Origin of the sequence: Vibrio fluminensis, from assembly GCF_015278125.1 — a bacterium.
Classification (GTDB): domain Bacteria; phylum Pseudomonadota; class Gammaproteobacteria; order Enterobacterales; family Vibrionaceae; genus Vibrio; species Vibrio fluminensis.
This window is the reverse complement of sequence record NZ_JADILO010000009.1, coordinates 115,343-200,271: the sequence shown is the minus strand read 5'-3', so window position 1 is coordinate 200,271 and position 84,929 is coordinate 115,343. Positions and strand designations below refer to the sequence as shown.

Annotated in this window: 91 protein-coding genes and 4 pseudogenes (1 of these 95 cut by a window edge); 24 read left to right on the top strand and 71 right to left on the bottom strand. The window is 42.8% G+C overall.

Annotated features, from left to right (window positions below; all coding sequences use genetic code 11):
* Window positions 1–507 precede the first annotated feature (507 nt).
* Window positions 508–906 carry an ASCH domain-containing protein gene (locus tag IRQ95_RS09130; RefSeq protein WP_194436652.1) on the bottom strand — a complete coding sequence of 133 codons (399 nt, stop codon included), beginning with the start codon at window positions 904–906 and terminating at the stop codon, window positions 508–510.
* A gap of 157 nt (window positions 907–1,063) precedes the next feature.
* Here IRQ95_RS09130 and IRQ95_RS09125 point away from each other — a divergent pair, with 157 nt between their 5' ends.
* Complete coding sequence (locus IRQ95_RS09125) at window positions 1,064–2,095, top strand: phage integrase (protein ID WP_194436651.1); 1,032 nt, start codon at window positions 1,064–1,066, stop codon at window positions 2,093–2,095.
* Window positions 2,096–2,253: 158 nt separating this feature from the next.
* Here IRQ95_RS09125 and IRQ95_RS09120 read toward each other — a convergent pair whose 3' ends face one another.
* From IRQ95_RS09120 to IRQ95_RS09100, 5 genes are all read right to left on the bottom strand, one after another.
* Window positions 2,254–3,297, bottom strand: coding sequence for a GMP reductase (locus IRQ95_RS09120; protein WP_194436650.1), 1,044 nt, complete (start codon window positions 3,295–3,297; stop codon window positions 2,254–2,256).
* 438 nt (window positions 3,298–3,735) lie between these two features.
* Complete coding sequence (locus tag IRQ95_RS09115) at window positions 3,736–5,214, bottom strand: NAD(P)H-hydrate dehydratase (protein WP_194436649.1); 1,479 nt, start codon at window positions 5,212–5,214, stop codon at window positions 3,736–3,738.
* Between the two features lie 87 nt (window positions 5,215–5,301).
* Window positions 5,302–5,739 (bottom strand): PAS domain-containing protein, encoded by a 438-nt coding sequence (locus IRQ95_RS09110; protein ID WP_194436648.1) that lies wholly within the window; start codon window positions 5,737–5,739, stop codon window positions 5,302–5,304.
* Window positions 5,739–6,749: a response regulator gene (locus IRQ95_RS09105; protein ID WP_194436647.1), complete on the bottom strand. Its 1,011-nt coding sequence runs from the start codon at window positions 6,747–6,749 to the stop codon at window positions 5,739–5,741. Before IRQ95_RS09105 ends, IRQ95_RS09110 begins: the two co-directional genes overlap by 1 nt.
* A 205-nt stretch (window positions 6,750–6,954) precedes the next feature.
* The gene (locus IRQ95_RS09100; RefSeq protein ID WP_194436646.1) at window positions 6,955–7,416 is read right to left on the bottom strand and encodes a TetR/AcrR family transcriptional regulator; all 462 of its coding nucleotides are present in this window, start codon (window positions 7,414–7,416) and stop codon (window positions 6,955–6,957) included.
* Between the two features lie 506 nt (window positions 7,417–7,922).
* Here IRQ95_RS09100 and IRQ95_RS09095 point away from each other — a divergent pair.
* Together IRQ95_RS09095 and IRQ95_RS09090 are read left to right on the top strand one after the other, a co-directional pair.
* Window positions 7,923–8,219 (top strand): YfcZ/YiiS family protein, encoded by a 297-nt coding sequence (locus IRQ95_RS09095; protein ID WP_194436645.1) that lies wholly within the window; start codon window positions 7,923–7,925, stop codon window positions 8,217–8,219.
* 102 nt (window positions 8,220–8,321) lie between these two features.
* Complete coding sequence (locus IRQ95_RS09090; protein ID WP_194436644.1) at window positions 8,322–8,918, top strand: hypothetical protein; 597 nt, start codon at window positions 8,322–8,324, stop codon at window positions 8,916–8,918.
* Window positions 8,919–9,005: 87 nt separating this feature from the next.
* On the opposite strand, the gene IRQ95_RS09085 is transcribed toward IRQ95_RS09090, so the two are convergent.
* Window positions 9,006–10,103 (bottom strand): 1-acyl-sn-glycerol-3-phosphate acyltransferase, encoded by a 1,098-nt coding sequence (locus IRQ95_RS09085; protein WP_194436643.1) that lies wholly within the window; start codon window positions 10,101–10,103, stop codon window positions 9,006–9,008.
* Between the two features lie 189 nt (window positions 10,104–10,292).
* Here IRQ95_RS09085 and IRQ95_RS09080 point away from each other — a divergent pair, with 189 nt between their 5' ends.
* The 4 genes from IRQ95_RS09080 (at window position 10,293) to IRQ95_RS09065 (ending at window position 13,279) form a co-directional block, all read left to right on the top strand.
* Entirely contained in the window at window positions 10,293–10,907 is a 615-nt protein-coding gene (locus tag IRQ95_RS09080; protein WP_194436642.1) for an AraC family transcriptional regulator, read from the top strand.
* Window positions 10,908–11,112: 205 nt separating this feature from the next.
* Window positions 11,113–11,760: a DsbA family oxidoreductase gene (locus IRQ95_RS09075; RefSeq protein WP_194436641.1), complete on the top strand. Its 648-nt coding sequence runs from the start codon at window positions 11,113–11,115 to the stop codon at window positions 11,758–11,760.
* A 95-nt stretch (window positions 11,761–11,855) separates the two neighbouring features.
* Window positions 11,856–12,773 carry a M14 family metallopeptidase gene (locus IRQ95_RS09070; protein ID WP_194436640.1) on the top strand — a complete coding sequence of 306 codons (918 nt, stop codon included), beginning with the start codon at window positions 11,856–11,858 and terminating at the stop codon, window positions 12,771–12,773.
* 290 nt (window positions 12,774–13,063) lie between these two features.
* On the top strand, window positions 13,064–13,279 hold the full coding sequence (locus IRQ95_RS09065; RefSeq protein WP_194436639.1) for a hypothetical protein: 216 nt from the start codon (window positions 13,064–13,066) through the stop codon (window positions 13,277–13,279).
* Between the two features lie 59 nt (window positions 13,280–13,338).
* On the opposite strand, the gene IRQ95_RS09060 is transcribed toward IRQ95_RS09065, so the two are convergent.
* The 8 genes from IRQ95_RS09060 to IRQ95_RS09025 form a co-directional block, all read right to left on the bottom strand.
* Window positions 13,339–13,857: a sigma-70 family RNA polymerase sigma factor gene (locus IRQ95_RS09060; RefSeq protein ID WP_194436658.1), complete on the bottom strand. Its 519-nt coding sequence runs from the start codon at window positions 13,855–13,857 to the stop codon at window positions 13,339–13,341.
* 68 nt (window positions 13,858–13,925) lie between these two features.
* A complete protein-coding gene (locus IRQ95_RS09055) occupies window positions 13,926–14,174 on the bottom strand; it encodes a thioredoxin family protein (RefSeq protein ID WP_194436638.1) in 249 nt (82 codons plus the stop codon).
* Window positions 14,175–14,202: 28 nt separating this feature from the next.
* Window positions 14,203–15,192, bottom strand: coding sequence for a permease (locus IRQ95_RS09050; RefSeq protein ID WP_194436637.1), 990 nt, complete (start codon window positions 15,190–15,192; stop codon window positions 14,203–14,205).
* A 109-nt stretch (window positions 15,193–15,301) separates the two neighbouring features.
* On the bottom strand, window positions 15,302–16,168 hold the full coding sequence (locus tag IRQ95_RS09045; protein WP_194436636.1) for a hypothetical protein: 867 nt from the start codon (window positions 16,166–16,168) through the stop codon (window positions 15,302–15,304).
* A 56-nt stretch (window positions 16,169–16,224) separates the two neighbouring features.
* The gene (locus IRQ95_RS09040) at window positions 16,225–16,872 is read right to left on the bottom strand and encodes a GntR family transcriptional regulator (protein WP_194436635.1); all 648 of its coding nucleotides are present in this window, start codon (window positions 16,870–16,872) and stop codon (window positions 16,225–16,227) included.
* Window positions 16,873–17,039: 167 nt separating this feature from the next.
* Window positions 17,040–18,347, bottom strand: a complete 1,308-nt coding sequence (locus IRQ95_RS09035) for a TRAP transporter large permease (RefSeq protein ID WP_194436634.1) — start codon at window positions 18,345–18,347, stop codon at window positions 17,040–17,042.
* A 1-nt stretch (window position 18,348) separates the two neighbouring features.
* Window positions 18,349–18,882: a TRAP transporter small permease gene (locus IRQ95_RS09030; protein ID WP_194436633.1), complete on the bottom strand. Its 534-nt coding sequence runs from the start codon at window positions 18,880–18,882 to the stop codon at window positions 18,349–18,351.
* 53 nt (window positions 18,883–18,935) lie between these two features.
* On the bottom strand, window positions 18,936–19,910 hold the full coding sequence (locus IRQ95_RS09025; RefSeq protein WP_194436632.1) for a TRAP transporter substrate-binding protein: 975 nt from the start codon (window positions 19,908–19,910) through the stop codon (window positions 18,936–18,938).
* 211 nt (window positions 19,911–20,121) lie between these two features.
* Here IRQ95_RS09025 and IRQ95_RS09020 point away from each other — a divergent pair, with 211 nt between their 5' ends.
* The 4 genes from IRQ95_RS09020 (at window position 20,122) to IRQ95_RS09005 (ending at window position 23,405) form a co-directional block, all read left to right on the top strand.
* On the top strand, window positions 20,122–21,081 hold the full coding sequence (locus IRQ95_RS09020; RefSeq protein WP_194436631.1) for a C-terminal binding protein: 960 nt from the start codon (window positions 20,122–20,124) through the stop codon (window positions 21,079–21,081).
* A gap of 39 nt (window positions 21,082–21,120) precedes the next feature.
* Window positions 21,121–21,777 (top strand): RraA family protein, encoded by a 657-nt coding sequence (locus IRQ95_RS09015; RefSeq protein WP_194436630.1) that lies wholly within the window; start codon window positions 21,121–21,123, stop codon window positions 21,775–21,777.
* 72 nt (window positions 21,778–21,849) lie between these two features.
* A complete protein-coding gene (locus IRQ95_RS09010; protein WP_194436629.1) occupies window positions 21,850–22,782 on the top strand; it encodes a sugar kinase in 933 nt (310 codons plus the stop codon).
* Complete coding sequence (locus IRQ95_RS09005) at window positions 22,779–23,405, top strand: bifunctional 4-hydroxy-2-oxoglutarate aldolase/2-dehydro-3-deoxy-phosphogluconate aldolase (protein ID WP_194436628.1); 627 nt, start codon at window positions 22,779–22,781, stop codon at window positions 23,403–23,405. Before IRQ95_RS09010 ends, IRQ95_RS09005 begins: the two co-directional genes overlap by 4 nt.
* 140 nt (window positions 23,406–23,545) lie before the next feature.
* Here IRQ95_RS09005 and IRQ95_RS09000 read toward each other — a convergent pair whose 3' ends face one another.
* The 5 genes from IRQ95_RS09000 to IRQ95_RS08980 all read right to left on the bottom strand — a co-directional run bounded on the left by IRQ95_RS09000 (window position 23,546) and on the right by IRQ95_RS08980 (window position 26,371).
* On the bottom strand, window positions 23,546–23,749 hold the full coding sequence (locus tag IRQ95_RS09000; protein WP_194436627.1) for a hypothetical protein: 204 nt from the start codon (window positions 23,747–23,749) through the stop codon (window positions 23,546–23,548).
* Window positions 23,750–23,767: 18 nt separating this feature from the next.
* Window positions 23,768–23,911: a hypothetical protein gene (locus IRQ95_RS08995; protein WP_194436626.1), complete on the bottom strand. Its 144-nt coding sequence runs from the start codon at window positions 23,909–23,911 to the stop codon at window positions 23,768–23,770.
* Between the two features lie 346 nt (window positions 23,912–24,257).
* Entirely contained in the window at window positions 24,258–24,467 is a 210-nt protein-coding gene (gene cspE, locus IRQ95_RS08990) for a transcription antiterminator/RNA stability regulator CspE (protein WP_194436625.1), read from the bottom strand.
* 409 nt (window positions 24,468–24,876) lie between these two features.
* Window positions 24,877–25,206, bottom strand: a complete 330-nt coding sequence (locus tag IRQ95_RS08985; RefSeq protein WP_194436624.1) for a YnfA family protein — start codon at window positions 25,204–25,206, stop codon at window positions 24,877–24,879.
* 172 nt (window positions 25,207–25,378) lie between these two features.
* Window positions 25,379–26,371, bottom strand: a complete 993-nt coding sequence (locus IRQ95_RS08980) for a GlxA family transcriptional regulator (RefSeq protein WP_228481349.1) — start codon at window positions 26,369–26,371, stop codon at window positions 25,379–25,381.
* A 104-nt stretch (window positions 26,372–26,475) separates the two neighbouring features.
* On the opposite strand from IRQ95_RS08980, the gene IRQ95_RS08975 reads away from it, so the two are divergent.
* Window positions 26,476–27,093, top strand: coding sequence for a LysE family translocator (locus tag IRQ95_RS08975; protein ID WP_194436623.1), 618 nt, complete (start codon window positions 26,476–26,478; stop codon window positions 27,091–27,093).
* A 90-nt stretch (window positions 27,094–27,183) separates the two neighbouring features.
* Here IRQ95_RS08975 and IRQ95_RS08970 read toward each other — a convergent pair whose 3' ends face one another.
* From IRQ95_RS08970 to IRQ95_RS08940, 7 genes are all read right to left on the bottom strand, one after another.
* Window positions 27,184–28,404: a nickel/cobalt transporter gene (locus IRQ95_RS08970; RefSeq protein WP_194436622.1), complete on the bottom strand. Its 1,221-nt coding sequence runs from the start codon at window positions 28,402–28,404 to the stop codon at window positions 27,184–27,186.
* Between the two features lie 56 nt (window positions 28,405–28,460).
* Window positions 28,461–29,096 (bottom strand): DUF1007 family protein, encoded by a 636-nt coding sequence (locus IRQ95_RS08965; RefSeq protein WP_228481348.1) that lies wholly within the window; start codon window positions 29,094–29,096, stop codon window positions 28,461–28,463.
* Between the two features lie 181 nt (window positions 29,097–29,277).
* Entirely contained in the window at window positions 29,278–30,300 is a 1,023-nt protein-coding gene (locus tag IRQ95_RS08960; protein WP_194436621.1) for a CobW family GTP-binding protein, read from the bottom strand.
* Between the two features lie 71 nt (window positions 30,301–30,371).
* Window positions 30,372–30,824: a Fur family transcriptional regulator gene (locus tag IRQ95_RS08955; RefSeq protein ID WP_194436620.1), complete on the bottom strand. Its 453-nt coding sequence runs from the start codon at window positions 30,822–30,824 to the stop codon at window positions 30,372–30,374.
* A 5-nt stretch (window positions 30,825–30,829) separates the two neighbouring features.
* A complete protein-coding gene (locus tag IRQ95_RS08950) occupies window positions 30,830–31,468 on the bottom strand; it encodes a DUF1826 domain-containing protein (RefSeq protein ID WP_194436619.1) in 639 nt (212 codons plus the stop codon).
* Between the two features lie 79 nt (window positions 31,469–31,547).
* Complete coding sequence (locus IRQ95_RS08945) at window positions 31,548–32,369, bottom strand: metal ABC transporter permease (protein ID WP_194436618.1); 822 nt, start codon at window positions 32,367–32,369, stop codon at window positions 31,548–31,550.
* On the bottom strand, window positions 32,359–33,090 hold the full coding sequence (locus tag IRQ95_RS08940) for an ATP-binding cassette domain-containing protein (RefSeq protein WP_194436617.1): 732 nt from the start codon (window positions 33,088–33,090) through the stop codon (window positions 32,359–32,361). The genes IRQ95_RS08945 and IRQ95_RS08940 overlap by 11 nt, the downstream gene beginning before the upstream one ends.
* Window positions 33,091–33,242: 152 nt before the next feature.
* Between IRQ95_RS08940 and IRQ95_RS08935 the strand changes: the two genes are divergently transcribed.
* On the top strand, window positions 33,243–34,304 hold the full coding sequence (locus IRQ95_RS08935) for a zinc ABC transporter substrate-binding protein (RefSeq protein ID WP_194436616.1): 1,062 nt from the start codon (window positions 33,243–33,245) through the stop codon (window positions 34,302–34,304).
* A gap of 91 nt (window positions 34,305–34,395) precedes the next feature.
* On the opposite strand, the gene IRQ95_RS08930 is transcribed toward IRQ95_RS08935, so the two are convergent.
* The 3 genes from IRQ95_RS08930 to IRQ95_RS08920 form a co-directional block, all read right to left on the bottom strand.
* Complete coding sequence (locus IRQ95_RS08930; protein ID WP_194436615.1) at window positions 34,396–36,099, bottom strand: protein adenylyltransferase SelO; 1,704 nt, start codon at window positions 36,097–36,099, stop codon at window positions 34,396–34,398.
* Between the two features lie 81 nt (window positions 36,100–36,180).
* A complete protein-coding gene (locus tag IRQ95_RS08925; protein ID WP_194436614.1) occupies window positions 36,181–36,582 on the bottom strand; it encodes an ACT domain-containing protein in 402 nt (133 codons plus the stop codon).
* A 345-nt stretch (window positions 36,583–36,927) separates the two neighbouring features.
* Entirely contained in the window at window positions 36,928–37,545 is a 618-nt protein-coding gene (locus tag IRQ95_RS08920; RefSeq protein WP_194436613.1) for a hypothetical protein, read from the bottom strand.
* A gap of 186 nt (window positions 37,546–37,731) precedes the next feature.
* On the opposite strand from IRQ95_RS08920, the gene IRQ95_RS08915 reads away from it, so the two are divergent.
* Together IRQ95_RS08915 and IRQ95_RS08910 are read left to right on the top strand one after the other, a co-directional pair.
* A complete protein-coding gene (locus IRQ95_RS08915; protein WP_194436612.1) occupies window positions 37,732–38,274 on the top strand; it encodes a TetR/AcrR family transcriptional regulator in 543 nt (180 codons plus the stop codon).
* Between the two features lie 59 nt (window positions 38,275–38,333).
* A complete protein-coding gene (locus IRQ95_RS08910; protein WP_348541593.1) occupies window positions 38,334–38,798 on the top strand; it encodes an NUDIX hydrolase in 465 nt (154 codons plus the stop codon).
* On the opposite strand, the gene IRQ95_RS08905 is transcribed toward IRQ95_RS08910, so the two are convergent.
* Both IRQ95_RS08905 and IRQ95_RS08900 read right to left on the bottom strand, forming a co-directional pair.
* Window positions 38,795–39,013 (bottom strand): DUF7661 family protein, encoded by a 219-nt coding sequence (locus tag IRQ95_RS08905; RefSeq protein ID WP_194436610.1) that lies wholly within the window; start codon window positions 39,011–39,013, stop codon window positions 38,795–38,797. The two genes, IRQ95_RS08910 and IRQ95_RS08905, sit on opposite strands and share 4 nt — an antisense overlap.
* Before the next feature lie 17 nt (window positions 39,014–39,030).
* On the bottom strand, window positions 39,031–39,822 hold the full coding sequence (locus IRQ95_RS08900; RefSeq protein WP_194436609.1) for an AraC family transcriptional regulator: 792 nt from the start codon (window positions 39,820–39,822) through the stop codon (window positions 39,031–39,033).
* A gap of 99 nt (window positions 39,823–39,921) precedes the next feature.
* On the opposite strand from IRQ95_RS08900, the gene IRQ95_RS08895 reads away from it, so the two are divergent.
* Window positions 39,922–40,833: a DMT family transporter gene (locus IRQ95_RS08895; RefSeq protein WP_194436608.1), complete on the top strand. Its 912-nt coding sequence runs from the start codon at window positions 39,922–39,924 to the stop codon at window positions 40,831–40,833.
* A gap of 168 nt (window positions 40,834–41,001) precedes the next feature.
* On the opposite strand, the pseudogene IRQ95_RS08890 reads toward IRQ95_RS08895, so the two are convergent.
* The 11 genes and pseudogenes from IRQ95_RS08890 to IRQ95_RS08840 all read right to left on the bottom strand — a co-directional run bounded on the left by IRQ95_RS08890 (window position 41,002) and on the right by IRQ95_RS08840 (window position 54,073).
* A pseudogene (locus IRQ95_RS08890) lies at window positions 41,002–41,488 on the bottom strand (DUF2867 domain-containing protein).
* A gap of 20 nt (window positions 41,489–41,508) precedes the next feature.
* On the bottom strand, window positions 41,509–43,146 hold the full coding sequence (locus IRQ95_RS08885; protein WP_228481347.1) for a toxin-antitoxin system YwqK family antitoxin: 1,638 nt from the start codon (window positions 43,144–43,146) through the stop codon (window positions 41,509–41,511).
* A 116-nt stretch (window positions 43,147–43,262) separates the two neighbouring features.
* The gene (locus tag IRQ95_RS08880; protein WP_194436606.1) at window positions 43,263–45,023 is read right to left on the bottom strand and encodes a toxin-antitoxin system YwqK family antitoxin; all 1,761 of its coding nucleotides are present in this window, start codon (window positions 45,021–45,023) and stop codon (window positions 43,263–43,265) included.
* 6 nt (window positions 45,024–45,029) lie between these two features.
* Complete coding sequence (locus IRQ95_RS08875; RefSeq protein WP_194436605.1) at window positions 45,030–47,291, bottom strand: hypothetical protein; 2,262 nt, start codon at window positions 47,289–47,291, stop codon at window positions 45,030–45,032.
* A 609-nt stretch (window positions 47,292–47,900) separates the two neighbouring features.
* Window positions 47,901–48,851 (bottom strand): nucleoside hydrolase, encoded by a 951-nt coding sequence (locus IRQ95_RS08870; protein WP_194436604.1) that lies wholly within the window; start codon window positions 48,849–48,851, stop codon window positions 47,901–47,903.
* A 4-nt stretch (window positions 48,852–48,855) separates the two neighbouring features.
* Window positions 48,856–49,656 carry an energy-coupling factor ABC transporter ATP-binding protein gene (locus tag IRQ95_RS08865; protein WP_194436603.1) on the bottom strand — a complete coding sequence of 267 codons (801 nt, stop codon included), beginning with the start codon at window positions 49,654–49,656 and terminating at the stop codon, window positions 48,856–48,858.
* Entirely contained in the window at window positions 49,640–50,500 is an 861-nt protein-coding gene (locus tag IRQ95_RS08860) for an energy-coupling factor ABC transporter ATP-binding protein (protein WP_194436602.1), read from the bottom strand. Before IRQ95_RS08860 ends, IRQ95_RS08865 begins: the two co-directional genes overlap by 17 nt.
* 1 nt (window position 50,501) lies before the next feature.
* Window positions 50,502–51,299, bottom strand: coding sequence for an energy-coupling factor transporter transmembrane component T family protein (locus tag IRQ95_RS08855; protein ID WP_194436601.1), 798 nt, complete (start codon window positions 51,297–51,299; stop codon window positions 50,502–50,504).
* A gap of 14 nt (window positions 51,300–51,313) precedes the next feature.
* Entirely contained in the window at window positions 51,314–51,904 is a 591-nt protein-coding gene (locus IRQ95_RS08850; protein ID WP_194436600.1) for an ECF transporter S component, read from the bottom strand.
* Between the two features lie 19 nt (window positions 51,905–51,923).
* A complete protein-coding gene (gene rbsK / locus IRQ95_RS08845; RefSeq protein ID WP_194436599.1) occupies window positions 51,924–52,883 on the bottom strand; it encodes a ribokinase in 960 nt (319 codons plus the stop codon).
* Between the two features lie 44 nt (window positions 52,884–52,927).
* The gene (locus IRQ95_RS08840) at window positions 52,928–54,073 is read right to left on the bottom strand and encodes a PfkB family carbohydrate kinase (RefSeq protein ID WP_194436598.1); all 1,146 of its coding nucleotides are present in this window, start codon (window positions 54,071–54,073) and stop codon (window positions 52,928–52,930) included.
* A gap of 830 nt (window positions 54,074–54,903) precedes the next feature.
* Between IRQ95_RS08840 and IRQ95_RS08835 the strand changes: the two genes are divergently transcribed.
* A complete protein-coding gene (locus IRQ95_RS08835) occupies window positions 54,904–56,331 on the top strand; it encodes an APC family permease (protein ID WP_194436597.1) in 1,428 nt (475 codons plus the stop codon).
* 198 nt (window positions 56,332–56,529) lie between these two features.
* Here IRQ95_RS08835 and IRQ95_RS08830 read toward each other — a convergent pair whose 3' ends face one another.
* Together IRQ95_RS08830 and IRQ95_RS22210 are read right to left on the bottom strand one after the other, a co-directional pair.
* Complete coding sequence (locus tag IRQ95_RS08830; RefSeq protein ID WP_194436596.1) at window positions 56,530–56,802, bottom strand: hypothetical protein; 273 nt, start codon at window positions 56,800–56,802, stop codon at window positions 56,530–56,532.
* A 157-nt stretch (window positions 56,803–56,959) separates the two neighbouring features.
* Window positions 56,960–57,250: pseudogene (locus tag IRQ95_RS22210) on the bottom strand (nuclear transport factor 2 family protein); the annotation flags it as partial.
* A 4-nt stretch (window positions 57,251–57,254) separates the two neighbouring features.
* Between IRQ95_RS22210 and IRQ95_RS22205 the strand changes: the two are divergent.
* Window positions 57,255–57,373 (top strand): annotated as a pseudogene (locus IRQ95_RS22205) (IS110 family transposase); the annotation flags it as partial.
* 179 nt (window positions 57,374–57,552) lie between these two features.
* Here the strand turns inward: IRQ95_RS22205 and IRQ95_RS08825 are convergent.
* Together IRQ95_RS08825 and IRQ95_RS08820 are read right to left on the bottom strand one after the other, a co-directional pair.
* Entirely contained in the window at window positions 57,553–57,810 is a 258-nt protein-coding gene (locus tag IRQ95_RS08825) for a hypothetical protein (RefSeq protein ID WP_194436595.1), read from the bottom strand.
* A gap of 139 nt (window positions 57,811–57,949) precedes the next feature.
* On the bottom strand, window positions 57,950–58,312 hold the full coding sequence (locus tag IRQ95_RS08820) for a VOC family protein (RefSeq protein WP_194436594.1): 363 nt from the start codon (window positions 58,310–58,312) through the stop codon (window positions 57,950–57,952).
* Between the two features lie 106 nt (window positions 58,313–58,418).
* On the opposite strand from IRQ95_RS08820, the pseudogene IRQ95_RS08815 reads away from it, so the two are divergent.
* Window positions 58,419–58,749 (top strand): annotated as a pseudogene (locus tag IRQ95_RS08815) (IS110 family transposase); the annotation flags it as partial.
* 305 nt (window positions 58,750–59,054) lie between these two features.
* Here the strand turns inward: IRQ95_RS08815 and IRQ95_RS08810 are convergent.
* Complete coding sequence (locus IRQ95_RS08810) at window positions 59,055–59,603, bottom strand: hypothetical protein (protein WP_194436593.1); 549 nt, start codon at window positions 59,601–59,603, stop codon at window positions 59,055–59,057.
* A 109-nt stretch (window positions 59,604–59,712) separates the two neighbouring features.
* Here IRQ95_RS08810 and IRQ95_RS08805 point away from each other — a divergent pair, with 109 nt between their 5' ends.
* Window positions 59,713–60,741, top strand: coding sequence for an IS110 family RNA-guided transposase (locus IRQ95_RS08805; RefSeq protein ID WP_194436592.1), 1,029 nt, complete (start codon window positions 59,713–59,715; stop codon window positions 60,739–60,741).
* A 353-nt stretch (window positions 60,742–61,094) separates the two neighbouring features.
* Here the strand turns inward: IRQ95_RS08805 and IRQ95_RS08800 are convergent, their stop codons facing one another.
* The 4 genes from IRQ95_RS08800 to IRQ95_RS08785 all read right to left on the bottom strand — a co-directional run bounded on the left by IRQ95_RS08800 (window position 61,095) and on the right by IRQ95_RS08785 (window position 63,077).
* The gene (locus IRQ95_RS08800) at window positions 61,095–62,075 is read right to left on the bottom strand and encodes an ImmA/IrrE family metallo-endopeptidase (RefSeq protein ID WP_194436591.1); all 981 of its coding nucleotides are present in this window, start codon (window positions 62,073–62,075) and stop codon (window positions 61,095–61,097) included.
* A complete protein-coding gene (locus IRQ95_RS08795; RefSeq protein ID WP_194436590.1) occupies window positions 62,072–62,401 on the bottom strand; it encodes a hypothetical protein in 330 nt (109 codons plus the stop codon). Before IRQ95_RS08795 ends, IRQ95_RS08800 begins: the two co-directional genes overlap by 4 nt.
* Window positions 62,394–62,627, bottom strand: coding sequence for a colicin E3/pyocin S6 family cytotoxin (locus tag IRQ95_RS08790; protein ID WP_194436589.1), 234 nt, complete (start codon window positions 62,625–62,627; stop codon window positions 62,394–62,396). The genes IRQ95_RS08795 and IRQ95_RS08790 overlap by 8 nt, the downstream gene beginning before the upstream one ends.
* Window positions 62,628–62,897: 270 nt before the next feature.
* On the bottom strand, window positions 62,898–63,077 hold the full coding sequence (locus IRQ95_RS08785) for a hypothetical protein (protein ID WP_194436588.1): 180 nt from the start codon (window positions 63,075–63,077) through the stop codon (window positions 62,898–62,900).
* A 270-nt stretch (window positions 63,078–63,347) separates the two neighbouring features.
* On the opposite strand from IRQ95_RS08785, the gene IRQ95_RS08780 reads away from it, so the two are divergent.
* Entirely contained in the window at window positions 63,348–64,625 is a 1,278-nt protein-coding gene (locus IRQ95_RS08780; protein ID WP_228481346.1) for a tyrosine-type recombinase/integrase, read from the top strand.
* 195 nt (window positions 64,626–64,820) lie between these two features.
* On the opposite strand, the gene tdh is transcribed toward IRQ95_RS08780, so the two are convergent.
* Together tdh and IRQ95_RS08770 are read right to left on the bottom strand one after the other, a co-directional pair.
* Window positions 64,821–65,852, bottom strand: coding sequence for an L-threonine 3-dehydrogenase (gene tdh, locus IRQ95_RS08775; protein ID WP_075652747.1), 1,032 nt, complete (start codon window positions 65,850–65,852; stop codon window positions 64,821–64,823).
* 158 nt (window positions 65,853–66,010) lie between these two features.
* On the bottom strand, window positions 66,011–67,207 hold the full coding sequence (locus IRQ95_RS08770) for a glycine C-acetyltransferase (protein ID WP_194436587.1): 1,197 nt from the start codon (window positions 67,205–67,207) through the stop codon (window positions 66,011–66,013).
* 420 nt (window positions 67,208–67,627) lie between these two features.
* Between IRQ95_RS08770 and IRQ95_RS08765 the strand changes: the two genes are divergently transcribed.
* Complete coding sequence (locus tag IRQ95_RS08765) at window positions 67,628–68,551, top strand: LysR family transcriptional regulator (protein ID WP_194436586.1); 924 nt, start codon at window positions 67,628–67,630, stop codon at window positions 68,549–68,551.
* A gap of 3 nt (window positions 68,552–68,554) precedes the next feature.
* Here IRQ95_RS08765 and IRQ95_RS08760 read toward each other — a convergent pair whose 3' ends face one another.
* The 9 genes from IRQ95_RS08760 to cbiB form a co-directional block, all read right to left on the bottom strand.
* On the bottom strand, window positions 68,555–69,403 hold the full coding sequence (locus IRQ95_RS08760; RefSeq protein WP_194436585.1) for a DMT family transporter: 849 nt from the start codon (window positions 69,401–69,403) through the stop codon (window positions 68,555–68,557).
* 87 nt (window positions 69,404–69,490) lie between these two features.
* Entirely contained in the window at window positions 69,491–70,282 is a 792-nt protein-coding gene (locus tag IRQ95_RS08755; protein ID WP_194436584.1) for a PhzF family phenazine biosynthesis protein, read from the bottom strand.
* Window positions 70,283–70,353: 71 nt separating this feature from the next.
* Window positions 70,354–71,046, bottom strand: coding sequence for an aspartate/glutamate racemase family protein (locus IRQ95_RS08750; protein ID WP_194436583.1), 693 nt, complete (start codon window positions 71,044–71,046; stop codon window positions 70,354–70,356).
* A gap of 2 nt (window positions 71,047–71,048) precedes the next feature.
* A complete protein-coding gene (locus IRQ95_RS08745) occupies window positions 71,049–71,807 on the bottom strand; it encodes a carbon-nitrogen hydrolase family protein (RefSeq protein ID WP_194436582.1) in 759 nt (252 codons plus the stop codon).
* Window positions 71,808–71,826: 19 nt separating this feature from the next.
* Window positions 71,827–72,576 (bottom strand): metallophosphoesterase family protein, encoded by a 750-nt coding sequence (locus IRQ95_RS08740; protein WP_194436581.1) that lies wholly within the window; start codon window positions 72,574–72,576, stop codon window positions 71,827–71,829.
* A 79-nt stretch (window positions 72,577–72,655) separates the two neighbouring features.
* Window positions 72,656–73,030 (bottom strand): hypothetical protein, encoded by a 375-nt coding sequence (locus tag IRQ95_RS08735; protein WP_228481345.1) that lies wholly within the window; start codon window positions 73,028–73,030, stop codon window positions 72,656–72,658.
* A gap of 89 nt (window positions 73,031–73,119) precedes the next feature.
* The gene (locus IRQ95_RS08730; RefSeq protein ID WP_194436580.1) at window positions 73,120–73,692 is read right to left on the bottom strand and encodes a histidine phosphatase family protein; all 573 of its coding nucleotides are present in this window, start codon (window positions 73,690–73,692) and stop codon (window positions 73,120–73,122) included.
* Window positions 73,693–73,695: 3 nt separating this feature from the next.
* Window positions 73,696–74,754 (bottom strand): threonine-phosphate decarboxylase, encoded by a 1,059-nt coding sequence (locus tag IRQ95_RS08725; RefSeq protein ID WP_194436579.1) that lies wholly within the window; start codon window positions 74,752–74,754, stop codon window positions 73,696–73,698.
* Between the two features lies 1 nt (window position 74,755).
* Window positions 74,756–75,697: an adenosylcobinamide-phosphate synthase CbiB gene (gene cbiB / locus IRQ95_RS08720; RefSeq protein WP_194436578.1), complete on the bottom strand. Its 942-nt coding sequence runs from the start codon at window positions 75,695–75,697 to the stop codon at window positions 74,756–74,758.
* 277 nt (window positions 75,698–75,974) lie between these two features.
* Here cbiB and IRQ95_RS08715 point away from each other — a divergent pair, with 277 nt between their 5' ends.
* Together IRQ95_RS08715 and IRQ95_RS08710 are read left to right on the top strand one after the other, a co-directional pair.
* Window positions 75,975–76,454, top strand: a complete 480-nt coding sequence (locus tag IRQ95_RS08715) for a putative pterin-binding protein (RefSeq protein ID WP_194436577.1) — start codon at window positions 75,975–75,977, stop codon at window positions 76,452–76,454.
* Complete coding sequence (locus IRQ95_RS08710; RefSeq protein ID WP_194436576.1) at window positions 76,441–77,550, top strand: GGDEF domain-containing protein; 1,110 nt, start codon at window positions 76,441–76,443, stop codon at window positions 77,548–77,550. Before IRQ95_RS08715 ends, IRQ95_RS08710 begins: the two co-directional genes overlap by 14 nt.
* Window positions 77,551–77,576: 26 nt before the next feature.
* Here the strand turns inward: IRQ95_RS08710 and IRQ95_RS22390 are convergent, their stop codons facing one another.
* The 8 genes in view from IRQ95_RS22390 to IRQ95_RS08670 are tightly spaced (at most 55 nt apart) and all read right to left on the bottom strand, a layout consistent with a single transcriptional unit that may run on beyond the window.
* On the bottom strand, window positions 77,577–78,779 hold the full coding sequence (locus IRQ95_RS22390; RefSeq protein WP_194436575.1) for an O-antigen ligase family protein: 1,203 nt from the start codon (window positions 78,777–78,779) through the stop codon (window positions 77,577–77,579).
* A gap of 55 nt (window positions 78,780–78,834) precedes the next feature.
* Window positions 78,835–79,533, bottom strand: a complete 699-nt coding sequence (locus IRQ95_RS08700; RefSeq protein WP_194436574.1) for a heparin lyase I family protein — start codon at window positions 79,531–79,533, stop codon at window positions 78,835–78,837.
* Window positions 79,526–80,263: a WecB/TagA/CpsF family glycosyltransferase gene (locus IRQ95_RS08695; RefSeq protein ID WP_194436573.1), complete on the bottom strand. Its 738-nt coding sequence runs from the start codon at window positions 80,261–80,263 to the stop codon at window positions 79,526–79,528. Before IRQ95_RS08695 ends, IRQ95_RS08700 begins: the two co-directional genes overlap by 8 nt.
* Window position 80,264: 1 nt before the next feature.
* A complete protein-coding gene (locus IRQ95_RS08690) occupies window positions 80,265–81,371 on the bottom strand; it encodes a glycosyltransferase (RefSeq protein ID WP_194436572.1) in 1,107 nt (368 codons plus the stop codon).
* Window positions 81,368–82,264 carry a glycosyltransferase family 2 protein gene (locus IRQ95_RS08685; protein WP_194436571.1) on the bottom strand — a complete coding sequence of 299 codons (897 nt, stop codon included), beginning with the start codon at window positions 82,262–82,264 and terminating at the stop codon, window positions 81,368–81,370. The genes IRQ95_RS08690 and IRQ95_RS08685 overlap by 4 nt, the downstream gene beginning before the upstream one ends.
* Window positions 82,261–83,412: a glycosyltransferase gene (locus IRQ95_RS08680; protein WP_194436570.1), complete on the bottom strand. Its 1,152-nt coding sequence runs from the start codon at window positions 83,410–83,412 to the stop codon at window positions 82,261–82,263. The genes IRQ95_RS08685 and IRQ95_RS08680 overlap by 4 nt, the downstream gene beginning before the upstream one ends.
* Complete coding sequence (locus IRQ95_RS08675; protein ID WP_194436569.1) at window positions 83,399–84,307, bottom strand: glycosyltransferase family 2 protein; 909 nt, start codon at window positions 84,305–84,307, stop codon at window positions 83,399–83,401. The genes IRQ95_RS08680 and IRQ95_RS08675 overlap by 14 nt, the downstream gene beginning before the upstream one ends.
* A 23-nt stretch (window positions 84,308–84,330) precedes the next feature.
* Window positions 84,331–84,929, bottom strand: the 3' portion of a protein-coding gene (locus IRQ95_RS08670) for an oligosaccharide flippase family protein (RefSeq protein ID WP_194436568.1). It continues 790 nt past the right edge of the window; only the last 599 of its 1,389 coding nucleotides appear in the window; its start codon lies off the right edge, out of view; it ends in the stop codon at window positions 84,331–84,333.

The window sequence follows — 84,929 nt, the reverse complement described above, 5'->3', positions numbered from 1 at the left end:
TCAGATTGCTTAATTAGCATTTGCCATTCTTGATTGGTGCGACGTTTTCTCATTTCAAATCTCCTCTTGGTTGGAGACCTGATCTTATTATTTGTGCTAGGCGATTAGAATGCGGGGTTTATGGTGCGCTTACGATGTAATAGTAATGTATCGTATGAAGGACCCAAGTGGTCCCGCCGAGTATACAGCCGTCGCCACTTCTCTATGTGTTGTTGAAGGTGTCCATACTATTGATCAATACAGAAACGAAGAAGAATTCGTGACAGAGTGCGCCAAATTTAGCGTTTTCAATGAAGTGGAACTACGAACGATATACAGAGAACGTAAATACACGTATATCGTTAACTTTACTTACAACGTAGCACTACCTAAACGACCTAATCGAAGAAAACTAGCTGATGAAGTTGGATTAGATAGACAGGAACGTTGGAGTTGCTTACCACTTTCTGATGAGCAATTCCAACGCATCTTAAATGTGTCCGAAGTTAATCAGAAATTCCTGAAGTTTTAAGCCAAACAAAGACTTGAGTTTAACTCTATATACTTAAATGACTGAGGGGCTTTAAAGCCTCTCTCTTTTTTGTATGGATCTATCGGATTATCATACTTTTTGAAATCTTTGATTTGAATAGCGTAAGCTACTTCTCTATTTGAAAAGTACTCGTCAAAGAATGATTTCTTAATACCAGAGGCAGATTTTGTTTCTTCCCATAACTCTTCAGGATGCTTAGCTAAGATATCCCCGATAGTGAACTCACCAACAATCTTACCTTCTGGCATAGTCGAATAAATAACTACCGATTTAACATCAGGTCTTTTAAAGATAGCTTTACGGTATTCGAACAATTTCTCTCCCGAGATTATCTTTTCAACGAACTCTGGTTTAATCGACAATAAGGCTTTCATAAATCAACTCTCAATTTTTCTAGGTGCGAATCTTAAACGCATATCGCTAAAATTTCATCAGAAAATCTGACAGTGTGCGACTTTAAGCTAATAAAACATTGTATAAATCAAAACTCTTGGCACTGTTTAAGCACACAGTATTCGAGTGCTTTTTTCTATGTCTATCCGAAACTTAAAAGACGGTTCTCCCAAGCCTTGGATTTGCGACTGCTACCCAAACGGACGTGGCGGTAAACGCATCCGCAAACGCTTTGCAACCAAAGGCGAAGCAATTGCGTTTGAAAAGTTCACCATGAAAGAGTTGGATCAAAAGCCATGGTTAGGAGCAAAAAGCGATTATCGACGCCTCTCTGATGTTATTGATATCTGGTATCGCCACTATGGGCGAACGCTCGTGAATGGCGATGTGATTTACCAGAAATTTACGTTGATGGTTGAAGCTATGAACAACCCTATTGCCTCTTTGTTTACTGCAAAAATGTATGGTGAGTTTCGCAGCTTACGCAAGGCTGGCCAGATCAACTTTGTTGATCACCGGTGGCAAAAAGGCGCTCCTAGCATATCCACCTTGAACTCTGAGTTAGCTCGATTTAGAGCCGTATTTAGCAAACTCAAAGAACTAGGTGAATGGGATTTACCCCACCCACTCGAAGAGTTAAAACCATTTCGAGAAACCGAGCGGGAAATGGCATTTATACCTAAAGAAAAGCTACCTCTACTCATTGAACTAGTTGCCCAACACAAGCGACAAGATATGCTCAAGATCGTTAAAATTTGCCTAGCTACTGGTGCTCGATGGAATGAAGCCGCTCAGCTGCGTGGTAGTCAACTAAGCAAATACAAGATCACGTATACCAATACGAAAACTAAGAAAAATCGCAGTGTGCCAATCTCTAGTGCGCTTTATGATGAAATCTACAAGCCAGGATCAGGTAAACTGTTTGAAGAGTGCTACACGCCGTTCTGCTACATTCTGAAGGAAAAGTTAGGTATCTATTTACCCAAAGGGCAAGCATCGCATGTACTTCGTCATACGTTCGCAAGTCACTTCATGATGAATGGTGGCAACATACTGGTACTAAGAGATGTTCTTGGTCATGCTGATATTTCCATGACTATGCGGTACGCGCATTTCGCCCCTGATCACCTCTCTGAAACGATAGAAAAGAATCCTCTCGCATTTCTTTAAATTTGCATAAATCAGAATAGAAATGCAATTAGCAGCTTTACTCAAAAATAAAAGTGTCTCAGGTGTAGACACTTTGTAGACATTTCCCAAATTTCAGGCAAAAAAAGAGCCGCTAATAGCGGCTCTCAATTATTCTTTTTTTACGAAAAGTGACCGAATCACTCTTTACCGTAAACGTTGTTCTCTTGCTCTTGTACGCGGATAAATGTTGTACGCTTCGTTAGCTCTTTAAGCTTTGCTGCACCTACATATGTACACGTTGAACGTACGCCGCCAAGGATGTCTGAGATGGTGTCGTGCACTGTGCCACGGAATGGCAATAGTACGGTTTTACCTTCAGCTGCGCGGTATTTTGCAACGCCACCAGAGTGCTTCGCCATCGCTGATTGTGAAGACATGCCGTAGAACTTCATGAACTTCTTACCATCTTGCTCAATCATTTCGCCGCCTGACTCTTCGTGACCAGCTAGCATACCGCCAAGCATTACGAAGTCAGCACCGCCACCGAACGCTTTTGAAACGTCACCCGCACATGAACAGCCACCGTCACCGATGATCATGCCGCCTAGGCCGTGCGCTGCGTCACCACACTCGATGATTGCAGAAAGCTGTGGGTAACCAACACCAGTTTTTACGCGTGTCGTACATACCGAACCAGGACCGATACCCACTTTAACAATATCTGCACCCGCAAGGATAAGCTCTTCACACATATCACCTGTTACTACGTTACCAGCAGAGATAACTTTGTCTGGGAAGGCAGCGCGTACTTTTTCTACGTACTCGACTAGGTGCTCTGAGTAACCATTTGCGATATCGATACAGATGAAGATTAGCTCATCAGAAAGCGCCATGATGTCTTTAGTCTTCTGGAAGTCTGCGTCAGATGTGCCAGTAGAAACCATCACATTGTTTAGCTCAGTAGTATTCGCACCTTTAACGAATTCAGCCCAGTCAGCCACAGTGTAGTGTTTGTGAACGGCTGTCATTACACCATGCTCAGCAAGGGCTTTAGCCATTGCGAAGCTACCCACTGAATCCATATTCGCAGCGATTACAGGTACACCAGACCATTGACGACCGCTGTGCTTGAATGTAAACTCGCGGGTTAAATTTACTTGAGAACGACTTTTTAGAGTTGAACGCTTAGGGCGAAACAGTACATCTTTGAAACCCAACTTAAGTTCTTGTTCGATACGCATTGTGTAATTCCTTGATTCATATAGCTATGTGTCACAGCAGAGTGCGTTAGTAACAACGTTGGCAGACGTTATTACTGTTTCTCGGACACAAAAAAACCGGAGCGTTGGCAGACGCTCCGGTTTTCAGCATTATAGGTTGCGATTTCTTTATCGCAAGACTGATATTTCAAATTTTTTTGTGATACAGTTGGGCGAAATTTGCATATCCAGCACACCCTCTCTATTCACTTCCATATACAAAAGCTTATCTTTCATTAAGTTAACTATGCTTCGCTATTTTTCCTTACGCAAAGGTTTGCGCAATTTTAATACAGCACTGTCTCTATAATTACAAATGCGTGATCAAAATCACCAAATAAGAGCCCTGTTCAAGCTCAAAATTCGAGTAAAAATTTCAGACTTTTTAGCGACTATTTAGGCAAAAATGCAAAAAAACACTCATTCCGACTGAAGGTGATTCACTACTACCCTTAATGCACCTATGACATCAGATGCGCTTAAACCAACGATGCCATTCTGTTTAGCATTTAAATCAGCAGCATAACTATGAATCATTACACCTATCCTTGCCGCTAGACTCACGCCAAAACCCTGCGCTAATAAAGAAACTAAAATGCCTGTCAACGCATCCCCCATGCCACCGGTGGCCATACCTGGATTGCCTGCACCACACACATAACTATGACTACCGTCATGAATAATTGTCCCGGCACCTTTAAGGACGACAACGCCACCATATCGCACTTGTAATTTTTGCGCTGCTTGATATCGGTTGCTCTCAACATCATTGACTGTACAACCTAGCAACAGCGCCGCCTCTCCCGGATGCGGAGTAATGATACGCTTGCTGTCACGGCTTGGATGCTGCGAAAGAAACCGCAATGCATCAGCGTCTAGCACCTTAGAGGTTGAAGATTGACGGACTTTTAAAAATAGCTGTTTAGCTCGCTCGCTATGTCCAAGGCCAGGTCCCAACGCTATGGCATCGCACCAGTCGAGTCGCTCACCGATATGAATCGATTCCCACGGAGCGAACATCACTTCTGGGCTGGCAACTAAACCTGCCATTACATTGCGTTCATCAGTCAAGCACGCCGTTAAACCAGCCCCAGTTTTTAGGCATGCCTTTGATGCAATGAGAATTGCGCCACCCATGCCGAAATCTCCTCCTATAAGCAGCGCTTTACCTAAAGTGCCTTTATGCGCGCAGAGATCTCGTGGTTTTAAAAGTGAAAGTAGTTGTGGAAGATCCCAATAGCCGACGGCGGAATTTTGCTGATTAAAATATCGCTCGATGCCAAGTCCAGCGCAAGATAAACTACCTACATAACGACGTGCTTGTCCGGTCACTAACCCTTGCTTGATGCCAATAAAAGTTACTGTGTGGGCAGCTTGAATACTCACGCCTAATGGCATGCCTGTATCGCTACACAAACCCGACGGAACATCGACTGCGATGACAGGAAGCCTAGCTTGGTTGACCTTGAGAATAACACCGGCGATAGCATCTCTAACTTGACCTTGTAAACCCGTTCCAAGTACAGCATCCACCGCAACATCATAACTGCCAAGTTCAGGTTCATTCGCAAGCAATCTCCCTCCGGCAGAAATAAAATCTTGATAGGCTTTTTGCGCATCACCCGTAAGTAGTTTGGGCGATTTCAAAGCAAACACATCGACCGTCATCTCTTGTTGCAGCGCAAGCTTAGCAACCACATAGCCATCGCCGCCATTATTCCCTCCCCCGCAAAGAACCAATACCTTTGCCTTTTGACTATATTGCGTGAGGAGCAGCTCAAATACACTCTCGCCAGCCGCCAGCATCAGCTGATACATTGAGACGCCCGCAGAATTTGCCGCAGCCACTTCACCTTGCTTAACTTGCTGGGCTAGAAACAACCTTCTCGGTTGATACATAAAAACTCCTCAAGCTTGATATTCAGCAGTAACGAATACTAAAAAGGCTAGCATAAGCTAGCCTCTGATTATGTGGTATAGACTCAATTAAGCTTGTTTCGAAGCCAATGCCTCTGCAGTCGCATCTTGAACTGATAAAAACAGCGAGCGTATTTCACCGGTAGGAGTGCGCATCGGATTAAGCGTGATGTTTTGATACATATAGTCTGCTTGCTGTGTCACAGGGCGAACGTTACGACACTTGAACAAAAATGGTCTCTGCTGCCAAGTAATGAAGCTTCGGCAGCCAAGATCGTAAACAGGCTTAGTTTTGAGCTTAAACCACTCCGCAGGGATCTCTGGAAAAAGCTCGAATATCGATTTACCTATCGCATCATGGGCTTGGATACCGCTATGGTGTGTCATAAACCCATTCCAAACTTGTACATTATGGTCACGGTCGAGTACCACTAGGCCTAAATCAACATTCTGTACCATGTCGACCATCCAATGGAACTGTTCAAATTCTGCGGGTAGATGCAACATTACAGTTCCTCCATTAGATAAGAGAGCTTGTTGTCGAGCAAAGGTAACGATTCGTCTACAAACATAAATAGCAAATCACAACGAATTGACGTGCCATCGATCTTATAGCTCACTTCAAATGTCATTGTGCGTTTAAAACTCCCTGCAGTTGAGCTAATCACTGACTCAATCGGAATATGTTGCCCAAGCAGCACGGGCGAACTTTGGAAAAAGCGCACTTCTGCCTGTTGGCCAAGCCCGTTAAGGAATGAACCCACTAAAATGTTCGAGACATCCATTAACAGCTCAAGCTCTTCCAGCTCTTCACTGTCTGCAGGAACTTTCATCAGTTTTTTAAGATCAGCAACACTGGAGTCACTGAGCAACACCAATGCTTCGCCAGCTATCCCCTCACCACTAAAGCCTTGGCAAACACCTGATACTTGATCATTACTCGCCAAGTCTCGCAGTGCCATATGTAACTCACTCACCTCAAAGATATTCACGTTAGGTAGTGGCAAATGAACAAACACATCAAAGTGGCGCGCAAGCGCATCAGCTGCACGGCCTATCGCAACGTTCGCCACTTCCATATAAATATCACGGCGACGCAACGCTGGCGCCATAACCGGTTGAACAGGAACATAAGCCGCCGTGACTTTATCTTCTGGCGCAACTAAGTCAGCAAGAACTTGCTTTAATACCTGTTGATCAATTGGCTTTTGGATAAATGCTTTTGCACCCAAGGCCAACACACGCTCTTTCGCTTTGGGTTGTATATCACCCGAAACAACAACGACATTAATATTAATGCCACGTTTGTTAATCTCTTCTAACGTGCCAAAACCATCCAATTCAGGCATGGTAAGGTCAAGAAACATAATCTTAAACGTTTGTTGCTCTAGCTTTTCTAAGGCATCTTTGCCATGAACGGCAAATACTATCTCTGCGTTGAGCGATGCAGGTAATGAACGCGCCATTTGCTTACGAGCAAGAGCGGAATCATCACAGATCAATATCGGGAAAGACATCGTTATACTCACTGCTTAATTGGCTACTTTTCGACAAATTGTAACAGATCGAGCGCAGAGCAGGTATGATTTAGTTGCATAAACTCAGTACGCTTTTTACAAACAAATCACTCTCTTGCACTCTTTATCTAACTACCTAATATTTAATGATAATACAAAAAAACCAGCATATGATATGCTGGTTTTTGAAATTATTCATTCGGTACTATTTGGCCATCGAGATTAAAGATTTACCGATTAACCACTCCAACTCTTTCGCACTTGCAGGACCAAACTTAACTTCAACTGCTTTATACAAGCGTTCAATACCATGAGCTGCAAATTCATGAGCATTCTCAGCAGTCACGATATGATGGAATAACAGACGCAAAATAGCCACAAACTCTTCGCTATCCAACGCTTTAACCCAACTGTTCGAAAAATCACTTAAACTATCGTCAAAGTTCAAATGCTCTACAAACATTTTAAAAATACGACCATCGAGTGCCGCTGTAAAATCGGTTTTCTTTGGAAAATGATGGCTAATCCCTGTTCGAGATACACCCGTTTGTTGACTTAATGTGGTGTACGACATTTTGTCATAACCAAGACGCAGAAGTTGATCAACTACGGCATCCATGATCTTCTGTATCGTGATTTCAGTATCTTCTTTACTACGCTTCGGCATGTTAAGGCTCTTCTTACTTGTCTTTGCAATCCATTTGACTCAATACAAGTCATAAACATAGGACTGATAAAATTGACTTTCTCTTAGTCACTCAATTTGCGTGACCATAATTATTGTTAAAGCACAAATACTACCATGGCGCTTCTAGTTACTTTCAAGCTAAATAGATGAAATAACGATACATTCTCATTAATGACTCAGAAGAACCAGAACACTAAACTGTATCGTTTCCACTTCCAACAGTATTATTTGCGGCTGGATATTGGTACAAATCTAGACGACTTACAAGTAATCGTACAACGTTCTGACATGTTTATAACATTCATTCTTCCAGCTATATGAACAAAATCACACCATTTTACAATACAAATGAAACATTTATGCAATAAGTTTTATACACGAGTACTTTGATTCTGCTTTTCACATCAATTAGTCATTGCTAATTCTGTAGCTAATCCTCAAATAAATCGATAAAATGACCATAATTTTTTTAAGAGGATACAGATATGACTATCGAACAAGAACCTCAAGTATGTGAAGCATGCGGCTGCGCTGGCGAAATGGGCTTCATTATCAAAGAAGGCGATGATGTTGCTGAAGTAACGATTTTTGCTCAGGATAAAGCCCTACTAGAATCTGAACTTGCAAAATACGTTGAGCTTGCACAACAAGTTTCTAAAGAAGTTCAGTACGAAATGACTGAACTGACTGACGAAACAACAGAGCTTACTGCTCGCTTTAAGTTTGAAGTTAGTGCTGAAAAGCTAATCTTTGAACTTAAATCTCGCTCTCTACAGCGATAATTATCTAAAGCGGGCTCTCAGCCCGCTTTTCTTTTACGTATAAGTTGACCAATCACAGTGGCTTGGGAATACTGACCCTATCTCAATCATCGATAAGTCACCATGCTGCGAACCTCTATTGCCTTTCTGCTACTGCTCTCTGCGACAGCGTCTAGCCAAGTACTCGACACATACCGTACGCTAAATCATCTCGATAACTATGGTAATCTCGATCTCCGAGACAAACCCTATACAGAGTTGCCTGCAGGTATCGTGATCAACGGCAATCTCAATATGGCAAATACGCAGATTCAACGCCTACCGAAAGGCACGACGATAGAAGGCAGCCTCAACGCGTCAAACAGTGCATTGGTCACACTTGGCAAAGGCACCACGATTCGTGGCTATGCCAACTTACTCGGCAGCAAAATAAAGCGTTGGCCAAATGGCATTAAAGTAGGAGGCTACTTGAATCTCACAGACACGCCACTGCAACACCTACCTCCACGCATGCGCGTCAATGGTGACCTTAGTGTAATACGCACTCCTTTAGAAGCGCTTCCCGAGGGGATTGTCATCAAAGGCGATCTTTACCTTGGCGGTTCAAAAATCACGCAGTTTCCCAACAAAATGACCGTCGAGGGGAATATCTTCTTGGGTGGCAATCGAATTACAAAGTGGCCCGAAAATTTGACTTTAGGTGGCGCAGTCGCGCCTTAATTATCAATATTTCAGATACATTTAAGGGCAGTATTCACTGCCCTTAATTATTAGTCTCGACCCGAAGTTGCGGGAATCATTATTTGATTATCGATTATTTACCGGATTGGCATAACTATCGATAAGGAACTGGTGGGCACCTTCTGGTAACTGAGCCAGTTTTTCTTTCAACACCGCTTCTACTTGCTCACCAACACTCTTATCGCCTGCTGCCAGTTGGTTAATTGGGAACAGCTTATAGTTAGCGTGAATTTGGCGGTCAATCTCAGCCGCGAGTGCATCAGGCGTTTCAAACGGCGGATCAATCACCTCACCAAAGGCAACATGGACACGGCCTTTATCGCCAACAATGCCTTGGATGATGCTTTCAATATCTTCAAACTCGCCTTTCTCATACTTGCCGTTCACCGCTTTCTCATACAATTCGCGCGCCTTGGCAATATCACAAGGGTCGTTCTCATAAGAAATTGATACCGGAACAATCTTTAATGATTGAATGTAAGTAGGAAAATCAATCTTCTGACGACGACCTTCAACATGGAACATTTTCAAAATGGCTGGATCGGTAAAGTCATTGCCATCTTTAGCTCGACCTTCTTTTTGCGCAATCCAAATTGAATTTCCCGTCTCCAGAGAATATTTGATGTAAGAAGACAGCGTACCTAGAGCTTTCATCATTTCGCGTGGCCCTTTCGCCGAGCGCTTTACAATGAAACTCTTATTTAAACGCATCAACTCCGTTGCACAAGGCTTCTTGAGTAGATTATCACCAATCGCAATACGTACGGTTTTATGACCATTCTGGTGTAGGCCATAATTGACCAACGCTGGGTCCATGGCGATGTCACGGTGATTCGAAACAAACAAATAAGCGGTTTGCTTATCAAGGTTATCTAGCCCACTGTACGTCACACCTCGGGTTGTACTTGCCAATGTTTGTTGCAGGTACTTCTTCACTTCCACCTGAATCGCTTCAGTAGTGTTGAGTTTCGACCACTTATACTTTAAGTAGACTTTGACTAACGGTGTCATCAACGCCTTAAACCAAGGCGCGTGATTAGAAAATCGATGCTGTAAAATAGCGGCGATAAATTCTTCATCTTGGATCAAACGGTCAATAGCCGCTGGAATTTCTTCATCGTTGTATGGACGAATATCAATATATGGGTCTGTACTTATGGTCATTGTATTTTATATCAGAGACTAATCGCGGCTCATTCTACGCATAGATTGGATGATTGACAGCTAAGATACGCACATAATCAGTAAGGTCAGACCAGAATACTGTCTGGATTAACCAACGTTGTGATGCCAATATGGCTTTTTCAGCGAAGACACGCTACTCTTACCGCCCCAAAAATACCGAGTTTTTCCATGCACTATTCTATTTCTCTTCAGACTACAGAATTTGACTTTTTATCCATCACTCCACGTAAAAAACTGCTTAAACATAGCCTTTTGCGTATTGAAGATGGTCTAGCGCTGGTTCGACTGGGAAAAAATGAGTTTGTCGTTGAACCGGGAAAAGTGCTGTGGCTTCCTTTTGATTGCTTAACTTCAATCACCTATCTACCTCAAACCAAGGCGTCGATTGTCGAAGTATCAAGCCGCGTAGCAGAGCCAATGCCAAGACAAGCGGGCTTCGTTAAACTCAACGAATTAGCAAGTGCACTACTGAACCGCCTAATAGCAATCAATGCACCGCACGAAGCTAAGCTCGATCTCTATCGCGTTCTACTGGCAGAGCTAACTACTCTGCAACCATCGTTAAAGCATTCTGGACTAGACAGCGCTATCGCAGAGTGGAAACCAAATCACAGCAGCGAATTGCCAAAAGAACTGCAAGTCGCTCTGACAGTAAGAGAAGCGCGTCGCCGTTTACTGTCTGGCGGTAAAGAGCAAACCGTCGTTGATGAACTGTTTGCCGGAGATCAGGCAAGCTTTACCTTGATGCTTGAAAGCATCTGTGGTCAATCAAACTTCAAATAACCACTTTGACCGAGACCATTTGTAACCAGCGCAATTGGTCTCAATTCTCAATTCTCAATTCTCAATTCTCAATTCTCAATTCTCAATTCTCAATTCTCAATTCTCTAGAGCCTGATTGGCAGCTTGCCGATTATCTGACGATACTTAGACACTGATCGAAACCTATCGACTAAGAAGAGTCGCGTCCAATAGATGGGGAGAGAAGATGAAAGCGGTACAAATTGATATAGTCTCAGATGTTGTGTGCCCATGGTGCGTGATTGGCTTTGGCCGCTTAAGCCAAGCATTAAACATCGTACGGAAAGAGATTCACGCAGATATACATTGGCACCCTTTTGAACTCAATCCCATGATGCCTTTAGACGGTCAAAACCTTCGTCACCACCTCGCAGAAAAATATGGCACTAGCCCACAAGCCAGTGAATCCGCTCGTACCACGTTAACTCAGCTTGGACACGAAATCGGCTTTACTTTCCACTTTAACGACGATATGCGTATCTACAATACCAGAAAGGCGCATCAGCTATTAATGTGGTCACAGACAGAAAGCAAGCAGCAAGCCCTGCAAACAGCACTATTTGAAGCTTACTTTACCGATAATCAAGATATATCCGCACAAACAGTCTTAGCCGATCTAGCTGATTCCGTCGGATTAGAGCGACAAACTGCTATCAAAGTGATCAACGACGAGACTTGGGCATACACCGTATCTAAAACCGAACAGCAATGGTTGGAAGCCGGAATCAATGCCGTTCCTGCTCTGGTGTTTAACCGCAAACACTTAGTCTCGGGCGCACAAACAGTCGAAGTTTTAGTCGAAGTGATACGTGACATCGCGATGGACGTAGACTAAATCACCACCTATCCATTCTACCAACAAAATGCTTTTGCATAGCGGAGACTCTGTCGCTATGCTGCTGAGACAACAAACGAATCTAAATAGTCACCATGAATACACAAGAAACTTACCCAATTGGCACTCCTGGTCAAAAATGGACTGAGCAAGATCGCCTAGCATGGCGCGCAAGCACACAAGTTAAACGTCTCTACAGTGAAGAAGTACTGCCAAGAATCGAAGCATTGAAAGCTCGCTTCAATGTTGAGCAATACGGTGCACTCTCTTACGATAGCGAGCGTTTCCCACTGTTTTCAATCAAAAGTAATGATTGGAATAACGGTAAGCCTACAGTACTCATTTCAGGTGGTGTTCACGGTTACGAAACCAGTGGCGTGCAAGGCGCATTGCTATTTGCAGACCAACACTTAGAAGCTTACAGTAAACACTTCAACATTGTGATAGCGCCATGCGTAAGTCCTTGGGGTTACGAAACGATTAACCGTTGGAACCCTCTCGCGATTGACCCAAACCGCTCATTCTATGCGGATAGCCCAGCGGAGGAGTCTGCCGCGCTACAATCACTCGTTGCGAGCATTGGTGATGTGCTGGTGCACTTTGACTTACATGAGACCACAGATACAGATGAAACCGAATTTCGCCCAGCTCTAGCTGCGCGTGATGGTATTGAATACGAAGAAGACATCATCCCTGATGGTTTCTACACTGTCGGCGATAGTGAGAACCCTCAAGCTGACTTCCAAGCTGCTGTGATTGCATCAGTTGCGAAAGTGACCCACATTGCGCCAGCAGATAACAAAGGCCAGATCATTGGCTCAGATGTGGTTCAACAAGGCGTGATCCTTTACCCAATGATCAAGCTTGGCCTTTGCGGTGGTGTAAGCAACTGCCAATACCACACAACGACTGAAGTCTACCCAGACAGCCCGAAAGTGACTGATGAAGAGTGTAACCAAGCGCAAGTTGCCGCAATCATCGGTGGTCTGGATTACGTACTGAGCAAAATCTAACTCAGTCGACACATTATTAAGAGCATGCATTGTCATGCTCTTTTTTATTATTACTCAACAAGTTACCATCGAGATCTTATCAAACTGCGTAGTAAGTCACACTCCAACCCCATGAAAATGCTATACTTATAGTTAAGTAACCTTGAGGTGTTAGGTTATGTTGGAGCCTGTAACTCACTCCATCCCTTCGTAAACTTCCATAAACTAAACGAGTTACACGCTCTCAATCCGGCATCTTAAAGTCACTTGGTATTCGCTGTTAATTGGCATTGTGAACCACGAGGTGATTTATGCTGAAAGACCGACTTGAGAAGCTAAATGCTCTTAGAAAACAGGCGATGAAGTCTGATAAATTCCTCCGCTCTGCGAAAGAACACGCACAAGCGATTCAAGAAAGCACACCACAACCCAAACCGGTGAAACGGCGCAAACGCAAAAAAGCCAAAACCAAACTCGCAGAACGCTATCAAGGCGTTGATTTTTCTACTCAACCTTATGCGACATAGTCATGTTTCTCACTCAACCGAAGCCGTCGAAGTAAACGACACTCTCTTCGACGGCAAACCTAATTCGAACTTACCTCTACAGTTTTAAAACAACACACGCCACTTTGATCTTGGCTAACCTTACACTCTCGGACTAATTGCTGCTTAAGCACCATTCTGGCTCTACGTAAGCGCGACTTTACTGCCGGTAAACTAAGCTGATTTTTCTGCGCATACTCACTTTGCAACATCCCGTTCAAATCACAACTCTCGATAATGTCGCGATCATGATGATCCAGCTTAACTAGAACCTTAGGCAGACATTTTTGTAATTGCACAACTGGGGAAGGTAGTTGCTGGTTTGATGTTAATTCATCAAGCTCTGCCCGCTCAATACGGCGTCGCACCGTATCAATAAAATGATTCTTCGCTACCTTAAACAACCAAGATTTACCATCATTTAGAGTACAAAATCGTTCACTATGACTCATTGCCTTTAGAAACACTTCTTGCACGATGTCTTCTAGCTCATGCTGATTGTGTGTTTGTTTTAATAACCAATGATAAAGGCTCGATTCCGTACGATTCCACGCTTCCATCAGACACTTCATTTATCTTACCTTGACAATGCGTCCCCTAGGCTACGCCAGAGTGCTCAATGTTTACTTCAGACTACTGCATTTTCGCTTAGTAGCTGATGAACAAGATCAAGCGATGGCACTGACCCGCTATGTATCACCGTCCCTTCGATCGCGACGCCGGGAGTACTCATGATCCCTGCCTGCATGATCGACTCCAAACTGGTGACTTTCTCAATCGTAATAGCCAAACCTAGCTCTTGTGCTACTTGAGTCAATCTCTCCGCTGTTACTTGGCAGTTTTTACAACCTGAACCATATACTTGCACTGTTTTCATATAAACTCCTTTGAACATATACGTGTTACTAAAAATGGAAGTAATTGAATAGCCACCCCGTAATGGAGATAGCAATAAATAAGTACCCAGCAATCACTGCCAAGAATCGATATTGCATTACCTGCTTGAGCATCATGAATTCAGGTAGGCTAACCGCCACAGCCCCCATACAAAATGCGATCGTCGTTCCCAGCGGCATACCCTTGTCGAGTAGAGACGCCATTATTGGCACAATGCCGGATGCATTGGTATATATAGGAATGGCAGTTAAAGTCGCCAAAGGTACTGACCACCATTGGCCATGAGCCAAGTTTTGCTCAAACCAATCAGCTGGCACATAGCCATGAATAAAGGCTCCGATACCGACACCAATCAATACCCACAACCAAATCCGTTTGAATATGGTCGCCGTTTCATTGCGTGCAAACTCGTGACGCTGCTTACAACTCAGTTTTGAAGAATCAGAGGTCGAAGCACTGTTTAGTTTGGCGCTATCAGCCTGTAGGTAAGCTTTGGCAAGAAAGGGCTGTAACCAACGGTGCGCTTGGAGAGCATCCACTACCACACCAGCAATGATGCCAAGCAACATACCAATAGCAACATACACAACTGTAAATTTAAGACCCAGTACACTACCGAGCATAATAACCACCACTTCATTAATCAGTGGTGAGGTTATAAGAAAAGAAATGGTGACCCCAATAGGTACACGAGCAGAAACAAATCCCATAAATAATGGTATAGAACTGCATGAGCAAAACGGTGTGACTGCACCAAACATTGCTCCTGCGATATAACCTATACCGCGATGCCTGCCTTGAAGGTAATCGCGAACTCTATCCACGCTTAAGCTTGCCCTAAGCGCAGAGATAACGTAAATCAAAACCACCAGCAAAACCAATATCTTACTAGTATCTTCAATAAAAAAGTGCACACCTTGAGCGAATGGCGTTCCAGCCTGCAAGGCCAATGCAGAGTAAGTCAGCCAATTGGCTAATAGGGTAAAAACTTCCAACATCAGGACATCCTCAATACGATTTATCTCTATCACGGATGACGTCGTAAAAGGATGCAGAAATTTTAGAAATTATACGTTGAGGTAGAAAAACGGAGAAGCCAAATTCTCGTTATAGGTAGTAAATTGTAACGGCGAAGACCATTAAAAAAGCAATAGCAAGCTTCTTTAACCAAAGTTTCATTGGCTGGTCAACTACCTTTCTAAAAAGAAAGAACGCAATGACTACCCCAATCACGCCACGCAAAGTTTGTACAATATTACCAGAAACAACCCCTGACAGATTGAATCCTAGTATTAGGAACATAACCGCAACAAACCATGTCAATGCGACCCATTTGGAACACCAAACATCACTCAAACTTACATCAAATGGTCGAATAAAAAGGAGAGCTAACAGACCACAAAAAGAATAATTTAAACAAATCGTTGCAAAAGCTTGATAGATAGGAAGGTCAAATGGTAGCTGATGTGAAAACTCGGTGATGGCAACATCCGAGAAGCTATACCCTATACTGGCGAAAAAGATATAGCACAGAGGCTTCAAGAGTAATCTACCAGACAACGCCGAAAAGCAGAAAGCCAACATTACAATCAAAACTATCGACAATATTTGATTCGCAGAAAAATTATATTGGCCACCAGCTAATGCAAGTAATGCGAGAACCGGTACCTTTAAAGCAAGCAAGGGGGAAACGATTGATGCATCACTCTGTTTTATTGCACTCAGTAAAAAATATTGTGCCGTCAAGTAAGGTATATTTACTTTCAAAAACAGCCAAATACTATCGGCAGGAAGGAATTTAAACAACTCGAAAGCAATAGACATCGAAAGAGCAACAATACCCATAAAGATATGAATTGCTACAAGCAATTTAACACCATCAATTAGATATTTTTTTTGACATCTCTGAGTAACAACATAATTTATCGCTTGTAAAAATGCGCCAAAGAAACTGGCAACTACACCTAAAATCATAATATCAGAAAATTCTAAGTTGAGTGATAAGTGAAAATTACCAGTATTTCTCTCATTTAGCTTGTGAAATTACTGGCCTTCCAATATGCACCATGTTGAGGCAAAATATGCTCTGCCAATAATTTCCTTGAACTATCAATATCACCAGAGGTCAAGCTATTTACAATTTCCTTATGCTGCATTAAAGAGCGTTCCATATGCTCTTCATTGCTACCTAAATAATTTCTAGTCGTAGCCATGCGTGCACAAATCATGTCGTAAGATTCTTTAAAATAGCGATTCATGCAGAAAGAAATAATAACCTGGTGAAATTCATTATCCAATTGAAGATATTCGAGCTTACTATTATTCGTAATAGCCCACTCCATTTTATCAATGATAAAGCTAAGCTCTTGTACAAGATGCTTTAAGTTTTTCTCAAATGCGAGACTTAATGCTTCTGATTCAACCACATAACGAAACTCTAAAAGCTCATTGAATTCATCAGGTGTGACATGAAATACAAATGTACCACTTTTAGGAATGATATTTACTAGCCCTTCGCTTTGTAGCTTTTTTAACGCGGCTCTGATCGGAGCTTTGGTAGCACTTAACTTGGTCGCCAGCACCGACTCAGAAATTTTACTCCCCATTGGAAGAGTACCTACTATTATCATTTCTCTTATGCGGCGATACACCACATCCGTCAGTAAATCTTGTTTCATATCAATATCTTATTTCTATCCACATCGTTATCATACACAATTATCTCTCTCTTTAGCAATGGAGTCTAGATAGATTATCTGATCACACATATCATTTTAGAAGTCTGCTATATCAGCCGAATATAAGAAACTGACCACCTGCTTTCTTATATTCAGCCAAATATAAATCACATAAATATTGATGGTAAAAACATAGATAATGACGGTATATAGGTCACCATCATCAGCATAACCACCATGGCGATCAAAAATGGAATAATCGACTTCACTAGTTCTTCTAGAGTAACGTCGGCTATGCCTGTTGCCACGAATAAGTTGGCACCTAATGGTGGCGTACAGAATCCAATCGCTAAGTTAACTGTCATAATTACACCAAAGTGAACAGGATCGATTCCCATTGTCTGAACAATCGGTAATAGTATCGGTGTCAAAATAATGATCGATGCGATCGTCTCCATGAACATACCAACAATCAATAGCATGATGTTGATTAGCAATAGTACGATTAACGGGTTGTCCGACAGCGTGGTGATTAGATTCGCTACTTCCACAGGTACGCGCTCAAGAGTCAGTAATCGGCCAAATGAAGCAGCCATTACAACCATCACTAATACCGTTGCTGAAGTTAAACCTGATCGTAAGAAAACATCACCGAGGTCTTTAACCTTTAGATCGCCATAGACAAACATACTGACAAAAAGCGCATAGACGACCGCTACACCAGCGGCTTCAGTCGGAGTAAAAATCCCTCCGTAAATACCACCAAGAATGATCACGGGAACAATTAATGCCCAAATAGAGTGTTGACGCCAACCCTGTTTTGGTTTTTCGACTCCTTTAATCGCTTGCTTCATTTTGTTACTAGCAATACTAGCAGGCATGATCGCACTATTGATCATAAAGCGAGAAACAAGCATGTAACCCAGGCCAAACATGACGCCTGGAACTATACCCGCTAAAAACAGCTTTCCTATCGATTGGTTGGCGGTAACACCATAAACGATTAACGGAATGGAAGGTGGAATCATAACACCGGTAATACCCGCAGCAGCCGTTAACGCAGCCGAGAAAGGACGCTTGTAACCTTCACGCTCCATCTCTGGAACCATATTTGAGCCAATTGCTGCAACTGTCGCTGGCGAAGAACCAGAAATCGCGGCAAAAAACATACTTGCCAAGACATTTACATACGCCAAACCCGCTTTAAAATGACCAACTAAACTGTTCGCTGCGCCGACAATCCTTGTTGATAAGCCACCTTTCTGCATCACTTCGCCGGCAAGGACGAAAAGAGGAATCGCTACTAATACAAACGAATCGCCTCCCATAACTACACTTTTTGCGAGTAGAGAAATATTTGGGGTTTTAGGTAAATACTCCAAAACAACTAAAGATGATAAACCTAAACAAATTGCAACAGGCGCCCCTAACAAAACGAGAAGAAAGAAAACGCCAAATAGAGTAAAAGAAACCATACTACCTACCTTGCTCCAACAAAGAAGACTCTACGTTTTTATTAATTAATGATTTAATGTCATAAAATGTATTTTGAGTTAAACGCAAAGCACTCAGTAACGCCCCAAATGGCAAACTTGCATATAACCATTGCATACCAACTCGCGTATCAGTAAATGGAAACTCTAGTACAATTGAACTCTGTCTTGCGATAATGGGATTGTTGACTTGCTCAACACCATAAATACACAGTTTCACCATAAACCAAAGGATAATCACATTTACCAATACATTAATCACACTCTCAACTTTCTTTGGAAACAGGTTAATAAGCGCTGTTACAGAAATGTGTTTTCTGGTTTTGAAGCCATAACTAACACCTATCCATATAAACCAAATAAAGCACCATCGTACAAATTCTTCAGACCAAGGAAGTGAATTACTAAACACATAACGCATCACCACTTGTACAAAAACCCAAATTACGATATTCGCAAGAAGAAAGTTAATTAACCAACTTTCTAACTTATCATCTATTAACTTTAGTAATTTCATACGTCCTCTCAAATTCTAGCGTACGAAATGTACGCTAGAATATAGGGTAATAATTAGTTCAACTTAGCTAAAATTGCTGGGTCTACCATCTTGGTATACTTTTCGCGAATCGGAGCGGTAATATCTTGAAATGCTTTAGACTGTTCAGGAGATAAATGTACTATTTCTACGCCCGCCTTTTCGATCGCTGCTAATTGCTCTTTTTCTTCATTCGCAATAACTTCTTGCTGGTAGTCAATAGCTCGCTTAAGTGCAGAATCCACAAGGGCTCGATCTTCATTAGATAGCGAGCTATAGAAATCTGGGTTCGCTAATACCATGTGCGTACTATATACATGCCCTGTCAAGGTAAGGTTTTTCTGAACTTCGTAAAATCGAGATGAATAGATATGGCCTAATGGGTTTTCTTGCGCATCTACTACCCCTTGCTGCAAGGCAGAGTAAACTTCATTAAAACTCATCGGAGTTGGGTTCGCGCCCATCGCACTGAAAGCATCCATATGAGCAGATACTTGCATCGTTCTGATTTTCACCCCCTCAAGATCACTTGGCTGGCTCACAGCACCTTTGTTACTTGTAATGTATCGAATACCATTTTCCATCCAACCTAAACCTTTAAGTCCAAAATCTTCGGCACGATACAAAAGAGCGTTACCAAAATCTCCATAAAGTGCATTTAATGCATCTTCACGTCCGGTAAAAATATATGGCAAGCCAGGCACAGAGAAAGCCGGGTCCCAGCCGTCCATTACCTCAACGACAGGTGATGTCATATCAACAATTCCTGCCTGAACTGATTCCGTTAATTCTCGGTCACCACCAACCTGCCCGTTCGGAAATATATCAACTGTAATGCCTTGATTAGACTCAGCTTCAACAATCTCTTTGAATTTAACCCATGCTTTATGCATGTGGTAGGTATCAGCAGCACCGTGTCCAACTCGAATATTAACTTCAGCAAAAGCACTAGAAGTAAAACTCACAGCGAAGGCCAACGGAACAACTTTTAGTAGGGTATTAAGTTTCATATCAATTCCTTTTTTGACATTTCAGTTTGTGAGCGCATTTGAGCATAAAAAAAGCCTAAATATTAGTGATCCGGTTCAAATTAGTTGAATAACTATCAACAAAGCACACAAAAACGATACCAATATCACAATTTAAAACAATATCACTTGTCAATCAACAAACAAAAACCCTAAATAAAAAGCAAATCTGAAATGTTAGTTTGGAGTGTTTATGAAAAAGGTAGTGGTCATAGAACCTGGTTATCTTGATTACGAAGAGGAAAAAAGAGTACTCGCAGCGTTTAATGCACATTTTGTCGCCTTGCCTGTAGGTACGAGCAAGGCCGATATTCTTACAGAGGTGGCTGACGCCGACGCGATAATGGTTCGAGAAGCCATCGTTAACCGCGACATTATCGATGCTGCTCAACAGTGTCGAGTAATCGTTCGCTATGGAGTTGGCGTAGACAATATCGATCTTACTTATGCCAAGGAGAAATCCATCTATGTGGCTAACGTGCCTGACTATGGCTCAGAGGATGTTGCCGAACACGCAGTCGCTCTGATGATTGCGGCTACACGTCGTATCGCGCAGCGAGATAAAGATGTACGCAATGGCATCTGGGGTGTCGGCCAACGCGAACCAATTCCTAGAATGGGAGGAAAGACTCTTGGCATCGTCGGCTTTGGACGTATCGCCCAATGCTTTTTCCAAAAGGCACGAGGATTAGGCTTCACGTCAATTTTAGTTTCGGACCCTGCATTAAGTGTGAGTGAAGCAGAAAAAGTGGGCGTGACTAAAGTCGATTTGACTGTGCTCTTCCAAGAGTCTGATTTTATCTCGTTGCATGCTCCATTGAATGAACATACCCGTCATATGGTCAATGCTGACGTATTGAATTTGATGAAACCAATGGCTGTTTTGGTGAATACCGGCCGAGGCGGGTTAGTTGATGAGCAGGCTTTGTTCCAAGCTCTTAAAGAAAACCGCATACATGCTGCGGGTATAGATGTGTTTGAACAAGAGCCGGTCAACAAAGACCATCCTTTGCTTGCTCTACCAAACGTAATTTGTACCGACCATACAGGTTGGTACACCGAAGAATCTGTTGTCGATTTACAACACAAAGGAGCCCAGGAAGTATTTCGTGTCTTCCAAAATGATGAACCGAAAAACTGGGTCAATAAATAAATTAAGCAATATCAAAACTTCTGATTAAAGGTAATAAATATGTACAGCAATGAAATTATTGAAGGCTACCGTAACATTTTCTCTACTGCATCTATCGCTGATGCTTGTGACTTAGTTTTGGGTCGATCTATGTTCCTGCCGTTTGATATAAAAAACCGAGTCAACGACAAAAAAATCGTCGGACCTGCAGTAACGATTCAAGAAGAAGCTACTTACGAAAAAGTTCCTCCACAACACGCTCTCGACGCGATTGATGAATCTGAAGCGGGCAGCGTCATTGTTATTTCAGGAGACCTTGCTCTAGAAAATGTCGCGGTATGGGGTGGATTAATGACAGCTGGTGCTGTGGCGAATAAACATGAAGGAGCGGTACTTAATGGCGGTATGCGCGATATTGCTGAAATTCGTCGAGACTATGATTTCCCTGTTTACGCGAAAACGGTTTCGCCAGCTACGACATTAGGTCGCTTTAAAACAGTTTCATCAAATAAACCAGTGATGATCGGTGACGTTTTAGTAAGAGCCGGTGATTTAATCATCGGAGACGTTGATGGCGTAGTTTGCGTTCCTCAAGAGTACGTAGAGCAAATTCTTGTTGAGTCTCAATCTATTGATGCGCGTGAACTAGAACAAGCGAGACTGATTATCCAAAACGGGTCTCTGCGCGAAGGATTAGCAAAATACGGACGTATTTAATCCACATTATTAACGTAAGGGATATCAATGATATCCCTTTCACCATAAATAAAATTCCCCGAGATACATATTATGACTATTGATATCCTTTCTTTTGGAGAGCCATTATTCGAGCTTTCACAAATTCCTAATCACAACGCCGAAGTCTCTTATCTGCAAGGATATGGTGGTGATACTTCAAACTTCGCAGTAAGCGCTTCTCGCCAAGGCGTCAAAGTGGCTATGCTCGCTCACCTTGGAAACGACGTCTTTGGAGACAAATTTATTGAACTATGGGAACGAGAAGGTGTGAATACTGAGTTCGTTTGCCGCAATAGTAATGCGCATACCGGATTATACTTTATTACCCACGACGACAATGGCCATCATTTTACTTTCTACAGAAAAGGTTCTGCAGCCTCTCTCGTCACACCAAAACAAATACCTGAACATGCGATTGCTCAGGCTAAACTCCTGCACTCTTCAGCTATCACTCATGCGATTAGTGAACAATCCAGTGATTCGCTATTTCACGCCATAGAATTGGCCAAAACAAATAATACTCTTGTCTCGTTTGATACCAACCTTCGTCTAAAACTTTGGGATTTGCCGAGAGCGCGAGCCATTATTCATGAAACGATCAAGCATGTTGATTTTTGTTTGCCAAGTCTAGATGAAGCTCAGCTATTAACGGGTTTAACAGATGCCAACAAGATTGCAGATTACTATTTGGCTCTCGGTGCTAAAACAGTGGTTCTAAAAATGGGTAAAGATGGGGCGATGCTCGCAACGGAGAACGAGCGTTTCATTGCAAACGGGCACAAAGTTGCAACTGTAGATGCAACCGGCGCAGGTGATTGTTTCTCTGGTGCCTTCTTAAGTCAGGTAGTTAAAGGGACAGACATGAAAGATGCGCTTATCTACGCCAATTGCGCAGCTGCACTTACTACTACCGGTTATGGTGCAGTTGCACCTATTCCTCGCTATGAAGATGTGATTAAGTTTAAACAGGAGGTGATCGCATGATCGCAGCTCAACATCTCAAATTGCTAGCAGACTACAAGGTAGTACCTGTCATTGTCATAGAAGATCTTGAGCACGCGGAACCGCTCGCGAAAACATTGTTGAACAATGATTTACCCATCGCTGAAGTAACATTGCGCAGTCCCGTAGCTCTCGAAGCGATATCAAAAATGAAGCAGGCATGCCCGGATCTTTTGATTATTGCTGGCACTGTGCTGACACCAGAACAGGCTGATTTAGCCATTGAAGCTGGTGCTGAATTAGTTGTGTCTCCAGGGTTTAACCCTATAACTATGCAGCATTGTATTGATAGAGGGATTCCAATCATTCCAGGAGTCGCCACACCGAGTGAAATTGAGCAAGCTCTGAGATATAAAATTGAACTAGTGAAGTTTTTTCCTGCAGAGGCCAACGGCGGCGTTAAATCACTCAACGCAATTTCAGCCCCTTATAGCTCTATGCGTTTTATGCCTACTGGTGGGATTTCTCTAGAAAATATATCTAACTACCTAAATTTAGCTTCCGTGGTTTGTTGTGGTGGTAGTTGGATGGTAGATAAAGAATTAATGCGCCAAAAAGATTGGGCCTCTATTGCCAAAAAAATCCAACTATGTCGTAATTTGTAGACAATTTAATTGCTATCTCTTACGTTCATACGCTGATCACTGTCGTTGTATTACCAAGATAATACAACGACTTTTTTGTTTGATTCTTGTGCGCGATTCACAATCACTCTTTCACGACTGACATCGCAACAGAATACTAATTACTGATGCTGATTAAAGAAACGCTCTGCACTGGCGAACAATGCTTCACAATGTTTCTGTTGTTTCGCGTGCTCTTCCGTACCAGCCTCCATAGTAACCAATTCGGCTTGTGCAGCATGATACTCTGCTACCATTCTGGTAAAACGATCTTCGTTCTCACCTTTCCATGGTTTTTTCTTTGGTGCTCTTCTTGGCTTTTTCATAACTCTTTACCTCTAAAATCAAAGCTCTAAATGCTTTTTCTGTTCTCGTTCCAATAAAATATCTTCAATTCTTCGTCTTACCTGATGAATGTTATTTACTTTTTCATCTGTAGCTTCACCGTTATTTTTCTTAGGTTTGGCCGCTGAATTTGGTGCTTTCAAAGCTTGAGCTCCGTAGTTAACTGAATACTTAAAAACCAAAGCTAAAACCTAGTGAAACTAGCACTTCGCTTGCCGAGGTAAGAGAAATACGACAACGCCATCCGCATAGTGGCAAACACTACGGATCACGAGACATCGTTTATTTGGTAAGTAATCAATTGCTATAGATTGGTAGACCAAGAGATATTGTTATCTAGAAGCGAGCAATTTATCTTGTACTAATAGTGGAGCGGCTTCGCGCTATCTTGTTAGGATGTGAGAAGTAGCTGCAGAACTGTTGTCTACTGGTGATATTAAATAAGGGAGACCTACTTACGCCAAGTACCCCTCCCCTCTAAAATTCTATTTAAAGTACAGTTACGTTAGCAGCTTGAGGGCCTTTGCCGCCTTGCTCTACATCGAAACTTACTTTTTGGCCTTCGGCTAGCGTTTTAAAACCATCTGAAGTGATCGCTCTGAAGTGAACGAAAACATCCGCGCCACCGTTATCAGGAGTGATAAAACCAAAACCTTTTGTTTCATTAAACCACTTAACTGTACCTGTTGTCTTTGACATATATACCTCGACCTTAATTAAACGAACAGCCAAATCAAAGCTACTAAATCAGAAAAGAAGAAAAAGTTATCGCAGGGAAAGTATGACGAAAAAATTCGAAAGGAAACTGAGAAGATCTTGACTTAAATGTTTCATTAATAGCTCGATTCTTTGAGCTATTAATACTATACACCTTGTACTGGGAATAGACAGTTATTTTTTAAATTACTTTTTTTAATACCTACAAAACAATTGGTTAGAATCAAGTGATGAGTGATACAAATGGCCAATCTATTTAACAGTTGCGCGTTTCCCAAGTGGCATTCCCCTATTATCAATACCCATATTGTTTACAAATCTCGTCAGATTTACAGCATCAACACACTCCATTTGACGCCTTCTAAGCTAGCTAAATTGTTTAAACAGGCTATCAAGTTCTAGGGGCAAACATGATGATTGCCATCCCTGTCAATGCAACAGAAACACCGACCACATCCCAGATTGATGGACGAATTCCATCGACTACCCATAACCAAAGAATCGCCACAAAAATATAAACACCACCATAAGCGGCGTATACCCGCCCAGCAGCGGTTGGGTGAAGCGACAAAAGCCAAGCAAATAACCCTAAGAAAAAAGCCGCTGGCAGCAGCAACCAGATGGATTTGTCTTCTTTTAGCCAAAGATAAGGTAAATAGCAGCCTAATATCTCTGCAATAGCCGTAACAAAAAACAGGCCCAGTGTTTTAATCTCTAACAATTCCGTCTCTCCTTCGGACACTAATCTTTTCGATGTTATCGATGACGAGCTTGGGCATTATAGCTGCAGTCATCGTAAGCATCTGGTTCTACATCAATCCAGCGTAAAAAAGTACTTATGCTTTAACGCCATATCACAGCTCGGTTTAAACATAGAGTTTGCTTTGTTTCGCTTACCGACAAGGCCCTAAACCTTGTCTATACTGAGTCGGGCTGATGCCAAAACGCTTGCGAAACAACTTACAAAGATAGCTGGTATCTTTGATGCCGACTTCATCTGCCAATTGGCTTAAACTATGGTTTGAATGGTTCAAGCGCCATTGAACATGCTGCAAACGCATCTCTTGCCAATGATGATGCATTGATACGTCGAATTCTTGCTGAAAAAGCCTGTCAAGCTGACGCCGACTGATGCCAATTAATGCCGCTATGTGATCAACACTGCTGCCTTGGGCCAAGTTTTCTTGCATCAAAGCGATGGCTCGTTCGATGTGACGATTGGAATGCCTTCCTTGCTGCGACGACTTAAGCCGATGATGATTGGCTCGCGTTTCATCCACCAGCATATCTGCCAACCCTTTTTCAGCCCACGCTTGCCCTAAATGACGCTGCAAAATAGCCACAGCAAGGTCGACCGTCGCACTACCACCAGTGCAACTGATCACCTTTCCATCAAAGTGATAAAGTTGTTCTTCACGCACCGCCACTTGAGGATAGTCAGTACGAAACTCATTGTGATGTCGCCAGTGCACGACCACCTGATGTCCATTAAGTAGCCCAAGTTCTGCCAAGGTAAAACACGCATTATCAACGCAGACAAGGGGGATGCCCATTGCCACGGTTTTCTTTAGAAACGACCGATACAATTTGGCTTGTTGCTGCGATTCTTTCGCCGTGCGACTACCAAATATCACAACGTAATCAACGCGAGTTAACTCGATATCATCAGGGGTTGTTTCAACCATGATAGGAATGCCGCTACTCGAGAAAACTAAACCCGATTGATGCACCATGATTTGCCAAGAACAGCGATTTTGCTGGCTGTTGTCGTCAAAATCAGCAGAAAAACGCAACTTATCTAAAAAAGCCCCAAAGGGCAGCATGTTGAAGTTGCTGAGCGGGATTAAAAGAAAACGGATACCTTTCGCCGGAGTCATTCGAGTCATCCACATTGTCCAGATGGACGCATTATACGTCCAGATATTACCATGATCAATTCGCTAACCATGTAATACTCGTCGCGATAAACACTTTTCGTAATAGGTTTTATATGACGTTTGAAGTTTGGGCGCTATTTGCGGTCGCGGCACTCGGCCTTGCTTGTGTTCCAGGTCCTAATGCATTGTTAGCATTAAGCCACGGAGCTCAGTTTGGCTATAAGAAAACAATCTGGACAATCTCTGGCGGAATTTTTGGTTTCTTCGTACTGATATCAGTTTCTATGCTGGGTTTGGGCGCAGTGCTTGAGGCGCAGCCAAAGTTAATGGTTATTCTGCAGTGGCTCGGTGCAGCGTATCTTGCTTGGTTGGGATTTAAACTATTCTCAGCGCCAGCGCTCAGTATTGAAGACACTACTCAGGCGATTGCGCAAATGCGTCGAGACTTGTTTCGTCAGGGCTGCTTTGCCGCACTTTCCAATCCTAAAGTGCTACTCTTCTTTACCGCGTTTTTGGCGCAGTTCATTGACCCAAACAAAGCCTTTTTGCCGCAATTTATCATGATCGTGACGACCTTTCTCTGCATCGAGTTCTTGGTTGAATTTGGCGTTGCGCGAGTCGCCGACAAAGTGAAGTTCATCTTAGTCACTAAAGGAAGGCTATTTAACCGCTGCTGCGCAGGGATCTTTGTTACGCTCGCCATCATGTCGGTACTAAATTCCGTTGCCTAATTGGTTGTCTCTGGTTAGTGCTCTTCACAATAACGTAAGTTAAATTTAGCCCCAGCACCTTTGGTACTTGGGGCTTTTTTCGTGCACGCCCTAAAACACAGGCGATATTCCCATATCTTGACCACGAAACAGAACTAAGCCAATCACAATAAGCAATAATCCGCCAAAGAACTGCAAGTAATTACCTGCTAACTTCCAATGACTTGCACTATCACTGCTGTTTGCACTTAAATAACGCCTAACAAAGTGCTTACCTGTTAGTGTCAGTAACGCGATGATTGATGTGGTAAAGGCCGTACCCGCCGCCATCACTACGGCGCTGACAACCCCCATCCAATAAAGGCCAACGACATTAGCAAACAAAAGTACCATAATCGCACCGGTACATGGGCGAATACCAATTGTCGCGATAATACCGACATATTCACGCCATGTATCAGCCTCGTTTATCACACTAGCGTCAACGACATGTTTATGCCCACATCCACATTGATCACTATGAATGTGCGAAGCATCATTTACATCACCAATCTTCAAATTTTGACGTTTCTGAACCATTGGCGACAATGCAATGCTCGAGTTTCGATACCCGTTTGGGGTGTTGGTTGGATTGTTCCCTTTAGTAAGATCTTCAGCTGGATTAGCATCCCCAGATACCTGAGTCCCTATCGAAACCTTAGCGTCCATCGAAACGTTAGTGTCCATTGAGACAATGCTCACGATCTGCGGTTTTGCGTATTGAGCCTTAGAAAGAGCCTGTTGTGTCTGATGTTGGTGTCCTTGTAAACTCGAAGTTCGCATCACTCGGTAGAGTTGCTTAACCGCTTTGCAACAAATCACGCCACCGAGTAGAGCTACAAATGCATAGCTCATGGAAACAAACAGCATCGCCTGCTGATTAACCTCACGCATAGAGGCATGGAACCCCCAAACCAAAACACTGACTAACACAATAGCGACCAAAGCCTGAAACAATGCTGAAATAACCGTCAGCATTAAGCTCATTTTCACCTTAGTCGGATGCGTTGCAAGATAAGTGGTCACTATCACTTTACCGTGACCAGGTCCTAGCGAATGAAGCATACCGTAGATAAAGCTAAAGCCGACCAAATAGCTTCCAACCGCTATGGGGTTACTTTGAGCATCATAGAGTAAATCAGCCAGCTGCGCGTTCACCTCACGTTGCCACTGAATGCTCGCCACCACCATAGAGGGCCACATTACCCAAAGCTGATATAAACTGACTAGGACCAGCGCAGAAAAAAGCAATACTACAAGATGCTTTCGATTGTAAGTCGTCACGTTTGTCATAAGTGAATACTCTAAATTATAAGTTGATTCATCGTGATAAAAATAGACGTCACCCGTTATCCCTTTGCCATCGCTGCACAATCTATTTCAACCGTTTGAGTGAACAACTGCCCAAGCGTATTATCGGGATCCGCATCTGCAGGCAGAGACATCGCATAGCTCATTTGCTCTGCGGTTGGATTAGGTTCAATTATCTTTAACTGACACTGGCGGGAAAGATCTGCCGACAACACAACGTCGCTATTTGACTTCCAAGTCATATCCACATAGTAACTCTGGTCAAATATCAGTAACTTCAAACTATCTCGGGTGATCGATTGGGGTTTGGCTAATGGCAAATCAAAGCTCAATACAAGCTTTGCTCGATCACGCGTTAACTTGCCATTAGTGGCAACTTTGTAGCGTATCGGTGTTTCTCCATCATAAAAGTATGTAAAGTAATGTTCGTACATCATGTTTTTCAGTACTGAATCAGCAACACTCGCAAAGGTGGTTTGCTCATTTTCTGACGAAATATCCTCACCATCCAACATATACGCTGATGTCATCGCGTCGAAAGACCACTGCATTTGCAATCCTGTTATCACACCGTTTTCGCCCTGAATATATGTTTTTGTATCAATCCAAGAATGTGGGTGCGCATGAGCAAAAAACGCGGCAAACACACAAGTCACGACTATAGACTTAACCATAAAGTGCCTTTTAAGACGTTGTAGTGGATAAGTAAACCTAACGATTTCATTCAGGACGCAATTCCGTTGTAACATACTCATTTATAGTGTTGTTCTCTTTTCTGTCTGCTGTGGCTGTCAAAGCCTATCAACAACACAGAGTGGGTCTCGTCATAATTGCGCAAACTTACCTTTCCCATTTCTACAGCAGGCAGTTCGCGAGTTGAGTTTCAAAGCTGTAATCTACATGGGTAGAGATAATTTCAATCCGACTTTCCATGCACTCATCAAGCTCTACTTCCGTTAGCCCATCAGGCGTTAGGTTATAACCATAGATCCCGCAATCGGTGATAAATACCGCTTTCATTCGTTCAACATCTAGCCCAACTAACAACGGAATGATTTGTTGCCGATTAAAAACTTTATTCGATGAGAACCGCCAACCGATACTCTGATAGCCCTCACCTTCATTTTCAGCTTTGAGCACGCCATTTTTTGGCATTGGCAACTCCGAAGCCAAAGGTTTACTGTGTCCATGATGATGGTGATGAGGTAGATGCTCATCAATCGTGGTGCTACCTTCAAGCTCTGCAAAATCAATCACGCCATGCTCAGAGAAAATAACTTTAGTCTCAGGTCGCCCTACTTGAGCCACATACTCCGCCAGCTTTTGCGTATCGCCTTCTTGGTAGAGATCATGCTTATTACCAACTACAGTGTCAGCTATCGCGATCTGCTGATTAAACGTGTCATGCTCGGTGTAACGCACATCCGACAACTTACGAGCATCCACCAAGGTAATATTTTTCTGCAAGGTAAGAGTTTGGCGATAATGATCCGTAGACAAAACCTGCAGCACTTCTTTGGGATGCCCCAAACCTGTCGGCTCAATCAGTAAACGGTCCGGTTTTGCCTCGGCAAGCAATTGGTTAAGAGCAATCTGCATAGGCAAACCTGCAGCGCAGCACATACAGCCACCCGGTACCTCACGAATAAACACTTGTTGAGCATCGTTATTGAGTTCTTTCGTGCTTCCTGTTTTTTGCCCCTCAAACAAACTGCCATCAACACCAATTTCACCGAATTCATTGACCAACACAGCCCAACGCTCATCGCTGGGTTTGTTCGCCATAAGATGAATAATCGCCGTGGTTTTTCCTACGCCGAGAAAGCCCGTGATTATATTAGTTGGCACCGCAAGGATGGGTGGTTGTTCAACGCTCATTGCTCTACTCCTTAACGCAAATAACTAAAAAGATGTCACTAATTGATTGCTTTATTCAAAGACCTTCTTGTTTATTGACCACACTTGTCACAGACGCAATTGATCTCTAGTTGTGGGCTTACCACGGTAAAACCTTCTTGCCTAGCATGAGATTGCAGGCCCGTTATCGTCTCTGGAGCGACGATTTTTTCACTGATTTTGTTGCACTTAGAACAAATGAGAAATTGGGGGATACCTTGTTCATGCCCCTCAACAATGTGAGAGCAAACTATGTATTTATTCGACATATTGAGTTTGTGTACTAGGTGCACCTCCTCTAGAAATTCCAGAATACGGTACACAGACATAGCTTGAATTGTTTCGCCGAAATACTGTTTACAATAGTCAACCAGCTCATAAGCAGATAACGCTTGATTCGCGTCGATCAGAGCCCTTAAAACTAACTTACGCTGAGTGGTAAGTCGCTTACCTTTGGCCTCGCAACGCTTCTCCACGTGTCCGATGATCGCTTCAAAGATTTGCATCTCGCTTACACCATATCAAGAGTGAGCAACAAACGACGCTCATGCCTCTTAACTTCAGGCGAACGATGGACAATCGCGTTGTCTTCATTACCTGCCCAGCCGCCACCTTTAAGCAGAGCGATGTCCCCTGCAGACATGCCTCTTATCACCGCATCGTGTTTTGCCGCCAACGTGCTCCGCTCAACGTCGTCGCTGGCTAACCACTGGGTTGCTTGACCTAAATAGGTTGAAACTAGTCGACACGGAACCTGATCAACATGAAAATTAGGGCACATTGGCTTATCGAGCATCGTCAATCGCAATCCCACTTCCCTAACGTCAAATAAACAACAGAACATATCGACAATCAAAGCAACGTCGTGTGCCAAAAAGTTGGAACAAACGTGATCTCCAAGCTTATTGCTAATCACCTTAGCGGCATCATCTGGAGTCACTATGCTCACTATCGCAAGTTGCTCCTGCGACGACAGCATTGCCTGTATTTGACTGTTCACCTCCGCGGGTATCTCTCGCTGCCAAATCACAATATTGTGTTCAGGTTTATAAATATCACTCAAGACAGAAGCTTTATCGCTCACCGCTATCGGTAGCGCCGCTGCTCTAGTTTCAATCAAATCCTTGTCAATACTCTGGTTAACACCCATAAGTCATATTCCTCCCGGCTAAGGTGATAGGCCTTGCATTACTGCCTATTCAATTTTTATCTTGTCGTTATATCGAATTCTAAGATGAGTCACGCACCCAACTTTCACTGACTGAGCGCTTTACTTTCCAAACCAAACTTGCCGCAACAAAAAGGATGGCGGCAATACACACCATGGTTGGTCCTGTTGGCGTATCTAAAACGTACGATGCTCTCAAGCCAATAACACTCGAACTACTACCAATAATCGCTGCAAGGATAACCATCATTTCAGGGGTGCGACTGAATGGTCGTGCCGTCGCGGCGGGAATAATTAACATCGCGACAATCAACAACACGCCGACTACTTTAATTGCGACTGCCACGACTAGAGCCAGCGCAATAGTCAAAATCATCTGCTCACGCTCTGGGGAAAAACCGCTTGCTCGTGCAAGATCTTTGTTCAGTGTGGAGAGCAGCATCCCTGACCAGCGGACACTCACTAGCCCAATCACAACCAGTGCGCCCCCCCAAATCACGAGTAAATCGATTTTGCTCACCGCCAGAATATCGCCAAATAAGTACGCCATAAGGTCTATCCGAACCCCAGAGAGGAAGGATACCGCGACCAAACCTATCGCCAACGCAGAGTGCGCCATCACGCCAAGCAATGTATCCATGGCATACCCTCGCCCACTAAATGAGGAAACAGTAATGGCCATCAGCAATGCGACAAACAGTACGCCGGGGAAAATAGGCAAGGAAAGAGACAGTGACAATGCCACCCCTAACATAGAAGCGTGAGCGGTTGCATCACCAAAATACGCCATACGACACCAAACAATAAAGCAGCCAAGTGGCGCAGCTGATAATGTGACGCCAACACCCGCTAATGCAGCACGCCAAAGAAAATCATCCAACATTTAAAGCACCTCGTGTTTGGCTATTTAAATGAGATTGATGCCGATAAACACCCAATACGTCTTCATCATCCAAGCCAAATAGGGATTTGTATTCCGGGGATTCACTGACTTTCTCAGGCACACCTTCACAACAAACTTGTCCATTAATACAAATCACTCGGTCGGTTCTTCTCATTACGACATTGAGATCATGACTCACCATAATGACTGCGCAGCCAGTTTGATTACGGATAGCTTCTATCTGTTGATAGAAATTGGCCATCCCTCGATGATCCAGGCCCTGCGTTGCCTCATCCAACAGTAATAAAGTCGGTTCTTCTAGCAATGCTCTTGCTAATAGGACGCGTTGCAGTTGTCCACCGGATAACGCGTTAAGTTGCTGCTTTTCCAAACCTGTCGCCCCCGCTCGCGTCAACGCGTTTTGGATTGCTTGCTTGGAGCAACGCAAAGGAAGATTCAGAAAACGTCGCACAGTCATCGGCAATGTTTCATCAATATGAAGTCGCTGAGGAACGTAACCAATTTTTAATTCATTCGCGCGTTGGATTTGACCATCGCAAGGTGTAATGGCACCAATCAATGTTTTAAGTAATGTCGATTTCCCTGAACCATTGGGTCCAACGATAGTCACAATCTCACCTTGTCTCACGGTGAGATTGATGTGGTCTAAAACCAAATGATTGCCAAATTTTACGGATAGTCCGTGAGATGAAATTAACATCGCCCTTCTCTTAATTGCAGCGCTATATCGGACAAATCTCAAAAATAGATCAGTTGCCAACTCTTCAACCATAATGTTATGTTATAACATAACACAACAACTTGCCACACCTCATGTTTATGCATGAAACAACACATAATTTAGGAGATAGAATGTTCAAAAGGACTCTAACTGGTGCAATTCTTGGCTTAGCAGCAAGCACTCATGTTTATGCTCAGGCACCGAATGTCGCAGTAGATATTGCGCCACTACACTCGCTAGTTGCTCAAGTTATGGATGGTGTTGGTGAGCCAGACCTACTCATTCGCCCTGAAGCTTCACCTCATGAATATTCACTCAGACCGTCTGAAGCGAAAGCATTGTCACAAGCTGACGTAGTATTCTGGATTGGTGAGGGCTTAACGCCTTGGTTGGAGAAGCCGCTGACAAATCTCGCGGGCTCGGCAACAAAAATTGAGATGATGGAAGTAAATGGCACAACACTGTATGACTTCCGTGAAGGCGCCACCTTTGAAGCTCACGAGCATCATGACAAGCACCACGGTGACAAAAAAAATGCGCATCATGATGATGGTCATAAGCAAGATTCGCACGCCAAGCATGATGTGCATCACGATGACCACAAAAAAGAACACCATGAAAATGAAGCGCATACTGAACATAATGGAGAACATGCTCACCATGGACATCATCACGAAGGTCACGACCCGCACGTTTGGTTAGACCCTAAAAATGCCCAAGTGTGGTTAGCCGAAATCGCTGATACGTTAGCCGAAGTAGATAGCGAGCACGCTGAAATCTATCAAAACAACGCAAAAACAGCCATCTCGAACTTAGAGCAATTGATTAAGAATATTAACCAACAAGCGCATCAGTTACATGGCGTTAAATTTATCGTTTTCCACGATGCATATCAGTACTTTGAGCAGCGTTTTGATTTATCAGCATCAGGAGCAATCTCTATTTCGGATGCCTCAGATCCAAGCCCTGCACGCATCGAAGAAATCCACCGAATAGTGAAAAATTTAAAAGTGACGTGTGTCTTTACTGAACCACAATTTAACCCAAATCTAGTCAATACTGTGTTTGATAACTCAACTGTAAACACCATTGGAACAATGGATCCATTAGGAGCCAAGCTTGAAACAGGTAAAGAGCAGTACAGTAAACTGATCACTGCAATGATCCAAAGTGTCGCACAGTGCAAATCCTAGCCATGGGCTTTGCGCGCTGACTCAATGTTAAGAAGTGACTGTGCCAGCGATGAGTTCATGGTTCTCACTGGCACTAATTTGACAGTTTCGTTTACGAAGAACAACTGTAGTGAGATACCCCACCAGCAGCAAAGAACTCTAGCGGTCTCAATTGGTAGTACTTGTCATCAACTTGCTGAGATTGCTCTTGATATGGGTTCGCTAACACCGCTTGAAGCTCATGGATTAGCGTAAAATCACCTTGTTCGGCTTGCTCATAGGCTGGCACAATCAACCACTCTCGCCAAGTATATTTAGGATTAACCTGCTTCATCTGATGTGAAACTTCTTCTCGGCTTAAACTTGCGTTAAGCAAGCTATACCAAGCCTTGAGCCACGCATCCCACTCTTGTTCAAGCTCTGGCGTCAGCGGCGCGTAAAAGCTCGCTGAGATGTCAGTCACCTTCTCCGGTATGTTTGAAAGTTCGCGGAAAAAGATGGTGTAATCGACATGACTTTTCATCATCAATGCCAACCATTGATTAAACAGCTCTGGGCTTAAACGTTCTACGCCAAGTTTGTTTGCCCACATACGGCTGGCTTTGGGTTGCATTACAGCAGAGAAGCCGTCGGCGATTTGCTCCAGCTGCGTCAAGGCTTCTGGGTAAGGTTGCAACAAAGGTTTTAATGCAGAGCAAAAACTTTCAAAATTTTTCTCCGCCGCTAACGCCTGATTAAAGAAGGCAAAGTGACGCCCCCCGCCAGTCCAAGGCTGGAAGAACGGTTCAAAATACTCACAAAAACCAAATGGACCATAATCAAGAGTAAAACCACCGACCGCACAGTTGTCACTATTAAAGTTACCCTGACAGTATCCCACTCGCAGCCAATGAGTGACCAGTGAAGTTAATCTGTCACGAAACTCCGATGCCAAAACGAGCAACTGCTCCGCAAAAGGAAGAGTGGCATCAACCTGATCTTTATATTCACGTTCAATAATGTAGCGAGCCAGCATCTCTAACTCTGCCATCTCATCTGGATGCTCATTAACGCGAGCTCGACGAGCAAACAGCTCTAATTGCCCGACTCGCAGAAATGAAGGTGCAACACGCGTGCTTATCGCTACCGGATTAGACACCATAATGTCTGGATTCTCTGATTTCGATCCATCACTGTACCAAGGGCGATCAACCGTGTCAGTGCGTGAAGTGAATAAGCTCAACGAACGTGAGGTGGGAACCCCGAGTGCATGCATATGCTCTTGCGCGAGAAACTCTCTCACACTTGAGCGCAGTACCGCGCGACCATCTGCACCTCGGCAATAGGGTGTAGGACCACCGCCTTTCAGCTGCATCTCCCAGCGTTTGCCGTTTAACACACCTTCAAAGACAGACATCGCACGACCGTCACCATAGCCATTACCAGTTTTAAATGGGCAGTTATCGATATACTCGTTACCAAAAATGGACAGCGCGTATCCTGTCGCCCACCCTGTTTTGCGCATCGGATTGGGCACATCTTGCATATTCCCTGAGAATAACTCCGCAAAGCCTTCACTTTGCACCAAGCTGTCATCTAACCCTAACTCTTGGAAAAATGCATGGCTATGGCTGACATAAACCGGATCCGCAATTGGCGTTGGTTTTACCGGGACATAATGCCCTGAAAAGACTTGTCTTGAACGATAATCATCGCCGCTTTCCGTTGCCTCAGAATCGCAATTAAGAGTATCAAGCAAAGAATAGTCTGCCGCCTTAGCCAAATCACTGAGGGTAAAAATCGTTGCAGAGGCTTCTTTGTTTTGCCTATTACTCATTGTCTCAATACTCCGTTTGTTTGTTCGAGATTTATAATACGTATCCCAACAACAAAAGACAGCAACCATTTAGCTTTAAATTCAAACTGCTACTGAAAACTCACGCAGTGCTGCCATCGCCGCATTGGCTTTGTCTTTTTGTACAAAGATATGATCATGATAGTAGCCAGCAATCACATTGGCACTGATACCGTAAGACGCCAGTTTAGTAGCAAACGCCGCCGTTAAACCCACCGCTTCAAGACTTGAATGAACCGTTAAGGTAATCAAACGAAACACCGCGTCAAAGGATAAGTTGGCATCTCGCGCTACGCTCTCTTCAAGCACTAACGTTAACCCTTCTTTTTCCATAAATGTCGCGATGGGAGCTAAATGAAGATATTGTTCCAGCCCTCCCGCAACAGTGCAGAAAACATAATTTCCCTCGTCCAGTTCAGGTGACATAGATTGAAGTAAGGTGTCTAAGTCTGTAATCGCAGACATAATCAAATCCTTTATACAGGTCAAATTAACGATAACCAAAGACCTTACTGGTAGCATTAATCAAAGTAAATTCACACGATTAATGCTAAATAAGATTTACTTATATTGAAATATAACCAATAAGAAAGGCTTATCATTTATTGACTAACTGTCAGTTTTGCCTTAAGAAAATCAACAAAAACCTCAGCTGATTAAAGCTATGTCTCGCCGTACTATATCCATTAAGAAGGCAGCGTAAATAAAGTCGGCTTAGCGGATGAGAAGTGAACGTAGATTCCATATCAACAACCTAAAAGCACCCTACTTTAGGTGCTTAAATCGTTATCTCATTCCAAACAATCTCGCTTAATCTTCCAGCGTTGGACGGTATGGCTCTTCACGCACACCATGCGACAGCACCAGCTTAATCATAAAGATCGGAGCCAACCACTCTAAACCCATTGGGGCTGGGATCAATGTTGCACCAATGATTGACATCATCACAACCAATAAGGCGACTGGGCGATGTAAATACATAGGTAATAAGTGAATAACGATAATCGAGATCATCATTGCCCCATACCAGAAGAAAGCGTAAGACCATGCAACATCAAAACAAAGTGGCACCGCGAATAACTGAAAATGAATAGCAGGGAACAGAAACTTACTGCCGACCAGCTTACCCAACCACGACACCTCTACTGCTTTATCTGTGTGTAAAAAGCGCTTCATAGAACCCATAGAGTTGGTCAATACACCACCAATCATATCTAAGGTCAAAAGAGCAGCGACAACCACTTGCAACCAACTCCAACCCAACTCCTGCCATGAAAAAAAGTAGAGAATTAAAGGGGCAATAAGCGCTGCGTAGTTAGCGATTATAGATTCAGCCTTGGTTGCACCAAAGCCAGTTGTGAAATTGAACTTACCTTCACACTCCCAATTGATGTGGGCGTTTTTTATCGTAGTTTTGCTTTTTGACATCATATTACCTCAATCTCACTGGGTTAATTCTTACAACAACCTAAAAAGACCACTTGGTCTAAATAAAGACTAAATGATCAAAAGTTGATCTGTCAAACTATTTAGACCAGCCGGACTAAAATAAATTTCGTTAGACTTACCAAGGTAAACTCAATATAGTCCACATGGTCCACCAAGGAGTTTTCTATGCCTAAAATCGTTGATCACCAAGCTTACCGTAAAGAGTTAGCGCAAAAAGCTGTCGAGATATTTACTGAACATGGTTTTAATGGATTGGGAATGCGAGGCATTGCTGAGGCTTTAGGAATCTCAAAAAGTGCGCTATATCACTACTTTTCCAGCAAAGAAGAACTCTTCAAAGCGAGCACTGAGATGTTCCTAGAACCAAGCTCACTGTATGGCTTGGCAGAAGGAGAAGCGATCCCTGAGAGCAATGAGCAATTGCTGACTAAATTGATCACTGCAATGGATGCTCGTTATCGCGGCGAAGTCACGCTCATGCTGGAATACACCAAGAACAAAGACGCACAGCAAGTAAGCGATGACAACTTACTAACGTTTGCCAACCAAATGTTCAAATCTGAACTGGCTAACATTGTTGGTGAAGAGAAAGTCGATCAAGCTTACGCCCTACTCTTTGGCGGCTTAATGATGCGTTTACTTGATGGCAATAAAACGGAAATTGCTAGTATCGCTGAGTGGATTCTTGCATTATCAACTGAACGCTAAATACTCTAGATAAGAGAGCTGCTCAGTAGAACTCTGACGACTATGTGGGGAAAGGAACGGTGGTCAAAACAACAAACAATTTAAGTGAACCAAAAGTTGCGGTTATTGCTGTCACCTATCATGACAATAAGTTGCTATTGGTACAGCGGTCCAAAGAGCCACAAAAATATGGTTGGGGCTACCCTGGTGGCTCGGTCGATGCAGGAGAATCTCTACATGATGCCGCTTGTCGTGAGTTGTACGAAGAGACTCAGGTGCAAGCTTTAGCAGAAAAAACCTTCGAAGTGATTGAAGTGAATGAATTCGATGCTAAGGGAAAGCATCATCACTTTATTTTGCTTGCCGTTTTATGCCGATATATATCTGGAGAAGCCATCGCCTCAGATGATGCCATGGACTGCAAATGGATGTCGTTTGAACAAATCCACATTGAGAAAGATAACTTAATCCCACATGTGGCTCGCATAGCTATAACTGCATCTAAGTTATTAGATAGAGAACCGTCATCCGGCTACGCAGTCTAGCTCATAAACTCCACTGACGGATGCTTTACGCTAGCATTTTCATGATAGATATCCGCCAAATAGCCTGCCAACTCATTTTCGTTCAACTCTGGTGGAATAACGACATCGTACACTCGAACACGCATCGAAGTGGCGGACTCCAAAAATAGTAGCCATTCGCCCTCTTTGCGTTGTACAGACATCGGCTTACCAAAAACGTTGAACTTAATCAGCATCGATTCGCCCTTCCCTATTAACCAATCAAACGATTCTTATATTGCTCCGGCGTCATGCCCGAGTATTTCTTAAACATTGAAATAAATGGGCTGGCTTGATTATAACCAAGGGTAAACGCAACCTCTTTCACTGACTGCCCTTTTTGCAGCAGTTCCATTGAATAAAGATAACGCACTCGCAAGCGCCATTCGGTGAAGCTCATGCCCAGATCCGCTTGGCAGTGGCGCGCTAAGGTACGCTCAGTGGTGTGAACTTTTTCCGCCCAATCAGACAAACTGGTGCTGTCGGTCGGATCTTCCTCAACCGCCGACAATATAGGGGCTAGATACTTATTATCGGTTGAAGGTAAAAAATGATGTTGGGTGTCGCGAGTCGCGAGTTGATCCAGCAATACTTGGACTAGGCGCTTATCTGCCTCGGTCTCAGCTACATTAATCCGTCTCGCACGAAAATCATCGACAATCGCAGAAGCAATAGGCGTAACGCGAATAAGACTGGTTTTATCAGGGAAACTGCCGGTTAAATCCAACGCAACGTTAAGTGAACAGTAGGAAAGCGGTTTACGGTTATAACTTTTATGCATCACACCCGGTGGCACCCAAATCGCCAAATGCGGCGGCGCCAAAAAACGTGTATCGCCGACTTCCATTTCAAGGATCCCACCACTGATCAACTGAACTTGTCCCCAAGCATGGCTATGTTCGCGTGTTTCCGTATTGGAAAGAAACGCCTCAAAATTCATAAACACATCTGATGGTGCTTTATCAATCGATAAGGATGGATGAAGGTGTTTTGCAGATTTTCTCAAACTTGTCTTCCTAGAGCGTATTATGTCTCATTAGAGATACATACAATTATATAGACCTGCGACACTAGCCGCCACTTTTTATACTGCGATGAAGTTCACATGATCTACCTACTGCCGTTACTTACTGTTTTCATCTGGGGCATGAATGCGATTGCCAGCAAAATGGCGGCAGCGATCATCGAGCCGAGTGCGATGAGCTTCTATCGTTGGTTGTTTGCAATTGCCATCTTAACCCCATTTTGCCTGCCAAAAGTGATTCGCTTGTGGAGCGAAATCAAACCCAACCTAGCCAAACTTGCCTGCTTAGGTTTACTTGGTATGGTAATCAACCAATCCTGCGGTTACTACGCAGCGGTGACCACTACAGCCTCGAATATGGCACTGATCAGCTCACTGGTGCCACTCATGGCGATCTTCCTAAGCGTCCCGTTGTTAGGCAAAGCGATTTCGTTTAATAGTATTGTCGGTGGTGTGATTTCTTTAATCGGCTTAGCGTATATGCTTGGCAAAGGCGATATGCTGTTTTTCCTATCGCAAAGCATTACCCAAGGTGACGCGCTAATGGTCGTTGCATCGCTTGCCTACGCACTGTACTGCGTATTAATCAAACGCTGGAAAATGTACCTACCAAATACCGTTTTGATTTATATGCAGGGCTTTTGCTCGATGGTAATGCTTGCCCCTATCTGGCTAACCAGCGACAACCTATTGCCACCAGTGGATTCAATTCCAATCATCCTGTTTGCATCCATTGCTGCGTCTATTGCCGCGCCTTATATGTGGATCAAATCAATTGATGCAATCGGTGCCGATAACAGTGCGATGTTTATGAACCTGTTGCCTGTTGTTGCAGTGACGCTCGCCGCGACAACCTTAGGTGAAACAATTCATGTCTACCACCTAATTGGCGGCATCATGGTGATCAGTGGTGTTATTCTGGCGCAAATCAAACGTAAGAAGAAAAACGACAACATCGAGCCAACTATTCTGAATAATGACCCGGCTCAATAGGTTGATTGCAAAGTCTAATCTAGACGGGAAGCTTGTTCTTTTTCTTATCTGATGGGTTTTAATTGCTTGGGCCATTATGTACCGAGCAATTAGAACCCTGTCACTCGCTTTTGTATTGTTAAAGCAATTAACTCTAACTAGAAAAGTGACCCAAAACCTTAATGCTTGCTAGGCCTGTTCTAACCCTTTCAAAGTACTTGGTACTATGATTTTATGAAATGGCGCAACAAAGAACATATAGATCTTACCAAATACATTGTGCACATGAACCACGGTACTTGCATAAACAATGGCGGTTTCGCCTTCTGGCTCAATTAGAAAAGAAACTCGCACATCAAGGTGTTTATCGCGATCTTCTAAGACCACTTCTTTTTCCGTTAAACTAACCAGGGTAAAAATCCCAGCTCGTTCACCTACTGCATATTCCGAAGCTAACTTAACTCGGGATACGTCTTGTAGGCCACCCAAATGTTTCAAACCGAGTTTAGATACAACCCAGTTTCTCATCGACATTAGAAATGCAATCCAAGCAGGCGTTTGAGCGGCTATCTCAAGAAATACGTCCATAGCAGTTTGGTTGTCTTGTCGAAAAGCTATCACAAAAATACGACTCTTTTGAATATTCGCTCAATACTGATTTCTTGGGTATAGACATAAACTCTCCTTCAAAAGCCATTAATCATCAAATTGTAATTCACCAGCAGAACTGCCATCGGGGTACATGCCTACCCATTTCCCCACTTTTTCGCCTGCACGATAGACACCTGTCCACATCGCCGTTTTGCTTTTTTCAGGGATAATGGTTTGCCACTCGCCATCTTCCTTGCCATCAACAAAGTTACCTTTAGACCACAGCATTCCTTCCTCGGTATAAGACTCCGTAGGGCCGTGTTTAATACCATTGAAATAGGTTGTGAGTCGGTCTAACCCACCAAAGCGGAAGTATTTTTTAACTTCACCATGGTACTCACCTTTCTTGTTGTAGTTGTAGATGCGCTTGCCATCCCAATCATTCTCCCAGTAACCGTATTCTACGCCTTCAAAATACTCACCCTGCTCGATGACCTCGCCAAACTGCGTGACGGTAAACTTGCCATGAAGAACGCCATGTTTATAGTGTTGCTTCTTCGCTTTATGGTCTGACAACTGCGTGAAATACAAATTGTGGTATTTGCCATCGATGCTTTCAGTACGCGCGGTTAACTCGCCATCGGTAAAAAATTCAGTTAGCTTCCATGCTTTGCTTTGATCTTCTTGAAGTCTCGAAATCACTAGCCCGTCACGATATCTGTATTCGTCACTGATTCGGTTATGGTTTTCATCAAAGCGTACAGAAAGGTCGAACACTTTTGCACCGTGTTCATTAAATTCTTTCTTAGCAATCAGACGACTGTCGGTGTTGTACTCATAAATGGCTTGAACAGTCTCGCTATCCGTATGAAAAACACGTTGCTCACCTACTTTTTTTCCACCAACATAACTGAAAACCTTAGTGACCTTTCCTGATTCATCATATTCCGTGGACAACCCATGTAATTCATCGTCTACAAAATTTTGTTCTGAGGACAATTGCCCGTTGGCATGCCAACTCAACGCCACCCCATGCTTGTCGTTATTTTTATAACTTTCCTGTTGAGTTTTGTTACCGGCTTTATCGTAATAATGAAAGATGCCATGATATTGACCAAACTCTGATTGCCCTTCACTTTTGAGCTGTCCATTAAAGTAATACCCTTTGTATTTTCCATGACGTTGACCGTGCTGAAAGTTCATCTCATAGTCAATATTGCCATTTTCAAAATAGTTAAGCATGGGCCCATGCATCTCATCATCCAACCACGTAATGAGCTTTCTAACCGCCCCATTTTCTCGATAAATCAGGTTCTCGCCGGATCTTTTTCCATTCAGCATATTGAACTTTTCTTTCACGTGTCCATTTGAATAAAAAGTCTTCTGCTCCCCTTCTAAAACACCATTGAGATATTGTTGCTCTTGCTTAAGAACACCAGAAGAATACACTTTCTGTATCCCATCTAGGTTTCCTTCATTATTTCTGTACCCTTGACGTTCAATGACGCCTTTCCTGGTATAAAACTCGAAATCACTGACAATATTTTTCTTCGCTGGCTCAGGGCCGTTAAATGCCCCCTTAAAATATGCAGTGTTATCGTCGATATAATAAATGACCGCAGGCCATGTTCCATTTTGCTCGGTCAGTGCCTCATTCATATAGTATTTAGCTTTCTTATCGTCTGCCACCAACCTTAAGTTGGCATCAAGTAATAGGCTCTGAGCAAGAGCAGGTGCCATCATGAACAATGAATTCATGAAGAGTGAGAATATGATTATGTTTCGCATTTGTTCCTCGTAAGACGCTTATCTATCGGTAGAGCATTAGAAAAAGGCACCACTTGGATGCCTAAACAGGTTTAGCTATCACCGCCAAGCAAGAAATTAGTGGAGCCATTCTTTTCTTCACTCATCACAAACTCCCCCATCTTGTAGGTTTCTGTATAGTGAATTTTGCCATCGGTTCCATAGCTGTCGCTGTTTCCATGCTGCACGTCATCAACATAACGTTCGATAAGTTTTAGATTGCCGCTGTCTCCAAAGTAATAGAACGCTCCTTGTTTCCTACCTTGCTCATCGAATTGTTGACGTCCCGTCTCATACCCTGCTGAAGAGCGGGCGAACCACTTCCCAACTTTCTTACCGTTGTGGTATTCGCCAGACCAAATTCTAACGTCGGACTCATACTCTTCTTGATGTTGCCATTGCCCATCTCGATTACCACGGATGTAATTGCCTTTCGCAAGTAACTCACCGTTATCACTGTAATTTTCGGTGTGGCCGTGTTGCAGACCATTGAGGTAATGCTCACTCACCATTTGCTCACCATTGGCACCAAATACGCTTAACTCACCGTGTAACTCACCTTTACGGTTATAGTTCTCATTGCGGACGATGCCATCATAGTGCCATGTCCATGTACCGCTCTTTTTGCCATTGACATAAGTCCCTTTTTGGATCGTTTTACCTAAAGGCGTCACAATAGAGAAGCTGCCATGTCGAGTACCTTGTTTGTAGTGTGTGGTTTCCAAGTTATTCGTGAATACATCGACTTGGATAAAAGCATTATGCCGCTTACCTGCAACCACTTCCTCTCGTCGAGTCAGACTCCCTTCCTTGTCAAAGCGTTCTTCTAACTTCCATTTCTTTAGCCTATTTTCTTGAATGCGAGAGATAAGAACATTGCCAGAATATTTTTTCTCATCACTAATGCGCTTTTTGTTAGTGAATGAGGCTGTATATTCGTAGGTTTTCACGCCATCTTTGTTGAAGCGATATTTAGATACCACTTCGCCATCTTTACTTATTTCTGTCTTTTCTTGCACTGCATCGATTTGGTCAAAATAACTACGCTGTGAACCAATTTGTTTTCCTTTTACAAGGTGATTGATGCGTTGTAGGTTGCCTGACTCGTAGTAATGCGTCATCGCGCCGTGCTGCTTTCCTTCTCGGTAGTTTTTCTCAAAGCGTAATTGATCTTCCGAGTACCAACCGCGAACCACACCATGCTTTTTACCCTTTCGGAAGGTAGTTTCTAGATACAAAAAGCCATTCTCGCTGTAGGAATACCCCGGACCTTCTTGCATACCACTCACATAGTTGACGCGATAAGAAACTTGCCCGTTTTTGTAGTAGCTGACGTACTCACCCGCGGCAATATTGTTCTTGTTGGTATACTCTGCCTTAACTTGACCATTTGGATAAAACGTGCGGTGTATGCCATGTCTTTTACCTGCGAGAAAATCAGCTTCTTCGATTAACACACCGTCTTGATCATATATACGAGTTAAGCCTTCATACTGTCCTTTTTCATTCCGACTGCCTTCACTAAGTAAATTGCCGTTTGCATGATAAATTTTGTAAGCGCCCACGGATTTTCCCGTGGTGATATCACCACTATTAAACGTACCTTCAAAGTTGAGTATCTTACCGCCTTGAAAGTAAACACTGACTGGCCATAAGCCATTCCGCTCCACCAGCGGTTCGCGGAGATAATAACTCGCTTGAGATTCAGACTTAACGACATTCCAATCATCATCAAGCCAAATTGGCGAAGCATAAACCATTGGCGCCCCCAGCATACAAACAAGGACAAGTGTACGAACAAATAAGCGTTTCATATTCTCTTATCCTTTTTTCAGTGGAGGAAATCGTGTCACGAAGGTTTTCTCTAGAGGCTCACCTTCGACATCGTAGTACTCAACACGGGATATTTTTCCCGACATTTTGATATACTTGCCATCAAACAAAACTTCCGAAATAGGTCGATCATCAACGGGGATAAAATAACCCAAACGATCGATAGGCCGGAGGAGTTCACCCGTTTTGCTGTAAATTCGATAGCGACTGACAAACTGCTTGAGGGTTAGATTTTTATCGAAGCTCTCCGTTGCATTCACATCAATCAACCAAGGGAATGCGCTTGGTGAAAGAGTGACTGCCTTCCAGGATGGCGTGCCTTTGCACGCTAAGCGCGTCGTAATTTCTAAATCATAGAAGTACAGTCTTATGCCATCGGAAGTCATAAGTTGATACGCGGTGGTGTTCTTCTCAATTTTTGATGGTGCACCCGCGACGTCATTATTGGTCTTGGGTTGAGGTTTCCATACCAGCGTCTGGCCATTGATTTCGGGCGCGTCAAGAACGCTAAATTGGCATACATTCTCCCACTCAAAAGGCAATGCAACCGCTGCGTTTTGAGCAGACTCGGTTTCCAAACTCAAATCATCATCAAAGTTAAAGGGTGTGTCGATGTTACTGGCTGACGTGTCTTCTAACTCATTAAATAGGAAGTTATGGCCTCTAAGTACTTCCATCGGCGGCATGTCAGCTCTCGATAAAAAAGACGCTTCATCAATGAAAACCATTTCGCGTGAGAAGTTCGCCTCTTTGTTTAGGTTATACACCTGAAAAGTGACAGCCGTTGGGATGCTTGAAAGCCGCAGAGCGATGACTTGTTCTGTAGCCACAGGGTTGCCCAGATAGCTAAACATTTGCTTAGCCGTTGGCGTTAGCCACTTAGGGTAGCTCTCATTTTTCGGTAAGCTCATTTGCCCCTGCACGTTATCCATAGCTAACGCTAACTGGCTATTTTCACTATCGAAATAGGTCAGCAAATACTCATTTTGTTTACCTGAAACTGGCGTGACGGTTAACGTGATATCGCCAAGCTGGAAGGTTTGGGTTTGATTGTGTTTCCACTGCACGGTATGACGCTTTGAAGAAACACTATAGTAATCAACCTGCGCAGAAATGCTGTCAATTTCCTTTAATGCCTTTTGTTTATGCCAGCCAACGGGTTGAGCTTCAGCAGTCATATTCATCTGTTCATCGATAAACTGCTGATCTAAAGGTAATGCGAATTTCACATCCATTGGATTTTCGTCAGAAAAGGCTTTTGTATCACGAAATATGACCCGACCGATTTGCGCATCATTGGATAAGTCCGTGACAGATGTAAGATGAAATCCATTCTCAGATTCTGTCATCATGCCATGCTCATACGGCAATACATCGTCTAGAGTAAGCGTTTCTTGGATTTGACTATCTTCCGGTAACGGCATGATATCGAACCAATCGCTGTCATCGTAAAAATAACCATGGCTCATAATGTCCATGAACGTCCCAATCGGCTCATCTTCTGGGTGCATTACCAACGCCAGTTGCGTCATCTTAGTTTCGCCGTACACCTCGACAGGAACATTCATAACAAGAAGCATTTTTTCAAACCAACCGTTCGCACGGCTAATTTCAAGCTGACCATAAACCTGCTTCTCGAGTGTTTCTGCCTTCGATTGAGCAGAAGCAACAGTGACAAATAGAGATTGTTCTGTGACTTTTTGGACGGTTAATGTGACCGCTTCGCCATTGAAATGAGGCAATTCAATCTGGCTTCCTTCCTCTGCAGGAATTGATTGGACAACCCCCGGCGTGTTCATGGTCGATTGCAGGCCATTGAGGAGTACTTGGCCCCCTTGTTTGACGAAGGTTTGCCATTGGTCGTCATTCTTTGCCTTGAAATCTATCAACTCACCATTTTTGCCATTCAAGGAAAGATCAAAACCAGACGCAAAGATCTGTTGAATTCTATCGTTGGCGCGAGATGACTCGATACTTGAAAACCCTGCTGACCCCATACCTAATTGCAAATGTTCAGGGGTAACATGCAATTTCAATGTATCACCGGCTTTATCTACTCGGTAATGCATCAAGCTCTGGCTCAGCATCAGAGTCCTTGGTTCCCTTTCAACATCTCGAGTCGTTTGTGCATATACCCAATACCGTTTTTCTTCGCCTTGCTCAGGTGAAAAAGTGACGGATTCGCCACAAGCGGTAAGGGTTAAAAGAACGGGTAGGAAAAGAGCTTTTAAACCATTATTTAGATACATCCATTTATTCCAAAACAAAGTAAATCCTTAACTCACGTCTACTTAATCAAAAGCAAATATCACGTTTCATATCAAATTTCGAAACAACTTAACGAATGATAGAAACTCCCCTCCCGAGGAACTGCCACACTTAAAGGGATTACATTAGCACCGGTGGCACTAAGTCTGATTATTCTTTCAGCGGGAATGATTGCGCCAAAACTACCTCAGCATCCATACTGTTAAGTTACGTATTAAAGCCAGGCTTCATAAATAAGACTCTCGCTCTAACTTACTGACTAAAATAACAAATTTTCCATATGCACGAATAGGCATCGAAGCGTGTGGTGGTGCGCATTATTGGGTAAGAACATTACGCAAACCCGTAAAAGTGGTCATCAAGACACTTTCACCTCTATGTTTGGCTGGTCAATGTGGTAATGGTCTATCGAGGTGGCTTTGAGTTAGAAATAATTTCGAGTCATAAAAATCATGCTCGACATAAAGTTGATTGCGATATGTGCAAGACCAAACTCATAAAGCCATCGTGAGATCTAGCCACCAAACTAACAACACAGCCCTGTCATGATCACCATAACAGGGCTGATTCTTTCGAACTGGTTAGATTAGCTATGGAAGACGAGATACCGCTTCTTTTATTAGTTGGATAAATTTTTCTCTGTCAATATCAAAACAAACACAGCTATTTGCTACTTTACCGAGAACATTGTCGTAATCGACAATAGTCGCTCCCCTCATTATCCGTGACTCCGACAAATCAACTTCATAGTACAATTCGCGCGTCTCGAAAATAGCTGGACTTAGCAAGTAGGCAATTGCCGTCACATCATGAAGGCGGATTTTTTTACCCTCAGCTTCACGGCGAAATTCAGGTGTAGATGTCTCAGAAAAGAAATCCAGCATCTCAGCGATAACTAAACCACATTGGCTACCTGAATGTCTAAAATATTCGATCTCCTCTTGATTGATCGTCGCTTGATGCGTGACATCTAGCCCACACATCACGATAGGCACTCCTGATGTCGACACGATCTGCGCAGCTTCAGGATCAACATAGATGTTAAACTCCGATTTGGGACTCCAGTTACCGCCGAAACATGCCCCACCCATAAATAAAATCTGCTCGATTTTGTCTTTGTATTCAGGTCTCGCGAGTAAGAAAAGCGCCATATTGGTCTGTGGACCTGTCACGACAAACGTCATCTTTTCGTCTGGATCAAGTGAATCCAGTAAACGAGCATAGGTATCGATAAAATTCTCATCCAGCGCTCGTTTTTGCGTAAATGGCAACTCTGGTCCATCAATACCACTATCACCATGAACAGAATCAGCAATTTCAAGCGCTCTCACCAATGGCTTATCTCTACCTGCCACAACGGGAATGTTAACGTCCATTAACTCCAATAGCTTCAGCGTATTGTTGGTCGTTTTTTCTAGTATTTGGTTACCGCCCACAGTCGAAATGCATTGAATATCGAACTTATCTCGATTTCCAATCGCAAGCATAAGCGCAATGGCATCATCATGGCCAGGGTCACAATCGATAATCAGTTTTTTCATATACCTAAAGCTCCGCTATAAGTTCTCGTTCAAATTCGTTGAGGTTGAGTGGTGTGCCTTTCATTTTCATCTGCTTGGCAACTTGCACCACTGGCGGGGCAACAATATGACTTTGAGCCAACACAGTTTGATCATCAAACGCTTCAAAGTTCGCTGTATCCGATAGCAACTGTCCTTGTCCAAAAATCAAAATGCGATTAAACGTATTGGTGACAAAATTCATATCATGGCTGATCGTAATAAACTGAATGCCTTGCTGCTGAAGATTACTGATCACGTTCATAAAATGCTCAACCTCAAGCCAATCTTGGTTCGCGGTTGGCTCATCTAACAGAACGAGTTGCGGGTCATTTACCAATGCCGTCCCGAGCGTCACTAACTTTTGTTGGCTAAAAGGAATTTCCAGCGGGTGCTCTTCAAGTAAATGTTCGATGCCCACTTTAGCCGCAATTTGTTTCACTTTCTCTTCCCGTTGTTTTGCATCACGAACCTGATGTAATAAACCAAACTCAATCTCTTTGAAAACCGTTTCATTAAAGAGTTGATCTTTGGGGTTTTGGAAAACGAAGCCTATTGACTTTGACCATTCATTGAGTGGTTTGCTTGATACCGACAATCCATCAATCAAAATCTCACCGCTACTTAACGGCAACATGTTATTGAGCAACTTAATAAACGTTGTTTTTCCCGCGCCATTTTGCCCAATGATCGCCACGGATTGGTTGTCGATATCGACATTGATACCTTTCAGTACCTTGATACCTTCGACGTAGGAAAATGAGACATCTTTAACTACAACATGCATTTTCTTTCTCCAAATTAGCCAGCAATTCGGTCAGTGTGATCTGTGTTTGTGGCAACTGGTGATTGCGCACAAGCAACTCCGACATAGCAAGTGAGTCGTGCTTTTGTATTTTGTGGTGATAGATTGAAGGATTTGCCATCACCTCAGCTGGCGAGCCAAAGTCAATTTGTTTTCCATCTTCTAGAACGAGAATCCGGTCGGAAAAGCTGCACACCCTTTCCATGTTGTGGTCCACTGAGATAATCGTCATGCCTGTGCTTTTTATTTTCTCGACAATTTCAAAGATCTTAATCGCACCAGCAGGATCGAGCTGAGAAGTACAATCATCCAACATCAACAGTTTGGGTTTCAGTACCAAGGTCGAGGCGATTGCCACACGCTGCAACTGTCCGCCTGACAACTCCAATGGCGACTTATTCATTAAGTGGTGAATGCCAATTAAATCAGCAATTTCATCAATCCGTTCTTCGATTTCTCTTACTGGGATATTTTGATTGCACAAGCCAAATGCAATCTCATGTCGAACAGTTTCTGTTGTATATGAAATTTGGTTAAAAGGGTTGTCAAAAACAAAACCAATTTTGGTCGATAATTGGCTAACACTCTTCTCCTGAGTATTCCAACCATCGATGATTATCTCCCCTTTCATTTTTGAATTGGTAAAATGCGGAATCAGTCCATTGAGAGCCATCATTAGCGAGGTTTTACCGCTGCCATTCACCCCGCATAAACTTACGAATTCACCGGGTTTAACTGAGAAGCTCACATCTTTAAGTGCATCTACATGACCATTACGTTTGTAATGTCTGATACAAAGATTTTTAACTGTTAATAGATCTTGCATATTACACCCCTAACTTCACAGCAACTTTTATGCAGATGAACAGCAAAAACGACACGATGAGAAAACGTTGAATCAGCTTATCAACTTTGGATTCTTCTAAGTCATATAGGCTGGTGGTCTTTCTTGATACACCAAAAGAACGAATTTCTAAGGTGATACTTCGCGAATGAATATCCGACAGCGATGAAAGGATCACTGGCATTAATATAGGAATAAATGCTTTTACCCGAGTAAGGAAAGAACCATCCATTTTGATGCCTCTCGTCTCTTGAGCAAGACGAATCACTTCCATTTTTTGCTTGATCTGCGGGATCACGTTAATTGATGCCAAAAACAGATAGCTCACCGTGGGCGGAACGCCTTTATGAATCAGATTAGGCATCAGCTCTTCTTGCTTAGTCGTGAATACAAATATGAACACGACAGGCAGAATCAAAGCCAGCTTACTGACAAGATTTAATGTGATCACTATGCCTTCTCGACCAACTTCCATTACGTAGCCAAAAACAGTAAATGAAAATAGCACTTCTGAGTTAGCTGGATTGACCAAGCCATGCACCACACTCAAAAACAGAAAAATAGGGGTTAGAATGCTGACCGAAAGCTTTGTCACTTTCATCGCGCAACTGGATATGGCGACAACGCCAGTGAGTAAAACAAATAACGCTGCAATAAATAATGGCTCACTGGCGAATAGGCTAAGCATCACAAACCAAATCATAAAATAGAGCTTCGTGATTGGGTTTAGGTGATTAAGAAGCCCACTACTGTTTTGATAACTTAAAGATGATGTGCTCATAATTAACCCCAAATTTAGAAATCATCGACAACGCGAGTGTTCAGGTTTCGTAGGCTGTTTGGTAATTTCTTAATCACTACGACAGCTACTAGCACCGCGATTAGTTTGTCTATCGATTCGATGATGAGTGTTGAGGAAAGAACAGATTTAATAATACTGTCTGTCGCGGCCATAAAGGTTGCAGTTAGCACCGATGCACCGGTCGCTCCCGTGATCCCTCCAAACACTATGATTGAAACAAACGAAGCGGTAATGGTTGATGCAATAACCAATAACGCCCAAGGTATTAGAGAATGCGGAATATCATCAAACCAGCCTTTTTTGGCACAAAAACCGATGATAAGAGCATTGACAATGCCGACGACCATGAAAGGAAAATAGATTGGGTTAACAAACATTCCTTGGAACACCGCAGAAAAAATTGCAACTGCAACTGCAACCAACCAGCCCCCCAAAACACCCGCAATCGTTGTGCCAATCAAATCAAGGAAAACCGGCAACTTAAGCGTACTTGCAGCAAAATTACCAACAAGGTTTATACCAACAGCGATGGGAATCAACACCAAAGCCGATGTGTTTAGTTGTTCTTTAAGCATCTTCATCATAACTATGTCCTTTTTGTAGTTAACGCACTTCTACTTCAAAGAGATCTCTTTCCTTATGGAAAGCTTCTATATCGTGCCTACTAGGGATTGAACTATAAGCACCATCTTTTGTTACACAAATTGCCGCACCGCATTGAGCAAGTGCAATGGCGGTTTCTATGTCGTAGCCGACCGCTAGATAGCCAACCAGCACACCATTGAATGTGTCTCCTGCTGCCGTAGTATCTTTCACCTCTACTTTATAACTCGGGTATCGCTGAGCTTTATCTTTCGTGCTATACCAAACGCCTTGTGAGCCAAGAGTTATAATTACTTGTTCGATTCCCAACTGATGAAAGTAGTCGCTCGCCTCAGTTAAACTCTGTTCATCGCAAACTTTAATGCCTGTTAAGATTTCCACTTCTGTTTCATTGGGTGTGATCAGGTCAACTTGGTTCAACAAACCAAGGGGAAGCTTTTGCGCTGGTGCAGGATTTAGCACGACCTTAGTGGCATTCTCCTTTGCAATATTAATTGCAGCTTCAATACCGTCTATTGGCGTTTCAAGTTGTAAGAGTAAATAGTCGCTTTCTGCGATAGCTTGGCTAAAACCCATAATGAGTTGAGGATCCAGTGCAGCGTTCGCTTGTGCCGAAATACTGATGCTGTTTTCACCGCTGGTATCGACATTAATCAGCGCCACCCCTGTATTGAGATGCTTTATGCTGGTGATTCCTTGTGTCGTGCAGCCCAAAGCCTGGATTTTTTCAATTAAATCCGCACCGTGAGTATCGCCACCCACACAAGTGATAAACATAGATTGTGAGGTAATATTTCCCGCAGCAAAGGCCTGATTGGCCCCTTTTCCACCAAGAACACATTGATAGAACTGGCTAGAGACGGTTTCACCCGGATGCGGGAAACGATCAACTTTCATTACGTGATCAACATTGACACTACCGACAACAACGACTTTATGTTTCTGATTTTGTTCATCCATAACTGATCTCACTGTTAGACAGACTTTTAAATCCGATAGCCTCGCTAGGCTAGACAAGAAACTTTCTTTTCCGCGAATGTTGTTTGAATGTATTTCGATGCTTCATGCGCAGACTGGTAAAAACCTTTTCCTTGAACCAACTTGGCAGCAAAACAACCGACAAAAGAGTCATTTATCATTGTCTCATCCATACAGATCATTCCCTGATTCTCAATCACTTCAGTCAGCTCTTCGCTATACAGCCAAAAACTTTTATCAGAACCGATGACAATCATTTGTTTAATGCCTAATGCGCTAATGGTGGAAATAGCATCCGCAATCGACGCGTTCGGTTGACTATCTAAATTGGCAACTTGAAGTATTTCACGCTCATCCGCGATCAAAATATCCACATACTTTAATAACTGCATTGCATATGATCGGAATGGTGATGCATTCAATATGGTTGGAATCGCTTTTTTATGAGCATTTTTAAGTATGCATTCAGTTGCTAATTGGTTATTTTCAAGCTGAACTAAGAGTAAATCATGATTATTTATAAGCTCACAGCACTCATAAAGTTCTCTTTCATTTATTTGTTCATTTGCACCAAGATAAACTGAAATATTATGCTTACCATCGCTTTCTCTAACCTGAATTTGCGCCAACCCTGTAGAATAGTCACCACTTTCTAAAATAAACAACCGATCGAAGTTCATATTTTTTAGCGTTGTTTTTGCGTAGCTGTTTAAATGGTCATTCCCAACCTTCACTAATAATGTGACATGTACATCATTCTTATTTGCTACAACGGCTTGATTAGTGCCTTTACCACCAGATGTTCTTGTTACCTGATTTGCCCTTACTGTTTCACCAGGCTCAGGAAAATGAGGGATATATGATGTAATATCGACATTAAAGCTACCAAAAACGAACAACTTCCCTGTTCGTTTATGCGCGAGATTAACTACTTTATTGTTCACATCAGAAGTGATGACATTGACTATCGCAGAGCCGAAATCTACATTTGACTTCGCGCCACCATGAAAACGCGTGATCATGTCAGAATGGTCGAGCTCTTTGAGATCAAGACGAATGGTTTTTGAGGTGCAGCCAAGTTGCTTTGAAAGACTATCAATAGTAACTCGACCTTTATCTTTGAGTTCATCAAGGATGAACTTTCTTCTTTCGATCTTAGTCAATGAACTCATACGATAAACCTCAGAGGCAACGTTATGATATTAATCTAAACGTTAACCTGTTTATCTGTCTGTGATTCCTAACAAAGAAAGTGAACCAAAATAAACATTTAGGTTTATATGAGAAGAATTTGCAACAAATATAATTTGTATCTATCATCACTATTATAAATAGTTATTAAAGCGTCAGTACAATAGGCACCAAAAATGAATAACACATCTCTTTAGTGGCGTTTATATTCAATTACACAGTTACTATTTTAAATACTTACTAGAACCAAAATTATAAATAACTAATTTTTATAATAAACCTCTTATTTTATACAACACAAATATTTCAAGCAAATTTCTTAGCCTGAAGTAGATAGTTGTAAATCTATCCACGATTAGGCTGTTGGTAAGTCTTAGCGAAGACTATCTGAATTCAATTATATCCTCCCAAAACAAGGATAACTTTTCTAGCCTACCCAATACGCATAATGTAGAAGCCTTTTAATTAGTCATCTACCCTAAATTGATGAAGATGATTTGTACCAAATCTAGTCGCCAAACTAACAACGCAACGTAAAATCAGAGTGTCATGCCGACTAGTCTTTTTGAATAATTAGTTATATACACATTAATTATTATGCTTTTTTGCATTAGATTTATGCTGTTTTCACAAAGCAACCGTTTACATCAATCAAAAAGCATGCGAAAAATCTTCTCTGCATTTTTGAGTAAATACATACCATTTTTAGCTATATACCTCGTGTTTATCACCTTCCTACAATACGTGCGTCTTACTTGTAGCACGCGCTTTTCCAATGTGTAGTTCGCGTCACGATAACTAAAGGTTTCGAATGAGCAATATCGCCAAATCCGCCGTCAAACTGAGTGTTTTTTCTGTCATTATGATTACGGTTACTTCCGTTGACAGCATAAGGAACATACCGGGCGCGGCCTTATTTGGTAGCCACGCTATCTCTTTCTTTGTATTAGCCGGGGTTTGCTTCTTCATTCCAACCGCATTGGTCTGCGCAGAGTTAAGTACCACCTACCCTCAACAAGGTGGGGTTTACTTGTGGGGCAAGGAAACCATTGGACCGAACTTCGGTTTTGCTACCGTATGGTATCAATACGCTGAAAATATTGTGTACTACCCACCATTGATTTCATTCATCGTTGCAACAGGTACATACCCGTTTTTTCCCGAACTCGCACAAAACAACATCTTCATGCTGGTGATGATCAACGTCATTTTCTGGGCTCTGACTCTGGTAAACATATTCGGTTTACGTCTATCATCCATCATCACCAATGTATTCGGCACTCTGGGGTTAATCTTCCCGATTTTACTCATCATTGCGCTTGGTGGTTACTGGGCTTATACCAACCCGAGCGAATCTCATATTTCACTACGTCATGTCTCTGACTGGTTGCCTGATTTTTCTCAAGATGGCATAGGTGCGGGTTTTACCGCCGTGGTGTTATCGCTAACAGGGCTAGAAATTACAACGTCATACGCGAACGAAGTCGACAACCCACAAAAGACATATCCAAAAGCACTGATTATATCAACCGTGTTGATTTTAGTGTCTCTAACCGCTTGTTCTCTTTCGATCTCTTCTGTTGTATCAAGTGATCATTCAAGCTTAAGTGAAGGCGTTATTCTCGCATTCAAAGCGTTTTTTGATGATTTGAATATGTCGTTTATGTTGCCAATCATTGCCCTAGCCATTGTCTTCGGCAGCCTTGCGAGCCTTAACAACTGGATCATCGCACCAACCAAGAGCCTACACGTCGCGGCGAAAGACAATTTCATGCCAATCGCGCTATCAAAAGAGAATAAAAACCAAGCACCTGTGCCACTTTTGCTGCTGCAAGGTGCTATCGTCAGCGTTCTTTCTTTGGTGTTTATCTTGGTGCCAAATGTCAATCAGGGAATGTGGCTACTAAACATCCTTATGACTCAGCTATACATGGTGATGTACATCTGTATTTTTATTAGCTTCTTGGTTTCACGTCGCAAACATGCAGAGGTTAAACGCCCATTTCGTGTTCCTGGCGGAAAAGTAGGTATGGTGCTCGTCGCGGCACTGGGCTTAATTAGTTGTGCCATCACTATCATCGTATCCTTCGATGTACCGGCAGGTATCAGCGCAGAAACTGGCGCGTATGCACTTATTCTTGGCTTTATCACATTTAGCCTGCCAGCGGCTGGTGCTGTGCTATACCGCAACCGTAAACACCAACAGCGAGCCCTATTGGTTGAAGCTGTGGCGAACTAAGCTCGCAAATTCCGCATAGTTAAAAAGCCGAGATGACGTAAGTACTCGGCTTTTCATTTTAGTAAAACTGACAAAGCGAAGTAGATAACTTTGTTGTTCGAAGAGCATTGGCTGCTCACGCAGCCAACAGGATGTTATTGCCGATTGACAGGCAGAAGGCACATATGTGTTTAACTCCATTTAGCAAAGAGTTACGATTCACTTTCTGGTTTCTATCGCGTAAACATGGAATAACTTTCCATTTAAATCTATTGTTTTTTCCCATACATTCTGACGATTAGGTACTGAAGTAAACACCCCCTTGAATGCTAGCTTCCCTAACTCTTTTTTTAAAGATGGTGTTAACCCTCTAAGTGCATTAACAGGAAGATCTGTACACCAAGCATTAACAAAGCCTTTAAAATTGCTGTGGCTTCCCTGTCCCACATATCTTGAATCATTGTAACTTACTACATATGTATATAATGGCATATTACCTATCCTTAGAAACGCCTAATGCCCGCTTAGCTTACTGCCAACCGCGGCACACCTAAAACAATCATGGTAATCACAGAATCAAATAAGCCCAACCGAACAAAAATTGCCGTAAGTTAGCAGTCAGGTTGAAGCGATTGGTTAGGTGTGTAACTTATTCTTGTACGACCTGTACCCATTTTGAGCGCCATTCTTGCGCTTCAATAGGATCAGGCCAGAATTCTCTTTGTTTCGTTTTCAACCGTATGAAAAGTAATAGCGCGAGCTTTTTGAACACTATCTGTAATCGAAACATCAGTTACGATTATTGATTCTTCTCAGACAACCGAGTGTAATTCAAACTCCCAAATACGGTTTGCAGAGTAATAGGAATTAATAACTGTGAAATTTCTCTTCCAACTGTCAGTTCATTTGATTGAGGCCAAAAGCCTTCGTAATTTGGGCTAAATACTCACTCTAAACTGCTAACTACAGTAACAAATATGCACTCATCAAAATAGACGTCGAAGCATGTGGTGGTGCTCATTATTTGCTGAGAACATTACGTAACCTCGGTTCCAGTGCCCGCTAGCGGTGAGACCGTAATAAGAGATCCTCAATATGTGTTTGTCGTAAGCAATGCTTAATGACCGAAATGACAAAGCGAAGTAGATAACTTTGTTGTTCGAAGAGCATTGGCTGCTCTCGCAGCCAACAGGGTGTTATTACCTATTGACAGGCAGAAGGCTCATATGTGTTATAAGCCTTTTAATCTCCACCTCCAGAGATATTTGAACTATCACTTGAACCACCGCCAAAAGGCTTTGATGAACTAAGGGGTATATCTTGTGAGCGGTGGAATAACCATAACCCAATAGCTGCAAATACTGGAATTAGCCAAACGAGAATAATTTGAGCTACTTTTTGAAAAGCTTCTAAATCGCTCCTCTTACCTAAATAAATAGAAACAACTAAATTTAATAGAGCTACTAAAGCTAAAATGATTAACCAGTAATAGTTTTCCACGTTACCCCCTTGGCTTATAACGCCTTGTTTAGTAGCAGATAACTACCACCACACTCAAACAAAGCCACCGTAATCACTAAACTAAATCAAACCAAAACTGCCAAACGTTAGCTGTCTACGTGAACAAATTGTTAAGCTACTAATTTTCGCCGACACGCCACAACACACCACTCGGATCTGTGAAACTAAACTCGAGCATTCCCCACGGCTGCTCAATAAGCTCTGTGACTTTTACACCAAACTCTTTGTCTAGATTGAGTTTTAAAACATGTGCATACCAACTTTGAGCATCTTCAACTAGGAGGTGCATCATAAAGTTGTTGCTGTGAGTAGGCTCGTAAAAGTCTTGAAGCAAAAAAGAACAAGAGCCTGACTTGAAATATGCGATACCGTCAAACTCAGATGCCATTTCAAAACCTACTGCCTGATAAAAGAGCTTAGAGCGTTCAAAGTCTTTAGCGGGAACGAATGACTTTATTTCTACTGTATTCAGATTTTCCATTTCTAGTACCCATTCCTTTCGACTGTTGGTAGCTTAACGAATGACATGGATTCCCCTCCCGAGGAACTGCCACACTTAAGTGGTACACATTGGCACCGGAGGCACCATGTTTGATTACTCATGTTTCTGCGGGATTGATTTAGCTAAAAACTACTTCAGCATTCATGCAGTTGACCAGCACGGCAAAGTTTTACTTCATAAATCAGTCACTCGCTCTAAACTGCTGACTACAATAGCAAATATGCACTTATACAAATAGACGTCGAAGCATGTCGCGGTACACATTATTGGCCGAGAACATTACGTAAACTCGGTAACAATGTTCGCATCATTTTGGTTAAGTATGTCACGCCATATCTGACCAATAGAAAAATGACCCCAGTGATGCGGTCGCTATATGCGAAGCCTCTAGAGAACTCACTGCTCGCTTTGTTCCATAACAACGAACAGCAAAGTTGCTTACACCTTGGCTGAGCCTGAAGATAACTGGAAAACAACTGTTTAACCATTTTTTTGAATAGTGCCTGCTGGGGTTAACCGATAAGTGTCTAGTGACCCTATGACAAATCATAGGCAGCGGCGAGACCGCAATAAGAGATCCTCAATATGTGTTTGTCGTAAGCAATGCTTGATGACCGAAATGACAAAGCGAAGTAGATAACTTTGTTGTTCGAAGAGCATTGGCTGCTCACGCAGCCAACAGGATGTTATTGCCTATTGACAGGCAGAAGGCTCATATGTGTTAGCTTTTTGGTTTCGTTGGACCTTCAGACTGCTCTAACGCCTTGATAGCTAGAGCATCACTTCTATACAGGTCTGTATTCCCAGAATTTATAATATCTGCTAATGGTGCATACCAACTGCTTTTTCCTGACAATTTTGTTCCATCAGCGGTAACTTTTAGCAAATAAGTATGTAAACCTAGCCTTTGCTTGTTGGTATGCCACATTACTAAATGAACAAACCCATTGCTAATTTTACCTTCGATATCAAAGGTACGGATATCATCTAAGCACGAACCGCCTTGATGAGCTGGAGGCTTACTCTCATCGTTAACAATTACAGTAGCTTTTCCCTTTATGATATTCGTGTCTTGTTTGAGTTCGATAACAGCTCGCTGACTACGAGTTCTACGATACCAAGTGCCATCAATATTGATGCCTTGATAAGTCGATTTTCTTAGCCATGGCATAACCACATCATAAGCTATCGCTCTACAAATAAAGAGCACTATGGTAGTGATAAGACCAGCAACTACACCTAAAACCAAATTAACTGAAATATCGTCCAATATTTACTCCTAATCCAATTAAAAAAGCTAACGAATGATATGGACTCCCTCTCCCTGAAACTCCGCGTGCCATACTGACTCAGTACACGCTGAAGAACTGGAGGTTATCATGTCCAACATTCAAACTATTGGCGTTGACCTCGCCAAGAATGTGTTCAGTATTCACGGCGTTGATGCATATGGCAAGTGCGTCCTACGCAAAACTGTCAAAAGAAACAAACTGTTAGACACTTTCGCCAATCTACCACCCTGCATCATCGGTATGGAGGCCTGCTCTGGTGCACATCACTGGGCAAGGGAGTTAATTAAACTCGGTCATCACCCTAAAATCATGGCGTCCAAATTCGTTATTCCATATCGACAAAATGAAAAGAACGATGCCAACGACGCAGAAGCTATCTGCGAAGCAGTATCTAGACCTAAAACACGATTTGTCTCTATAAAAAGTGAAGAGCAACAAGCGGTGCTTTGCTTGCATCGAATCCGTCAGGGGCTAATTAAAACAAGAACTGCTACCATCAACCAACTCAGAGGGTTACTCTCTGAGTTTGGCCTTGTGATACCGCAAGGTCGCTACTCGGCTCAACAAACTATTGGTAGTATCCTCGAAGATGCGGAAAATGGTTTGCCGCTGTTGGCTCGTGAACTACTTCAAGATCTATCGAATAAGGTTCAAAGCCTTAACCTCGAAATCCTGCACTATGATCGACGCGTCTCGGCTTTAGTTCGTGAAATGGCTTCAGCAAAGGCCCTCATAGATATTCCTGGTGTCGGTGAACACAGTGCAAGTACCATTGTCGCAACCGTCAATGACGCCAAGCAATTTGGATCTAGCCGCCAATTCGCCGCGTGGATAGGGTTAGTTCCAAGGCAATACTCAACAGGTGGTCATGTTCATCTTGGTCGCATCAGCAAAAGAGGCGAAAAACACATTCGCACGCTGCTTATACACGGTGCAAGAGCTGTCATTGCCCGCTGTAAAGAAAAGACGGATAGAAACAGTTTATGGTTACAACAACTCGTTGAGCGACGAGGTTACAAGCGTGCGGCTGTTGCCCTAGCAGCCAAAAATGCACGAATAATATGGGCATTATTGACGACAGGAAACGAGTATAAAGCTAACTATATAAACGGTTAGCCCTCACCGAGTCAAAGCAATAGCAATTGATGACAATACGGTCAGACCGAGATGCCTTAACCTTTTTAATTGGGAAGTAGAAAATACTGTCTAACGAATGAGGCTGGCATCAAGCGAATATCATCAGGGTGACGGATAGAATCCGACGAAACACCGAATGTAGAGCTGCTGTCAGATCCACTGTTGTCAGCGGTAGCTATTGTTGACAAAAGAGGGAGTCCATGTAGCCCAATTAAGGTGTGAGCCACGCTACCACTACACTAAAATTGGACGCCGTAAACACTGAACTTGACCCCAACCAAAAATGCCAAGCGTGGGGAATCACTCTTAAATTGCTTGTTAGGGCTACGATTTTATGAACTTTTTTCGATAAGATCGTTAATCTTTGCCGATAAAAACTGAGGAAACTCTGAATGGTGTGTTAACGGGTCTAAATGCCGTTTTCTTTCAAGTCGTTGAATACATGCACTATACAGACTTTCTCTAGACGGGGTGCCACGCTTAACAATACTATTGGCAAATCCGAGTACGCCGTTTAATTGCTGCGTCATTTTTATTTGCGCTTCTTTCTCAAGACCTAAATCTCTGAAAATTGACTGTAATATAGTCCGCCAGTCACAATTTCTGTCTGTATTTGGAAGCTCAATATCCGTTGGTAGCTCGAACCAATAATAAATGCCAGACATGGTTTCAACAAAGCTTCGCTTAACACAATAAGTGTAATGATTGGCCATATCTAAAACTTCACCTCTAGGTAGCGCAGAAGCAATTGTACCTTTGCTTCTACCCGAATATTGGACATACCCTCCATGATCAGCAGCGACGAATACATGACCTTTTGGTAAAAATTGAATTAAGCGTAAGCAAGCTGCTATGTCGGAGACATCCGCTAGCTTTACTATTTCTTTATGTAGGTTAGAAATATCAGAGTCATTTTTCTTAATTAAGCTCTCAATCCAACCTGTTGGCATTAGCAACTCTGTTGCGAATGCATTTGCTTCTTGTTCCATCTCCCAGTATTCAATTGTACTGTCAGACTCTGTAATCGTTGTAAGATCAAAGATGGTTCCGGTATGCCAAGGAATGACAACATGCCCTATCTCATGGGCTAAAGTAAACCTCTGGCGTTTTTTAGGCATCTCAATATTTACAAAAATGCGCGGGCGTTTTCCCGATACTTTCAGATCTGCACATACACCATCGATATCCATAGGAATCTGAGTATATTTTAAAGTTGCATACTTCTTTGCCAACTCATCTAAATCAACGGGCATCGACAAGTTGTATTTAGCATGCAACCTCTTTGCATAATTTTGAACTATAGATATTCTCATGAGTGCTCTTCAGAGTTTAGCCACTTCATCAAAAATTTTGCTGCTTCAGGAGAGCTCGCTCGTGCCGCCATTGGTAAATCATAAGAAGATTCCAATACGGTCATCAACGAAACATTTTGTATTCTAGCAGTGATAATGGAATCTAGAGTGTCAGGAGCATGCATCCAAGATTCATATTCATCTGAGGACATACCTAGATACTCACTAAGAGGAACTTCCGAATCAGAGTCATGCCACTCATCAACAAAATCATCGATGTCGTCAGGTAACGCGTGTCCCTGTACACACAGTTCTATGAACTTTCCACCTTCAATAACCTTAAACATCAATTTTTCTCCCTTTCACTGCCTCTTTAATCATTTTACCAGTTAAAGCATCAAAAACACCTATGTGACGCCCTCTTTTGTTGAACACTTCAATTTCACCATGATAAGCGTCCCAAGTATATAAACGCTGTCCGCATTGAGAACGCCAACGTTTTGCTCCATGCACAAACCCCAAATATTCGGCAAAATCCAAATATGAAGGGGCTGGAATAGGTAATCGAGTCACTCTTTCTCCTTAAAAAATTATACAAATGTCCAATAGAAGCCCTAACAGTTCTTAGACCGAAAAATTCTATAGTTAAATGCCGAATTATTCTGTCTAATATTGCTTTGAGATAGAAAATACCGCATTTTCATCATAAATAACAGTAACTTAATCATTTAAACCCCTACCTAAATCTCAAAATACAGACTTTTTCTATATAGCATGAGTCAATATTAAAAACTCAAAAACATGTATCTATAACCAGTTAACATTTAGATAAAAATTCAAGTCTTAGCACTCAATTCCTTCTAAATAGTCCCAACTCCATCCCCTTACCTTTCTCAGCAAATTTGTCGGCTTTTCTACCAATGTAAAAATCCCCACATAAACACCACTAAATTGCACCATTTTGGTGCGCAATTGGCGATTCACTGTTTGTTGAGAAGAAATTTTAAAAATTTTTTCCGCCATGAAATCAGCCTGTTAACCAAGAAGAATGGCATATCGTTTCAATTAGATGCTTTTTTGTTCGCCTATTTGGGGGTCACAAGTAGAAAGCATTTTCTGAGGAGACTAAATGGCACATGAAAAAATAAGATTTGTAACTCTGATTAAAGCTGCGGAAATAATCGGATTCTCCCCAAAGACCCTAAGAAACCGCATTCACGAGGGTAAGTACCCGTCAACGGTATTTAAGAAAGTGAATGGTACATGGATGATGGATATCGAGGAATGGAACCTATGGCATCGAAATCGCTAAGAAACAGAAAGCTGCCCACTGGTGTTGAAATCCATGGAGGGTATCTGAGAGTTGCGTTTAGCATCAACACTAAACGCTATAAAGAGAGCCTTGGGCTAAAGGCGAATGAGCAGAACATTAAATATGCTGCCGGTCTAGTAGCAACAGTAAAGCATGAAATCAGGATCGGTCAGTTTGTTTACAGCAAGCATTTTCCGAACTCAAAGCATGCAACGGGTACTTACACCAACGTCACGCTTGGACAAGCAATGGAAGTGTTTATTGAAGATAGAGCATGTCATATTGATAGAGCTTCAACGAAACAAAAAAAGACGATTGGAATGAAGTTTATTAAGTATCATGGTGCAAATCGGTTACTTGAAACCATTACACCACAGAGCTTGATGCGCTATAAACATAAACTTGTGAGCGAGCTCGCCGGAACAACAGCCAATAACCATATAACTACTTTGAACCAGTTCTTTAAATGGTTGTACACCATGGAGTATTTAGATAGAAATCTTAATACTATCTTGGTAAAGGTCCCCCAATTCCCAAGAATTGCAGACCCATATTCTGTTGATGAAATTCAAGCAGTTTTATCCAATTGTGACGTGTTACAACATCGTAACCTAATTACCACTGCTGTATATGCAGGATTACGTACCGGTGAACTCTTAACACTCGCTTGGGAGGATGTGGATTTCAAGAATGGCACGATACTAGTTCGCCGCTCTGCATACACCGACCGAGGTTTAACAACTACGAAGAATAATAAGGAAAGAGTGGTAGATCTACTTCCACCGGCACTTGAAGCATTAAAGTCACAGATGGCGTTAACGCTAAATAATAACTTCCCAGCTAAATCCTATGAAATCGAGCACAGGGGGGCTGTCGTTAGAAAAGAACATTTACGCTTCGTGTTTAATCCGAAAGCCGTTAGAGCGCAAAAGCAAAGTGATTATGACTACTATGGTCATCGAGCCATGATCCGCATTTGGAATGCGTGTTGTAAAAAAGCGGATATCACTTATCGTAATCCCTACCAAATGCGACATACCTATGCCAGTTGGCTCATCACGTACTCCAATATTAACCTGAGCTATCTCGCTGAGCAGATGGGGCATTCCGATATCAGAATGATTGTGAAAATTTATGGCAAATGGCTAAAAGATTCTGATAAACGAGAGTCCCAACGAGTTTGGAAATTATTAGAAAAAACCCATCCTTCTCATCAAATGCATACAATCAATAAGCATTCAGTCAAGAACACTACATAATATATCTATGCATCAATACATTAGATACAAAAATGTCCCATAAACCAATGGGACACTTTTTTTAGCGCTCTAAAATGTCTATGGGACATAAATGGGACATTTTGCCAGGCTAAATAGGGCTATTTTTACCATTCATATGGTCGAATAACCCGTATTCAAGCAAGTCGAACGACAGCTGATTTAGCCTGCTTTTAGTTATTCCCAGTCTAAGATAACTTTGCCAGACATCCCGCTACGCATGATGTCGAAGCCTTTCTGGAAGTCATCCACCTTGAATTGGTGAGTGATGATTGGCGTCAAATCTAGACCAGATTGAATCAATGATGCCATCTTGTACCACGTCTCGAACATTTCACGACCGTAGATACCTTTGATCACCAAGCCTTTGAAGATCACTTGGTTCCAGTCGATACCCATGTCTGATGGTGGAATGCCTAACAGTGCAACGCGACCACCGTGGTTCATGGTTTTTAACATTGAGTTAAACGCTGATGGGTTACCCGACATCTCTAGGCCCACATCGAAGCCTTCAAGCATACCCAGATCAGACATTACGTCTTCTAGAGACTCTTCCGCTACGTTAACCGCGCGAGTCACACCCATTTGACGAGCAAGGTCTAGGCGGTATTCGTTCACATCGGTAATCACAACATGGCGAGCACCAACGTGTTTTGCCACTGCTGCAGCCATAATGCCAATTGGACCCGCACCCGTGATCAGCACGTCTTCACCGACTAGGTCAAATGACAACGCTGTGTGTACTGCGTTACCAAATGGGTCAAAGATTGATGCTAGATCATCAGAGATGCCATCAGGGATCTTGAATGCGTTGAATGCTGGGATCACTAGGTATTCAGAGAAACAACCCGTGCGGTTTACACCCACACCAATAGTGTTGCGACATAGGTGGGTGCGGCCAGCGCGGCAGTTACGGCAGTAACCACACGTGATGTGACCTTCACCAGATACGCGGTCACCAATGTTGAAGCCACGCACTTCTTGACCAATCGCCACAACTTCACCTACATACTCATGGCCTACAACCATAGGTACAGGAATGGTTTTTTGTGACCATTCATCCCAGTTGTAGATATGAACGTCGGTACCACAAATTGCGGTCTTTTTAATCTTAATCAGTAGATCGTTGTGACCAAGCTCTGGCTTGTCCACTTCGGTCATCCAAATGCCTTCTTCAGGCTTTAATTTTGATAATGCTTTGATTTTCATACTACACACCGAAATTTGCTCTGAAACGTTCAGAGCAATGAAATCTTATCTATAAAAATAGTGTATTTTTGGCTTAGGCGATTTATGTCTCTACTCAGAAGAGTTCTATCTGAGTAGAGATCGTTTTATCGGTTCGCTCTAAAGCAGGAACTGCAAATTTATTGAATGATGCCCATATCGCGGCCTACTTCGATAAATGCATCGATAGCGCGGTCAAGTTGCTCACGTGAGTGCGCAGCAGACATTTGTGTACGGATACGTGCTTGGCCTTTTGGTACCACAGGGAATGAGAAACCTACTACGTAGATATCTTTCGCTAGACAGCGCTCAGCAAACTCAGCCGCGACTTTTGCATCACCTAGCATGATTGGAATGATTGCGTGGTCTGCGCCCGCAAGCGTGAAGCCTGCTTCAGTCATACGTGCACGGAAGTGCGCTGCGTTTTGCCATAGGTGGTCACGTAAATCGCCACTCTCTTGCAGCAAATCAAGTACGCGTAGAGACGCGTTAACAATAGCTGGAGCAACAGAGTTAGAGAATAGGTATGGACGAGAGCGCTGACGTAGCCAATCAATCACTTCTTTCTTACCAGAAGTGTAACCGCCTGATGCGCCGCCCATTGCTTTGCCTAGTGTACCTGTGATGATATCGATGCGGTCAATAACGTCATGGTATTCGTGAGTACCTGCGCCATTTTTGCCCATAAAGCCCACTGCGTGAGAGTCATCAACCATCACTAGCGCGCCGTATTTATCCGCTAGGTCACAAATAGCAGGAAGGTTCGCCACAACGCCATCCATTGAGAATACGCCGTCGGTTACGATTAGGGTGTTACGAGCGCCCGCTTCTTTCGCCGCAATAAGCTGCTCTTCTAGCTCTTGCATGTTGTTGTTTGAGTAGCGGTAACGCATTGCTTTACACAAACGAACGCCATCAATGATTGAAGCGTGGTTTAGTGCGTCAGAGATGATTGCATCTTCAGCGCCAAGAATGGTTTCAAATAGACCTGTGTTGGCATCAAAACATGAGGTGTAAAGAATCGTATCTTCTTTACCTAGGAATTGAGAAAGCTTTTGCTCAAGTTGTTTATGGATATCTTGCGTACCACAGATAAAACGAACTGAAGCCATACCAAAACCGTGTTGATCCATACCCGCTTTACCCGCTTCAATTAGAGCTGGGTGGTTAGCAAGACCAAGGTAGTTGTTAGCACAGAAGTTTAGTACTTCTTGACCCGTCGAAATTTGTACTTGGGCTTGTTGCTGTGAGGTAATCACACGCTCAGATTTGTAAAGGCCTTCTGCCTTCACTTCTTCAAGTTGCTGTTGGATCTGTTGGTAAAATGCAGAGGACATGTTCAATTCCTTCCTATCTTTATAGTTTTAATTACGCCATCATCGAGCAGCTCAAGCATGAAATGATGGCATCAGGCTATTGAAGTGATTACTCGAATAGCCTTTTCCATAAAGTGTAATCTAGGTTAGGAATTAGAATTATCCCACTAGGTGGAAAAACATTATTGAATCACAGGCACAAATCAGTTTTACTTACCGCTATTCATCGTCAACTGCACAGCAGCAAGAAGACATAAAGCAGAGGCAATCATCATAATGTTTTCCAGCGTCGACCAAAGGTCGAGCATTGCGTCAGCGTAATACATATTGGTCTCCTCGTTGGTTTTCGTTGCTGACAACATTACAGTGCAAACCAAGCCAAAACCGCGAACTAAATCGCAAAAATCCTTTATTTTCATATATATCAACATGTGACAGATTATGATAAACAGCCGTCTTATAGCCCTACTTCCTGACCTTGCGACCTTCATTCTTATCGTCAACCAAGGCAGTTTTACTGCGGCTGCTAAACAGCTCGATGTGACGCCATCGGCGCTCAGTAAGCTGATCACTCGCTTAGAGAAAGCCCTCTCCATCAAGCTATTTGAGCGAACTACCCGCAAGCTAATCATTACCCCTGCGGGCCAAAAGGTGTATGACCAAGCTCTGCTCATGGTCAATGCGGCGCAACAAGCAATAGAACTATCCAATAGTGACCACACAGAAGTCAGCGGCTCGATTACGGTTGCCGCGCCAGAGGCATTTCTAAACTCGGTGCTGCAACCTCTGGTTGTTCCATTTTTACAACAGTACCCAGAAACCGAACTTAAACTACGTGTTGCTGATGGTGAAATGGACTTATTGCGCGATCGCATCGATATCGCCTTTAAACTTACCGACAAACCCGACGAAAACTTAGTATTAAAAGAGATCGGTAAAACCCATTTACGCTTATGTGCCAGCCCAAGCTACATTAAGCAATTTGGCATGCCTACACACCCGACTGAGCTAATAGCGCACCAATGCCTCTACCTCGCTGAACGTGAGCGAGACAATGTATGGGATTTCTTTAAAGATGATGAATACCATTCTGTAGCCGTTGCGGGAAGATACGCCGTTAACCATTCGCAAATGCGCCTGACTGGGGTTAAAAATGGCTTAGGGATTGGCATTTTCCATGATTTCGTTATCGCTGAAGCACTCAAAGATGGCAGCGTAGTTGAAGTGCTGAATGGCTGGACTCTTAAGAGTAACTACCATGGTGCAATCGCAATGCAGTACCCACAAACCCAATATATGCCCGCACGCATACGAGCATTTATTGATTTTGCGGTCAAACACTTGGTCGAGAAATTGAACGCCTAAAGATTAACTCTCTTGCGGGTCTGAGGTCACACGCTTTCGCTTGGGTTGATAAAGGTTAACGATGTTGCCACCCAACATAAGCAAGGCACCTATTAGCAATGTCACCTCTATCTTTTCAGCATAAAAAAGTGCGCCTACGATGGCGATGGCTGGTAAACGTAGGAAATCCATCGTTACCACTATCGCCGCATCGGCGTACTTCATTGCATTCGACAAACAATAGTGGGCAGACATCGCAGTAATACCAATGGCTGCCATCCACAACCACTGATTGCTATTGGGCGACTCCCAATGAGGTAGCGCAAAAACCAGCGTGATTGGAAACTGAATAATGCACATATAAAACAAAATCGTCAGAGGCGCATCGGTGCTCGCTAGTGTGCGGGTACTAATATAGGTAAAGCTATAACAGATTGCCGCTAGCAAAATGACTATCACGCCAAAATCTATTTGCTTAAATCCTGGTTGAACGATGATCAACACACCAAGAAAGCCACACATAATCGCAATAAGCTTGCGCGCCGTTAAGGATTCTTTTAGCACCACATAGGCCAAAATCGCAGTCCAAAATGGCACGGTGAACTCAAGTGCAAACACTTCAGCTAGTGGCAGCAGGCCGATAGCGACAAACCAACCGTATTGTCCGGCAAGGTGGCTGATATTCCGAAAGCTATGCCATTTTAACCGCTGAGTGCGAAACAGATCAGTTTTTCCGCTGACAGCAATTATCGCCACGACAACGCCTAAGCTTATCGCACTACGCACAAACAGTACTTGAAAGGTATTTAGCTCACCGCTGAGTTCTTTGGCACCAATTGCCATCAAACAAAAAGATGCCAATGCTCCTAGCATCCATACCGCTGATTTGTAGATAACCGACTCCCTATTCTGTGGGGCTTTAGCTCTGGCTGAGTATTTTTCGTTGCAACTTAACAGCAACTACAAGTAGATCGTGCCGCGCAAATAAATTACTGCAAAACCAGAGATCAACACTCGCTCGCTTTGCATACGGCAATACAACATACCGCCACGCTTAGACGCCTGATAAGCGAGCAATTCTTGTTTGTCTAATTGCTGCGCCCAATAAGGAACCAAGCCCGCATGAATAGAGCCTGTTACAGGGTCTTCTTCCCCACCATTAGCTGGCCAGAAATAGCGAGACACAAAATCATAGTTTTCACTCGGTGCTGTTACCACAACATCAAGTGGCGCTAACTGTTTAAGAAACTCGGCTTGATAGCTTACCTGCTCAACCTCTAGCTCAGATGCATAGACGGCAAAATAAGCTTGGCGATTTTTGAGAACCTGCACAGGTTCAATGGACAAACCTTGAATCAGAGCTTGTGGAACATTTTCAACCAGCTCAGGCATCTGGTTGGGAAAACTCATCTCAATTCTGCCATCATCTCGGCAGTTAACGTATAACGAGCCCACCTCTTGAGTAATAAACTCAAGTTCTCCTGCACTTTCATAGAGATTATAGAGCACATAAGAAGCGGCCAACGTAGCGTGACCACAAAAATCAATTTCCGTTAACGGTGAAAACCAACGAATTTGATACTGGTTTAGCGAAACTTGCTTAATAAATGCGGTTTCAGATAAGTTGTTTTCTGTCGCAATGCTTTGCATCACCGTATCATCAAGCCAGTCCTCTAACGGAATTACCGCTGCCGAATTTCCTTTGAATTGTTGAGTGGTAAAAGTATCAACAACATAAACATCCAGTTCCATTCTCCCTCCCTGAGATAACATAAAAATGGGGAGCGAGCGTACAACTCCTCCCCGTATTGTTTATCAACCATTTAGCTCAATGCGAATTCAACCGCCGCTTCCGCATGTATCTGCGTCGTATCATACAGTTTTGTATCGGTATGCTGTTGCTCAACCAACAACGCAATCTCAGTGCAACCAAGGATCACCGCTTGTGCGCCCTGCTTGACTAAATCATCGATGATCTCGAGATAGCGCTCGCGGGATTCAGGCTTGATCTCACCCTTGCATAACTCTTGATAAATAACGTCATGGACTATGGTGCGCTGCTCGTCACTTGGGATCACGACTTCAATACCAAACTTATCCACTAAACGCTGTTTGTAAAAATCCTGCTCCATTGTAAAGCGTGTGCCCAATAGACCCACTTTACTGATCCCATCCATCACCAGTTGCTCGGCTGTTGCATCCGCGATGTGCAAAATAGATTTGGTGATGTGAGGCTCAATTTGCGGTACCACTTTATGCATGGTATTCGTGCATATCAGCACAAAATCTGCCCCACCCGCTTCAACTGATTGCGCGGCCTGAGTGAGAATCTCAGCGGTTTCATCCCACTTGCCTTGATGTTGCAGCTGCTCAATCTCATGAAAATCGACACTATAAAGACAAATTTTCGCCGAGTGTAAACCGCCAAGCTTATTTTTGATACCCTGATTCAGTGCTTTGTAGTAACTGGCGGTAGACTCCCAGCTCATACCACCAATTAGTCCGATTGTTTTCATTTTTAGTTCTCTAATGGGTACAAGTGACCACTAATTCGGTTGCCGGTAATTTCAACCATCCCTAGCGCAGGGGCTGTTGTTTCCGTTGCAAAACGAAGATTACCTTTACCACTCCATACTGCGTTATTACCTGCCGTTTGCCAACCGCCAGTCTCACTGATGTGGTTGGCGAGTAATACTGGGAAGCGATGTTTTTTAGCGATTCTCGCCAGTCGTTCCGCATCCGCCTCATAACCCTTTGGCGACACTAACGCACTAACCAAATACACATCCGCTTCATCTTCGGCAGCTTCGCTACTATGAATCGGCTGAGTAAAATCCGCACAAATTGCTAATGCTAATTTGTAACCTTTTAATCGTAATGTGTAATTATGCTGGCCTGCGGAACAATACTCATCTTCACCAGTATGCAGATACTGTTTAGCATAATAGTCTAGCTCACCTGTCGGTTTGCAGATCACAGCACTTATTGATGGTTTCTTTTTCGCCTGTTTTAAAAAACAACCCGCAACAATCGTAATTTGCTGAGTAACCGCTAATTCTGATAAATCACGTAAAATGCTATGTTTGGAATCAAAACATAATTCTGCCGCCATCGGCAGTACATAACCCGTCAAAGAAAGCTCAGGAAATAAAATAAGATCCGCCCCTTGTTCCGCGGCTGTTTTAGTCGCTTTCACATGTTGACGAAAATTCGCTTCAACATCGCCATCAATCACTGGAATCTGTGCTAACGCCACTGAAAGGTTATTTGTATTCATAACAATACTCCAACGACAACTACTTACCACGACCTGTGGTAAGAAAATGTACCCAATCTTGTCTATTGCGTAAACTAGCTTGCTCAGCGGCAGATTCAACTGGATAAGAAACTTTGTGAAACGCCACATTCCAATCACCAGATTCACTCTGTGAAAGAACAGCGTAACTTGCTTTAGAACTATAGGTTTCCATCGAGTGCAGATGAGGTTCATCATCGGTATAAGCTGGCATACCCACACTACCGGGGTTAATGACCAACTGGCCAGTCGAAAGCTCTACACAGCGTGGAATATGCGTATGGCCACATAAGATCACGGATGAAGAATTACCTTGAAGTAAATCGAGAATTTCTTGATCGCCACGAAGAATCGGAAAGCCTTGCTTTGTCTCTTCCAACAAGTAAACCAAATCATTACTTGGCGTCCCGTGGCATGCATAGATATGCTCAGAAATCTGACAGTCAAAAGGAAGTGACTTCATCCACTCGATTGGTTCTCCGCCCAAATCTTGCAAAATGAACTGCATAGTAGGATTTGATGAGATTTCTTGATCGCCAGCTTGGTAAATTTGGCGATCTTGATTGCCACAAATCGTAATGGTATCAAGCGACTGGAGAAGCTCAAACGTTGCTTTTGGGGCGATTGGACCATATAGAATATCGCCCAAATTAATAAACTTATCTACGCCCTCTGCTTGGGCATGTTCAACAACTGCTTTCAGTGCGTAGTAGTTGCTGTGAATATCAGAGAGCAACGCGTATTTTGACATCCTACTCAATCCTTGAGTTGTGACTAGTACGTCAATATAGCAGTATAATTATCGTTCAAACAATAAGTTAAAATGATATTTATAAGATTACTTCAATAATGGGAGGAGCTCGGGGTATTGCAGGTTCAAACCGTGTGCTTTGAGCCAATAAAGCGTAATCGGCTTGCTCTGCAACGAGACTGTGCTTGATGTAGAGTGTAGGTGTTGTCGTAAAGTCTGGTAGTGGTGAAAAATAGGCAAAAGGGCAAGGCTTGCTATGCTGAGGAGAGGCTTTAGCTTGCTCCAGTTGTACATACTCAAAACCATTGATGGTACACAAACGCGCCCACACCCCAGCATTAACGCCTTGAGCATTGATTATTGGCATTAGCGTCACCAAAACCCAACTCAAAGCACTTGCTAGCAACATCCGCTGTTGAAACACATTTCTATGTTTAGGCGTTGGTGTTTGCATCTTTGCCCTCTTAACTTGAAGCACAAATATATAACCAACTTGAAACACATTCAGGAAAAGTGTTTAAAATTCATCCACAGATCAAAAAATTACCAATTTTTCGTGATGACTTGGCTCAGCACACCATTGGATATTATCCCCGAACCAACATCCCAGATAGGGCGACCGCTCACCAAATTATCAAATGCTCGCCACCACTCACCATGCACAACTAAAAGTACAGCATCAGATTTTTTACTTTCCGTTATTATCCACTGCTTTGCTCTTTCAAGGCGTAGTCTGAGGTCAAGATCACTTTCACACCCTGTCACTTGCAATCCCGTCTGATGGTAACGGCTGTGATAATGTCTCCATTGCTCATTTTTGGTATCGGAAGGTTCAATTAACAAACCTTGCAGTACACCAAAGTGACGCTCACGTAACAAAGGCGAACTGGTTACACGACTGCAACTAACACGGCTCTGGAGGTGTTTGGCTGTCTCTAATGCTCGCCCAAGATCTGAACTTAGTATTGATAACGATGTGACTTTGGGAAGCTCGTATTTACGCAAAGCAGACTTCGCAGATGCTGTGAGCTCGCTATCTAACTGCCCTTGTAGACGCCCTTGTCGATTCCAAACCGTCTCACCATGACGCATCACCCATATGTTATTTTTCCCCATCGCCTAACTCTGTACGCCAACGATGGGCAATGGGCTATTTTCAGGTGAGGAAAAGGCACTAATGCGTTTTAACGCGCTTGTTAACGCTTGCTCCAATCGCAGCAGTTGCTCTGAGTCTGCGCACAAGCCTAGTCTAATTGCGTCTTTTTCGTCGCACAATCGCACTAACACTAACTCATCACAGAGAAAGTCAAAGAGTAACGGAGCTTGCGAGTGTTCTATACGCATAAATAAACTGGCTGACACAACTTCTTGCTTGGGTAGCAGCTCTTTTATCACACTGAACTGCTTTGATCTAAGTTGCTCCAACTCTCGCGCGGTTGACTGTTGCCAAAGTCTATCAAATAACGCGACTTTAGCGATATAGCGACTCGCGCCCGATAGCGTCCATGGACCAAGCTCTTGCCCAATTCTATCTAACCAATGGCCATTGGCAGCGACAAAGCCAACTCTTAAGCCGGCAAGCCCAAAAAATTTTCCTAACGAACGCAGTACTATCGTATTTGCTCTCAAAGGAAAACTAAGACGCGAGTTGTCGCTGTCTCCGTCCATAAATGCTTCATCGATGATCAACACTTGTTGCTCTGTAAGGCGGCTTTCAATATTGTCGATATCTTTTGTTGTTAGTTTATGTGTTGTTGGGTTATTGGGATTAATAATAAGCAGCACTGCACAACGGCTTAACTGCTCGTTATTTGGTGTTGTGTCATAATACTCGAGGCTCCAACCTCCATTTTGCCAAGCATAAGCGTGCTCTCGATAACCGACACTCGGCATCAAGACGGTACCTTTATTGGGATATTGACTTACTAACACGCGAGGTAAACACATGATCGCGGCTTGAGATCCTGCAACCGGCAATAATTCAGGATAACCATAGTATTCAGATGCCGCGGCCAGTAAACCATCTTCATCTTCTGGCAGTCGATGCCAAATAGAACTAGGAATCTCCGGTATCGGGTAGGAAATAGGACTGATTCCTGTACTCAAGTCTAGCCACTGTTTAGGATCCGAATTGCGAAGCAATGCTTCTTGGATTAGTCGTCCACCATGATGCAACATATTACATACCTAACAATACAAAAAACCATATCATGACCAACCAAAGCAATGTCGTAGATGAGAGTAAACGACACGCACGCGCAATATCTTTAGCTTGGGCGATCGGCCCAATCCCCATGGGTGGCTTTTGTTGCCAAACTGCGTGATAACAGACTCTTCCTCCTAATTGGATATTGAGAGATCCCGCTCCTGCACACATAACAACACCACCATTCGGGCTAGAACAGAGTGAAGCTTGTCTATGAACGCAACGCAAAGCTTGCTGTATATCTCCTAAGATGGCATACGCAAAAGCGGTCATTCGCGCTGGTACGTAACCTAGCAGATCGTCAATTTTCGCTGCTGTGAAACCAAACCGAATATACTTCTCTGTTTTGTAACCCCACATAGCATCAAGAGTGTTGGCAAGACGGAACAAAACCGCACCAGGCACGCCAAAAATAAGGGTCCAAAAAAGTACACCTATAATCGCATCATTCACGTTTTCTAACACTGATTCGACGGTCGCGATGGAGATTTGCTGTTCATCCATTTGACTTGCATCACGACTCACTATCATCTGCACCGCTTGACGAGCCTCTGCAAGTTTCCCCTGGTCTAACGGTATAAAAATCGCCATCGCATGTTGTACAAGACTCTTCCCTCCAACACACAAATACACCACAGCTGTATCAAAAATAAAGCGAACAAGGTTGGAGTCGAACGAGGCAGAAATAAAATAGGTAACAACAATAAACGGAATAACAGAAAACAACCAAGAAATTACACCTTGGACGCCAGCGTTAGCCGATTTTACTCGTCGGCACTGCACGGCTATCCACGAAGCATATCGACCAAAGCCAACTAAAGGGTGTAATCGATTCGGTTCTCCAAACCACTTATCAAGCAAAATGGCCATACTTAACACTGAGGCTAAGTAAATAATTCCTTGTTCTAGCAACATAAATGCAATTTACCGAAGAAAACTTGTGCGTTAGCTTACCTTCGAATTAATAAATCGCAATATCTAGACACTGTTTACAACGATCGCGGTAGAAAACTAAGTTGACGCAACGCACTTTCTACTACCTATCGCTCTTCATTTTCGACACAGTTCTTTACATAACAACTCAGAACACAAACAATTTTAAACTTATTGACAAAAATAATTTTATTTGCGGAACTATACACATATAATTATAACAAGATTATGAAACTTATAACTCCATCAAGGAATCGCGATGAAATACTTGATTACCTTGCTTATATTTATTTTTAGCCCTCTGGTTTTCGCCTCTCCGCTAAAGATCTATCTTGCAGATGGTACAACCGTTGAAACCAATATGGTCAATTTACTCGCAGAGTTCTCTACAACCAGTTTTGAGACACGTTTGCCTTGGTTTCCAGACCAGCGTTCTTTTACAGGCATTCCAGTCATGAAGTTAGTCGAGCGTTACGGGGACGAAAACACCTTTGCGGTAACATTCCTAGCCCTAAATGACTACGCTGCTACCAGTACCGTTGAGGACATCCAAAAGTTTGCACCGATTGTCGCAGTCAAGATGAATGGAGAACCAATGAAAATTCGTCATAAAGGCCCTTATTGGTTAATTTTCAATCTCAACAAATATCCAGAGATCGATAACATTGGTTACCACTCTCAAATGGTATGGCAGATAGACGAAATAATTTTGCATAGTAATCAAGATGGCGAACGATAAAAATACCTCTAAGAAAAACATTTTAAAGCGCTCAAAAGTCTTACTAATCGTTCTATCTATTGTATTGGTTGTGGCTAATTGCTTTGTACTACTGGAAACCCGAGCGCTATCTCGTTCGTTTTCAGAGCAACAGAACCAAGCGACTTGGTCGTTATTCCAGCTGTCGAAAGAATTCTCATCCCTTGTGACGATCGCGCCAGTGTACGCAGCTAGCGATCAATACCGCATAGAAGCGGAACTTGCGTATGAGTTAACGTGGAGTCGCTTTGACCTTTTACTACACGCCAAAGAGTCGGAGAGCTTTATGGAGATTGAGGGGACGCGCCAGTTTTTTAGCCAATTGTTTGATCGCTACAAAAAACTAGAATCATTAGCCATAAACATCGACACTCCTGTTCAAGCTGAAACATTTGTTCAGCAACTCAATTCGATTTACCGCGAATTGTTGGATTACCTCAACCAAAACTTCCAAATTAAAAACCCATTTTTCCAAAAGCAAACCGAACGAGCTAGAGCCCTAGAGCATTTGCAAATTTCGTTGATGCTACTGCTATTTTCGTGTTTTATGTTGGTCGGTTATATTCTAAACCTAGAATCCAAATCTAATCGACAGCTCGCGATGACAGATGCGTTAACTAACATCCCAAACCGACTTGCAATGGCGCAAGTCATTCAGGATCACATCGATCAGCAGCTGCCTTTTACCCTGTGCATTTTGGATTTAAATGGCTTTAAACAAATCAACGACTTGTTTGGTCATCAGGCCGGAGACAAAGCGTTGCAAATTCTCGCGAAGAGATTTATGAATACAGACAACCGTTTGCAATTCTCATGCTATCGTATCGGCGGGGATGAGTTTGCTCTAATTCTGCGGCAAAAATCGAGTGCCAAAATGGAGCACGCACTTAACTGCGCGCTCGACTGCTTTTCTGAGGAATTCGAAGTGAAGCCAGATACATTATACCCGCTGTCAGCAAGTGTGGGCCTCGCCAGCTACCCTAATCAAGGCAAAGATTTCAGCTCATTAATCAGTATTGCTGACAGAAACATGTACCAAATGAAATTTGCAACTCGGTCTCGAGCAAAACAAACATAGTGGCAAAACCTGCAATTATTCCAACTCTACTCGGCGCCATTAGGCTCCGACTGGTTAAACTTTTCACCTTCACTATTAACAGCGAACAAACTCACCAACAGCAACACCCACACAATGTCTGTGCCAAAGAAAACCCCACTCTCTGACATACCAAAACAGAGTATGATTAAGATATTCACAAAGCAGACATTAATCGCAGGCGAGTTACCTTCATAAAATGGAAATTTAAGCAAAGACTTCAGTAATAACAGCATGACTGAAGCAAAACCAACAACGCCGATTCCCAGATAAATATCTAAATATGAGTTATGCGTAGACTTCGCTGACCAGCCGAACTCACTGGCAAATTCATGCATAATCTCTGGACGATAAAATAAGCCAAAACCATGGCCAAAAATGGGTTTCTCCATGCCAATATAAAACAGCACCTCCCAAAGGCCAGTCCGTCCCGTCAGTGTTGGCTCTTTACCAAGAGCGTAGGTAATCTCTTCAAAATATATCGCACCAAGGTTTGCTGAAATCAAAACAACGGCGATAACCAAATAGTAAACGATAATTCTTAGGTTGATGTTGCGTAGATAGCTAAACAAATGCAGGCTGAAAAACAGTAAACTACTGAGCATAAACAGAACTAATGACGTGGTCGATTTGGCAGAGAACACCATAAATAGACTCAATATATACAGCGCCAAGTTCGCCAACTTAATTTTGCCACTCGTGTACTTGAACGCGCACAAGAAAAAGACACCCGATATAACATTAAAAAAACCAAACAGGTTTTTGTGTAAGAACATCCCCCGGAAAGCGCCTGCGTGGATGCCTTGCATCATCCCATATTGAGGAAATACGATGATATACACGAAGTTGATGATCGTTAGGGCTGCTATGTAGAAATAAACAAAATCGACTAATTTTGCAGAACCAAACCTTTGCACAAAGAAAAACAAAGGCAAAAACACCACTAGAAACGACAAAAAGTATCGCGCTGATAACAATCCATATTGAGAAAAAATCATTGAAATGGCGATGGAAAAGAAGATGCAATAACTCACCAACGAGATTTTTCTCTTTAACAATGCGCGATTGGGATACAGAAAAACATAAACCAACAGCAGTGCGAACGTTAGTGCTTGCAAGATTTTTTGTGGTAGGAAGCTTGCTTGACCAATCTGAGACTCTAGACTCGGGTAGCCAAACCCGATATTGGATGCTCGGATAAATGTAAACACTAGCATCGTAACTAAAAGAAAAGTTTCGAACCTATTCTTTTCAAATTCCATTTCTTTACTCTACAACTAAGTTACTGTACGTATAAGACAACTGGCCAGGTTTAAGCCAACCACTAGGTTTATATATTCCCAGCTTCAGATAAGGTCCTTCGACATCATTAAAAGCATTAGGGCCTTTCTTAAACGAAACCACTTCATCATTGATTGAGATCTTTAGAAAACCATCCTGACCAGTACTTAGCTTGCCTGCAACCTCAATTCGATAATTTGCGTTTGACTTAAAAGGAACCCGATCAAATAGCTTATTAGAACGGATAGAATTCCCCTCATTGGCACAACTTCCGTTAATGGTCTGAGATATTCTCTCTTTATCGAAGCGGCTAAATGCCCTTAGCATGCCACCTTTTACTTCAACAGATAAAATTGGACAACGCCATACCTCACCTTCTTCCAAGTCAGGGAAAGAGTGGATTTGCATGATGTTATGCCAGTAATTTTCGTGATAGTTGCTATTCACAGCGATATCAAACGCGACCTCAAATTCACGCCCTAGAGATAACCAAGTGCGATTCGCTACCTCACAGCGAGGTCTTTCATCTGAACTAAAATGCTGGACGATTAACTTATTTTTCTCCGTGGTCATATTTTGTTTGTCGCACTCTCTCATCCACCCCAAATCACCAAAATTAATCAGTTGCTGAGCCGCTACGGTGGTATGCAAAAACAATAGACCAACCACGAAATATTTAAGCATTCTCGTATTTTTCTTTCTTCGAGTTAAGCATCGTCAATAAAAACTTTACGTTACCAATGACATAACGTTTAAATAAGCGTTTTGGTTCTTTGAGTAATCGATAACACCACTCTAACCCCAGCATACGCATGATTTCAGGAGCCCTTTCGACCCTCCCGCCCATAAAATCAACAATAGCACCACCACATATGATCACCGCACCATTGCAGTAGGGTTTGATAGCATGAGCTACTAACTCTTGCTTAGGCATTCCCATCGCAAGCAAGATAATATCAAGCTTAGGGTTGTTCTTTACAAGATCAACGTAATAATCAACCGTCTGAAAACCATCCGCTTTTACGACTGTCTCTGCACCAGTCGCATCTAAAGCAGGCATTGCGCTATCAATCGTACACAACGTTGTTCCCAGAACGGCCATTTTCTTTCCTGAGCCAATTGCACTAATCAAATAGGGAATGTAGTCCGTTCCATTGAGGTTATAACCAGGCTCGATGCCTAGGTACTTGCAATATATCTTTACCCCAATCCCGTCACGCAGAACCACGTCTAAATCCTGAAGAGATTGATAAAAATCCCGTTCTTGCTTAGCCAAATTAAATGCATGCGCATTAACAAAACCAACAGTCAGTGTTTCGCTATTAGAAAGTCTTTCTTCGATCGCCTCAGTCGCTTTTTTAGGCGAGTCAAAGATGGTTACTTTATCCATTAAATCTACAAATGCTTTCGCCATATTACCCACACAATTTTTCGATTAAAAAGTTTGCTCTATCATCCCAACAATTCTTACGCGCTAAAGTCGCTCGCGCGATAATCCGTTCTGAGGTGTTATTTTCGATCTGGGAGACCACAGCATTCGAGAATGCATTGTGATCATTCACCACCGACAGCAATGACGCGACGTCCGCTTCTAAGTCACAATCTGTCGTCACCACAGGAATGCCATATGAAAAGTACTCATATATTTTCAAAGGATTTCTGTAGCGATTAAATTTGTTGGGTTTATATAAGCAAACAGCCAAATCAAATGTCGCTAAATAATTGGGCAAAAGCGCGTAGTCAACATAGCCCATGAGTTCTACATTGCTGTATCTCTCAAGCACTTTTTGATATTCATCAACCTTGACGGGTCCAATAAAACGAAACTTATAATCGGGGAACTTTTCAACTAAATGCACGGCAAGTTCAAGGTCAAAACTCTCATCTAATTGGCCAACAAAACCGATGACTTTTTCACTATTATCCTTTAACTGCGATATGAGTTGAGAAGGCACTAGGTCCCGCGATATCGCATTGGGGTATACGTAGACGTTGTTTAGGCTCTCATAACCAAGGTCGACCATTAATCTTCGGCTGCTAAAACACGTCATGTCACTGTTACGAACACAATCATTTAGTACCGACTCGAACTGACGTTGCTGTGCAAAAAAGTAGCCTTTATCCGCTGAATAGTTATCGTAGTGAATATAGATATTGTTGTGCTTTGGCAAATATAGTGATTGATCAGGCTTATAAAACAGATGATAGCTATCGTTAGTAGCGACACCACTGACTATACGTAAGAGTTGTAACTGTAGATAAATTGGCACAGTGACAAATAGCCATAACAACACGCGGTGCTTAAATGCAATCGAGAGCGGAAGTAGCGTATATAAGTCGCGAATTTCTACTTGGCTATCTTTCTCTTTTTTTCCACGACTAAAAACAAACCGAGGTCGATTAAAGTAATGTACTTTAACTTGAGAAGCTTTCCCTTGCTCTGCCAACGCTAAAACCTCTCGTTTGCGATGGTAACTGACAAAGTCTGACGTAATAGAGAATATACTAATAAGCTTGCTCATCGTTTACTCTCAATACCTTTATTAAATAAGATAGCCTTATAAAAACCACTCATCCAATAGAGTCCACATACGTACATAAATGGCGCATAAACAAATAACATCTTGCTGCTAAAAGCGTAACGAATATTTCGTACATTGATACGGGTGATCTTGGCCAACATCATCAATGGTAACAACAAAAGCAGAGCGAATTTGGTCAACGTACTCGCCTTCTCTTCGTAGCGAATAAAATAGATGTTATTGCCCGTAATCTTTATTTTTTTCAAAACTTTCGCCAGAGGTGAGTCTTGAATTTGGTAACCAACCACTTCAGGAGCAAGCTTTAGCTCATAGCCAGATTGAACTAATCGCTCAGTCAACTCGGTATCTTGCATTCGTGGAATGTCTTTAAAACCGCCTGCCTCAACAAACACCTTGCGGTTGATGATTAAAAAGGCGGAACTTAAGTTACTGCGAACCGTCTCAGGGCGACTAGAATGGGATTCATGATTAAAATAAAAGTGTTCAACGTATGATGAAAACGTAACATCTTTTTTCTCATTGAGATCCAATGCCGCGCCAAATACCAAGTTGCCGCGCGCAACGTTCTCTTCAATTTTCACTAACGCATTCTGCTCCAGCACAATATCGCCATCAACGAATACCAACGTTTCTCCACTGCTCTCTCTGGTACCTATATTACGCCCCTCGCCTGGGTTAAAACGCTCCGGTGTATGGACATACTTTACAAATGCATAGTTTTGACAAACTTGAGCAACTTTATCGTGTGGGGAGCAATCAACCACTACCACTTCTAACTGCTCGACACTCTTATGTTGTGCATCAATTGAATCAAGGCACGCGGGTAAATTATCTTCTGCACAATAAGATGGAATAATAATAGAAATACTCATGAGTTCCTCGAATCAATGATGGTGTTATAAACTTTCTCTAATTTTTGTGTTTGTTTGCTAAAGCAATGGGTTTCTGTTGCAAATTTTCTTGCACTAAGACTGAACTGAGCTCTCATTGCTTCATCTTCAATTAAAACTAGAAGCCTTTGAGTCAGAGCTTTGCTGTCTTTCTGTTTTGCGACCAAGCCCGATATCTCTGGTGCAATTGCCTCAGACATACCACCTGAATCAAATACAACGGCCGGAACAGCCATTGATTGAGCCTCAACAATTGTGAGTGCGAGCGCTTCTTCCTGGCCATTAGCGAGCTGGATACTCGGCTGACAGTACAGTTTGGCTTTATTCAGCTCTTGGATAATTTCTTGTTGGGTTAATCGCCCCAAAAATTGCACTTTTTCCCCCACGCCAGCACGGGCGTTAGCGTATTCCTGTAACGCAGGGGTTAACTCGCCGTCACCTATCAATTTAAGTCGCCAGTTAGGATGCTTTTCTACGACATCGGTAAACGCATCAATCAAATAGCGAATACCTTTACATTCGATATGGCGTGCCACACAAACAATAGCATTCTCGCGTTCTATCGATTCATCAGGTCGAAAATGCTCCGTATCGATACCTAAGTAGTTGGTAACAATATTTTCTTGCGGAAATCCCTTTTCGATTAATTTGGAACGAATAAAATCGGATACCGCGATAAAAGTTGCGCCACTTTTGGCTAATTTATCGATGTTATTACTGAAGTCTTTCAAAAGACGACCGTGCTTGACTCGATCTATCTCATCAATCGTGATATCGACACCATGAAAAGTCACCACATGGGGAATCGAAAGTTTTCGTGCTATTGTCGACATCGCATAGCCATTCTGACCGAAATGACTATGAATTAAGTCGGCATTAAGCGCTTTAATCTTGCGGTACAGCGATGGGGACACAAAGCCCGCTTTATACAATTTGTCTTGTACCTTCCCGAGCAACTGCTCGGTTATTATTTCCGTTTCTGTATGCGCGAGCTCTAACCCATTGTTGACGCGATCACTACCGACTAAGCAAACACTAAAGTGCTGCAGACCTTCGATATGGTTTTTAATAAAAGTTTCTGAATACGGGAGCACTTTATTGGTATGAATAGCAACTTTATTTGGCTTCATTACTGCTACTCCTCAGCTTATCCATCGCATTACAACAGCCAAAATAGTAGTTAGCTTTGTATTTCCACCAAAACAGTCTCTTGCTCTCCTGTCTAGCGAACACGTTACTCAGCAACTGATAGAGGTTTTGCTTCGCTTTACTCGCTAGAGCCAGTTTAGCGCTGTAACTGGTATGATTGACTAACGTGACACCGGCACCAAGTCTCATCGCCCTTTTTAGCACCCAATCTAAAGTGATTGATGAACTTGGAACCCAGTGATCGACACTAAACGCTTTTGATGAAAAACTCTTATAGCCTCTACGCGCTGCGCGCTTAGTAAACTCAGTTTCACTACCCATCGGGTAACAGTCAGTGCCATCTGGGCCAACATTCTCATCAAATCGAAGGTGCTTAAACACCTCCGCTTTGACCACCATGTTTGGTCCCCAAACTTTACCTGGGTCACACTCTCCTTCGATAAAATCTTCTTTCACCGCATAAAGCGCCCCCAAAGGAGCCCAATCAAGAAGCCATTTAGGTGGTGGGTTCTCCCACTCCGGCACAATTCGCCCACCAAAAATCGCGTAATCCGAGTTCTGTTTTACTGTGTTTGAAATATTCTGTAGCCAATTTGGCTCGGCTTTAATATCGTCATCTGTAAAGACATAGAACTCACCTTTGGCGAACCCAAGAGCAGTGTTCAGCGCGGTGTTCTTGCCGGGCTTAGATTCAAACAAATAGGTAAGCGGTAACTTATCGAGGTATGAACGAATAATCTGTTCGCTACCATCATTACTATTGTTATTGACTACAATTAATTGCCACTCTTCAGAAAAATTCTGTTCAACCAAAGAGTCTAAAGTCCTTTTTAACTTTGCTTCTCCGTTATAGGTAGCAAATATCACACTTAGCATATCATTCCCTAGATGCTTAATAATTAAGACCGCGAAACAATCTTTCGAATAAATTTAATATCAATAAGCGCAACAAAAAGCGGATATATCAACAGCCCGAGAGCCACTGTGTAGCCCAATTGCATAAGAGGCTCAATACTTTGTTTACCCACCAGCAACATGTTTGTTGTCACCATTGCAAGGCAAGCTATCGCGGCGCCTAAAAATACTTTGTTCGACTCAATTAAGCCTAAACTCAACCTTGTTTGCAGCTGTTTAGCTAAGAACGGATAATTAAACGCAAAGCGAATAAATTGAGATAATACTGCGGCCAGTACACCAAACTCATCAAACAATAAGTAGCAAGCCAGAAGGGCAATTGCACTCGACACAATGTCCGCGGCTAATGTCGACTGCGGCGTACCTAAAGAGGTCAACAAAGTAGGGACATAGATGCGTGAATGTGACAGCACAACGACCAAAGCAAGCGCTTGTATAACCGGTACTGCATCGAGCCATTTATCGCCAAAAACAAGCATTAAGAAAGGTTCAATTGCCAATCCTAAGCCTATAAAAATAGGCGCAAAAAGCAGCATGGAAACTTTCGTCACGTCCATATAAAGTGTTTTAAGTTGTTTTAAAC

Coding starts and splice junctions, on each gene's coding strand:
- IRQ95_RS09130 (WP_194436652.1), bottom strand. CDS start 906: ATGAAAGCCTTATTGTCGATTAAACCAGAGTTCGTTGAAAAGATAATC.
- IRQ95_RS09125 (WP_194436651.1), top strand. CDS start 1,064: ATGTCTATCCGAAACTTAAAAGACGGTTCTCCCAAGCCTTGGATTTGC.
- IRQ95_RS09120 (WP_194436650.1), bottom strand. CDS start 3,297: ATGCGTATCGAACAAGAACTTAAGTTGGGTTTCAAAGATGTACTGTTT.
- IRQ95_RS09115 (WP_194436649.1), bottom strand. CDS start 5,214: ATGTATCAACCGAGAAGGTTGTTTCTAGCCCAGCAAGTTAAGCAAGGT.
- IRQ95_RS09110 (WP_194436648.1), bottom strand. CDS start 5,739: ATGTTGCATCTACCCGCAGAATTTGAACAGTTCCATTGGATGGTCGAC.
- IRQ95_RS09105 (WP_194436647.1), bottom strand. CDS start 6,749: ATGTCTTTCCCGATATTGATCTGTGATGATTCCGCTCTTGCTCGTAAG.
- IRQ95_RS09100 (WP_194436646.1), bottom strand. CDS start 7,416: ATGCCGAAGCGTAGTAAAGAAGATACTGAAATCACGATACAGAAGATC.
- IRQ95_RS09095 (WP_194436645.1), top strand. CDS start 7,923: ATGACTATCGAACAAGAACCTCAAGTATGTGAAGCATGCGGCTGCGCT.
- IRQ95_RS09090 (WP_194436644.1), top strand. CDS start 8,322: ATGCTGCGAACCTCTATTGCCTTTCTGCTACTGCTCTCTGCGACAGCG.
- IRQ95_RS09085 (WP_194436643.1), bottom strand. CDS start 10,103: ATGACCATAAGTACAGACCCATATATTGATATTCGTCCATACAACGAT.
- IRQ95_RS09080 (WP_194436642.1), top strand. CDS start 10,293: ATGCACTATTCTATTTCTCTTCAGACTACAGAATTTGACTTTTTATCC.
- IRQ95_RS09075 (WP_194436641.1), top strand. CDS start 11,113: ATGAAAGCGGTACAAATTGATATAGTCTCAGATGTTGTGTGCCCATGG.
- IRQ95_RS09070 (WP_194436640.1), top strand. CDS start 11,856: ATGAATACACAAGAAACTTACCCAATTGGCACTCCTGGTCAAAAATGG.
- IRQ95_RS09065 (WP_194436639.1), top strand. CDS start 13,064: ATGCTGAAAGACCGACTTGAGAAGCTAAATGCTCTTAGAAAACAGGCG.
- IRQ95_RS09060 (WP_194436658.1), bottom strand. CDS start 13,857: ATGGAAGCGTGGAATCGTACGGAATCGAGCCTTTATCATTGGTTATTA.
- IRQ95_RS09055 (WP_194436638.1), bottom strand. CDS start 14,174: ATGAAAACAGTGCAAGTATATGGTTCAGGTTGTAAAAACTGCCAAGTA.
- IRQ95_RS09050 (WP_194436637.1), bottom strand. CDS start 15,192: ATGTTGGAAGTTTTTACCCTATTAGCCAATTGGCTGACTTACTCTGCA.
- IRQ95_RS09045 (WP_194436636.1), bottom strand. CDS start 16,168: ATGATTTTAGGTGTAGTTGCCAGTTTCTTTGGCGCATTTTTACAAGCG.
- IRQ95_RS09040 (WP_194436635.1), bottom strand. CDS start 16,872: ATGAAACAAGATTTACTGACGGATGTGGTGTATCGCCGCATAAGAGAA.
- IRQ95_RS09035 (WP_194436634.1), bottom strand. CDS start 18,347: ATGGTTTCTTTTACTCTATTTGGCGTTTTCTTTCTTCTCGTTTTGTTA.
- IRQ95_RS09030 (WP_194436633.1), bottom strand. CDS start 18,882: ATGAAATTACTAAAGTTAATAGATGATAAGTTAGAAAGTTGGTTAATT.
- IRQ95_RS09025 (WP_194436632.1), bottom strand. CDS start 19,910: ATGAAACTTAATACCCTACTAAAAGTTGTTCCGTTGGCCTTCGCTGTG.
- IRQ95_RS09020 (WP_194436631.1), top strand. CDS start 20,122: ATGAAAAAGGTAGTGGTCATAGAACCTGGTTATCTTGATTACGAAGAG.
- IRQ95_RS09015 (WP_194436630.1), top strand. CDS start 21,121: ATGTACAGCAATGAAATTATTGAAGGCTACCGTAACATTTTCTCTACT.
- IRQ95_RS09010 (WP_194436629.1), top strand. CDS start 21,850: ATGACTATTGATATCCTTTCTTTTGGAGAGCCATTATTCGAGCTTTCA.
- IRQ95_RS09005 (WP_194436628.1), top strand. CDS start 22,779: ATGATCGCAGCTCAACATCTCAAATTGCTAGCAGACTACAAGGTAGTA.
- IRQ95_RS09000 (WP_194436627.1), bottom strand. CDS start 23,749: ATGAAAAAGCCAAGAAGAGCACCAAAGAAAAAACCATGGAAAGGTGAG.
- cspE (WP_194436625.1), bottom strand. CDS start 24,467: ATGTCAAAGACAACAGGTACAGTTAAGTGGTTTAATGAAACAAAAGGT.
- IRQ95_RS08980 (WP_228481349.1), bottom strand. CDS start 26,371: ATGACTCGAATGACTCCGGCGAAAGGTATCCGTTTTCTTTTAATCCCG.
- IRQ95_RS08975 (WP_194436623.1), top strand. CDS start 26,476: ATGACGTTTGAAGTTTGGGCGCTATTTGCGGTCGCGGCACTCGGCCTT.
- IRQ95_RS08970 (WP_194436622.1), bottom strand. CDS start 28,404: ATGACAAACGTGACGACTTACAATCGAAAGCATCTTGTAGTATTGCTT.
- IRQ95_RS08965 (WP_228481348.1), bottom strand. CDS start 29,096: ATGGTTAAGTCTATAGTCGTGACTTGTGTGTTTGCCGCGTTTTTTGCT.
- IRQ95_RS08960 (WP_194436621.1), bottom strand. CDS start 30,300: ATGAGCGTTGAACAACCACCCATCCTTGCGGTGCCAACTAATATAATC.
- IRQ95_RS08955 (WP_194436620.1), bottom strand. CDS start 30,824: ATGCAAATCTTTGAAGCGATCATCGGACACGTGGAGAAGCGTTGCGAG.
- IRQ95_RS08950 (WP_194436619.1), bottom strand. CDS start 31,468: ATGGGTGTTAACCAGAGTATTGACAAGGATTTGATTGAAACTAGAGCA.
- IRQ95_RS08945 (WP_194436618.1), bottom strand. CDS start 32,369: ATGTTGGATGATTTTCTTTGGCGTGCTGCATTAGCGGGTGTTGGCGTC.
- IRQ95_RS08940 (WP_194436617.1), bottom strand. CDS start 33,090: ATGTTAATTTCATCTCACGGACTATCCGTAAAATTTGGCAATCATTTG.
- IRQ95_RS08935 (WP_194436616.1), top strand. CDS start 33,243: ATGTTCAAAAGGACTCTAACTGGTGCAATTCTTGGCTTAGCAGCAAGC.
- IRQ95_RS08930 (WP_194436615.1), bottom strand. CDS start 36,099: ATGAGTAATAGGCAAAACAAAGAAGCCTCTGCAACGATTTTTACCCTC.
- IRQ95_RS08925 (WP_194436614.1), bottom strand. CDS start 36,582: ATGTCTGCGATTACAGACTTAGACACCTTACTTCAATCTATGTCACCT.
- IRQ95_RS08920 (WP_194436613.1), bottom strand. CDS start 37,545: ATGTCAAAAAGCAAAACTACGATAAAAAACGCCCACATCAATTGGGAG.
- IRQ95_RS08915 (WP_194436612.1), top strand. CDS start 37,732: ATGCCTAAAATCGTTGATCACCAAGCTTACCGTAAAGAGTTAGCGCAA.
- IRQ95_RS08905 (WP_194436610.1), bottom strand. CDS start 39,013: ATGCTGATTAAGTTCAACGTTTTTGGTAAGCCGATGTCTGTACAACGC.
- IRQ95_RS08895 (WP_194436608.1), top strand. CDS start 39,922: ATGATCTACCTACTGCCGTTACTTACTGTTTTCATCTGGGGCATGAAT.
- IRQ95_RS08885 (WP_228481347.1), bottom strand. CDS start 43,146: ATGATGGCACCTGCTCTTGCTCAGAGCCTATTACTTGATGCCAACTTA.
- IRQ95_RS08880 (WP_194436606.1), bottom strand. CDS start 45,023: ATGAAACGCTTATTTGTTCGTACACTTGTCCTTGTTTGTATGCTGGGG.
- IRQ95_RS08875 (WP_194436605.1), bottom strand. CDS start 47,291: ATGTATCTAAATAATGGTTTAAAAGCTCTTTTCCTACCCGTTCTTTTA.
- IRQ95_RS08870 (WP_194436604.1), bottom strand. CDS start 48,851: ATGAAAAAACTGATTATCGATTGTGACCCTGGCCATGATGATGCCATT.
- IRQ95_RS08865 (WP_194436603.1), bottom strand. CDS start 49,656: ATGCATGTTGTAGTTAAAGATGTCTCATTTTCCTACGTCGAAGGTATC.
- IRQ95_RS08860 (WP_194436602.1), bottom strand. CDS start 50,500: ATGCAAGATCTATTAACAGTTAAAAATCTTTGTATCAGACATTACAAA.
- IRQ95_RS08855 (WP_194436601.1), bottom strand. CDS start 51,299: ATGAGCACATCATCTTTAAGTTATCAAAACAGTAGTGGGCTTCTTAAT.
- IRQ95_RS08850 (WP_194436600.1), bottom strand. CDS start 51,904: ATGATGAAGATGCTTAAAGAACAACTAAACACATCGGCTTTGGTGTTG.
- rbsK (WP_194436599.1), bottom strand. CDS start 52,883: ATGGATGAACAAAATCAGAAACATAAAGTCGTTGTTGTCGGTAGTGTC.
- IRQ95_RS08840 (WP_194436598.1), bottom strand. CDS start 54,073: ATGAGTTCATTGACTAAGATCGAAAGAAGAAAGTTCATCCTTGATGAA.
- IRQ95_RS08835 (WP_194436597.1), top strand. CDS start 54,904: ATGAGCAATATCGCCAAATCCGCCGTCAAACTGAGTGTTTTTTCTGTC.
- IRQ95_RS08830 (WP_194436596.1), bottom strand. CDS start 56,802: ATGCCATTATATACATATGTAGTAAGTTACAATGATTCAAGATATGTG.
- IRQ95_RS08820 (WP_194436594.1), bottom strand. CDS start 58,312: ATGGAAAATCTGAATACAGTAGAAATAAAGTCATTCGTTCCCGCTAAA.
- IRQ95_RS08805 (WP_194436592.1), top strand. CDS start 59,713: ATGTCCAACATTCAAACTATTGGCGTTGACCTCGCCAAGAATGTGTTC.
- IRQ95_RS08800 (WP_194436591.1), bottom strand. CDS start 62,075: ATGAGAATATCTATAGTTCAAAATTATGCAAAGAGGTTGCATGCTAAA.
- IRQ95_RS08795 (WP_194436590.1), bottom strand. CDS start 62,401: ATGTTTAAGGTTATTGAAGGTGGAAAGTTCATAGAACTGTGTGTACAG.
- IRQ95_RS08785 (WP_194436588.1), bottom strand. CDS start 63,077: ATGGCGGAAAAAATTTTTAAAATTTCTTCTCAACAAACAGTGAATCGC.
- IRQ95_RS08780 (WP_228481346.1), top strand. CDS start 63,348: ATGGCATCGAAATCGCTAAGAAACAGAAAGCTGCCCACTGGTGTTGAA.
- tdh (WP_075652747.1), bottom strand. CDS start 65,852: ATGAAAATCAAAGCATTATCAAAATTAAAGCCTGAAGAAGGCATTTGG.
- IRQ95_RS08770 (WP_194436587.1), bottom strand. CDS start 67,207: ATGTCCTCTGCATTTTACCAACAGATCCAACAGCAACTTGAAGAAGTG.
- IRQ95_RS08765 (WP_194436586.1), top strand. CDS start 67,628: ATGATAAACAGCCGTCTTATAGCCCTACTTCCTGACCTTGCGACCTTC.
- IRQ95_RS08760 (WP_194436585.1), bottom strand. CDS start 69,403: ATGCTAGGAGCATTGGCATCTTTTTGTTTGATGGCAATTGGTGCCAAA.
- IRQ95_RS08755 (WP_194436584.1), bottom strand. CDS start 70,282: ATGGAACTGGATGTTTATGTTGTTGATACTTTTACCACTCAACAATTC.
- IRQ95_RS08750 (WP_194436583.1), bottom strand. CDS start 71,046: ATGAAAACAATCGGACTAATTGGTGGTATGAGCTGGGAGTCTACCGCC.
- IRQ95_RS08745 (WP_194436582.1), bottom strand. CDS start 71,807: ATGAATACAAATAACCTTTCAGTGGCGTTAGCACAGATTCCAGTGATT.
- IRQ95_RS08740 (WP_194436581.1), bottom strand. CDS start 72,576: ATGTCAAAATACGCGTTGCTCTCTGATATTCACAGCAACTACTACGCA.
- IRQ95_RS08735 (WP_228481345.1), bottom strand. CDS start 73,030: ATGCAAACACCAACGCCTAAACATAGAAATGTGTTTCAACAGCGGATG.
- IRQ95_RS08730 (WP_194436580.1), bottom strand. CDS start 73,692: ATGGGGAAAAATAACATATGGGTGATGCGTCATGGTGAGACGGTTTGG.
- IRQ95_RS08725 (WP_194436579.1), bottom strand. CDS start 74,754: ATGTTGCATCATGGTGGACGACTAATCCAAGAAGCATTGCTTCGCAAT.
- cbiB (WP_194436578.1), bottom strand. CDS start 75,697: ATGTTGCTAGAACAAGGAATTATTTACTTAGCCTCAGTGTTAAGTATG.
- IRQ95_RS08715 (WP_194436577.1), top strand. CDS start 75,975: ATGAAATACTTGATTACCTTGCTTATATTTATTTTTAGCCCTCTGGTT.
- IRQ95_RS08710 (WP_194436576.1), top strand. CDS start 76,441: ATGGCGAACGATAAAAATACCTCTAAGAAAAACATTTTAAAGCGCTCA.
- IRQ95_RS08700 (WP_194436574.1), bottom strand. CDS start 79,533: ATGCTTAAATATTTCGTGGTTGGTCTATTGTTTTTGCATACCACCGTA.
- IRQ95_RS08695 (WP_194436573.1), bottom strand. CDS start 80,263: ATGGCGAAAGCATTTGTAGATTTAATGGATAAAGTAACCATCTTTGAC.
- IRQ95_RS08690 (WP_194436572.1), bottom strand. CDS start 81,371: ATGAGCAAGCTTATTAGTATATTCTCTATTACGTCAGACTTTGTCAGT.
- IRQ95_RS08685 (WP_194436571.1), bottom strand. CDS start 82,264: ATGAGTATTTCTATTATTATTCCATCTTATTGTGCAGAAGATAATTTA.
- IRQ95_RS08680 (WP_194436570.1), bottom strand. CDS start 83,412: ATGAAGCCAAATAAAGTTGCTATTCATACCAATAAAGTGCTCCCGTAT.
- IRQ95_RS08675 (WP_194436569.1), bottom strand. CDS start 84,307: ATGCTAAGTGTGATATTTGCTACCTATAACGGAGAAGCAAAGTTAAAA.